Genomic DNA, 115343 nt, shown 5'->3' on the forward strand with positions numbered 1-115343 from the left:
CGAACCCATATCCCAGCAGCAAGCTACATGGGTAGGCTGAAATTTATCGATAGCATCCCACATATACCGCAGGAAGCCATAAATCGCGTTGGTCGGCACCCCCGCTTTGGTTCGACGGATATAGCCGCTTGACGCGGTTGCATAGTAAGCACGAAATAATAAAGCCATCCCGTCTACAAGCATTAAGGATGGTTGTTGATTGGGTATCACAGTCATGATCGCTCCTAACTTTAACTTCTCTGGTATAACCTTAAATATACCTTGTCATTATACCATATCCCTATATAGACTTGGGCTTGTCACAAGGTATTTCTTTGAATTTCCTATCATTGCCTGTTCATAAGAAAAACGTCTATCGACGTACTTTCTCAGTAGACAGACCGCATATAGAGGAAGTTTTTCTTGCGAGATAAGGATGCTAAGCCTCGGATGTTATTATCTCTTAAAACGAAAGAGCATCCCGGCGGCCAAAAGACCTTGGGATGCTCTACCTTCATCAGCAGGAAAATGTGTCTATTCCGGATCGTTGATCTTCAACAATGGGGCCACTCAGTTCTTTCAACCGGCCTCAATTGGGCCGTCATTGCCTCCGACCAAAATAGCCATTCTACTTCTGCCATGACTCCTGATATTGTTCTGCTTTGAAGCCGACGGTCACTTTACTTCCGTCCGTCACGATTGGACGCTTGATCAATCTTCCGTTGGACGACAACAGTTCGATTTTCTCCTCATCGGAAAGTCCAGGCAGTTTGTCTTTCAGGTTCATTTCCTTGTAGACCTCGCCACTCGTATTGAAAAATTTCTTAAGCTCCAGGCCGCTCTTATCGATAAGATTGGCTAATTCTTCCTGCTCTGGCGGTTGTTCAAAAATATTTTGAAGTTCCAGCTCATGTCCTTCGTTCTGCAGCCATTTGACCGCGTTACGGCATGTCCCGCATTTCGGATATTGATATACTTTCAGTTTGCTCATTCGATACGTTCTCCTTCTCTTGTTGTTTTGAAAATATTTAAGTCGCCTCTTGCGCAAGCATATTTCTCAGAGAGTTCATATCCTCAGGAAGCGGAGCTGTGAATACCATCGTGTTCCCCTCAATCGGGTGAATCAGTGTCAGGCTTGCTGCATGCAGTGCCTGCCTGCCCATATAGCGGTCCACCCTCATGATGCATGATCCGACTTCCGGCTCTGCCGACCCCTCGTTCCCATAGGACGCAGTTTCCGTCCCATCTGATCGTAACTCCCGCTCACTGTATACCGGATGCCTATACATCTGATCTCCAATCAATGGACAACCGATGCTAAGCATATGCACCCGAATTTGATGGGTCCGGCCCGTTTCCAGCTTCAATTCAACCAAGGATGCGGAATGATAGGTTTCGCATACCTGATACCGTGTCAATGAAGGATATCCGTCCGGGGTTAAGATGCGGCGGTGGGGCTCTAAAGGATCCCGATCAATCGGACCGTCAATATCGCCTGACGGCAAAGCAGGCTTGCCATGAACAAATGCAACATACCTCTTGTCGACCGTGCCGGCTATCATTTGTTCGGAAACATGCTGGTGGATATACGGATTCTTGGCCACCACCAACACGCCGGAAGTTTCCTGATCCAGCCTGTGAACCGCTCGGAACCGGTAATTCCAGCCCTTCTCCTGCCAGTAGTGGACAACGCCGTTCGCCAGTGTGTCCGTATAATGACCATGCGTCGGATGCACAATGATCCCTGCCGGCTTGTTCAGAACAAGCAGATGCTCATCCTCGTATAGAATATGAAGGTCCATCGGCTGGGGCAGCATATCGTCTGAACGTTCCTGCTCCATCCGAATTTCAACCAGATCTCCCGCATGCACTTTCACGCTAATGTATACACGGGTCCCGTTCAGCATAATGCCCTGCTCGGTCAACTTGAGGCGCGAGAGCAGCTTGCGGGATACCCCCATTCGTTTTTGCAATATAGTCTTAAGCAGCATGCCGTCTTCGTGGGGGGACACGACATAGCTGATTGGCGGATAGTACAAACTCATGAATTACCGAAACACCTTTCCACTTCGCTCATATTCGACATCTGGAATCCCGGCGTGCACATTGGCTGCCCGAGCAGTCACAAAGAAATAGTCGGACAATCGGTTCAAATACCGGCGAACCTCCGGATTGATTTCCGTGGTTCGCTGCAGCGAAACGGTCAACCGCTCAGCGCGGCGGCATACGGTCCGACATACATGAAGCAACGAAGACAACGCGCTTCCGCCTGGCAAGATAAATCGTTCAAGCGGAGGGTTCTTCTCCTCGAATGCATCCAGCCATACCTCCAGATTATCCACTAGCTCGGCGCCTACCTTGAGTTTATCCTCGCGAGGTCTCGCATAGGCCAGATCCGAACCGCAATCGAACAGTTCATGCTGGATTCGAACGAGCTGAAGATGCAGCTCCTCAAAGTCGGCTTCCTTGGCCAAAAATACAGCTTGACCGACAAAACTGTTCAGTTCATCGATCGTGCCATACGCTTCGATGCGCGGATCATCCTTGGGCACGCGACCACCAATAATTGAAGTTTCCCCCGCATCTCCCGTTCTCGTATATACCTTCATCCCATCTTCCTCCATTTCAAAGTCCGTTCCTTATTGAACGAACATCATATTTCTTATTTTATTATGCTCAACTATAGCATAATTTCGGATAACGGTCCCTCTATGGCGGAATAAGTCCCAGGCGGGTCATGATTCCGGAGCGAGGTTCTACCATCCAGGGGAAATCATTTAAACGCAAACAAGGCTGATCCTTGAGTCATTGCACTCAGGAGCAGCCTTGTATTATTCAATCAAATCGTATTTTATAGTTTCTTTTTTGGATGAGCCTTCATATATTCGTTAATCTTCAAATCCAGCAAACTGCTGATCTCGATGACAATTTCGGACGTAAAGGACTGCTCTTCCAAAAAAATCTGTTCCATCTTCCGGCGAAGCATGTGAATTTCGTCTTCCAAGGTAATTTCCTGAGGAGTGGATTTGGCTGATTTAATTGACCATTTACCGTGATTATCGCCTTCAGCCGTATAGTCACCACGGTAGTTTGACAATTCATAATCACAAAACACTGGTGATCCCTCCTTGGAAAGTAAAATTCTGCCCCCAAAATAAAATTATAACATATATTTTCCCAATGGAAAGTGATTTTTTTGTTAATTCAAGGAAAAAGTTCAACGAATTCCTTGTCTACTTTATTTTTTCCACAAAATTGCCCATTCTCTCCAAGGCCTCATTCAGCTGGGCAATGGATGTAGCATAAGAGCAGCGGATGAATCCTTCCCCGCCTAGACCGAATGCGGTGCCTGGCACGGCAGCCACCTTGGCCTCAGTCAGCAAGCGCTGGGCAAATTCTTCTGAGCCGAGCCCCGTTCGCTTGATACTTGGAAATGCGTAAAACGCTCCCTGTGGTTCGTGGCAATCCAAACCGATCTCGCGCAGCCCTTGAACCACCAGTCTGCGCCGCTGGTTATAGGATTCAACCATTCGATCCTTCTCCCCCATACCGTTGCGCAATGCTTCGAGCGCGGCGACTTGCCCCATTGCGGGTGCACACATAACCGTATATTGGTGTATTTTCAGCATGGCGCCGATCAGATCGGCATGAGCACACACATACCCCATACGCCAACCGGTCATAGCAAACGCCTTCGAGAAGCCGCTCACCAGTATGGTGCGGTCCATCATGCCTGGCATCGAGGCAAAGCTGACATGTTTGCCTTCATATGTGAGCTCCGCATAGATTTCATCGGAGATCACAATCAAATCGTGTTTTTCCACCACTTCTGCAATGGGCAGCCAATCCTCATAAGTCATGATGGCTCCCGTCGGATTGCTTGGGTAGCACAGGATTAGAATCTTCGATTTGGGCGTGATTTGCGCTTCAAGCGCCTCGGCCGTCAGTTTGAAATGATGCTCTGCCGTCGTTTCAATACCAACGGGTACCCCGCCACCGATTGAAGCAATCGGCGAGTAAGAAATGTAACACGGCTCGGGAATCAGAATTTCATCACCGGGTACAATCAAGGCACGCAGCGCCAGATCAATCGCTTCACTGCCGCCTACGGTTACAATCATTTCATTGGCAGGATTATAAGTCACGTGGAAACTGTCGTTCAAATATTCCGCGATCGCCTCCCGCAGTTCCGGCATACCGGCATTGGACGTATATCCTGTAAACCCGCGCTCCAATGAATACACGCAGGCTTCTCGTACATGCCACGGCGTTACGAAATCAGGCTCACCGACACCAAGTGTGATAATATCCTTATTTCCACTGACGAGATCAAAAAATTTCCGGATTCCGGAGGGTTGAATGTCCCTGACCCTAGGCGCCAAATAGGAGCTCATCGATTTCCTGTTATTTTCTGCAAGCTGCTGTTCGTTCACAATCATAGCACACGCTTCCTTTACGGCGAGATCAGGAGACGATTGTCTTCTTGACGTTCTTCAAAAATAATCCCGTCTTGTTTATATTTTTTTAAAATAAAATTGGTTTTGGTCGATAATACAGAATCGATAGGTGACAGTTTCTCCGAAACAAAGTTGGCCACCTCACGCAAGTTTCTGCCTTCCACTTCAACCAGCAAGTCGTAGGCGCCAGACATAAGATAGACCGACTTCACCTGCGGGAATAAATAAATCCGCTCGGCAATTCCTTCAAAGCCTCTTCCGCGCTCAGGTGTAATTTGAACCTCGATCAGCGCCGTAACCTTCTCGTCTTCCATCTTGCCCCAGTTGACAACGGTCGCATACTTAACAATAACGTGATCTCGTTCAAGCTCCGCAATGGAGGTCTTTATTTCTTCCTCATCTACACCGAGTAGAGTAGAGAGTAGAGCCGGCGATCTTCTCGCGTCTTCTTTCAGCAGGTCAAGCACCTTCAGTTTCAATTCGCTAAGCTCTTCCATATACGTATCCTCCAGCACTTATTCCGAATAACCTTTCTTCATGCATGATATTTCGGAACAGAGATTAATACTTATATTACAATAACTTACACGGGATGTGCAAAAAAAAATACCGATGCATCACTGCAGCAACGGGCTGCAGGTGTCATCGGCTTATTGTTTGAGTTAACCATGGGATTATTGGGTTACATTATTAGATGTAGGGGCTACATTAGTGGTATGCGGCGGTACATTCGGATGATGCGCGTACGCGCCCATACCGGAAGTTTTTTGATTAATGATTTCCCGTGTTTTTTGCTGGGACTGCTGCGCTTGCTTATACTGCTTGTCCACATCGTATTTCAATGCATGCCGAGGCGCGGTATACATGTTCTGCTGCTTCATCATATTAAAAAATTCACCTTGCAGCTTCAGTGTATCCGCAGTCAGATCCGTAAACATTTGACGGACATCAGGACAAGAAGCTTCCGTTGTAGCTGTCGTATACTCTCGCACGACCCGTTTCAGTTCTCCCAGAATAGGGCTAAGCATATCCTCTTCGGGCAGGTGCGAAGATCCATTAGGCGTTATCATAAGTCGTTCCTCCTTAACAATTATGCATCCTGGTCTATATCTCCTCTTATTGAGGCTGCGTCGGCGCGATATTGCTGTGGATCTGCAGTGAGTTAACCAATGTATCGAGATGCTGCTCATGGCGTCCTACGAATTCCAGCAGCGCCTGCTGGATTGCAGGATTTTGACTGGCTGCGGCTGTCGCGGCACAATGCTTGGCCAGCATGCTCTCGTTGGAAATGCAATCCGCAATATAGTCCAGTTCTTTTGAGGTTAGAGGCTGTAATTGCTGATTAGGTGTCATCTTTGTGTTTGTTCCCCTTTCCAATTAGGTTGCACAGGGCTAGTATGCCACCTATATAAAAATCTATGTCGTGAGATGTCATTAAATACGAAAGGAACGTCCAAACTAATAACAATGTGACAATGAGGGGGTGAGGGACCATGTTACTGACCGGCGGAACAACGCCCTGGAAATATTTAAACACCGAACCTGTAAAAAGATACCCCGGTCTATCAGAACAGCTCAGCTGTGATGTGCTAATTGTCGGCGGCGGTATTAGCGGTGCGCTGATGGCCTATGTGCTGACCAAGCAAGGCGTGGACACCGTCCTGCTGGACAAAAAACGCGTATGCGAAGGCAGCACATCCGCCAATTCGGGGCTGTTGCAATTCTCCAACGACTGCCCCCTATCTGATCTGATCCAACAATTTAACGAACAACAGGGCTCCTCCTTCTACATGATGTGCAGAAACGCCGTACGTCGGCTCACCGAAATTGCAAATCATCTGTCCAGGGATTCCGGCTTGACCCCGCGAAGCAGCCTCTACTATGCCAGTAACCCCCAAGATGTCGGCATGCTTCGCCATGAGTATGACCTGCTCAAACGAAAGGGCTTCGATGTGGAGTACTGGAGCCGCGAGCATGTGAAGGCTAACTTTCCGTTCTCAAAAGAAGCTGCCATCTATACTCGCGGCGATGCCGAAGTCGATCCCTACCGTTTTGGGCATAATCTTCTTCAAGATGCCTGGGAGCATGGGCTGCGAATTTACGAAAATAGCGAAGTGAAGGAAACTCGGTATACCGACAGCGATGTCACCGTCTTAACCGATGAAGGAAGCGTCCTCGCCAGGAACGTGATCTGGGCCACCGGGTATAGCACCCAAGAATGGAAGCCTGATTATCAAGCGGAGCTGCTCAACACCTATGCCATCCTGACGGAGCCTGTATCCGATCTGTCTTCATGGTACAAGCGAGCATTCATATGGGAAACAAATCGCCCTTATCTCTATTTCCGGACAACGCCGGATCAGCGAATCATAGCCGGAGGGCTGGATGAACCGCTTCGTCCTTCAGGCAAACCAGAGGAATACGCTGAACCGAGAGGCCGGAGATTGCTAAATGAAATCCAGAAACTGTTCCCCCATATGACGGATTTGAAAATCGCTTGCAGTTGGGCCGGCGTGTTTGCCACAACCCAAGACGGCATCCCGTTGATCGGCAGACACCCGCAGTATCCGCACAGCTACTTTATCGAGGTGTATGGCGGAAACGGGACCGTTTACAGCATGATCGCTGCGGATCTGCTGGCCGAGACGATTGCAGGACGTGAGCCCGAAGAGCTGAAATGGTTCTCCTTGATACGGCCAATCGACCTGAAAATCACATAAAATAATTGAAGGTATCTCCTTATTGGCCATGGGGCCTTGGAGATACCTTCTTCCGTTGTAGGGTTACGCCGTAACGCTGTCTCTTGTTTATCAACTCGCCGTTCGTTAACTGGCACAACGCTTTTGACGCGAGCGGATGCGATTAGGCTTCAGGTGTTCAGGTGACTTGTCCTTTGGAAGGAAACAGCTTTCGTATAAACAGCCACGATCCGATAGGGGAAGCCCCCAGAAACAGCAGCAGCAGGGTTACCGTTAACGTGTCCTGTCTAAATGACAGAACAAGAATAAACACAAGGAGACCCGTAATTCGGCCTATGGTTAGACTGAGTTCCCGCAGCACGACCAGTTCCACCCGCTTCTCCACGTTTTCCTGATTCACTCCCATAAGATCAAAGCTGGCCGATATAGCCGGCATCATGTACAGCGGAATAAACAGCGACGTCCCGATTCCCAGCACCAACAGCGTAGTATAGTTGACAGCAAATAGCAGCGGCATAATTACCAGCAGCATCAATATCGAACCTACCAGCATGCCGGTTTTACGGAATTTGGGCTTGAACCACTTCCCGCAGGCCCAGTAGCTGACCAGCGAAACCGCCGAAGTAATCAATGCGAATTGCCCCAGCTTCGATTCCTGGTCCGTCGCCACAAAAACAAGGAGGGTAATAAGAAAGGAAAACACACCTTCCCTGATTCCCTGAACGGCCAAGCCGAATACAGCGTATTTCCAGACTCCGCCCTCCTTGAGTCGGCTAACCCCCTCCAGCCAATGATAGTCGCTCTGGACCGGTCGTTTTCGCAGAAAAAAGCTCAGCACCACCGTCGCCGCGAAGATGACCATCGATACGGTAAAAATAAACCGGTAGCCCTGATCCCCATGCATCATCGTGATGATCCAACCCGCCATCCACGGACCGATAATCCCCGTTATGGAGCCCAGGAGTCCGATCCAGCCATTAAACCAGTCCCGATTCTCTGCACTTGAAATCTCGAAGTAAACCACATTAAAGGCTAACCAGAATAATCCCAATGAGACGCCGAACAGCAAGCCGAGAGGCCAAATATAATGGACGGCATCCCTCCCTGCCCACAGAACGCATAGATAAAACAGGGCGGACACTGCAATACCCAGGCGAAGCGCATTCATTTTGTTATGCTCCTTCACCCATTTGCCGGCGGTCCAGAACGTCAAACCCAATGCAACCTGCTGAGCAATCGTGAACCAACCGAGCATCGTATAGTCCTGGCGGCTTTTCCATAAGTATACGTTGAGGAATGTACCCGACAATGCACTCGATAGTATAAACAACCCATGAACGGATAACAGAAGCATAGCCTGGGGGTCCTTTGTCAACTTCATATACAGTTCCTCCCTTGCCTTCACACTTGAAGTCCAAGGTATTTTACCCCTCTAATCCCCACTTCATGAACAAAAAAAAGGAAACTGCCGCAAGCAGTTTCCTTAAACTAGCCGTGGATCGGCATACAGCGCCTTTCCGCAAACTCTATTCCTTTTTATGGATAAAACTTTTGATCATCCGAAGCCGGTCATTCTCTGCCAGATTGTGCTGTACATGGAAGCATCCAGGGCACACATATACATTTAGATCATAAGGCGGCTGAAGGATAGGGCCTTGAATCAGGGCTGCGTTAACCGGCTGGAAGCCTTCCCCACTCACATGCTGCGTTCCGGCATGAAGCATATACTCTCTGCAATGCAAGCACTCGGGAACTTCCTCTTGCTGGTCCAGAATCCCCTCTACCGTCTCCTCAAATGCAAAGAGGTCATGATCCTCCCCATACTTATCCACGGTTCGAAGCGAGGACAGTGTTTCATGGTCGGATCCCCATATACGATGAAGATCACCCGCTTCCTCATCGGAAGCCTCATAAGCCTCTTCATATTCCTCCGGATCGTCCTGTACATCCTCGTCTTCCAATGCGATATTCAATGTGCGATAGCCTTTAAGCTCGTTCGCACAGTGAGGACAAGTATCTTCGGGACCTATCTCTTCATCCCATACAATCTCACTTTGGCACCATGGGCAAACCGTCGGTTCCATCGATCATTCATCCCTTTCTTTATTCAAACGGCCATGAATGGCCCTATTAACTTTATTTTTATTGAGACATCAAGTATACAATACCCGCCACAAAAAAAATCAAGGCAGCCGCAAACAATATCCGCGGTAAATATTTCATCGTCCTTTTCCTCCCGAAGCCCTTAAATGATGCTCGCTCCAATAATGTAAGATAAAGATACGGTGATAATTAGTACGATCAAGCCAACTGCGCGGTTATCCTTGCCAATCTCTTCATCGACAGAAAATACGGGAGTCAAGAACTCAAGCAACCAATAAGCCAATAAAAGCAGTATGAACCCGAAGAATGACCATTTAATCATGCCATAAATGGACGTATTGGCTGTTATGCTATACCGCATCACGTTACAGATGCCAAAGACCTTGCCGCCGGTCGCCATAGCTGCGGCAACATTTCCTTTGCGTATTTCATCCCAGCAGTTGTACTTGGTAACCAATTCAAAGCAATACAAGTAAACAATAAGTGCAAGTATCGCAACCGAGAAATAGCCGACGAGCACCCCAAGTGGATGGGTCAGCAAATGATCAATCGCTTCCGTCATTCCCTTTTTTCCTCCCTGATATAAACGGGATGCGGCACCTTTCGCATCCCGTCGTTCTGAACCTTATGATGATATGTTATACGATTGAAGGAGAAAACGGTTCCTGATTTCTTACTTTTCTTATTTCAACTCGGCAATCGTAACGCCATTGCCGCCTTCGCCGTAATTGCCTAAACGATGACTCTTAACATGTTTGTGTTTGCGCAAATAATCCTGAATCCCGGTTCGCAGTATTCCGGTTCCCTTACCATGTATGATGTAGATCTGCCCCAGGTTCCCCAGAAAAGCCTCATCAATGAACCGATCCACCTCGATCAGCGCTTCTTCCAGATTCGCTCCTCTTAAATCCAACTCATTCCGGATGTTGGTATCGCGAGTCCGCTTCAAGACGGTAGCATGCTGTTTCGGCGCTTGTTTGGCGCTTGCTGCCGGATTCGACAAAAGCTCCAAATCATCCAGCGCCACCTTCATCTTCATAATGCCAAGCTGAACAACGGCTTCCTTGGACCCGGCCATTTCTACAACATGCCCTTTCTGATTCAGGCTGGATACCCGAACCTCATCTCCTGGCTCAATGCTGCGCTGCTGCTTCGCTGAACGTTGGCCAGCCGTCTTCTTACCCTGCTGCGGTTCGGCGTCATCCAGACGCTTTCTGGCAGCAATCAGTTTGTGCTCCTTAACCGAAGCTCCTTCCTCTTGGGCAATCTTGCGTAGATCCGCGATGATTTCCTCCGCCTCACTCCGGGCCTTGTCCACGATCTGCCTTGCTTCCGTACGAGCTTTATCAACAAGCTTGTCCTTCTGCTCTTCCAGCTTCTGAAGCTCGTGCTGGTGACGAAGACGCAGCTCCTCCATTTCCTTCCGAACCTGCTCCGCCTTCTCACGCTCTACTTCCGCGGTGTGCCGGTTCTCTTCGAGCGATGCAATCATATGCTCCACTCGTTGATCTTCTTCCTTCACTTCGCCACGGGCAAATTCCAGAATGGATCCCGGCAATCCCAGACGTTCTGCAATGGCAAACGCATTACTGCGTCCAGGCACGCCTACCAACAGGCGATAAGTCGGGCTTAGGGTATTAATATCGAACTCCATGCTGGCGTTGATGACACCTTTGCGTTCGTATGCATAAGCCTTCAATTCAGAATAGTGCGTTGTCGCGATCATGCGGCAGCCCATGCGGTGGATATGCTCCAGGATGGAAATCGCCAGAGCGGAACCCTCCGCAGGGTCCGTCCCTGCTCCCACCTCATCAAGCAGCACTAGGCTCTTCGGCGTCATCTGGCTTAATATGCGGATGATGTTCGTCATATGGCTGGAGAAGGTACTGAGGCTCTGCTCAATGCTTTGCTCATCGCCAATATCCGCGTAGATCGCATCAAATACGCACATCTGGCTGCCTTCTTCGGCAGGAATAAAGAGTCCAGACATCGCCATCAGATTTAATAATCCGATCGTTTTGAGCGTAACCGTCTTACCGCCGGTATTCGGCCCTGTGACAATGATGGATGTATAGGAATTGCCTAATTCCACATCAAGCGGCACAACCTGATCCGCCGGAATCAGTGGATGTCGGCCTTTGCGCAGCTTAATATAACCTCTGTCATTCATTCTTGGTAGTGAAGCCTTCATTACATGGGCTAAACGAGCCTTGGCAAAAATAAAGTCGAGCTGGCCGATCAGATCCAAGTCAATGGATAGTAGCTCAGCCTGCTCGCCGACCTGGGCGGTCAGCTTCTGCAGAATCACTTCGATTTCCCGCTCTTCCCGCATTCGCGTCTCGCGCAGCTTGTTGTTCATGGCTACGATGGATTCCGGCTCAATAAACAACGTCGCGCCTGACCCGGACTGATCGTGCACGATACCGCCAAAATGCGAGCGATATTCCGCTTTTACGGGAATGACAAAACGGTCGCCGCGAATCGTAATTAACTGGTCCTGCAGCATCTTCGCCACGGATTGCGATCGAATCATGGACTCCAGTTTCTCGCGAATGCGAACTTCTCCGCCCCGCAATTCCCGCCGGATCTGAGAAAGCTCCGCGCTTGCGGAATCCAGCACCTCAGCAGCATCGTCAATACAGAGCCGAATGGCATCTTCCAGAGGCTTCTGCTCCGAAATAAGATCACTCAAATTATAGAGGATCTCAATCTTCTCGTCCTCGTGGATCGCTGCAATAAACCGCTTGATTCGGCGTGATCCATGAATCGTATTCGACGCAGCCAGCAATTCATGGGGATTAAGCGTCCCCCCAATTCTGGCTCGCTTCAATGCGTCGTTAATATCGGTAATCCCGCGAAAAGACGGATTGCCCTTGAGCCTGTCTACGGTGTAAGCCTGGTCAGTAGCCGCAAGTAAATCCTTTACCGCCTCCAGGTCGGTTTCAGGCATTAACGTTTCAGCTCTCGCACTTCCCATGGAAGTTTGAGTGTATTGTGTTAATGTATTTAAAATTTTTCGGTATTCTAAAGTTTGCAAAATCTTGTCATTCAAGAAGTTCACAACTCCTCTCAATCGATGCATATATTATATCGAAACTAATACGAATTCGCCAAGGAATCCAAAAACCTTCCACACATAACCGACGGCCCTATTGAACAAAATAAATTCTGCGTAACATTCCAGTCTTATTCTAAGGAGGCAGGTACCATGCAATTTCTCGGGCATGTTGTTCGATTTATCGTTGCCGCGCTCGTTCTTATGGTTGTCGGATGGATTGTCCCCCAATTCACCGTCGGCGGATTCGGAAGCGCCCTGTTGCTTGCACTCGTTATCGCCCTGATTGGTTGGGCTATCGAGGGCATCTTCGGCAAAAAAGTCACACCGTTTGGACGTGGCATCGTGGGCTTCCTGGTGAGCGCACTCGTGATTTACCTTGCCCAATTCATCGTTGGAGGCGTTAGCGTCTCCATACTGGGCGCCTTGCTTGCTGCACTGGTCATCGGGATCATCGATCTGTTCATTCCGGTTTCCACCCCTTTTGAAGCAGGCAAATCCCGCAAAGAATAAGATAGAAGAACGCCCGCTTCTGTTAGAGGATTCCTCTGAAGCCCTCTTTCTGAACGAACCGAACGGCAGCAGTATCCCCACACTAACCCCCTGTTAATCTAAACAGGGGGTTTTCCAGCTTCCCCTATATTATAAAGTAAATCTATATCATCGTTTGAAACCGTTCACGTTCACCAATTTTTCATAACACGTATGTGCACCCACTCTTTTTCTGCGCTATCATAAAGATTGGAAATTATATTTCACAATTATTTCATAGTCAGGAGAGATTTCAGTGAAAAAAGGCATTGCTTTACTTGTTTCATGTATGCTCCTATTTGTATTGGCTGCCTGCGGTGGAGACCAGAAAGAGTCCCAGGGAGATTCAGCGATCTCGGATACTGGTGTAGCACCGGAAGCTGAACTCGTGATTAAGGGCACCAATTTCCAATTCGACCAAGAGGAATATCGTCTCAAGAAAGGCGTGCCTGTCAAGATTACTTACGAGAATGAAGACGGCAACCACGGCGTTATGATTCCTGCGCTCGGACTGCAGCTCGACCGTAAAAACAACTCAACTGTCGTTACGCCTGATGAGACCGGAGAATTCGAAGTTTCGTGTTCCATTATGTGCGGAGCGGGTCACAGCAAAATGATGTCCAAACTTATCGTCGAAGAATAGTAGATCTTCCTCACGAAAATAAACCTCCGGATCGCCAGAGTATCCTCTGTCTAATCCGGAGGTTTTTTCAGGTTCACATCTTCGCCATGGCCTAACGCTGATCCTGCTCAATCAACTCGATCCACTCATTATATTCAACTTGGAGCTTCGCATACTCTTCCTTCAACTTACGGTGTTCTTCTTCAAGCTGCGCAGATTGCTCCGCCTTCAATTCCTGTTCTGCCTGAAGCAGACGATATTGGTGCATGACCAGCTCATACTGTTCACCTAAATCGGAATACTGTTGTGCCGCTTCACTCTTCTCTTCTTCCAGACGTTCATAGGCTTGGCGTGCGGATGCAATTTCCTGCTGCCATGACTGGAGCTCTTCTTCGAGAGCAAGCTTGGTTCGTTTCCACTCATCGCGCTCTGCGGCCAGCTTCTCGCTGTCCTCGGCAAGCTGTTCCCGTTCCGCCATCCCTTGCTGGTATTGCTCCTGCCACTGAACGGCGCGTTCCTCTGAATCTCTCAGCTGCTCGGCGAGTTCACGTGCGCGCTCTTCACTGGCAGCCGCCTTCTTGCGAAGCTCATCCAGCTGATTCGACACCGTATCGTATTCTTCCTCCAGCATAGCGTACAGTTTGCTGGTCTCTTCCTCTCGGACTCCCGCTTCCTTCGCGAGCTTCTCCAGCTCTTCATGGCGAAGCTGCAGTTCATTCAATTCCTCTTGGGCACTTCTACGCTCTGACATAGTCCGGTCAGCTTCGTCCTTCATGACCTGGATCTCATCCTGAAGTCCCTTCATTCCTTCTTCCAGGCTCTCGTTCGCTTCCATAAGCTCGACAATTCTCATCTCGAGCTCAGCGGTTTCCTCTTTGCGCTGATCAGCCAGCGTGCGCCAGGATTGAAGCTCGCCGCTTAGACGCTGCAGCTCTTCTTGCTGTTTGCGGGAGGTCTGATTTGCATCCACCACAAGTTTCTGCAGACGACGGCGCTCTTCCTCCGACTTGGCGGATTCCTGCTTCAGGCCCTCGAGCTCCTTCGTCAGCCCTTCGACCTTCGTTCGGAAGGAACGCAATTCCTGCGAAGAGGCCTCGGCTTGCTGTCTGGACGACTGGAGCGCTTCCTTCAGCTTGTCCGATTCTGCTTTTACAGCACCCAGTTCCTTCTCGGCGGACGACAAACGTGCTTGGAGCTGCCCGCCCCGCGTTCGCTGCTCGGCAAGCTGCTTCTCCAGCTCTTGGACGGTACTTGTATGCTTTTGCTCCATATCCTGCACCGTCTTCGTATACTTCTGCTCCATATCGTGCACGATCTTCGAGTGCTGCTGCTCCTTCAGGAGCGCCTCTTGTTTATAGGTGCTCTCCTGTTTCTTCAATTGCTCAGCCAGCTTCTCCTCGGCCTGCTTCGCAGAGGTCCGTTGACTCTGTTCCAGCTTCTCGATGGCCTGTTTATGAGTGAGCGTCAACTGCGAAATCTGCCCTTCATAGCGGCGCTTCATATCTTCAATAGACTGCTTATGGCCGCTCTCCAGCTTCTCGCGCTGCTCCTTAAGACGGGCCTCAAGCTGCTGCTTCTCCTTCAGCAGTTCCGCCACGCGGTCCGATTCCTTCTGAAGCAATTCCTTCGTACGCTCTGACTCCGCGGTTAGATTCTCCTTGGACTTCCTGTATTCCTCAGCCAGCGTAGTCTGCTCCGCCAGTTTGTGCTCCAACTGCTCCTGCTGCTGACGATGTCTCTCCTGCTGCTCGATTTGAAGTCCTTGCACCTTGGCAAGCTCCGTACGCAGTTCATTTCGCTCGGCCGTCATCTGCTTGGCCTCATTCTGAAACTCCAGCTTCTGCAAAGCTTCTTCAGCCATATGTACTGCAGCTAGGACGGCAATGCGCGGGGTATCCAATCGAGAGTGCGCCTTGGATATGGTACGCATGCGATCATCTACATAATTCGCTACCTGTCTGGTATAATCACTGCTACTGCCAACGAGTTTATAGGAAGTTCCGTAGATATCTACGGTAACGCTTTTACGGTCCGATGTAGTCAAAATTGTGCCCTCCTTCTATTATGTGTAGATTCTATGATGTCTGAAATGGTCTATTCTCTACATTCATTATATATGAGATAACATCTGTAGACGAACCTCAAGAAAACAGACCGAAGTTTGGTATATGATAACACAGTTTTGTGCTTATAATTATGTACCCTGCGGGCGTCCTGATGCAAATCCCAGTTCAATTTAGAGCAAAAAAGCCCGCATCGAATCCCTGATGTAATGGATTCGATGCGGGCGTTCACAATTCCTGCTATTTTCTTAATTCTGCGCCAAAAGTTTGCTGAAGGGCAGCAACCGCTTTTTCCGTGACGCCGGCAACCTCTTCATCGGTCAGCGTCCGTTCCTGATGGCGGTACGTCATGGAGATGGCAACACTCTTCTTACCCTCTCCAAGCTTGCTGCCTGTGAAGACGTCAAATACCTGAATCTGCTGCAGAAGCTCACCAGCATTCTCCTTGATCACTTGAATCAGGGAGCCGGCTTCAACCTCCTCATTCACCACGATGGCAAGATCGCGTTCCATACCCGGGAATCTAGGCAAATCGCGGTAAACGACGCGGGCGTTAGTCAGATCATACAGCGGCTTAAGGAGAATCTCGGCGGCATAGGTATCTTCCAAATCCAGCTCCTGCTGGGTCTTCGGATGAATTTGTCCCAGTACACCTAACAGCCGCTTGTTCTCGCCTTGACCCGCATATACGGAAGCGGAACGTCCCGGGTGGAAGCCCTCCGGTCCGTTGGCCTCGTAAGTGATCTCTTCTGAGCCAATTCCAAGGTAGTCGAGCACCGTTTCGAGCGCCCCCTTCAAATCGAAGAAATCGACCTTGGCCGGCTGAACATTCCATTGCTTGCTGCCTTTGCGTCCCGTCAGCAGCAACCCGAGAACAGGGCGCTCCAGCGGCTGCTTCGTCAATGTCTTCTCATGCGTATGAAACAGGTTCCCTATTTCAAACAGGGCCAAGTCCGGCTGCTTGCGGTTATGGTTGTACACCGCGATATCCAGCAGCTGCGGAAGCAGGCTGGTGCGAAGGACGCTGCGGTCCTCGCTCATTGGCATGGCCAGCTTAACCGCCGTGCCATCTGACGACAGGGAGGTGAACATTTCCGCTTGCTGCGGATGGATGAAGGAATAACCCAGAACCTCCTGGAATCCGCTATGCGTCAGCAAACGGCGAAGCGAGCGGCGGATGGCCTGAGCGATGGTCAATGAACCCGGTGTCGTCGGACCTTCAATCGCCGTTGTCGGGATATTGTCGTATCCATACAGACGGGCCACCTCTTCAATGAGGTCTACGTCAAGCACGATATCGCCGCGTCGGGAAGGCACTTGAACATCCACCATTCCTTGGCCCGAATCTCCGCAAGGGAAATGCAATCGGGCGAAGATCGTTTTTACCTCAAGCAGGGACAGCTCCGTTCCCAGATAACGATTGAGCTTCTCCAGCGACAACGTAATCACGGTAGGCTCGTTGTCCGCACTGCCTGCTTCGACGATTCCCTGATGGACAGCGCCTCCGGCATATTTCGCCATCAATGCCGCTGCACGGTTCAGTGCAGGGATAACTGCGGCAGGATCCACTTCCTTCTCGAAGCGGGAGCTTGCCTCCGAACGCAGTCCGAGCTGACGGGATGTTTTGCGGACGGTACCGCCATCGAACTTAGCCGACTCCAGGAAAATATTGACCGTGCTGTCCGTTACTTCGGAGTCCAGCCCGCCCATAACGCCAGCCAAGGCTACCGGCTTGCCCCCTGCTGTAATCACCAGCATATGCGGCTCCAGGCGACGCTCCGCGCCGTCCAGCGTTACCATCGTTTCCCCAGCTTCAGCCATACGCACATGGACCGCGCCATCCTTCAGCTGATCTGCATCAAAAGCATGCAGCGGCTGGCCATATTCCAGCATCACATAGTTCGTAATATCCACGATATTACTGATCGGGCGCACGCCCGCTGCCATCAACCGATTCTGCATCCACAGCGGAGAAGGACCGATCTTAACTCCGGTAATATAACGTGCCGCGTAATGGCTGCACTGCTCGTCAGCCCCGATCGTAACCGAGATATGATCGGCTGCTGCATCTTGAACCTCCAGAATTTCCTTCTCCGGGTTCGGAAGACTCAGCTCGCGCCCCAGAATGGCGCTCACTTCGTAAGCTGCTCCCAGCATGCTGAGACAGTCAGAGCGGTTCGGCGTCAGATCCAGCTCCAAAATTTCATCGTTCAGACCCAGCACATCTTCAATTGGTTTACCGATCTCCGTCTCAGCCGGAAGTACCAGAATCCCTTCCTGCAGCTCTTTAGGCAGCAGTTTGTCATTCATGCCCAGTTCCTTCGCCGAGCAGATCATGCCTTGGGAGAGCACGCCGCGCAGCTTGGCCTTCTTGATATCCATACCGCCAGGCAGCTTCGCGCCAACAAGCGCCACCGGCACCTTCTGGCCAGCATCTACATTTTTGGCTCCGCACACGATCTGGAGATCTTCCTCCTGACCCGCATCCACGATACATACATTCAGCTTGTCTGCGTCAGGATGCTTCTCTTTACTCTTGACGTAGCCTACGACCACTTTGTTAATGCCTTGATTCCGTTTCTCGATCACATCGATTTCAATACCAGCCGAAGTAATACGGCTTGCCAAATCCTCTGAGGTTACGCCTTGGAGCGAAATATAATCGGACAACCAATCGGTTGAAACTCTCATTGTCTATTCACTTCCCTTTATCGTTAAAATTAGATCCGCGTGAATTGATTCAAGAATGCTGTATCGTTGTTGAAGAAGTGACGGATGTCATCCACGCCGTATTTCAGCATCGCAATCCGCTCAACCCCCATACCGAAAGCAAAACCGCTGTACTTCTCAGGGTCATAACCGCCCATTTCAAGCACCTTCGGATGAACCATGCCGCAGCCTAAAATCTCAAGCCAGCCTGTTTGCTTGCATACGCGGCAGCCACTGCCGCCGCATCTTACACAGGATACGTCCACTTCCGCGCTCGGCTCCGTGAACGGGAAGAAGCTTGGACGCAGACGGATCTGCGTGTCATCGCCGAACATCTCCTGCACGAATTGCAGCAGCGTCCCTTTCAGATCACTCATGCGAATGTTCTCGCCGATGACCAGGCCCTCGATTTGATGGAACTGGAACGAATGCGTCGCATCATCGTCGTCCCGGCGGAATACACGGCCCGGGCAGATGATTTTGACAGGCGCTTTCCCATTCATCGACAGCATCGTCCGGGCTTGCACCGGGGATGTCTGAGTACGCATTAGCAGATCTTCCGTCAAATAGAAGGAATCCTGCATGTCGCGTGCCGGGTGATTCTTCGGCAGATTCAGCGCTTCGAAGTTGAAGTAGTCCGTTTCCACCTCAGGGCCTTCCGCTACCTGATAACCCATCCCGATGAAAATATCCTCGATATCCTGGATCACCTTGCTCAAAGGATGGACCGCGCCTTGGCTGAGCTTGCGGCCCGGAAGAGTTACGTCCACCTTCTCTGCACGCAGGCGCTCTTCGGTTTCCTGCTGCAGGAACGCTTCCTGCTTGCCGGAGATGACTTCCTCGATCGCGCCCCGAACGTCATTGGCCACCTGGCCGATAACGGGACGCTCTTCTGCACTCAGCGCTCCCATTCCGCGCAGGATTTCCGTCAAGGCACCTTTTTTGCCAAGGTATTTCACCCGCAAATCATTCAGCTGCTGCGGATCGGTAACATCCTGCAATTGCGCCAATGCTTCCTGCTTTAATGCTTCTAATTTTTCCTTCATAGCTATTCGCACACCCCTTTGTAAACTCCATCATCGTACTGAAAACAAAAAAGGCCTCTCCTCCCAAAAAGGGACGAAGAGACCGTGGTACCACCCTTGTTAACATGCATCATACCCTAACCAAGGCGGTAAAAAACCTTAGGCCCGAGTATGCCTCACCATGCTCACTTGACCGACGTAACGAATCGGACCCGTTATCCCCTACTGACCGGCACCATGCCGTGTTCAAGGAACTGCTCCGGAGCGAACTTCACTAGCCTGTTTCTATAGGGACACTCTCAATCCACGGCATCCCTTCCCTGTAAAGAGGCACTAGCTACTTTTCTCCATCCACGCATTTATTACATATGCAAATATATAGGGTTTATTATATGCAACCTTTCGGGATATGGCAAGTTTCATTTCCCCATTTTAACCCCATCTCACTGATTTTAATCGTGATCCCTGATCTTATTCCGACTGAAGCCTGGTCAGCTCTGCCCGGAGCTCCCTGATCTCGGCAAGCCAGCTCGCCTCGTCCCCGGCTTCAAAATCTTCGGCTGATAAGCCCAGTAATTCCTGAATCCGATATTCGAGCTCCATTCGCCGATTGTCCTTCTCCGTATTCCCCCTGATCACACCGGTCCGCGAGGCCTGTTCCTCCTCCTCATCCACACTTCCCTCAAACCAAACCGGAGCTCCCCCAGGCTTCAGCGTGAGCAGCCGGTTCGCGATTTTGCGCACCAGATACCGGTCATGGGATACGAGCGCAATCGCACCCGGAAAGCTCACAAGCACTTGTTCAATCACCTCGCGGGTATCCACATCCAGGTAATTCGAGGGTTCATCCAACACGAGCAGATGCGCCCCGCTGAAATACAGCTTGAGAAAAGCCGTTCTGCACTTCTCCCCCATGCTCAGCTGCCCCATCTTCTTAAACACATCGTCCCGCCTGAAGAGGAACGAGCCCAGCAAGGTACGCGCACGGCTCTCCGTCATTCCCGGAATGACGAGCAGACTGTCCAGCAGCGTGGTCTCGGGTTCCAGCCCCTCAAGTTCCTGTGAGAAATAACCGATCTTAACGGAAGGATTTCGGGTAATTCGGCCCTCCTGCGGTTCGATTTCGCCCAGCAGCAGCTTGAGCAGTGTCGTTTTCCCGCTCCCGTTAGGGCCTCTTACGGCCAACCGGTCGCCGCGGTTCAGATAGAAGGTGAGCTTATTAAAAAGCGGTTGATCTTCGTAACCAAAACAGATGTCCTTCACTTGGATAAGGGTACGGCCGCCGAAAGCTTCCCCTTCCAGCTCCATGTTCAGCTTAGGACCGCTTCGCGGTTTATCCACCCGCTCTGCTTCCAGCCGTTCCAGCGCTTTTTCCTTGGCATGATATCTTGAGATGTTCTTCTTGGCCTTGGCCTTGTAAAAGCTGGCGGTGATCTTGACGTCATTTACGTCCCCGGCCGCGTTATGCGCTTTATGGAACCACTCCTCATATCTTCGGATCGATTCCTCCAGCGCTTTGCGGGCCAGCTCCTGCTTCCGGTAAAGCGTCTCTTGTTCGCGCAGCTCCCGTTCCTTTTCGCGGCGGTAATCCGTATATCCTCCCCGGTAACGCCGAAGTTCCTCCGAGGTCAGCTCACATACGGAGGTTGCTACCCGATCGATGAATTCCCTGTCATGGGAAACAAACAACACAGTGCCTTTATAGGACGACACCAGCCACTGCTCCAGCCAGACCAAGCTCTCGCTGTCCAAATGGTTCGTGGGCTCGTCGAGCAGTAAAAATTTCGGTGCCGATACAAGGAGCCCTGACAGCATGACCTTCGTCTTCTGGCCTCCGCTCAGCTCGCGGTAGGATACGGGCCACACCTCTGGCCCGATGCCCAGCATCGTCATCGCTTTCTCCACCTCGGTCTCCCACTGGAAACCGTTCTGGGACTCGTAACGCTCCAGCAGATTGCCATATTGCTCAAGCAATGGTTCCATTTCGACAGGACTGCCGCCATTCATCTGCTGCTCGACGCCGGCAAGCTGAAGCTTCAGCTGCCATAATGAAGGATGACTGCGGCTGCGCACCGTATCGATGGCACTCCTATCGATTTCGTCCGGCTCATCCTGCTGCCTGAGCCAGCCCCAGCGCTCTCGCGGGAGAATCGCCTCCACAACGCCGGAGGTCGGCTCAAGCTCACCGGCCAGGATGGAGAGGAGCGTGGTTTTGCCGGTACCGTTGCGCCCATACAGCGCAATCCGTTCTCCTTCCGCCACCTCCAGCTGAATGTCTTCAAACAGCGGCCTTCCTTGGAGCTCCATACTTATATCTTTCGCTTTTAGAATCATAGTCATATCGTCTCATCCTCTCTCTTTGAAAAAACTAAAAAACCGCAAGCGATGGCCTGCGGCGGATGTTATAAAGAGAGATATGGGTCTGGTCTGAATGAACGGGACGAATTTGCACGACCGACACTAACTTCGGCTGTTCATTCCAGTCCAGCCTTGACTGCTATTGAAATGAAGCTCAATAACCTCGCCGTTAGCGGAAGCTGCAAATCCGTTCCATGGATGTGATTGTATTTCATTAGAGTACCATTTCAACATAACAAAAAGAGGCACCCCAGTCACATTGTTCAGACACACCAAATCTCTCCTCTACCGCCGTAGAGAAACGCCTGCAAACCACATGCAGTTGTTTAGAGAAAAGGGTGTCTTACTTCATTGGACTAGGTTACCTCGCATTCTTGGAATGAAATTATGGTCATTATAACAGATATTCTGCGCTTGTAAAAGGGGTAAACTCATCTCGCCCGTGTCGGTCAACACTGCCGTCAACCGTCTGGATGACCAAATCTTTGCAAGGAACTAATGTCCCTCCTATATTTCGTCGTCGACCCATACCGTGTTCGGAGACACGTTATAAGGGCCTAGCTGCTTCGGAGAAAACGAATACGGCGAGTGTTCGTCCTTCAGCCACATATTCCCCTTGATGATGAAGATATACGCGGCGATAACAAAATAAACCGAGCCCAAAATCCAATCCCACGCACTTGCCAGATTGTAACTAACGATATGATAGATATACCAGCCGCCGATCGGAAAATGAAACAGCAGGACGGCGCCCAAGCCGGGATTGTATATCGTTCTTGCTTTGATGTTGGCAAATATGCCGTGCCAAATAAATTGGAAAAAGCCCATGAAGACGGGGGCAAGACCAAGCCAGATGAGATGCGGGACAAACACGGGAAGAAGATAAAACAGATAAGCGATGCCGAGATTGATGATCATAGCAGACTGCGTATTCAGCGGATAGCGTTCCGGATGCTCGCTTCGAAAAATGACGCCGTTAAACAGCCCTCCGAAATACCCCGGCCACCGATATTCTTCGAATTGATGCACCAATATCGCCACAAAGCTGAGCCATAAAATGACTTCGATTTCCGGCATGAGACTCCCATTGACCAACAATCCAATGCATACAAAGAAGGCGACAACGATGCCCAGATCCTGCCAATAATCTCTTAGAAATTTCATTTTCCTCGCTCCTTTGCTTCTCCATGTTCAGGAAAATAGCGCTCAAACAAAAAATCGATTTGCCGGTCGATGGGAGCAGGCTTGACCCCGGCTCCGGATTCGAGCAGCGGCTTCATTAATGCAGGGAGAAAAATGGCGCCGAAAATTTGCGTAACCATCATCATTAATGAGTCCGGCCGTTTCTCCCCCGTGATCTCTGTAAACACCTTTTGAAGCTTATGAAATCCAGTTGCTTGCAAAAATTCCCCATACTCATGTTGGGACGCGAACATCGCCGAGCCGGCCGCTATCGTGTGCAGCACCAGCTCCGGATATTGCTGAATGACCTGAACGTAACGGGTTAAAAATAATTTCAATCGCTCCTTCGGTGGCACAGACACGTGATCGAGCACATCGAAGGTATCCCGGAAGCCGATCAGCAATCCCTTGATCGCCTCGTTGATCAGCTTGTCTTTCGAGCCAAAATAGTAATTGACAAGCGCGATGTTGGCGTCGGAACGGGAAGCAATCTTGCGAATCGTAACACTGTCGAATCCTTCCCGCTTGATTACATCTAGTGTCGTCTGCAAAATCTTCTCTTTGGTGTCATTGCTGTGGTCTGGCGATGCCATCGAACCCCTCCCTATCTATCCTGATGCAACAATTTATTAAACATTGTTTTAAACATTGTTTAATGAGAGTATACCACCCTTTTTATGACAAAGCAATCGTTAGAATTCTCCCGAAATTCCCCGCCAACGCGGTAAAAATCTGTACTTTTGCAGCATATTAAGTCGCTAGCCCTTCATGGGGGGCATTGGCAACGCTCTACCGGCAGCCCATCAAGCTTCGGTTAGATAAGCGCATCGTTACAGCAAAAAAAAGCCCTTGTCCTTTCAAGGACTTTTTTGTGTGTATGGTGCTTGTTATATGAATCGAACGGGAAATCGAAAGTTCGTAAATTCGGATTTCCGCAAACAAAAAACCCTTGTCACCAAGGGTTTTCGTTCTAACTATAAGCGGGTGATGGGAATCGAACCCACGCTACCAGCTTGGAAGGCTGGAGTTCTACCATTGAACTACACCCGCACATATACCTACAAAAGTGACGCTATGCTTCGGAGCATATTTCGATTACTTTTGCGAGGCCCTAATTCATAAGCGAATCGGGACGACACGATTTGAACATGCGACCCCCTGGTCCCAAACCAGGTGCTCTACCAAGCTGAGCTACGTCCCGATAATGAAGATGGCGTCTTTTGAAGACAAAAATAAATATACCATGTCGAACATATAATTTCAACATGTATTTTATGGAAAATGGATCGCCCGTATATTAAAGCAAACAGCATCCTTCCCGGGAAGGATGCTGTTTTACCTTGACCTGATATGAGGGCTGTGAAAGCACCTTGCCTATTTTTTGTCGAAGGTCACTTCCGGTGTCGTTAATTTATCATAAAAATCCACAATTTTGTCTTTATCCTCCGAAGCACGGAGTGCCATGGCGGAGCGCGGATGTTCGTCCAAGGTGCCTGTAATCATGTAAGGCATAATATAACCCCACTCTTCTTTTTCGCGAAGAGGGATCATGTAGCGCTCGATAATATCCAGTACCGGACGCAGCTCATACTTCGTGCCTTTCAGATGGGTAACCAGAAGCTCGGTCGGGCAGTTGCCGGCCGCACGTCCCATCCCGTACACGGATGCATCCAGAAGCTCAACGCCAAGATCTGCAGCGACCAGCGTGTTGGAGAACGCCATCTGCATGTTGTTATGGGTATGAACGCCCAGACGTTTGTTCGGCAGATGGGTCTTGAACTTATTTACAAGGTACTCCATATCTTTATGATCAAGGCTTCCGTAAGAATCGACGATGTAGACCACATCCACGACGCTCTCCTTGATCAGCTCAAAAGCTTCCAGCAGCTCGTTCTCCATCACGTTGGAGAGAGCCATAATGTTCAGCGTAGTCTCGTAACCACGATCGTGGAAGGTCTGAACCAGCGCAAGCGCCTTATCCACGTCTTTGATGTAACAAGCGACACGGATGAGATCCAACAAGCTTTCCTCGCGTGACAAAATATCGTCTTCATCCACACGGCCGATATCTACAAGGGCGGACAGTTTGGTCTTGCCTTTATGAGGAATCACTTCTCTGAGGAAGTCATCATCCAGAAAACGCCAAGGGCCCGCCTGATCAGCGCCTTTCAGCAGTTTAGGCGAATTTTTATAACCGATTTCCATATAGTCCACGCCAGCCTCATTCAGGCCCGCATATAAATTTTGTACAAATTCCACACTAAAACCCCAATTATTGACCAGTCCGCCATCGCGAATGGTACAGTCTACAATCTTTGTCTGACTACTCTTAATCATTCTAAGCTAAACTCCTCTCGGCAATTTTTCTCTTCATCATACTTGAATGCCGGTTGAAAAGTAAAGCAAAAACGTCCGAAAGACGGACGTTTTTCTAAGGGATATGGGACTCCCACTGACATCTTCATTTCATAGCAAGCGATTCAATCCATGACGACCTGGACCTGCTTAAGAATCCAGTCGGTGATGGTGCGAACGAGCACACCCGTTGCCCCTTTGGGATCCACGCCCCGCTCCTTGGATAAGTAAGCCGTACCTGCTATGTCAAAATGCACCCAGGGCAGCCCATCAGCAAATGTCCCTACAAAAAGACCACCCGTTATCGTCCCGCCTTCTCGGCCCGTCTGATTTCGTAAATCCGCCACCTCACTCTTCAATTTATCCCAGAACTCCGGATAGGATGGAAGCGGCCATATTTTTTCGCCGGCCCTCCGAGATGAGGTAATAAGCTCTTGCAAAAAGGTCTCATCATTAGTTACGGCCCCAGTGGCTATATCCCCAAGAGCCGAAACGACAGCACCTGTCAATGTGGCCACATCAATCAAACGCGAAGCCCCGAGCTGCTTGGCATAAGTTACTCCGTCCGCAAGCACAATACGTCCCTCAGCATCCGTATTCAATACTTCGATGGTGCGACCGCTCAACGTCGTGACAATATCACCGGGTTTAAAGGCACTACCGCTCATTACATTTTCCGCTGACGGAATCACCATCACTACATTTACCCTGGGACGAATCCGTCCGAGCGCTTCCATAACGCCCAGTACGGTAGCCGCCCCGCCCATGTCGCTGATCATATCCTCCATCCCAGATGCCCTCTTCAGCGATACACCACCGGTATCAAACGTAACCCCCTTACCAACAAGGCCAATCACATCCTCCCACGTCTCCCGTCCCTGATAACGGAGCGCAATCATGCGCGGTGGATGTATGCTGCCTTTACCTACGGCCAGAAGGCCGCCCATGCCCTTCTCGACAAGTCCTTCCTCGTCCAGTACCTGTGCTTCAAAACCGTTCCGTTTTGCAACCTGAAGTGCCTTCTGGGCCAAGTCTTCCGGCAACAGCATATTGCCGGGCAGGTTCGTTAAATCCCGTGCCAGACAGGTCGCTTCTCCAATCGCTGCCCCTAATGACATCCCCTTCGTCCACCCAGCTTCAAATTCCGCATCCATATCTTCTTCTATATAATAGAGGATTTCTTCTAAATTCGTTTGTTCGGCAGCATCACGCTTATAATGAGGTTTCCGATAGCTTCCGAGGATAAAACCTTCAGTTAAAGCCTGAGCAGCATCTTGGGGAGTCTGTTCGGCAGTGAAGTTGACCATCGTATTCGGAATTTGAATGGCAGCACTGCGTACACCCGATTTCACGGCGGCTTTCCCCGCTTGTGCTGAAAGCAGCCGCAGCTGCTCGGATGTCAAGATTCCTTCGGGGCGGCCCAGCCATATTAACAGGCGCGATTCACCTTCGATGCTCTCCGGCCATACGAATGACCGATTGGGAGTTCCGTCAAATAACCGACTCTCGGCCAACGGTTTGAGCAGTGGATCCCAGGCCTCGGAAACACCGCCTTCCGCCGTTTGTTTTTTCGTTACGGGAATGATGATAGCATCGGTATGCACCTGCCCGGATGATAAGCTGCCTTGTAATGTCCACTTCATGCGATCTTCTCCTCCTAAAAAAGAAAAAGCCATTCCATCGGAACAGCTGCTCTCGTATTTATTTCAGGCATGAATCGTACATTCTTATACTTCCGAAACGTCCAATTTAGGAAATGTAATCACAAACTCCGTCCCGCTACCAACCTGACTATCCACGGCAATCGAGCCACCATGATTTCTAATAATACTGTAACTCACGGATAATCCCAGCCCCGTTCCGCTCTCTTTCGTTGTGAAGAATGGATTGAACAGATGGTTCAATGTATTCTGATCCATGCCGCCACCGTTATCCGAAATGCAGATGTTGATATGTTTCCCCGTATCGCGGGCGGAAATATCAATTACTCCGGTGATATTCTCATCATGATGCTCATTAATCGCATCCAGGGCATTTTTAATAATATTCAGAATCACCTGTTTGATCTGCTTCACATCCACGGAAATAAACGCAGGTGGGGTCTTATCAGTGTGCAGAATAATTTGGCATCCCTTCATTAAGGCTTCACTTTCAGTTAGTAGAACGACTTCCTTCAATAAAGAGGATACGGACACAATCTTGGTTTCTGGAGCAGAGGGTTTGGAGGAATTTAGAAACTCATATATAATATCATTCGCACGATCAATCTCCGTAAGGATAATTCTGGCATATTCGTCCTTACCTAAGCTTACGAGATGTGGACGAAGCAGTTGGATGAAGCCACGGATGGAGGTCAGCGGGTTCCGTATCTCATGGGCAATGGATGCCGAGATCTTTCCCAGCATGGCCAGCTTATCGTTCTGATAAGCGGTTTGCTCAATTCGTTTGAAGTCAGATACATCCTTCACGCTGATCAGAAAATCGCCTTCCATCTGGTCCCCATAAGTCATGGTGATCAACCACGATCTGCCATATTCATCAACCAGTTCATGAAATCTCTTGCGATGGAATACCGTTTCCCGGAAAATGCGAAGTATTTTTCTCTTCTTGAATCTGGAGAGCTGGGGATGACGCAATAGTTGGGTCAGCGTACAGCCAGTCAGCGATTTACGGGATACACCTAATAATTTTGCCATCTGTACATTAACAAATGCCAACACACCGTCACTATCAAAGAGGATGATCCCGCTGTCGAGATTCTCCAGTATGTTCTCATACTTGTTCCTAATAAGCTGGCTGGAATGAAAAGAACGAATAGCCTGCAGCTCAGATTCACGGATTTGACTCAACAAGATGGCTCCCCCTTTTCTTGAAAAGTTGAACTCACCAAACCGACAAAAAACCTTGCAATAATCAGCTTGTCCGCCTTTGAATCAGAAGCAGCCCGAATCTGCTTCCTTCCATGATAGTCATCGAGACAAAGAAACGTCAATCAGAAATCCTGTCGAAAAATGGGAAATTGCATAAAAATACCATCCTTAGTTCTTATGTATTTCTGTTTATGTATTGTATCTAACACCTATTCCCAAACAACTAATATAATTATTACCCCCTTTGATTCCATTTGAAACATTAAAAAAGCCCCGAATATTCACGAGGCTTTATTAATTCCTGTTAAGGTTGCTTCTGGAGCCGGAGCCTGCGCTGACTCATCACGGCAAGTCGTCTTTTCAGTTCGCCCTGCCACTTCTCATCCTCCATCCATTTGGCAACCACCAGGAGATCTAACGACATATCAATCTGACTCTGAACCACCGTTAGCGGATCCTCCGACTCCCGGTTGACAACATTCTCAAAAATCGCGTCCTCATCTTCCATCACATAATCCTGAAAATCCACCTGGGATGCTCCGTCACCATGGGCATATTCGGCTAATATTTCATACTCATTCTCAACCCGATGGTGTACTTCGACGCGATGGCAGACCGGACAAGACAGCAGGGGAACATTATGTACTTGAGTGCGATAATGCTTCAGTGTACCCTTTGTACCCATCATACTAGCCCCACAGCAAAAACTCATATCGTTCACCCTCCTTTTGTGGATTCTCAACCGTTTCAAAATATTGTATTCGCTTTCACTCCCACTAATTCCTTCATGAAAAAAACCTCGATTAAAAATTTAGGCACGATTCCCTATGCTTAAGTCTGTAAGCCTATATATTTATTATATATCAACGCAAGAGCGGTTCTCTAAACAAGAGTCTTCCCCGATTTCATCCAATAAAAACAGAGGTGAAAAAACCCCCATTACCTGCACATAATGTCAGATAATGAGGGTTGCCTTAACTTTAACGAAATGGAATTACAGGTTGCTGTCGCCTGGTTTCCAGTTCATTGCGCACAATCCGCCGGATTGAAGTGCTTGGAGAACGCGAAGCGTTTCTTCTACACTGCGGCCTACGTCGTTATGGTTAACAACTTGATATTTCAATTCGCCTTCTGGATCGATGATGTACAAGCCGCGCAGAGCAACGCCTTCTTCTTCGATCAGAACACCATAGTCTCTTGCTACATTTTTGGTGATGTCGGAAGCCAGTGGGAAGTTCAATGCTCCCAGACCATTAGCTTCTTTAGCTGTGTTGATCCAAGCTTTGTGGCTGTGGATAGAGTCAACACTTACACCCAGAATTTCAGTATCCAATGCTTTGAATTGATCGTAAGCATCGCTGAGAGCCGTGATTTCAGTTGGACATACAAAAGTGAAATCAAGCGGATAGAAGAAGAATACGAGCCATTTGCCGCGGTAGTCGGACAGGCTTACTTTACCAAAATCTTTACCGTCTCCTGATACAGTTTCCATTGTAAAATCAGGAGCCGCTTTACCAACCAAACGTTCTGCCATGATTGAATTCCTCCTTAACATATGTAAGAAAATACGAGTATTTTCTACATGCTATGTTCCTATGAACATTTAATAGAAATGTTATCATTGAGGCTAATCAAAGTCAAGATTGTAAAGGTTACTTTATTATAATTATTATAAATAAGGAGTTTCTTTGAACGAATGCTTCTTCTATTAACGGATAGCCGCGGCGATCAAATCGCCCATTTCTGTCGTGCTGAGCGCCTTGCTCTTATCCACCGCAATGTCAGCTGTCCGATGTCCGGCATCAAGCACCTCGGCAACAGCACGTTCAATTGCGTCTGCCGCATCCTCGTAGCCGAACGTGAGGCGGTACATCAGCGCGACGGAAAGAATCGTTGCAATTGGGTTTGCCAAGCCTTGACCGGCAATGTCCGGTGCCGAACCGTGTACCGGCTCGTACAGACCGAAAGCTCCTTCACCCATGGATGCGGATGCCAGCATGCCGATGGAACCTGTCAGCATCGCTGCTTCATCGCTTAGAATATCGCCGAACATGTTCTCGGTTACGATCACGTCAAAGCTGGACGGACGACGCAGCAGCTGCATCGCGCAATTGTCTACCAGCACATGCTCCAGCTCCACATCCGGATATTCAGGAGCGATGCGGTTTACCGTTTCGCGCCACAAGCGGGACGTTTCCAGCACGTTCGCTTTATCGACAGAAGCCAGCTTCTTCCGGCGCTTCTGTGCAATCTCGAAGGCTTGATGAACGATGCGCTCTACCTCCGCCGTGTTGTATACACAGGTATCTACCGCTTCTTCCCCACCAGCACCTTCGCGTCTGAACTTCTCGCCGAAGTATATGCCTCCTGTCAGCTCACGAACGACCATCAAGTCGGTACCTTCGAGAACTTCAGGCTTCAATGTGGACGCATCTTTCAAGCAATCGAAAATGACAGCCGGACGCAGGTTGGAGAACAAGCCAAGCTCTTTACGGATGCCAAGCAATCCGGTTTCCGGACGAAGCTCCTTCGAATTGTTGTCCCATTTCGGTCCGCCCACCGCACCCAGCAATACAGCATCAGCACTTTTACATACATTCAGCGTTTCTTCTGGCAGCGGCGTCCCTTTCTCATCAATGGCAATGCCGCCAAACAGCGCATGTTCCGTTGTAAATGAATATCCGAACACCTCTTCAGTACGTTTAATGATCTTCTCCGCTTCCGCCACTACTTCAGGGCCGATGCCGTCTCCGGCAATTACCGCGATTTTTTTCGTTTCTGCCATTCTTCGTCACTCCTTATTTATATATACACTGGTCGTATTTAATCATCTAGTTACTGTTGTAACATACTTTCCCCTCGATTGACCAAGATATAGAAACTATGAACTTAATTCGTTTTGCCTATAAGTAGGGGGAATGTGGTCAGGGAGAAAACGGCTTCGAAGACTTAATGTGAAGCTCAAAGACTTAATGCAAAGCTTCGAAGGACTTAATGCAAAACTTCGAAGGACTTAATGTGGGAGGCTCCAAGTACGTATCGTTCCTCCAATCGCTGTTGTCGCCGAATTTCTGGATTGTATTTTAGGGGTTGAAATTCGGCTCCAAAGGCGACCGCTTCGCTTTTCCGGAATCGATTCGTCCTCTCCGCTGCTTTGAAGCCGAACGGATTAGCAGGTTCAATGGAGAAGAGCGAATCTCCCTGACCACAAGGGTTGTGGGAATTTGAAGAGCCGCCCTATGCATAAAGCATGGGGCGGCTCTTCAAGGTAACATCTTGTTGGGAGCTCTTTGACTCCTAGACTTTCTTTTTTCTGCTTGTCTGCTACTTGTGTCTTGCTCCCGCTACTTGGTCCTGTTCCATGCTCCTGCTGCTTGTCTCTGCTTCTTTCTTCTTGCTGCTTTATTTTTGCTCCTGCTACTTGAGTCTTCTCCCGCTACTTGATCCTGTTCCATGCTCCTGCTGCTTGATTTGCTGCTTGTTTCTGCTTCTTGCTTCTTTAAAATTAAGTTCTCCCACGTCATTAGTTACATTTTTCTGCCAATACGCTACAATAGGGGTGAATTTGTCTTATACCCTAAACGACCAAGGAGTGATCATTGATTATGCAGTACACTGCTCTAGGTAAATCCGGTATGAAAGTAAGTCGTTTATGTCTGGGGACGATGAATTTCGGTCCTGCCACGGATGAAAAGGAAGCCTTCCGCATCATGGATGCAGCGCTTGACGCCGGCGTCAACTTCTTCGATACGGCCAATGTCTACGGCTGGGGCGAGAACTCCGGGCTGACTGAAACCATTATCGGACGCTGGTTTAATCAAGGCGGGGGGCGCCGCGAGAAAGTCGTTTTGGCAACCAAATTCTACGGCTCCATGAGTGATCCTCTGGATGGCCCCAACAATGAAGCCGGACTATCAAGCTATAAACTTCGTCGTCATCTCGAAGCATCGCTCAAGCGTCTGCAAACGGATCATATCGAGCTGTACCAAATGCATCACGTGGATCCTTCCGTTTCATGGGACGAGCTGTGGGGAGCTTTTGAGGTTGCGGTTCATCAAGGAAAAATCGGATATGTCGGATCCAGCAACTTCGCGGGCTGGCAGATTGCGGTTGCGCAAGCCGCGGCCCAAAGCCGTCACTTCCTGGGCCTCGTTTCCGAGCAGCATAAATACAGCCTGACTTGTCGATTGCCGGAGCTAGAAGTGCTTCCAGCTTCGCAGCAGCTCGGACTCGGCGTTATTCCATGGAGCCCGCTGGACGGGGGACTGCTGGGACGCAATGCGCTTAAGAAAATAGAAGGCACACGCAGCGGAGGCAATGCGGAACGCGTGGAGAAGCATCGCACGCAGCTGGAACAGTTCGCGGCACTCTGCCAGGAGCTGGGCGAACCGCAGGACAATGTCGCCCTTGCCTGGGTACTTAAGAACCCGGCGGTTACGGGACCGATTATCGGACCGCGCACGCTGGAGCAATTCGAAAGCTCCCTGCGCTCGCTTGAGATTGAACTCGATGAAGCCGTGATGAAGCGTCTGGATGAAATCTTCCCGGGTCCGGGCGGCGCGGCTCCGCAGGCCTACGCCTGGTAAGATTCGGATTCCGCTTCGATGCCCAAATGAAATGCTGTCTTATCTCGTTGATCAGCTGCATCAAGCCGGTATCGGCGCACTGCAATGAGGCGTTAAGAGCTCGGTGCAAGTGTCTTGATACCAGCATTACACGTCTAGCCAACAGTTTAATAAAACAATTAAAAGAGGAGCCGCTTTAACAGCGGCCCCTCTTTTTCATGGTAAGCTCCTTTAGCGCTCACACTGCGATCAGAGCTCCCATCACGCCAAGTATGGATTACAGCGTAGCGCGCTCGCGCTGGCTGAACGTTTTGCGTTTCTCGATCAGGACGTTAACGGCATCCACGTAAGCTCGTGCACTCGCCTCCAAAATGTCCGTGCTCAAGCCGCGGCCTTGTGCTGCCACGTCGTTCTGCGACAGCACCACATGCACCTCGCCTTGAGCATCCTTGCCATGCGTAACCGACTTGATGGAATAATCCGCAAGCGTAACCTCTTCTCCGGTCACCTTGTCGATCGCGTTATAGATCGCGTCCACGGAACCGTTGCCTTCGGCCTCTCCCTCAATCGTCTGCTCCGCAGTCGCAATACGAACCCGCGCCGTCGGCGTAGATTCATTGCCGTAAGCAACAAAGATTGTTTCCAGCTTGAACACTTCCGGCGTATCGATCAGTTTCTCTTCCAGCAGAGCCAGCAGATCCTCATCGGATACTTCCTTCTTCTTGTCGGCCAGCACTTTGAATTTGGCGAATGCATCATTCACCTGTTCTTCGCTCAGCTCATAACCCAGATCCAGCAGCTTCTCCCGGAAAGCATGGCGGCCGGAGTGTTTGCCTAACACCAGCTTGCTTTCTTTGAGCCCGATGGACTCCGGCGTCATAATTTCGTAGGTCGTCTTCTCTTTCAGCATGCCGTCCTGATGAATGCCCGATTCATGAGCGAATGCGTTCGCGCCGACAATCGCTTTGTTGCCCGGTACAACCATACCGGTCAGCTTGCTCACAAGGCGGCTCGTGCGGGCGATTTCCGTCAGTACCAGCCCCGTCTTCGCTCCGAAAAACTCGGAACGCGTCTCCAGCGCCATCGCAATTTCCTCAATCGCGGTGTTACCTGCACGTTCACCGATTCCGTTGATCGTTCCTTCGATCTGATCGGCCCCGTTCAGAATGGCGGCAAGGGTGTTCGCCGTCGCCATGCCCAGATCGTTATGGCAATGCGCGCTCAGCTGCACCTTCTCGATGTCCGGAACATTTTCCTTCAAGTATTTGAAGATGGCCCCATACTCCGAAGGATTCAAATAACCCACGGTATCCGGAATGTTCACGACATTGGCTCCTTCACGCACAGCCATGCCGACAACCTCTGCCATGAAATCCAGCTCCGTCCGGCCGGCATCCTCCAGGGAAAACTCCACTTTGGAAAAGTATTTCTTTGCATAACGGATCGAGGCCTGCGCCGTTTCCAGCACCTGCTGCTTCTCCATCCGCAGCTTAAACTTGCGGTGAATCGGGGATGTGGCCAGAAACACATGAATGCATGGATCCTGTGCTCCCTGAAGCGCTTCGCGAACCGCATCGATGTCACTCTCTCTGGAGCGTGACAATCCAATGACCGTGACGTCCTTAACCGCGCGTGCCACTGCGTTCACAGCAGCAAGGTCACCGGGTGACGCCGCTGGAAACCCTGCTTCCATGCGGTCGATTTTCAACTTTTCGAGTTGAAGGGCAATTTCCACCTTTTCCCGAGTGTTCAAATTCACGCCAGGAGATTGTTCTCCATCTCTCAGCGTTGTATCAAAGACATAAATCTTTCGCATGTCGGCACCTCCTTGAAGTTTATCGCTTGACGTAAACATCCGGCGGCAGGTTGACTTAATCCCCTGCCGCCGGCTGCTTAATCTAACGGGTCCCGTGCAGCAGCATCATCCATCTCATGCTTGACTGCTCTATACCCGGAAGAATTCCTTATGAATTCTATATATTCTTATTTCTTGATCCAATGCATCATTTCACGAAGCTCGGCACCAACCACTTCAATCGGATGCTCGGACTCGTTGCGGCGGGTAGCGGTCAGGAACGCGCGTCCCGATTGGTTCTCAAGGATAAAGTCGCGAGCGAATTTACCTTGTTGAATATCGGAAAGGACTTCTTTCATTGCCTTCTTCGTATCTTCGGTCACCACACGCGGGCCTGTTACATAATCGCCGTACTCCGCCGTGTTGCTGATGGAGTCGCGCATGCTTGCAAGACCACCCTCATAGATCATGTCTACGATCAGTTTCAGTTCATGCAGACACTCGAAGTATGCCATTTCCGGCGCGTATCCAGCTTCAGTCAACGTTTCGAAACCGGCTTTAACCAATGCGGATACACCGCCGCACAATACCGCTTGCTCACCAAACAAGTCTGTTTCGGTTTCTTCGCGGAAGGAAGTTTCGATAACGCCTGCACGAGTACAACCAATACCTTTGGCATAAGCAAGACCGATCGCCTTAGCTTGTCCAGTTGCATCTTTCTCGATTGCGATCAATCCAGGTACGCCAAAGCCTTCAACATACGTACGACGAACCATGTGGCCCGGGGATTTAGGTGCAACCAGAAGGACGTCGTTGTCTTTAGGAGCTACGATTTGACCAAAATGAACGTTGAAACCGTGGGAGAACATCAGTGCCGCGCCTTTTTTTAGGTTTGGCTCGATATCGTTCTTGTACACCGCTGCTTGCGTTTCGTCCGGCATCAGGATTTGTACTACATCTGCACGGCTAACAGCTTCGGCTACAGGAAGTACTTCGAAACCATCGTTTTTCGCTTTGTCGAACGACTTGCCTTCACGAAGGCCAATGACAACCTGAAGTCCGCTGTCGCGCAGGTTTTGCGCTTGGGCATGACCTTGGCTTCCATAACCGATAACCGCGATCGTTTTGTCTTTCAACACGCTGAGTTCTGCATCTTGTTCATAATAAGTAGTAATTGCCATTTGTATAAGTCCTCCTTTGATTTTAAAGACCCTTCATGATGAGCGGGTATCTCAATAGACCGATCCCCTTTCCGATCTGCTGAGACACCCGCTCATGTCATGCAGGTGTCTAACGCTTATATTGCAATAACTTTGTCATCCGGATAAAAGAAAAACGTAAAATCATTACGCATTACCGCGAATCATCGCGGTAACCCCGGTACGGGAAAGCTCCTGGATGCCATACGGCTTAAGCAGCTCGATCATGGCATCGATTTTGACGGTATCGCCAACAACCTGAACCATCAGGTTTGCTGTCCCGATATCCACGACGGATGCACGGAAAGTCTCGACAACGCCCATAATTTCCGGTCTGGCCGATGGCTCGGCTTTTACTTTAATCAGGGCGAGCTCTCGGGCTACCATCGGTTTCGAGCTCAGGTTGATAACTTTAATGACATCGATCAGCTTGTAAAGCTGCTTCTCCACCTGTTCCAGCGTTGTTTCATCACCGGTGGTTACGATAACCATCCGGGACAAACCGGATTCCTCCGACTGTCCCACGGTAATACTCTCGATGTTAAAGCCCCTGCGTCCGAATAACCCCGATACGCGCTGCAGGACACCCGGCTGGTCGTTCACTAGTACAGCAATGGTATGTTTTGTACTCATCTTACGCATCCCCCATCAGCATTTGATCGATTGTCGACCCTTGCGTCACCATCGGATACACGTTCTCGCCTTTCTCTACAACGAATTCAACGAGGACGGGTCCCGGTGTTTCCATCGCTTCGGCCCAAGCACGCTGTGCTTCTTCTTTCGTGGTGGCACGAAGTCCTTTGACACCGTAGGCTTCAGCCAGCTTGACGAAATCAGGGCTGCCTGCCAGATCGATGTGGCTGTAACGGTTATCGTAAATCAGCTCCTGCCATTGACGAACCATGCCGAGCACCTGGTTGTTGATAACAACGATTTTTACCGGAATGTTGTTGATGGCACAGATGGCAAGTTCTTGCGAACACATCTGCATGCCGCCATCCCCGTTGATCGAAATGACCAGGCGATCTGGATGCGCCATCTGGGCACCAATCGCGGACGGGAATCCGAATCCCATCGTCCCGAGACCGCCGGAGGTGATCCAGGAACGCGGCTGGTTGAACTTGTAATACTGAGCGGACCACATTTGGTGCTGACCAACGTCAGTCGTTACAATCGCTTCACCCTTCGTGGTGTCGTTCAGCATTTCGATAACCCATTGCGGCTTCAGCACCGTATCCGAATCGACGTAACGGTATGGGTATTCAGCTTTCCATTTTCTAATCTGATCTCTCCAAGCATCTGCTTTCGCTGCGTATGGAACGAGCGGATTCAGCATCTCAAACACGGTCTTCACGTCTCCGACAATCGGGATATCGGTTGGGACGTTCTTGCCGATCTCAGCCGGATCGATGTCGATATGAACAATCTTCGCATGTGGCGCGAATCCGTCGAGCTTACCTGTAACCCTGTCATCGAATCTTGCCCCGATGTTGATCAGCAGGTCCGACTGCTGAATACCATGGTTCGATGTGTAGGTTCCGTGCATACCCGGCATTCCTGTCCACAAGTCATGACCGCTTGGGAAAGCACCCAGACCGAGGAGCGTTGTCGTGATCGGAATCCCCGATTTGTTCACGAATTCGTACAGCCCTTCATGAGCTCCGGAGTAAATCACCCCGCCGCCAGCAATGATCATCGGACGCTCAGCTTCCTCAATCGCGCGGGCCAGCTTATCCAACTGAAGTTTGTTTGGTACCGTCCGAGGATTATATCCTCTCAGTTGAATTCGTTCTTCCGGCTGGAACAGCGTCGTTGCCGCGGATACATCCTTCGGAATATCGATCAGCACCGGACCTTTGCGGCCGGTTGAAGCGATATGGAAGGCTTCGTGAATCACCCTTGGCAGATCCTTTACATCTCTTACCAGATAGCTGTGTTTCGTAATCGGCATCGTGATGCCCGTAATGTCCGCTTCCTGGAAAGCGTCCGTACCGATCAGGGTTGTTGCAACGTTACCGGTTATAACAACGAGCGGAACGGAATCCATATAAGCTGTTGCGATACCGGTCACAAGGTTCGTTGCCCCCGGTCCTGAAGTCGCTATGCACACACCGACTTTGCCGCTTGCGCGAGCGTAACCGTCAGCCGCATGAATGGCGCCTTGTTCGTGACGGGTCAAGACGTGATTAAAGTCCTCAAAACCATACATGGCATCGTAGATGTACAGGACCGCTCCGCCCGGATACCCGAAGACGCATTCGACACCTTCGAGCAGAAGACTCCGAAGCAAGATTTCCGATCCGGTAATCACTTCAGGCTTCAACCATTTCTCTCGTAATTGTTCTGTAGACCGCACTTCTGGAGTTTGCGCGCTCATCAGTCATCCTCCTCTCAAATATTGGCACTCTTCATTCAAGCAACAAAAAAACCTTCCGTCGCCACACCCGGAGTATCTCCGTGTGAGGGACGAAAGGTTTAGCTTCCGTGGTACCACCCATGTTTGCCCTACACTTCGCAGTGTAAAGCCTCAGCAGGTATGAAGAACATAATGAACACAGCTCTTCAATATCTGCAGTCCGTAACGTGGACTAAGACGATTCCCCCTAATAAACGCTGTTACGACTTAATGCGATAAAGTCATAGCGTAGCATCTTTCAGGGAAACAGCTCCGAGGTGAGCTCGTATAAAAGGGGTTTTGGTGGTGGTTTCAGCTGATCCATCCACTCTCTGAGCAAAAGAGCCCTTTAAACTTCGTCCTCATCATTGCCGATTGGATATATTCGTTAAAATGTTTAGAAACATTATATGATTCATTCATTCCAGAAGTCAACACATTTATTTTACTTCCGATGAAAGGTTTTCATTCACAACTGGAGCAATCCCTTCGTTTCCTTAATGCAAAACACGCTCTTAAACCCTGCTACATATGATAAATGGAGCTATCCTTAATCGCGGTGAAGGGAGGAAACAACACGATGATCCGCTATCGAAAACCGGGGCAGGATGATCCGATGATTCTACAACTCATTGAGTCCCAACTCGTCCCGCTTTCCCATATGACAAAAAAAGAGCTGGACTTCATCCGTAAGGATATTCCCTCTCGATTACGACGCGGCGTGACCCTTGTTGCTTCGCCTCAGGATAACGATAAAATCATTGCCTTTGTCCACTTTATGATGCACGGCGAACTGCTGTATATCGATATGCTGGCCGTCGCATCCACAGCACAGCGAAAACGGTGGGGTGTCCGATTGATGGAACATGCCGAACGTTTCGCTGTATCCCGCGGATGCAAACGTGCCAAGGTCATGGTGGACATTGGCAACCATACCGGCCTAAACTTTTACCGAAAGCTTGGCTACACGGTAACCAGAATCATCGAACCCAGTCGATGTTATGAGCTGGAAAAGATTTGGTTCCTCTAATTACCAGAAGAAGCCCGGTCCGAAGCCTGGTCCGAAGCCCGGGCCAAAACCACCAAACCCTGGACCGAAGCCTGGACCGAAGCCTGGACCAAATCCTGGACCAAAACCACCAAACCCAAATGGAGCTGTACCTATCGCAAGCAGATCAAACAATGCAAGCGGAACAATCGCCTTGATTTTCAACTTTTTACCCTTAGTTGCCTGTTCCATAAAAAGCCGGTTGCCGGATACACGTACCAGCTTGCCTGTCACCATAGTCCCGTCTTTCTTATACGCTACGATCTGTTTGCCCACATATGATTTCACCTTTGCCTTACTGACAGGTTTGTGCATAAGATCCCTCCTCAGGTAATATACAAGTCATTCTATTCCGGAAGGGGTTCCCTTGCTTGTTTCATGGCCCTCACTACGACTAAAGATGGGTGAACCGCTCCACGATGCGGAGCACAGAGCTTGCGATTCCTATGTATGACGGACAGGAGCACAAAATAAAAAAACCGCCGTACTATTACGGCGGTTTCTTCATACACGTATAATTAAGCGTTCACTTTTTCTTTAGCTACAGTAGCCAAAGAATTGAACGCGTTCAGATCATTAACAGCCAAATCAGCCAGCATTTTACGGTTAATGTCCACGCCAGCAAGCTTCAGACCATGCATCAATTTGCTGTAAGACAGACCATTTTGACGAGCAGCCGCGTTGATACGAACGATCCACAATTTACGGAAATTACGTTTCGTATTGCGACGATCCCGGTATGCATAAACGAGGGATTTCATAACCTGCTCGTTAGCTGTTTTAAAAATGCGGTGTTTGGAACCGAAATAACCTTTCGCAAGCTTCAATACTTTTTTATGTCGACGACGAACGACAAATCCGCCTTTAACTCGTGCCATATCAAAAGACCTCCCAATAATTGTTGTTTACTATTTCAAGTTAGCCAGACCTTGCTTCAAACGTTTAACATCTCCAGGCGCCATAACTGGGCTATTGGACAATACGCGCTTCGCACGCTTGGATTTGTGGGAAAGCAAGTGGTTTTTGTAAGCTTTATAACGTTTAACTTTACCAGTACCAGTAATTTTGAAGCGGCCTTTCAGGCTGCTGTGTGTTTTCATTTTAGGCATTGTAGTACTTCCTCCTCTAATTTCTCTTAGGCTTTTGGAGCCAAAATCATAATCATGCTGCGGCCTTCCAATTTCGGTTGACGTTCAATGACGCAGAGATCCGCCACTTCCACCTTCACGCGCTCCAAAATCTTCTGACCAATGCTAGCATGGGTGATTTCACGACCACGGAAACGCACAGAGCATTTCACTTTATCGCCGTCTTTCAAAAACTTAACGACATTGCGAAGCTTGGTTTGATAATCATGCTCCTCAATGTTGGCTCGGAACCATACTTCTTTGATATCCACAATTTTCTGGTTCTTACGTGCTTCCTTCTCTTTCTTCTGCTGCTCATAGCGGAATTTACCGTAGTCCATGATGCGGCATACCGGCGGTTTCGCCTGAGGGGCCACGTTCACCAGATCCAGATTGAGATCAATTGCCATTTGCAGTGCTTCACGAATCGGCTTGATCCCGATTTGTTCACCTTCGGCACCAACCAAACGTACTTCCTTGGCCCGAATCTCGTCATTGATCATATGTTCCTTACTGATAGTCCTCCACCTCCAAATTACTTGTTGTTCCTGTTTGCAAAAAAAATAAAGGGATGACGGGTTAATCACCGACATCCCTATTTGATACTCATCTCACAAATGAAGTTGAATCCATTCATTGATTTCGTGATCAAACCAGCCAACACATGTCGGTCAGGTGAGAAGCGGCGCTTCTGCTTGCAATCAGATATTCTGTTTAACAGACTAGGATAGTATAACAGGTCATCCTATCTTCTGTCAACACATATGGAATAAAAATTGGATTAGCCTTGTTTGCTTTGAACTTCTTCAAGGCGCACAACACGGGTATGCTCCGTATGGCTCCACTGCTTGTTGTTCTGCGTGAAGAACGCATATACCGTGATAGGATACCACGACAGCAGGTAAATCGGGAACAGCACCAGATACAGATATACTTTCTTGTACTTCACCTTCTCCAGAATCATCGCAATCATGAACGTGAACACATTCGCCGCGATCGCCGTAAAGCTCAGCCACAGCGGTAAGTAACCGTACAGATTCGCGATATTCGGACCATCGAAGAATGAGGTGTCAACCCAGATGATGGCTGTCAACAAGAAAGTCAGCAGCACAATGTAAACATTGACCCCGTACAATGCCAAGTCCAGCTTCACGAGGCTGCGTTCTTTAATGGCACGCCACAGCAGCGGGAAGAAATAACGGCGGGCAACCGTAAAGTGACCCTGCATCCAGCGCAGACGTTGTCTGGCCGAAGCCTTAAACGTAAGCGGCTTTTCGTCAAATACCTTAGCGTCATAGTTGAACTTCGGATACACACCGCGCATAACGCTGCGCATAGTGAACTCTAAATCCTCGACCAGACTGGTTGCGCCCCAGCCGATCTCCTTCAGGAGATTGGTCTCAAAGCACATTCCCGTACCGCCGAGAAAGTTCGCCATGTTCAGATTGCTGCGGGAAAGCTGCCACAAGCGGTTGATATACCAGTAAGACACCCCATAAGAGGCAGTGATCCAGGAATCCTCAGGGTTCTTGGTATCGATATATCCCTGGATAACTCTTGCTCCAGAGCAAAGATCATTGTTCATTTCGTTCAGGAAATTCGGATCTGCCAGATTATCCGCGTCAAACATGACGACCGCATCATACTGGCGCGGCATTGCCCAGAGCTCTTTCAGCATCCATTCGATGGCATAACCCTTGCCTCGAAGATTCTGATTCGTACGTACGCAGGCGTTCATCCCGTGGGCACGGACGATCTCTGCTGTACGATCTGTACAATTGTCGCAAATGACAAATACATCGTACAGATGTTTCGGATAATCAAGCTGTTTCAGGTTCTCCATTAATGCACCGACAACCTGTTCTTCGTTGTGCGCAGCAACTAACACTGCAAATGATTTATTGGGTTTAAAATGTTGTTTCTTTTTTCTTTTGACCAGACCAAACAAAGAGAATACGAACTGGTACACACCCACCGCGGCCAAGAATAGTTGGAGCGCGATAAAGATGGCGTCTGTCATGATTCTCCGTTACCCCCTTTTTATAACCCGAGAATGTTTGTTATTTTTTTCTCTCTAAGTTTTTCGCTTTTTTTGTTGTTGCTATGACCCTGTGACTTGTGTCTGTCCTTCTTGTAGCCTCGGTGCCGCGGGGCAACTTCGCACGTCATACACGATTTTCCACACTTTTGAATCTTTTGTCAAAACCGTGGAATGCTCTAATTCACGGAAAAACTTCGTAAAAGAGCTCAGCTTGCAATCCAGTTTGCCAGCAAGCTTCGTTTCAAACGGCTTTAGTTCTTATTTTCATCCGTTTCCTTGCTTTTTATTTCTCTTGGCTGCCCATTTTTTCTTTTTCGACTTGTCCGCCAATAAATAAACGCAACAAACACCCAAAAAGTTTTCGTTTTTTTTCATGCTCTTTCTCTAATAAACTTTTTGATGTCCGTTTGAATCATTGTAGCGGCATCTCCTACTCAAGTCAAAAGACCACGGACCCTGATTTTCTACAAAATGCGCGTCGCTGACTAACTCCTTAAGTAGCAAGGCGCCAGCGAGAATCTTGCCGAATAAAGCTTGCGTTTCCAGGACCAAAGTCCCCTAAACGCAAGTGGGGAATGGTTGATTTCTTTTCCCAAAGTCGATATGTTAAAGTTAAAGAATAACGCTGCAGAACGGGTGAAAAGTAGTGGCTAAAAAAAGAGTCTTGCTGTTATCTGAAGGGTTCGGTGCAGGCCATACACAGGCCGCTCATGCACTCTCCAGCAGCCTGCGCCAGTTATCGCCTAGCGTACAGACCAAAGTTCTCGAGCTCGGGAGCTTCTTGAACCCTAAAATCGCTCCACTGATCATTTCGGCCTACAGAAAGACGATCACAACTCGCCCGAGATTGGTCGGGTACATGTATCGCCATCAAAAGTCCTTTAACCGCTTTACGGCTTTAGCACTTCACCGAATGTTCTATACAAGCACCAAAAATGTGGTCAGACAGCTCAAACCCGACATCATTGTGTGTACCCACTTCATACCAAGTGCGGTTATCTCGCGTTTGAAGCGGCTGGGCATTGATGTGCCTCTGTGTACCGTTATAACCGATTATGATGCTCACGATACATGGATTAGTCCCGAAGTCGACCGATATTTCGTGTCCACGCCGGAAGTGAAGCGAAAGCTGCTCAATCGCGGGGTGTCCCAAGCCAAAATTCAGGTCACCGGCATTCCAATCCATCCCGACTTCTGGACGCATCCGAGCAAGAAGGAAATCAGAGAACGGTTTAATCTGTCCGATATGCCCACCGTGCTTGTGATGGGCGGAGGCTGGGGCATCATGAATGACGAAATTGTGCATGAATTCCTGACCCGATGGCGCGGAGAAGTCCAGATTATATTTTGCCTCGGCAATAACGACAAGGGACGCGAGGAGCTGGAGAACAACCCTCGGTTCCAGCATCCGAACATCCGGATTTTGGGCTTTACGCGCGAGATCGACAAGCTCATGGAGGTGTCGGATCTGCTCGTTACGAAGCCTGGCGGCATGACATGCACCGAAGGCCTGGCCAAAGGAATCCCGATGCTGTTCCATCAACCTCTTCCAGGACAGGAAGAAGAGAACTGCCAGTACTTTACGGCCCAGGGATTGGGTGAGCCTATCCACTCGCTGGAGGTTATTGGCAATTGGATGAACAAACTGCTTCATCAATATGACGTAATCCAACAGCAACGGGCGCAAAATTTGCGAGACATCGAACGATTCCATCCTATGCAAAGCGCACGCAGCATCATCGATATGCTGGAAAACGAAAAGGTGTACTCCTAAAGAGGGAGCACACCTTTTTTTACGCCTTTTTCTGTAAATATGCCATCGCAATTGATAGATTTCCTACTATTATAATAGTTGCAAACGCTATCATAGGAAAGACTCTACGTAAAGGTATTATTTACCGTATTTTTCAAGGCGATTCTTTTGGTAGGAAGCAAGTGCTTCCTTCCCGACAATGGCCTCGCAGCGATGAATCTGCATACCTTGACCAACGAATTTCGTCTCGTATTCTGTCATGACGTGCTCTTCGTTCAGCCCGTCGCGATGCAGATCCAGCGAAATATTCGTCATTTGCAAGCCATAATCGGCAAATGCATTCAGGGAGAACTCAAACAGCGTGACCGAATCGGTCTTGAAATGAATTTCCCCGCGCTCGTTCAGGATTTGGGAATACTTGTCCAGAAAACGCGGATGCGTCAACCGACGGCGGGCATGCTTGGATTTTGGCCACGGATCGCTGAAGTTCAAATATAAACGTTCGATCTCGCCGGGTTCAAAGACCTGCTCGACGTTCTCGATATTAAACAGCGCCAGCTTCAGATTCGGCGGCGTATCGATGCCGTCCTGAGCCCAAGCATTGCGTCCCTTCTCGCTAGCGCGGCGAATCAGCTCGTCGTACATATCCACTCCGATAAAATTCACATTCTGATGCTTGTAACTCATCTGGCTTATGAATTGACCTTTGCCCATGCCGAATTCAACATGGATCGGAAGGTCATTGCCAAATAATGAAGCCCATTTCCCTCTATATTGACCGGGGTCCAAAACGACCAGGTCTTCCTGCTGCTCCAGATTTTCCCGTATACCTTTTCTTCCGCGTAAACGCATGTCATACCTCCGAAAATTTCCAAGTAAATTAGAATGATATCCCCATACTGCATTTATTGTGACGAAGTTAATCCCAAAAGTAAAGAGCCCCATAGAAAAAGGAACCTATGCTTTGCTTAACGCAAAGGCTTTAGGTTCCTCTTTCTTATATTTGGAATTGGGGTTCCGCGATAGTTAAACTGTGAATAATCTACCTTTCTTCCGTTGTAAAATCAAACGTCTTCTCAAAGGCAGCCCGAATCTTGCGACGTGCCGAAGCCTTCACATCCTGGTTGGAGTTAAACTCCACGCCGGTAAGGGCTAAAGCTTCGTTCGGGGTAAGCTCCACAGCGATTTTGTCTTTACTGTCATTCTTTACTGTCGATGAATTCATTCGTAATCACCTCACGGTATTATTGTATCCATGACGTCACACAAATATGAATCCTATCCGATATATACCCATGCCAAAATGGCTTGAATCATATTTTTATTTTTCTACTTTAAATATACCAATTATATGCAATTCATTCAAGTGACAACATCTTAATTAGGCTTGAAGACCTGTATATAACGCAAAGCTTTATTTTTTGTTACAATGGATATATCTGCTTTAGTAAAAGGCAAGTAAAAACATGTATACTTTGAGGCACAGTTATACCTGCCTCTATTCATCATATGCGGCTATAAAAGGAGCACACATGAGTACATCACTTAGACCCGCCCCAACGTTATGGGGCGACAAACGATTTCATACATGGAATTACGAGATGCGCAGCCAGTTCCAGGAAAAAGTATTCAAGGTTATGCTGGATGCGGGCTTTACGTGCCCGAACCGCGACGGCACGATTGCCAAGGGCGGGTGCACCTTCTGCAGCGCCCGCGGCTCCGGTGATTTTGCCGGACGACGGCGGGATGATCTTGTTACCCAGTTCAACACCATCCGTGACCGGCAGCACCAGAAGTGGCCGAGCGCCAAATACATCGGTTATTTCCAAGCCTATACCAATACGTATGCTCCGGTCGAAGAGCTTCGGGAATACTATGAAGTCATTCTGCAGCAGCCAGGTGTTGTCGGTTTATCGATCGCTACTCGCCCTGATTGCCTGCCTGACGACGTCGTGGAATACTTGGCGGAGCTGAATGAGCGAACCTATCTCTGGGTGGAAATGGGCCTGCAAACGATCCATGATTCCACCTCTGAGCTAATCAACCGAGCCCATGATACCGAATGTTATCTGGAAGCGGTCGAAAAGCTGCGCAAGCATAACATCCGTGTCTGCACACACATCATTTACGGCCTTCCGCAAGAGGACCATGATATGATGCTCGCCACCGGCCGAGCGGTCTCCAAGATGGATGTGCAGGGAATCAAGATCCACCTGCTGCACCTCATGCACAAGACGCCGATGGTGAAGCAATATGAGGCTGGGCTGCTGCGGTTCCTGGAGCAGGACGAATACATCAGCCTTATCGCAGACAGTCTGGAGCTCTTGCCTCCGGATATGATTGTTCATCGTCTGACCGGAGACGCTCCCCGGGATCTCTTGATCGGACCGACGTGGAGTCTCAAAAAATGGGAAGTGCTTAACGGCATTGACGCCGAACTCAAGCGCCGGGATACATGGCAGGGTAAATTGTGGGGGGGATCCTGATGGGCTTCCTCTCGGTTTTGAGTTTTGCCCACAAACTCGTGTCCGAAAGGCTGCGGCCTGGAGACATTACGCTGGATGCGACGGCCGGAACCGGGGCCGATACGCTGTATCTAGCCAAATGCATAGGATCCAAGGGCAAGGTGTACGCTTTTGATATTCAGGAACAAGCACTGCAGCTGACTCGTGATAGGCTGGATAAGGAACCGCTAGGCACCCTTGCAGAGATTGCCCTTCACCACCAGAGCCATGCGCTTATGGGAGAATGCGTACCTGAGCGCGAGCATGGCCGTATAGGTGCGATCATGTTCAATCTAGGTTACCTTCCGGCAGATTCATCAGATAAACGGATCATGACGGAAACCGCCAGCACGCTAACGGCTCTGGAGGCTGCCATCGAGTTGCTTCGCCCCGGCGGCATTATCACCATCGTGCTGTATCCAGGCCACAAGGGCGGCGATGCCGAAGCAGACGCCGTGCAGGCCTGGGCGGCGGAATTGCCCCAGCACAAAGTGCAAACGATATTATATCGAGGTCTTCAGCGATCCGAAGCACCATATCTCATTGCACTGGAACGGAAGAAGCCGATATGATATAAGTTCTAGGAGAGGTACCGCACTTACATCCATAGAATATTCCAAACATGATGAAAGGTAGATGATTACAATGACAAAACCATATCCATTGTTGTTCCAACCCGAATTTAAAGAACGTGTGTGGGGTGGCCGTGCCCTGGAGCAATTCGGCTTGGACATTCCGGAAGGACATATCGGAGAAGGCTGGATGATCGCCGACCATCCGAACGGTACGACCAGTATTGTGAACGGTGAACTTGCCGGCCGCGGCCTGGATCAGGTTCGTGAGCAATTTGGACGAGAGTGGTTTGGCAGCAAAGGATTCTCCGAAGTTAACGGACGTTTCCCTCTGCTGATCAAGCTGCTTGACTGTAATGACAACCTCTCGGTCCAGGTCCATCCAACCGATGACTACGAGGGGCTTCCGAAAGGCGAGCTGGGCAAGACTGAAATGTGGTATGTGCTGGATGCGAAGCCGGACGCCAAAATCATATACGGTCTGAAAGAAGGCGTTAGCCGCGAAACTTTGAAAGAAGCTATGGAAAGCGGCAAGGTTATGGACCAACTGCAAGAAGTGTCCGTAAAAGCCGGAGATACATTCTACATACCTGCCGGTACAGTACATGCGCTGTGTGCGGGCGTTGTAGTAGCGGAAATTCAGCAAAATTCGGATACAACCTACCGGATTTTCGATTATAATCGACCAGGCCTTGACGGTAAGCCACGTGAGCTTCATATTGAAGACTCCTTGAACGTGACGGCCTATGAAGGATCGGGCGCAACCACCATGAGCACGGAAGGAACCGCGCCTGGAGAATGGCTTGAGCTTGCCAAATCCCCCTATTTTGTAGTCGAAAAAGGCGTTGTTAACGGTGCCTGGTCCTTATCTACTTCCGCGGAAAGCTTCACTATCGTGGTGGTATGCGATGGTCAAGGAACCCTCAGCTGGGATAACGGCTCCATTGATTACACGTCCGGACAATGCTTCCTGCTCCCAGCTAACCTGGGTGCATATACACTGGATGGGCAATCTACGGTTCTTCGTTCATATCTTCCTTAAACAGGGTATAAATAATTGAGATAAACCATTCGTTTTTGTGGAGGTGTTAAGCCTGTGATGCAAACCGACACGTTTACGATGCTGAATGCGCAGGGCATGCATGTTTTTGTATATCAATGGTTGCCAGAGCAGGACCATCCCATTCGTGCCATCGTGCAAATTGCGCATGGTATGTGCGAAACCGGCAAGCGGTACGAGGAGCTTGCCGAGTTGCTGACAGGGTACGGCTACGCCGTGTACTGCAACGACCATCGGGGTCATGGACAAACGTCGGGCCTTACGCTTCTCGGCGATCCCGGGGAAAACGGATTCGAAGGGATGATTGAAGACCAGTTGCTTCTTGCTTCCGAACTCAAGAAGCGCCATGCCGGTGTTCCGCATTATTTGATGGGACACAGCATGGGCTCCTTTTTGACGCAAAAGATCATGTGTTCGAACGGTGAATTATTCGACGGATTCATACTGTCAGGAACCAATGGTCCACAGGGACTGCTGACATTAGGTATGAGCTTGGCAGCTGCACAAATGCGCTTGCAAGGAGACACGCACCGGAGTCTGATGCTGAACGCCATGGTGTTCGGCCCTTACAGCAAAGGTTTCGGCCCTATTCGCACGCCGTTCGATTGGTTATCCCGGGATGAAGCGGAAGTCGATAAGTATATCAACGACCCCTACTGTGGCAAGGTATGCAGCGCTCGTTTCTTCCGTGATTTCTTTAAGCTGCTGTCCCAGATCCACAAACCTCAATTGATGGAATGCCTTCTAAAGGATAAGCCGGTTTATATTTTCTCGGGCGAGGATGATCCGGTTGGACACCGCGGTAAAGGCGTGCGGCGGTTGATCGAATTGTACCGGAAACATGGCATTCAGGATCTTGAATACCGTTTGTATCCCGGCGGCCGCCACGAGATGCTGCATGAAATCAACCGGGATGAAGTAGCGGCACATGTTCTCGACTGGCTCGAACGGCACACATCGGGATCGCATGGGTCAGAGACACCGCAAGAGTCGGAATGGGTTATGTAAAAGAATGATGCAGGACGAATTAAAAAGGGGGCGTCTCAAGGTCAACTGACCTGGGACGCCCCCTTTGTCTGTTTTTTTTATAACGCTGCGCGTACGAAGCATTCATTCCAATCGCTGGTGCCCCCAATTAATCTGGCGAGTTCCGTCAAGTAAGTTACACTGCTTATGGGACAGGACAGCCCAATCCCTTACTCTTCCTCGTTCGGCGTACGGTCGATGATCAGCTGCGTGACCTCGGTGTACTCGCCATGCGCCACTTCATCCTCTGTAGCCTCTTCACGCAGATCGTCATTGGTTTCCATACCCGGTGCGACGGTGGGCTCGTTGTGCGTATCGTGTTCTTGCCCCTTCTGTTCCCCGTTCATAAACTTCCCCTCCTCATCGGTTGATGCGATTAGAATACCGATACCAAGGGGGTTTTATTCCAGGACGCCCAGGATACCGTCCGTTACGATAACGAGGGCGGCATGATCACAGTCTCATCCTATCCGTCCCTACCAACCCCTAATCCCTAGAAGAAAGGTAATTTGCCAAAACAATGGCCAAGACGCTCGCATCAAGTCCCAGTAAGGGGTTGTCCGTAGCTTCACTACTATGCCTGCTGCGCTAACTCCACAGGCATCGTGTAGTACTGCGGCTGCCCTGTTTCGTTCTGCTGGTACAATACCAGCAGCATCGTTGCATGGTCCGCGTTATCCGGGAATCCGGTGCCACCCTGGATGGCATCGCTGAGGTTAAATGGCAGCACCTCGATCATCGCATGTTTCTGCAGATCGCGCTCCGTGATCCCCAGATTGGCAAAACCGTCGGATAGGGCCGCAGGTTCCTCAACGATTTTACGAACATTGGCGGTCCACTGCGCTTTATCCTGAGTATGATCCCACCATATTTTCCGCGGTTTATATTTATGGCCCAGGAAATAATCAAACTTCATGAGACCGGAGACAACGTTCATATGCGGGGTCTTCCGATCTTCAAGGAAAGCCGTTAAACGCGTGAACAGGTCCTCAAGCTGATGGCCGATTTTTTGCCAGCCCTGTCCTTCCCAGTAGTCGCCAAACTCTTGGAAGAAATCAAACGGCGACGTAAATTCATGCTTCATCAAATAATTCAGGGTATGGTCCATCCGGTGCGCATTCCAATACTTCTCCAGCACATCCTCCAGTCTCTTCAATCGAACGATATCCGAGAACGGAAGCACGTCGCTGCCCAGAATCTCATACGGAGCATGATCCATATAAGTGTAGTTGTACTTGTCCGCATCGATCCGCAGCCCGGTTCCCCGCAGCATCTTCAGGAAGCCTAACTGCAGCTCCTCCGGTCCAAGCGCAAATACGTCGTTAAACGTTTTGCGGAACGTATCGTAATCCTCTTCCGGAAGACCTGCGATCAAATCCAAATGCTGGTCGATCTTGCGGCTGTCCTTGATCATTGTCACCGTGCGTGACAGCTTGGTAAAATTCTGGCGACGCTTCACCAGCTCATTTGTCGGATCGTTGGTCGACTGCACTCCAATTTCAAACCGGAAAATGCCAGGAGGCGCATTTTTCGCCAAATAATCCAGCACTTCGGGACGCATGATATCTGCCGTGATCTCAAACTGGAATACGCAGCCGCCATGGTTCTCAATCAGAAACTCGAACATTTCAAGCGCGTAATCCCGCTTAATGTTAAAGGTCCGGTCTACAAACTTGATCAATTTCGCTCCGTTCTCGATCAGGTACAGAATATCCGCCTTGGTCCGTTCAATATCGTAATAGCGAACCCCCACCTCAATGCTCGACAGGCAGAACTGGCAGCTGAAGGGACAGCCCCGGCTGGTCTCAAAATAGACAACCCGCTTCCCGAGATGCGGAATATCCTCCGGAAAACGATGCGGGGAAGGCAGCTCCGCCAGAATGCTCTTCGGTCTTCCAGGATTCACAATAATTTCGTCCTGCTTGCGGTAAGCCACGCCATAGACGAAATGATACTTCCGGTCCCCTTCAATCGTTTGCAGCAAATGGTGGAAGGTCTCCTCGCCTTCTCCCATGACGATAAAGTCGACATTGTGCAGCCGTTTCATCCAATATTCGGTATCGTAGGATACTTCAGGTCCGCCCAGTATGATCGTGACCTCCGGCATAATCTTCTTCACGATATCGATCACTTTAATCGTTTCTTCAATATTCCATATATAACAAGAGAATCCGATCACATCCGGCTTGCGCTGGAACAGGTCGGAGACGATATTCATCACGGGGTCCTTAATCGTGTACTCCGTCAATTCGATATCGAAATCCTTCTCGCTGTATGCCTTCAGGCAGCGAATGGCCAAGGAGGTATGAATGTACTTGGCATTCAAGGTTGATAGTATGACTTTCATGGTAGGATCCACTTTCCTTCTAAAATAATATAAGTTTTTGTTACCGGACGGATTATCTTAAACAATCAAGCGGCAAAATGGCTTCTGCCTGCTACGCCGGCTTATCATTCATAGTCATACAAGTCGTCGCCGTCACTCGATGTGCCTTGACCATTCAGGAAGAATTCCAGGAACGGACGGCCGTATTTACGGAATTTCACTTCGCCGACCCCTTTGACATTCAGCATCTCATCCTCGCTCTGCGGGCAAACCACACTCATCTCACGCAAAGTTGCGTCATTAAAAATGATGTAGGACGGCACATGCTCTTTGCTTGCCAGCTCACGCCGAATCAAGCGCAGCTGCTCGAACACCGTCTCGTTGACGGCTGACGGCGAATAATCGCGGCGACTGCCGCTGCGCTGGCTGCCTGCGGCTTTGGAAGGGCGCGGAACACGCTGCATGACTTCGCGCTGACCTTTTAACACATCGGCCGCCTCGCTTTGCAGCTTCACGACAGGGTATTGGCCTTCCGTCAACGCCAGGAACCCTTCCGAGATGAGCACATTGATCGTCTCGGATATCTCCTTCTCGGTCCGATTCGCCATCACGCCATAGGTTGGAAGACGATCAAAACCGTACTCCAGTACTTTTTTGGCCCTTGAGCCCTTCAGCACGGAAGCGACCATGGACACGCCAAAGCGTTCGCGCATCCGGTGGATGCAGGAGAAGATTTTCTGCGCATCTACCGTGATATCGACAAGCTCCCGATCATCCGTGCAGGAGCTGCACGTACCGCAGGACTTATCTTCGTGCTCTTCCCCAAAATAATCCAGCATCGCGCTGCGCAGGCACCTTGTGGTGTAGCAGTAATCAATCATCTGCTGCAGCTTCCGGTAGTCGTTCTGCTTGCGCTCGCCCTCCTGGGGATTCTGTTCGATCAGAAACTTCTGCGTCATAATATCCTGGGCGCTGAACAGCAGTATGCACTGGCTGGGCTCTCCGTCACGCCCGGCACGACCCGCTTCCTGCACGTAAGACTCCATATTTTTCGGCATATTGTAATGGATGACATACCGGACGTTGGATTTATCGATCCCCATGCCAAATGCGTTCGTTGCAACAATAACGCGAATATCGTCATAAAGGAAGGCCTCTTGGCTCTCCGCTCGCTCCGCATCACTCATGCCGGCATGGTATCGACCCGCAAGGAGCCCCTTGGCTTGAAGGCGTTGGCATAAATCATCCACCTCTTTACGAGTGGCGGCATAGATGATGCCCGGCTGGTGGGTATGCGAGGCCGCATAGTCCAGCACGAACTCCCGCTTGTTCTCACCGCGAAGCACCGACATCTCCAGATTGTCGCGTCCAAGGCCCGTCACGAATACCTGCGGCTGCTCCAGTCGAAGCAGGCGCTGCATGTCCTCCATCACTTCAGGCGTGGCCGTGGCCGTAAAGGCCGCTACAATCGGACGGTTCGGAAGTCCTTTAACAAAAGGAGCCACCGAGAGATAGCTCGTCCGGAAATCATGCCCCCACTGGGATACGCAGTGAGCTTCATCGACAGCCACAATCGAAATATCGAGACCCGCCATCTCCTCCCGGAACCAATCCAGTTCAAGCCGTTCCGGGGCGACATATAACAGCTTCAGTTCTCCGCGCTTGGCCGCACGTATGCGCTCGTTCACTTCCTTGCCGCTGAGCGTGCTGTTGATATAGGCAGCGGCCACACCCGCTGTCGTAAGTGCATCCACCTGATCCTTCATTAAGGAGATCAAAGGCGATACAACCAACGTCAGACCCGGACATAGGAGGGCCGGGATCTGATAACAGATCGATTTGCCTCCACCCGTCGGCATAATCCCTAGCGTGTCCTGACCCGCTAGAAGACTGGCGACAATTTTTTTCTGCCCCTCCCGAAAATCAGGATAGCCGTAATATTTCTGCAGATAACCCCGTGCTGTATCCATATTCATCGATTCTCTATCATTTGTTTCCACATTCATGGATAAAAACTCCTTAATTCACCTTGGTTTTCCATTTCGAAAAGCCCTCATCCTTTAAGTTTAACGGCCTTTCCATGAATGGGCAACCAAATCGGGGAAGGAAATTGCATTGGGCGAGGAGAACTTCATAAATGTGGAAAAAGGGTTGCGATCATGTAGAGCCCAAAAAATGAAGTTGGTGATCCTAATGAATGACGCACATACCGAAGCCGTAAATCAAACTATTCAATATATGAAGAAGCATCTGGACGAGCCCATGACTACCGAGCAGCTCGCTGGTCTAGTGGGATATAGTCCCTTCCATTTCTCCAGAGTATTCAAACGAGTAACCGGCATATCGCTCCGGCAATACCTGTCCGCGCTCCGGGTTGAAGCCGGCAAAATCGAGCTCCTTCAAAGTCCTTCCCTGCTCGTGAAAATCGGAATGAGCATCGGTTTGGCAAGTCCCGGCACATTCAATACCCGCTTTAAGCAGTTTGTCGGCCTGTCTCCAAAAAAGTTCCGCACCACCACGGAGTCCCTGCATCGTTACGTGAATCAATATGAGCACAAGCCATTAACCTGGACAGAGGAAGAAAGGCATGCTCTGCCCCGGATTCATTGCCGGATCGAAGCTCCCGAGAGGTTTCGCGGCATGATTTACGTCGGTCTGTTCCCAAGACCCGTACCCGATCAGAAGCCCGTAACCGGTACGGCCGTCAACCTCAAGAACCGGACCTGCACGTTAACCGGCATCCCGGCCGGTACGTATTATGTGCTGGCAGCGGGCATCCCCTGGAGCCTCAATCCGCGGGATTATTTTCTGCTGAGCAAATCCTTGCGAGGCAAGCTGGAGGATCCTGTCCATATCGACGAAGGAACCGATCTCGCCGTGAAGATTACCTTGCGCGAGCCTCTGCCCTATGACCCGCCGATTGTTGTGAATCTGCCTCTGCTCTTGTTTGAGAAGGATCGGAATAACAGCGCAAGGTAGAAGAATTTTCGAATCGCCTATCCCTTTATAATGGAACTGCAAGAAGCGTTATCCCAAAAGAAATGAGCGCTATATGATGGAGGATTAAACATGACCATTATTCAAGAAACCGTGATTCAGGCCGATGTGCAGCTCCTCTGGCGAGCATGGACGGAGTCTGCGAGGATAACCGAGTGGTTTGCGCCGGCTGCGGAAATTGAACCGAAGACGGGCGGAAAGTTCGAGCTTTATTTTAACCCCGCCAATCGTGAATCGATGTGCACCGCAGGCTGTAACATTTTGCAGTATGATGAGCCTCGTACCCTCGTGTTTGAGTGGAAAGGACCTGATCCCTTTGCGGAAACGATGAATCAGGGGGAGTTGACCGTGGTCAAGGTGTCTTTTTGGCCTGAACAGGACGGCTGTACAAGAATCACCTTGGAGCATACGGGCTGGAAGGATACCGAAGCGTCGCTGCAAGCCCGGGAATGGCATGTGGATGCATGGAAAGGCATGCTGACCAGCTTAAAATCCAGCATTGAATCCGGTGAAGGCATTCTATGCTGCCAGTAAGACAAGCCATAAACTAGAGGAGAGTATGACCTATGCCAAATCTTTGTGTTTTATCAATCAATGTCAGCGATATGGCTCAAGCCACGCGATTTTATTGTGACATTCTAGGATTTGAAGTTTCCAAGGCTTATGATGATCAGATCACCAGTTTGAAACATGAGGGCATGTCCCTTATTCTGCAAAAATGCGATCGACCTACGAAAACCGATTACCCGCATGAAGCCCAGGTTATTATCGGACTCGAGACGGCTGATGTAAGCGCAGCGATCGCGAACTACAAATCGCAGGGCGTGGAGGTCATCTTTGATACCCCGCAGCCGTGCCCTCCCGGTCTATACAGCGCGATCCGGGACCCTTTTGGCAATGTGATCGAACTGCTGGAGTTCACGGAGTAATCGTCCGTTTGGAAGAATCATGGTTTATCGGCAATACGAAGTGAAATCCATTTAAACGCTCGAAGGATACGCTGCATGTAGCAGGTGTCCTTCTCATATGAAGGTCAGCCGGAGAACCTGGTTGGCCTTTTTGGTTGAGCTGCCGAAACTTGTCTCTACCATTCCTGAACCGTCTGTTAATATTGAACCCGATGCGGGTAAGAACATATTAATGTTAACGCAGAAGACGACGCGTGGGCAGATTAGGAATCGCCGGTTTCGGAAATAATAGGAACTCGAACTGATATATTAATGACACAAGGGGAAATTCATATGGATATGACACCAGAACAACGCGTTACCCTGCATGGGTTCAACAACTTGACGAAATCGCTCAGCTTTAATATGTACGATGTCTGCTATACGAAGACCCGAGAAGAACGGGAAGCATACTTGGAATATATTGATGAACAATATAACGCAGATCGACTCACGAAAATATTGAGCCATGTGGCCGAAATCATCGGAGCGCATGTCCTGAACATTGCCAAGCAGGATTATATCCCGCAAGGCGCCAGCGTAACAGTGCTTGTATCCGAGGGTCCTGTCGTGGAGGTTCCGGAGGAATCCTATGACGAATCGCCGGGGCCGCTTCCGGATAACGTCATCCTGCAGCTCGACAAGAGCCACATTACCGTTCATACGTATCCGGAATTCCATCCGGATGAGGGAATCAGCACCTTCCGGGCCGATATCGACGTGTCAACCTGCGGGGAGATTTCACCGCTTAAAGCCCTAAATTACCTGATCCACTCTTTTGATACGGATATTATGACGATCGACTATAAAATTCGGGGCTTCACTAGGGACATTCACGGACACAAGCTGTTTATCGACCATGAGATCAGCTCCATTCAGAACTATATTCCGGACGAAGCCAAGGATCTGTTCGATATGATTGACGTCAACGTATACAAGGAAAACATTTTCCACACGAAGTGCAAGCTGAAGCAGTTTGACCTGGACAATTATCTGTTCGGTTACACGAAGGATAAGTTGTCCGATGCCGAGCAGCAGGAAATCACCGAGCGCATCAAACTGGAGATGGACGAAATTTATTACGGTAAAAACATGGACCGCAGTTACTGATTATGGGCTCCAGATGTGATGTCACCAACATTTGCTTCTATACAGGAAACACGAATGAATCAAAACCAGGCTGGGCTCATAGGAGCCCGGCCTGGTTTGCAACTTCTATCGCTTCGTCCCGGTTGCGGACGCCCAGCTTGGCATACAAGGTTGAAGCATAATTCCGTACAGTCCCGTCTGAGAGATACAACTTCATCGCAATCGCTTTGTACCGCAATCCTTGGGAGAGATACTTCAGAACCTCAATCTCCCTTGGTGTCAGATCATAAGACTTCAGCAGTGGAGACGACCCTGGATCGACTTCCATGACGGATGCAGTGCCATCCTCTTCCTTCATGAAAACACCCACTTCACCATCGAAAAGCTTAGCCGAGATCGCCGGATTCATTAAAGTTCCGCCACGATACACGATTCGTATGTTCTCGGCAAGCTCACGCGGCTTCATCGACTTCAGCAAATAACCGTCCGCTCCGCTTCGCATAACCTCCGCAGCTTTTCCCCTCTGCTCAAATGTGGTGAATATGATCACCTTCACTAACGGCCAACGTTGTTTGATCAACTTCGTCGCTGTAATGCCATCCAGCACGGGCATCTCCAGATCCATGAGCACCAGTTGGGGGTTAAGCTTCTCACACAAGTCCAAGGCATGTTCCCCATGTTCAGCACATCCTACCACCTCAAGATCCTTCTCCGATTCCAGGATGATGCCGAGACTCTCCCTGATAAAAGGTTCATTATCCACCAATAAAAGCCGGATGACTTCATCTGCAGGTTCGGAAATTCTAGGCAAGCTGCAGGTCACAACGGTTCCTGCCTCAGGAGTCGAATATACCGATACTTGGCCTTGAAGGCGATAGGCCCTTTCCTTCATGGCGCTTAAACCGAAACCTTCCTGGATTTGCACGCTACCACTGCCGTTATCCAGAATTTCAAGCCGGGTCTGCTGCAATTCGAATTGAAGCACGGCGTCAACCCTCGTCGCATTACCGTGACGCACACTATTCGTTAAGGACTCCTGAAGACAACGGTAGAAGGTCATTTTGGCCTGCCGGGATACCGGGTACTCTTCACCAAGCACTCTAAGTCCTACCTTTACCCCGGTATTGCGCTCGAAATCCTCTGTCACCTGTCTCAGTGACTGCACCAAGGGAAGCTGCTCTTGCGGTGAATCCAGCTCATGCAAATACCCTCTGACCTCATCCAGGCTTCTCCGCGTCAGTTCCAGCAGATTGGACAGCTTGCGCTGAGCTGCTACATCCGTTTCCGTAGAACGAAGCGTTTCCAAGCCCATGATGACCGCCGTATACGTATGGCCCATGGTATCATGCAGTTCCTTGGACACGCGTTCCCGTTCTTCCAACAGCGTGACCCGTTCGATTTGAGATAAATACTGCTCCAATATCGTATTATGTGTCCGAATTATTTCGTTCTGGCTGTAGTTGGCCATCAACAGATGAAAGGCAAATCCTAATGCAAACGCAAAAGCAACATGCTCTATCATCAGTATCAAATCCGTTGACGGGGCATACAGCTTGATCAGTATTGGAACCAAGATAGCCGCAAGGGGGCCTGTCCATCTGTACGTCGTTCCATAGCTGTTCGCAGCCATCAGAAAAGCCGGAATGATAAACGACAAGTAGGCCCCCGGGAATAAGGAAGTCAAATAAACGGCGATTCCGCCTGATAATAAAATCTCGGTGATCAAATATGCTTTATGATTCAGAAGCAGACACAACCAGGGTATCGAGAAGGCTGCCAATTCCCACATGACGACGATCCATAACGCTGCGGTAAACTGGTTCCTGAACTCTATACATGTGATGATCAGGGAGATGCAGCCCATCATGCGAATAAAGAGCATCGCCCAGTCGTACCACTTCCATTGTTTCACTATATCAAACAAAAGCTTTCACTCCCTGCAGTTCCTTCACGGTTCCTCCCTAATATGACACGGCCCCAACAGTGTGTCTACCTCCAAACCGAAAACATCCACTGCGTGTACCGGCCTGTCCATCTCGCCGCTCCCTTAGCCGCCCATGACCCTGCATAAGCAAACAGAAGGCCGACTCCCATCATAAGCAGGGACTTGGGCAAGGTATCGATGCGAATAAGTCCTACGTTGATATCCGCAAAGGAACTGATACATGGGGCCAATATCCATAGAATGGGAACGATAAAGAAGATAACGGCACTGAACAAACTAGCGATGCCAACGATAAACTTCAGCATGAGTACCGATACGGCTTTCCAATTTCGGATGTCCGACAGCTCCACTTTAGCCTGACTCCAGTAGGAGCCGGATGATGTTCTCTTCATAACAGGTTCGATCGTTATGTCCGTATAAAACTTCGCCTGAATCCGATCGTAATTCATGAAGGTCCGTGACGTTCGCATTACAAAGGTGAGAACCGGTATCCCGATCAGGGTGAAACTCATGCTGAAGCCAAATACAAGGCCTACAAGATAGTAGCAAAAGTAAAACACTCCAGTTCCAAAAGTCAGCATCAAAAAACAAAAGTTTAGCAGGTACTCCCTCAGCCATTTCTTCATAGATTAGACTCCTTTCATGTCTTTATGACCTTGATATTTCTGTATCCTACTGCACTCGTTGTCATGTGTAACAGTGTCAAAATGTCATATGACACGCCTTCCCAAAGAAGTGACCGAATGTTACTGACCCATATGACACACCATCAGCCATACTGATCCTCATGGAACCATAACCCGGGGGCAGTTCGCTGACCTGCTGATCCGCTCCCATGGTTGGTACATGTTCCCTGACATGATCGATGCTAATCAACAGCAACTACTACACCCTTCCGCTAGCCTCGAAATAAATTAGGGATCATAAGTTCATGAATGATCAGCAGTACCGGGCGGAGGTTGCCAGACAAAATACAACGTACATCCAGCCCTTTTACATCGGCTTTTATTTCGCATCCGACACGGACTTCTCAGCGGTTCTCGTCCCCATCTACCAATCGCCCGGAATGCTGCTCCAGGGAACAAGCACTGAAGTTTCTATATCAATTCGTTTCTCAGCTAGGGGAGAATAAGAAACCGGAGGCGATATCGGATAGAGCCCGAATGAATTTGTCGTACCAGGCCGAGATGATCATCAACATGTGGAAGTAGTTTATCACCTGAGAGAATCGTTTTTGCTAAAAAGCCGTCTGCCAGATCCGGATTACTTCGGATCTGCAGGCGGCTTTTTCTTATAAGGGTACTATTAAAATTGAACCGAAAATCCGTTGAACCGGTGAATGCCCGTTCCAAATCGGACAAGGTCTTTTTCCCGCAGCTCTTGAACTGCCTCTTTCACCACGGACAGCAATGCCGGATCCAGCCCAAGCGTATTGTGAGAACCGTAGATTCGCTTTACACCATCGATATTCGCGATCCGCTCCAGCGAGTTTACGAGATCCTCCGGACTTGTCGTTGGATAAAAAGCATATACCGGCGTTTCATCATACAACAAATCCCCTGTGAACAAATAACCTCGGTTTATATCAAATACCGCAATATGTCCGGGAGAATGGCCCGGTGTGTGGTAAATGACCAAGCTCCGCCCGCCCAGCTCGATGACGTCTGTATCCCGGAGAATACCGGCCGGCTGGCCCTGATAAGGGGTATAGGTTGCCGGATCGAAGGAAGACGGTACAGGTCTCGTGATATCGCGTGATATGTCCTTGCGGATTTGTTCAATGGAAAGCTTCTTAATCCCGCTAACGAGCCAGTCCTCCTCTGCCTCATGTACATAAATCTCCCCGTACTGCCCATGACTGCCGATATGATCTGCGTGAACATGCGTGGTTAGCACCATAATAGGTAAATCCGTCAGCTGATCCGTCATCCGCCTCATGTTGTCGATGCCAAGTCCCGTATCGATCAATGCAGCTCGCTCGCTTCCTATCAACAGAAACGAATGCACCTTCTCCCAATGTCCGTATTCGCTGATCGCAAATGTGGTCTCATCCAGCTGCGATACGGTAAACCATGCATCATCGATAACGACGTTGTATTGATTATTCTCCATATGTAATTCCTCCCCCATCAAGGATTATCGAATGGTTATATCCTCCTGATCATCTTGAAATGCGATCAACGACATATAGTAATTCTTCTCTTCTGCGGACAAAGGCACACTGCCTGTTTCGGCCATCTCCATCGTAAAGTGTTTATTCATGAGCTGCTTGAACTCGTCCACAAAGGCATGGAAGCTCTCCTTCGTTGCGTGAAAGCGGTAGGTTCCTGCAATGTTTTTTCGATGTTGTTCGCTCGCGCTGTCCAAGGTAAAAGAAGAAGCCGGTGCGCTCTCAATTTTCGTTCGAGTAACATCGAGTGTCTCCATAAACACCTGTCTGGACGTTTCTACCAAATCCAGGCTTGGCAGCAAATGATCTTCCGGTATGAAGCGGCTTGCGACGGCGCGATAGTATTTCTGCACGATACCGTTCTTCTCTTCCTTCCGGACCACATGAATGATGCCGTGCTTCTCCAGCTCTTTCAGATGAAAGTAAATATTGTTCCGCGTAATGTCCAGTATCTCGGCTAGCTGCTGTCCAGTGTAGGCATCCTTCACGAGATTCATCAGTATTTTGGTACGCAGGGGATCGGCAATCGCTTTGAGCTGCTCATGGGATTTAATTCTATAGACACCTGTCATTTTTATTTTAACACCTCCGTACATTTTACCGGTAAAATTAATTTTACTGTTATTCGTTTTCCATCCTATCATGATTTTTACCCGTGGGTCAATCTTATACGCAAACTGGAAACCGAGCACGAGTCAACGATGATACGATTAGGCAATACTGTTATAAAATGAAGGAAATCACGCTGAGAGGTCCCGACTTATAGCACAACAAGCATGTTCCCCTTAAACAGCTGAATTATGATATATTATCCACAATCGTATGTACTATCATTATGATGTTCAAAGGATGTGCCTTAATGTTTGACCCGACGATATTCGAAAATTTAAAGGTTGGCATCGAGAATGCGGTCTACGATCTCGACAACCTCGATGAAATCATTCGCGTTACCGATCGGAAGGATCTCCTGGATATGGCGACTTTGTCCAGAAGTTTTAGCCTCCGGTTCGAGCTGGCTACGCCATCCACAACTTCGGCCGAAATTTGCCTGGAGACCGGGCTTCGGGATTTGGCGGCCGAGATCTTGGAAATTCCGGAAGGTCAGCCGGCCTGCGAGCTGAAGCTCCGCTTTCATATAAACATCGCTGATGCTTCCATAGCGTGTCCGGCGATCGCCCAGATCATGAAGGAGATATGGAATCCGGAGCTTCCGCCGCTGCAAACGATACGGTACGCCTACAGCGATGATCCGGTACCCCTTCACAACACGATCGAGCTGCGCTTTCCCCGCAGGATCAACGAAGAACAGATGGGAGATATCCCGAATATCTTGGAGTTCGTGCTTCGTACGTTGGGGGAATTAGACCGGATATAACTTCCCATATAAAGATAACGGTGATATCTCATAGAAGAAGCCTGCCCGCTATCATAGCGGACAGGCTTTTCGACTTATAATATATTAAGCAACAACCAACCGGATCCAGATGTCCGAAGGATCTAGAACGGCCCAGACGTCATCGCGCTGCTCCAGGCGCAGCCCCGCCTCACGGATACGGCCGGTTACCGCCTCAAGCTCCTCTTGACTCGGAAGCTCAATCGTATAATCTTCCATACCCGCAGCGCTCCTTGGCGTGTTCGGTACACCGATTCCTGCCCAAACATTGAGCCCGATATGGTGATGGTATCCCCCTGCGGATATAAACAACGCAGCGCCGCCATAATGGGCTGTCAGCTCAAAACCCAGAACATCGCAATAAAATACGCGGGCATCGTGCAGGTTGGACACATGGAAATGCACATGCCCGATAACCGTCTCTTCAGGAAGTCCGTACCATTCCTTGTCCTTGGAGAGAGCCAGCAGTCCCTCTACATCAACAGGATCCGTGGTCATCACATATTCCCCTTTGGCATCACGCTTCCAGGTATCCCTTGGCCGGTCGGCATAAATCTCGATGCCGTTTCCGTCCGGATCATTAATGTACAATGCTTCACTGACCAGATGATCGCCTTGGCCGACAGGAATGTTATGCGCGATCAGATTGGCAAGCGCAAGCCCGAGCGATTCCCGATTCGGAACCAGGATCGCAAAATGGTATAGTCCTGCCGTCCGGGTCTGCGGTCTCACCAGATCTTGAATTTCCTCAATAATCAGCAGCGGCTGCTTGCCGTCTGCCGTCAATTCGGCAACCCGGCCATGCTGTCGAAGCATTTTCAAACCGACGACTTCTGTATAAAAGCGTACAGATTGTGCCAGATTACTGATCCGCAGAGAGATCGGCCCGAGCTTTGTGGATGGATGTATAATGGCAGTCATATTCTCACTCCTTAGAATGTTGTTGTTTGTTTTTTTCATAAAATATATTCAGGTCTACGACAGGCTCAACTTGTAATCAAATCAGTTACATCTTACTTGTAATCATTATAGTTACAGGACATCCTTATTGTCAAATCCAGTAATTTACAAATAGATCGAAAAGCCGCCAACGGTTAACCAAAAGAAAACGCCCATCCTGCATAGGATCGGGCGTGTGATTTTCGCTTATTCACTTGATGTTCCATTCGCAGAGGCATAAATTTTCCGGACGATTTCTTCCAGACTCACCTCATGCAGCGTGTTCTCCATGGCCTTCTGGGCGGCTGAAAAAACCGGGATGATCGCCGTTTGAATATGTTTGCCAACAGGACATTTCGCGTCTGAATTCTCGTGAATGCCAAACAGGGAATCCTCCTGCACGACATGAACGGCATGATAAATGTCCAGCAGCGTAATCTCGGACGGATGCTTTGCCAGCTTCGCTCCCGCTACGCCAGGCTTAACCTCGACCAGACCCGCTTTGCTCAGCATGCCTACAATACGCCGGATAACCACCGGATTCGTGTTCACACTCTCGGCGATATAATCTGAGGTGCTGACGCCAGCTTTATTCATCTCCAACACGGAGAGAATATGAATGGCCACTGCAAATCGGCTGCTTATGTTCATGTGACCCCTCCTGACGGACCAAATCTTCAGATGACTATCATGTAACCATCATAGTTACATTAACCCCTAAAGTCAACGGTGAAGCCGCCGTCCCATGAGCCAAAATCAGGTGTTACATATACAAATTTCTAAATAATAATGGAATTTAATGTAATTTTATGTTGATTTTCCTGAGTTTTTCACTATAATTATCACAACATGCATTGGTAAATTCACCCTATTTAAACATATTCCAGCATCCCTACATGATCCTAAAACATTCAAGGAGGAAATCCATGGATCCAAGTCAAAACCGAAACGAAACGTATTCTATCAGACGTCCTCGAAAACCTAAACGCCATATCAAACTCAAAAAATGGATAGGAATATCCTTATCCATACTGATTCTCTTAGGCGGACTAGGCTATATTTTCAGAAAAGAATTGTCCTGGATGGCGTTTCATGTTTTTTTCGCGAAAGATATCAAACATACGCTGGACCAGTCCTACAAACCCGTGGGTCCTGATTCGCCCGACCCTGTTGTGGAGGCAACGAAGCCGTTCTCGGTTTTGCTTCTGGGCGTTGATCAACGCGAGGACGAGCCTGCCCGTTCCGACACAATCATCTACTCTGTCATCCGACCTGACCTTAATAAAATATTGCTCGTCTCCATTCCCAGGGATACATACACCGAAGTCATCGGCAGGGGAGTCACCTCCAGAATCAACTCAGCTTACGCCCACGGCGGAGCAAAAATGGCCATTGATACGGTTGAGCATCTGTTTCAGCACCCTGTCGATTATTATGCAGCCATCAATTTTTATGGATTAATGGATATCGTCAATGCATTGGATGGGATTAAACTCCCCATCGATAAAGTCATCGAGAACAAAAGCACCAATCATATCAAATTACGGATCGAGCCCAACAAGCCTATTTACGATGGAACAGAGGCATTAAATTATGTCAGGTACCGGGAAGATTCGGATTTCAACCGCACCATGCGCCAGCGCATATTCCTCAGTTCCTTAATGGATCGGGTATTTGAACTGAAAAATATAACCAAAATCCCGGAGTTGATTCGTATCGGTGGCAGCAATCTTACGATGGACTTAAACTCCGATTTCATTCTCAATCTGGGCGAAAACCTATTTTTTAACGACTCCCCACCAACGTTTGAGAATTACATGCTGAAGGGAAAAGATTTAGTGATCCGCGGCGATTACTTTTATGATCCGGACGATTCGGACATCCGGTATATTCAGGAACTGCTTGCCAACTGGTCTAATGAAGAGACCAAACTAGAGGATTTAATGATCCCAGGTGCGAAGTAAAGCTGATTGCTCGAGGTTAGGTGAATCGCCTGACTAGAAGGTGAAGCTTGATATGAAATAAGCCGATCTATGCTAAAAAACCTCTCTTTCGCGTACCACGAAAGGGAGGTTTTTTAACGAATACCCTCTGCTCTTTCTAGAACATCGGAAACACGTATTTGATAAGAAAATACAAAAATCCAAAGAAAATAATCAGATAAGCCACATACTTAATCAACGTAGATGCTACCCTGCTGGAGTCGTTACGCTCCTCGATATTCCGGGTCTCGATCTCCACGTCTCGGTCACGCTGCCTGCTCATGGTCTCCACCTCCATCCGATTCTTTAGTTGCAGATGATGGTATCTCTTGACGCTTACTACTCTTTACACACACGTCTTGAGATTGAACCAATCTTCAGGTCAGAAGATGGCAAGCTTAGAAAAAGCCGATCATGGCAGGCAGAACGATAAAGGAAGCCAGCGTGGTCCACAGAATGCACCTGGATACCAGCTTGGGTGCGGCATCGTATTGTTCAGCAAGGATTACCGCATTCACGGCTGCAGGCATCGCCGACAAAATCAGGATAACCGCAAACAAGGTTCCCTCAATGGATAAAATCGCGAGCAAGCCCCAAGCCACCAATGGGCCCACCAGCATACGCATCGCCATGCCCGACCAGAACCCGCGCTTGGAGACGGCAGAAGCTCCGCCCTCCCGAACCCCAACCATCTGGGCCCCTAGGATGACAAGAGCGAGCGGCGCATAAGCCGCGGACAGCATGGAGACGCCGGTATTCAACCCTTCCGGAAGCTGAAAGTCCGTCAACCGGAAGAGGACGGCGAGTGCCGCCGCATAGACCGAGGGGAGCGTAAACACCGATTTGATCGCCTTTACAGCCGAAAAATGAGATCTCGCTGCCAGGTACACCCCTAATGTATTCATAATGATAATCTGCACGATGACATACACCGATGCTTTATCCAGCCCTGCTTGCCCGAATGCAAGCAGGACGAGAGGAAGCCCGTAATTCACGCTGTTGGTAAAAATCGTGGTCAAGGCGAGACCCGATTTCTCTGTCTGGGACAAGCCCAGCATTTTACCGGCAAAGGCACTCAGCGCCCAAAGGGCGATCACATTCAACAGGCAAAACGCAACCGTTACCGTGACCTCATTCGAGGTAATCGATGCCTTCTCCAGCGTCTCGAAGATCAGAGCCGGACTCAGCACATATAAAGAAAGGGCCGAAAGCCCTTTGGTTTCAATGCCCTTGAACCGCTTGAGTAGGGCTCCGCCGATGACGGGCAGCGATATAGGTAGGAAAACGCTATAAATCGTAGCTAGGAAAGAAGAGATCATGAGGTCCACCTTTATGCAAAGTAAAATATCATTATCTCTACATCCTAACCCATACCTCAAGCATTCGTCCAAGATTTAAAGACTATAGGTCTAATAGGCACAGGCTTTCATTATGCCATCTTCCTGATGACAAACGACACGGTAGTTCCTCTGCCCCTTGTGCTGTCAATCATGAGCCCTTGCCCATAGACTTGCTTCAAACGACGATCCGTGTTCATCAGGCCGACTCCCTTGCCGGTACGCTGTCCACTTCCCAGCATCAAGCGGAGCTTCTCGGGATCCATCCCGGCCCCATCATCCGCGATAATGACCTTGGCGGATTCAGCTTCACTTACAATGCGAATCGTTACGGTCCCTCCCTGGGTTCGTGCCAATACTCCATGAACGACCGCATTTTCCACAATCGTCTGCATGGTCAAAGGGGGAAGCTTCCACTGCTGAACAGCAACTTCCTCGGAAATATGCCAACGGACACGCAGCCGTTCCCCAAACCGCTCCCCTTCGATATACAGGTATGAGCGAACCAAGCCCAGCTCCTGCTCCAGCGGGATAAAACGTTCCAAGTTGCTGATATCATAGCTGGCTCTCAGATAGTGGCTGAATTCTCCGATCAGCGCAACCATTCGGGAAGGGTCAATCTCACTAAGTGAAGCGATCGAATTTAAGGTATTGTGCAAAAAATGCGGCTGAATTTGAGCCTGGAGCCAAGCTGCCTCCATATGCAGCCGTTCCTTGATGGAGCGCTTCAGCTCCAGCAGTGCGCGTACCCTTGTTTTTAATTCCAGATGGTCCACCGGTTTGATTAAATAATCGTTAGCTCCGGAAATGAAGCCCATATGAATATCCTCAGGCCGGTTTCTTGCGGTCAGCAGCAGAATCGGAAGCTCCGATATCATATACCTCTGCCGAATCGTCCTGGACAATTCATATCCTGACATCTGGGGCATCATCACATCAGATATGATGAGATCCCATTCTCCCTGCTCCAATAATTGAAGGGCTTCCTGAGCCCGGGTAACGGTCACGATCTGATACCCTTCGTCTTCAAGCAAATGATGGATAACTTTTAGGTTAACCGGATCGTCATCTACGATGAGCAGCCTGCCATCGGTTTGACGAGAACGCCTCTTAGCCTCGGATTCGGCATCATCCTGTTCGTGTTTATCTGACATGTAAGATAGCCTCTCCTTCTCTTTCTCTGAATTTGAAGATGAGGAGTCGGCCATAAACTCCTGTTTATCCGTCTTCTCCTGCCTCATCATATCGTCCACTTTCAGCGTGAACGTAAAGGAGCTTCCCTGTCCCGGAGTGGATGACACGGAGAGTTCCCCGCCATGCAGCTCAACCAGCTGCTTGCAGATGCTGAGTCCAAGCCCCAACCCGCCTTCCGCTGCGGCAAAGCTGGAGTCTCCCTGCTCGTAGGGGAGGAATATCCGTCTTAATGTCTCTTCGTCCATGCCTATCCCCGTATCAAGAACGTGAACGCAAGCCCTTCCATCAACAACGTTGGCAGTCACCGCGATTCGGCCTGACTCCGTATATTTGATTGCATTATGAATCAGATTAAATACAATCTGAATCAAACGGCCTTCATCTGCCCATACCTTGGGAAAGTCATCCTCGATCTCGCATATAAGCTCGATTCGCTTGCCCTCCGCCATCGGACGGAGCATATCCAGCACGCCTTGAGCAGTCGAACCGAGATGGACGCTCTGCACATTCAGCCGGATCCGCTTCTCCTTCAATAAGGAAACATCCAGCAAGTCATCCAACAATAGCGACATCCGCCTGCCAATGCCGGTAATCAGCTCCAGGTGGCCACGATCCTCTTGTTGAAGCAAACTCCCCTTGCGTTCCAGCAGCGTTTGCGCCATGTTAATCATCCCGTGCAGCGGATTTCGCAGTTCATGGGACGTATTTGCCAGAAATTCATCCTTCATCTTGTCCGCCTGCTTCAGCTGCTCTGCCTGTTCCCTCAGCACGACAGCGTTTCGGGTAAAGCGGATAAACCAGAAGGAAGCAAATCCGAGAAACGCAACGATCAGATCAATCGGGTAATACGGCAGTTCCTTAAAATACCGGAACCTTAAAATTCCGCTTACGATAATGTTGCAGGAAACGGCAACCGCCGACAGCAAGATAAATATGGCCGCTTCCGTCCGTTCGCTGACCGCCTTCCTGGCAATCGAAGGCAGGAACAGCACGGAACTTATTAATACGAATGATAAATAAGTAGAGAGATGTACCGTCAGATGAAACGGAAGCAGCAAATAGGCGACGGCATACGAAACCACAAGGATCGTATAGGCCCGGTAAAATCCTTCTTTGATTCTCGGCCGGAGCAAATGCTTGGTACACAGAATCAAACATAATGATATCGCCACATAAGCAACAACCTTAATCTTTACTGACCATTCGAAACTAATAGCAGGCTGCCAAACGAGCAGGAGTTTATCGTCGTCAACCAGCGTGGCCAGCAGCGTAAACAGGATAAGAGCCGCAAAATAAAAGAGGCCTTTGCTCCGATAGCCGATTAGATACAAGATTAAGACATACATGACATGAAGATATAGCACAATGCAGACCAGCAGCTGCATGTTCTCCGAGAACGCTTTCCCCTTCATCACCGCTTCTGCTGTCCCGAATTTGATCGGCAGCTTGATCCCGCCTGAATCGGCATATTGATAATTGCTCACTTCCAGGATGATATCCAGTTCATCATCGGCAGCCGGAGGGATGAATTCGACATGGGGTACGTTTCTTGCCACATGGGTCTCCGGCGTATCGGAGGGATGTCCGGATTCGTACAATAACTCGCCATTGACATACAAACGATAGGCTGTACGAATATCGGTGATCCAGAGGCCGTAAGTTACGTTACGCTCCGGTACGAGCAGCTTAAGACGATAAGTTCCGAAGCCCATTTGGTTCCCGTTCTCGTTTACGCCTTCCCATGGATCGGGAACCTGTATCCAGCGCGGATCGGCGGCAGGCTGCCGCTCCCCTTGAGACACTCTATCCGGGCCCATCCACTGATTCGGATAAAAGGCCCATTCCCCGTTCAGCGCAACCGTATTGCGGTCATCCGCCTGCCAATCCCGAAGATCCAGCACGCCTTGCTGAAACGGAACTTCCTCAGGGATCATGATGATTTTAAAATACGCCAACCGCACGGAAAGTAAGATGACAATAAACAGAAAAGTAATCCCCAGCAGCCTTCTGCCGGAGATCGGTTTCGATTTCAAGTTGGAATAGGTCGACAATCATAACAGTCCCTTATAACATATTGTAAAAAATCAACAACACTGCATAACTGTCCATTATTTTACATCGTTACAGAGCCGTTGTCTGTTCCTTTTCCATAAAGTCCAATAAATAAGCAGATCTGGTCAGGCCGCTATACAAACGATAATGTCTTGCCTGGGCGCTGCAGCGGCTGGTACGGACATAATTCCGCAGCGGATACATGCTTCACCGTATAATAAGAGTAGAATCTTTTTCTCCCGGATGCTTCATAGATCCACGAAAAAAAGTCAAAAATCGAATCATCCACCCATTTTCCGTTGTACTCGATCAACGACCGCAAATAAGGGATTTGGAGTTTCACTCCCCCGTCCCACATAAAAATAAATGTGTTAACCTCGGCATTTTTTTGCAACAAAAAATGAACGGTACGCTCATCCAGCAAGTACTTTTCCTGACCACACAGAAATACCGGACCCTCATCAGTAGCAACGATGCCAATCCGCTTGCCGTTGAAGTGAACATAGAAGCCTCTGCAATGCTGGAGGTCCTTCTCCGCATCAAGCTCGATCTCCCGAAACGTTCCAAGCTCCAATCCCATGGCCTTATGCAGCGAAGATTCCTTAAATTTCCGAATGAATTTCATAACCGAATCATGTACCTCCCGATTGTTGTGGTTCACTCCACAGTATAGGAGGCTGTCCTCTACAATTTCTGAACAACACGGGAGATCCATAAAATCGGGCAACAAGATACAAAAAATCACCGGTCGATCAACCGGTGATTTCATATCGAATGTGTGTTTGGCTATTTCATCTATTTCATACTGGTGACTTGGATTCCATTGCTCCATTCGTCGTACCATTTCACAATGTAAGGACTTGGCTCCTCGCCCATCTCATCTTCCAACACCTGACACAGAAGACTGAATTGACGGTGCACTTGGGCCGGATTATCCTGCAAAGCATATATTTTCATCAATGAAAAATAAGCCTTTTCCTCCAGATGATGCTGCCTCTGGATCGAGAAGTAGCATAATATGGCTTCCTCGATGCGTTCCTGATCCACATACCATTCCGCCATGGATAAAGAAACGCTAAGCCACAACTCCTTCAGCCTTTGACGCTCTCCTTCTGCCCACCAGTAGTCATATTCCTGCAGGTAGTCCCCCGTATACAACTTCATCATTTCAATATGCCGATCAATCAATTCAGCCGACACGGAGGGATTTAATTCGAACCAACTCTCCCACTCCTCAATGTCCAACTGCACGCCTTCCATATTCAGCACGTAGCCTTCTGTCGTGTTGGTGATTTGGAAGCGGGCATCATAAGGCTCCAATGTTTTTCGGATATGATAAATAGCCGTGTACAGCTGGGGATAGGCTTTATCCATATCAAAATCCGGCCATAACATATCAATCAATGCCGACTTTCGTACAAGCTGACCTCTATGCTGGAGCAGATAAATGAATATCTCCTGAGCCCGGGTTGTCCGCCAATGAAGCAGAGCGAATTGCCCCTGCTCATTCGGCTGCTCGATCATAACCTGACGGAACATCGTCATCCGAATGTTTCGATTGGACTCCATGACCTCTTCCGGTCTGGACGCAATGCGGCTTCGCAAACGCTCCATCGTTTTGGCGACTCGATCAAGCTGGACAGGTTTAACAATATAGTCTACGGCATTCAATTCAAACGCGGTGACTGCATATTCGTGATACCCCGTCACAAATACAATACAGAGATGAGGCTTCTGCTCAAGCAGTTGCTCTGCCAGCTCAATGCCGTTCAATTCCGGCAAGCTGATATCCAAGAACACGATATCAACGTCCCTCGTAAGAATTTCGTCTCGTCCTTCAAAGGGATTCGTATATGTACCGATTACATCTATAGACATGGTATCCAGTTTTAACAGCTGACGTTCTAAATACTTCAAGGCCAACGGTTCGTCATCTACGAGAATTACCTTCATTCATATTACTCCTCGGATTGGAAAAATACGGTCACATTTAACTATATTGATTCCTTCGCATTGTTGCAACAAGCGAAAGCATGTTTTACAAAATTCTCAACTTTCGCAGAGTTTTCACCGGCAGACCACAGGCTGTATGTACGATACTGATATAACTTTACTCTATTTAACACTTCGCTTTGGGTTGTCCTATAAGCCTTATTCCTGTACCGTACCCATGACAATTAGTATCACTAAAATTGTGCAGAGCACGTAATAAAGGATCGGATTAACAATCCAAAAATAGGATTCTACGAGTTTATCTATATCATCTATCCGTTTAAAAATTTTATATATTTACTTTACATCCCATATAATACTTGTCCAACTTCTAACCATAAGTCAACTACTCCACAGCGTGCACCATCCACTTCTTTTAAAAACACCGTATATTGCTTATAATATTTAGATTCTAGTATATTATACGCCCGCCATTTGATCCTTTTCCTCTTGGTTCAGGGGCGTTTTTTATGTGTTTTATCAAAAATAATAAATTCGGTTCCTTCATGAATAAAGGGTTCATTCGGCAATGGTGGACTCTTTTTGAATAGCCGCCACTTGTGGTACTGAGTTATAGCGACAAATAAAAAAAGAATACCACAATGGAAGATAACTCGCATTGTGGCGTTGTTGGTTGTAATAAACGATAATTTACAAACTCTGATGTCATTGTAAAACAGGGGGAATTTACCTTCTATTCTCACTATCTTCAAAAAAATCTTCTTCTTGGTAAGGATAACTCAGTAGTTCTAGATTTTCTTTAGTCATATACCATGTTCGATAATCTAAATTACTATTTATAAACACACGTCCTTTAATTCTCTTTAGTAGAGGATATGTGGTGTGGTCCTCAACAACCAAATCCAGATTGTTTAACTGAAATAATTTCCCGATTACTTCGAGAAACTTTAACCATCCGATATCAAACGCATGCGTTTTAAATTGAATACTAATAAAAACATTCGTATCTACACCAAACGCTTCGAAGTTTGCCTTCCGATAACGTTCTATATAATCATCCTCATCATCTAAATTAATGCTCATTGAAAAATATGTGCAACCGATACTTACGCGTTCAGTACCAGTTCGATCCCATACCTCTGCCTCATAATTAATTAATTCTACAAATAATACTTCGCTTAACATATTGTAGAACAGTTTCCCCAATTCTTTTTTAGGAAAATTAGAACCAATACTTAACGAATAATCCATTTTACTTATACCTCCACTCCCATCAATCCCTGACTTATCTGTCCTTACATGCCATTCGTTTCATCCTCCTTTTATTTTGGGCACGCAAAAAAGCCCATTCCAACTTATATATTAAGCTGGAAAGAGCTTATAAAAGTTTATCAAGTGTTTGAATTGTTTAGTTTGTTGGTTGGTTGTACGATCTAGTTACTGGGGTTGCAATTGGGCTTACATAAAAATGTTGACAGCCCCTTACTTGATATTAGACTCAAACTCTATAATGATATTTTCCACTTTTTCTAAATGTGAAACTCTGTTGAATAATTCTGTATCATTTATCCCTTCTTCTTTCCAGTAATCCACTAATTTCTTATCGTTTATAATATTAAGTGCCTCTATCTTAATCTCATCTCTCAAACAATCGTGCTTTATACCTATCTCTGCTAGTAATACTGTAAACATCCACCTGACATCCTCATAGTCATCTGTTTGGTTTTCATACTCGTTGATTAACCTTGAAACAGCTTGAATTGAAGATAAACCATCGGATACAAACCTATCAAAATCATTTGGAACATACTCCATTAATTCCTCGTAAGTAATTTTTTCAAACATTCAAGTCACCTTCCATTATCTTTTTAGCTCTTTAACAAAGTACACAAACACCTCAATATTAGGGTATTTCGCTTTAAATTGTTCGATTATCGGACTACAACTCGCACAAGGCTCACGGTCAGTGTATAAGTCAATCCTCCCTTTGCGCTGTTCAGGTTTCAATTTTTTTAGCTCGTTAGTAATATCATCCAGAATCTTAAATTCAGTATCCCATTTCCTTGGGTAAGCTCCTGCTCCATCGACGATGTCTTCAGGGTTTACATCACGTGGAGTATAGTTCCATTCGCTTTCCCGAAGTGCCGCACGCTGCATCAGTACATATTCATACCGAGTATTTATCACTGTTTTGCTTAATGATCTTTACTTTCGTCCCATGATCAGCGCGGCTTGCTTTAAAATGTTTTCCACCCTGGGTTTGGGTAGAAACAAGCCTTTAGTAATTACAGTTTTCTGGTAGGCATTATGATAAAAGACAGTGTAACCATGAAAAAAAGCCCGTTCCTACTTATGTTTCAAGTTGGAAAGAGCTTTGAAAGTTCCATCAAGTGTTTGAATGGTTTAGGGATTGGTTTGTTGGTTGTATTGTACGATCTTGTTGCCAAATTGTAAACCCAATCTATATTTTTGCATGGGTTACTGGTTGAATGATTGTTTTAATCGTCACTAAGCGGTTCAATCAATATTGATAAATGTAACAATAGTTTACTCGGCACAACCATTATCTAGCGCATCCAAGGTTTCATCACTTATATCAAGTGGTTCCCTTTTAACTCGATTTGCAAGCGAAAGAAAATCAGTAGCACCAGCTACATTCAAATAACCTGCCCTTATAAAGAAATGGCCACCTCTTTCATATAGCTTTATTGCTGGCTCAAACAAATCTTTATTATCAATAGCAATTTGATTTCCTTCATCAATGAGTGCGTTTAACTCTAAATAACTTTTAACAATTTCTCTAACATAACTATTGTCAATCTCCTTTAGTATTTGTAATTCATCAACACTCACTTGTGACTTAGTTATCGAATTTGAAATGATAATAAAAGGATACCTACAAGGCCCGGGATAATTTTGGAGAAATATTGATCCTCTTCTTAAGTATTCTTTACTCAAATGAACATGTGATCTTGCTTGCTTGTGTCCAATACAACTCCAATCTACTGCAGAAATACGCTTCATTGCCTGATTAAAATTTTCCATCATTTATTTCGCTCCATCTTCTCTATTTTTATTGCCCAAGAACTTTTTTCGCATAATAGTCATATGCTCCAGGGAGTTCAAATGAAGGTTGATCAGAAGCTACATCATGTGCACCAGGAGGATCTGAACCAAAATCATCAGTATCTTTTCGATACGAACCAGGATTTTTATATGGGTAGCCTGTTTCATTTTTTCACTTTCAGTCAATTCATGTTTAGCTAACTCTTGAAACCACTTTTTTTGTTTTGGATCCAGCTCACCTTTTTGTGCTTCTTTCCATATAAAACCAACCTCTAAATCAGGAGTAAAGTGGCCAACTCGATAACTTTGATCATCTAAAGGGATTTTATGTGTATCAAAAAACATGTGTTGTTTCATAGCCCTAATTTCTTCTATTGTCATACCAGTATTTTTTGCAACCTGTTCAATATCAGTCATACCAACACTTCTAATATCATCATAATCCTTTGATGCAGCTTTATATTCTTTTTCTTGAAATTCATCCATAAATGTGGGTTTATAATCATCTACAAGCTTGTATTCATTCCAATCAACCTTTTACGCATAGAAAAAGCCTATTCCTCATTATCAACTTCATGGAATAGGCCTTTTATTACCAGATATATAGCATTTGTTATGATAATACGTTATTTTCTATACTCTTAACTTCTATCATTTTTTGTTCAATCCAATTCATAACTATTCCCGCCTCCTCACGAGCAATAGCCCCCCTCTCACTTTTATATTTATAATTTTCATACGCCCACACTAATATGATTTTCACAAATTCAACTGTCTCTAATTTACAGATCGGTTCTACCTCATCTTCTTCTTCATCATAAAATGGATCTTCAATTATTGTATAGTCTCTATAAGATATAACGCTTGATTCATTCCCTCCGTGCCTATATTCGGGTATACTTCCCCTTAATAGATTTATATAATTATCAATATCCTTTTTCAAGTCTTTGAATCTCCAAGGTATATCAAATCCTAATGGGTCACTTATCATATATGCAAATTCCAATGATTCTTCATCATTAAAATCTAATACAACTTCATCATCTTTTTCTTTATAATCTAATGAATATCTATATTTAATCATACTACATATCCCCATTCTTTTTACTAATACAACGGATACGCTGAAATAATCTTACCATTCCTGATCACCATTTCTATCCGCATACCCGCATCCGTATTTCCTCTATATTTATTATTCTTATGAACCTCTTTATTAGCAAAGGCTTCATTTATGGCATCTATCACTTGCTGTGGAGTCCACTTCTTGGGGAAAAATGTAACTTTAACCTTCTTTAATACTCCATTGACTTCAATATTGACTCGATATACACCGAACTCATTAGGTGGATTAATATTACCAACGATTTTACCATTACTATTTGGCAATCCTTCATAATGAAATCCATTAGCAACTTCCTACTCAGCTGTGCCCGTTGTGACTTTTAGCACAGCTTCTCGTTCCAAACTATCTATACGGTGCAGGATTTCGAGTCTTGGGTGCCCGTCCTTCTGATCTGCAAGATGGTTATAATAATCGGCCTATTCCAATAGCTTGCTTATTTCTGTTGCTACTTGAGTCCGTACTTCCAGATCGTCTTAACTCATCAGCCTGTTGCCGTAACGCTCGTGCTTTCTGACAGTAACTTCTTACTTCCTCCACTATCGTTTCATATTCTGCTTGGGCCTGAGCAATTAAACCCAATGTTTCCTCTACTACCTGTTCAAATTTCGCCATTCACCTTTTCCTCCTTTGATTTTGAGCATGCAAAAAAGCTCATTCCTACTTATGGTTCAAGTGGGAAAGAGCTTGTAAAACAAGTTAGAAAGAGCTTTGAAAGTTTATCAAGTGTTTCAATTATTTTTTGTTTGGTTGTTGGTTGTATTGTACGATCTTGTTGTTAGGATTGAAAACATAAAAATTGACATTTCAATTACTTTCAATATCAACGTTATCTAAATTTTCGTCTGAAATATCAATAGCATGTAACTTTGAATATCGTTCACGCCAATTATCTATGGGAAATGCACCGAACCCATAATCCAAATAGATACCCTGATCAAGTCTAAGAGTTCCCCCTCTTTCAAAATACTTAATCAATGGCTCGTAAATATCTAGATATTCACCTTTAATTCTTTTTCCTTTCCCAACTAAAGAGACCCATTCAAGATAACGTAAACATATTGTTTTACATAATAGATTTGGTTTACCTGATTCTGAAAAAATACTAGTGATAATATCCTCTAAATCCAGATTAGAGCCCAACACTTTTGCAGGACTAAAGAAAGGCCCCGATTCAGTTGATTTCCCCTCCAAAAATAGTGAACTTCTCCTCAAATACTCGGCAATTAAAAGTTCACTTGATTTCTTTTTTGTTTCAGAAGTTCCCCAAGCAATTTTTGAGATACGTGTTATTGCCTTTTCCAAGAAATCAGTCATATAGTTCACTCCATTTGAGATTATAAAATTTAGCAACATCTTCCTCATACCCTGGGAATGAGCCAAAATCAGGTTGCTTAGGTGCCAAGTCATGAGCGCCAGGTGGATCATTTGTAAATTTCATGCCATCCCATGAGTCAGGATGTCGGTAACTAAGACCACTCTCCATTAGTTTTTTTTCTGCTAATTCATGTGCCGCTAACTGTTTGAACCATTCCTTACCTTGGGGAGTTAATTCTCCAGTTTGCGCTTTAGTAAACGCATATACAACTTCTGAGTCAGGGGTGAGTCGTGATTTATAATAATAAAGCCCTTGTTGATCATAATGACACAATTCATATTCATTTAAAAACATATGGGATTTAAGATTTTTAGCTTCCTCAACACTAAGACCTGTGTTTTTAGCAAGTTGCTCAATATTATCCAATCCACTTGCTCTTATCAATTCTGCCTTCTTCTCTGTCGCTATATCAATTTTTAGTTTTGTTTCAACAGGAGGCTCTCCAAATCTTTTAGGAGCTTGTCCTGCCCCCCCAAACGATCCACTTGAGCTTGTTTTCTTTTTCTTTAAAGCTTCATATAATTCCTTCTCTTTCTTGAAATATAAATCTCTCTTATCTTTAGAAGCTCTTCTAATAGCTCTGCTCTCTTCAACGGCTTGCCGAACTCGCATTGCCATTTCTTTCTGTCTTCTATCTTGCCCACGTTTAAAGCGAGTCTTAGGTGTAGAAACCTGGTCAATCCCCTTCACATATCTAGCATTATAAGCTCCTTTGGCCCCTTTCAACAGACTTTTCCCAAGTATCGCTAGATCCACCGCTCCTAGCATTAACCCTGTCACATCCAGCATTTCCTGATTAATCCCTAAGAAGCTTGTGTCGGATACTACCCCATCATTTAAATCCTGCAGCTTCATGGTACTTACACCGATCTGTGCAACGCCCCAAACTCCGTTGGCTATAGCTAATAAATATAACGAACCACCTGCGGTGAAAAAGGCACCTACTACAGCTACGGCTCCAAACAATAAGTTGAGTTCTGTCATCAATTTTTGCTGTTTAACCACGAGCTCCTCAAAGGTGAAACGTGAAAAATAGATATCCTCATCCGGGATTTTGCTAAAATAATCCGGTACCTGCGGAATCAACTCGTTTAATTGATGTTCCTCTCTTCGCTCCTCCCAACGATCCCCCCATTTTTCTATCGAGCCAGATAATGCCTTTGATACATTCACAAGCCCCTGTAACGCTTCATTATCTTTAGCCTGATTCTCTATATGAGCCTTCACAGCTTTCCATGGGGAGGTTGGCTGCTTAGGCGGCGCCTTCTTGCCACTTCGAATGTCGATGTAGCCTTGATAGAACTCCGCATATTCTTGCTGTTCTTGGGCTCTTTCCTTTTTTGACTTGTTCTCAGGCTTAGGTGGGGGTGGAATGAATTTTTCTTTATAACGCCTCTGTAATTCATTTTCACCTAGGGATTTTAATGATTCTTTAGCGCTCTCTTTCGTTTTCGGATTTTGTACTCGAGCAATGGCATCGTTTGTAATTTTTTGTCGAACTTCTTCCGTCCAATGATAAGCCGGTGCAGAAAATCCGCTAATGTATCTTCGATTTTCTTTTCTTTCTTTATTCGCTACCTCTAATTCATGATCCACATACAACTTCTCAAGCTCTTCATCCGTAAGCATATCCAGAAAGTCCATTTCGACTTTCTCAAGACTCACCTTTTTGCCTTTAATCCCTACATACTCCGGCCGGATTTCCAGATAATGATCCGTGTTGGTGAAGAAGGTGATCGTCTCGTTAGCCACGAGCTTGATATGCTCCGGCATATTTTGGCCGCCTAGCTCGATTTCATTGGACGCGACTACAAGAATGGATTCTGTAGCGTTTAATGAAATATCGTTCCCATCCAGAGTTAAACTGACGGTATTCTTCTCGAATAATACACCGTCTTCACCAAGTTCCATCTTCGCCGCTCCAGGCATATGGAATACTTTTGTCATCGGCTTCTGGAAGACGGTGCGCGATTTCATCTCATCGTTTCTGCCTCGCACGGAGTTGATGGCAATCGCCTTTTTCTCCGTTCCTTCAGGAAAATAAACTTTGATGCGCGCCCCTTTTTCCGGCATACAGTGAAAGATGTTATTGCCTTCCGGCGAGTACGGAAACCACCAATTCCCTCGTTCGTCATGATCGTGATCAATATCCAAATGCACCTTAACCATGTTGTTACCGCGTTTTATAACGCGTCCTTCCAAGGCAACTCCCTGAAGCGCACGATTCGTTCTTACCTTACGCCGAAGTGCCGCACGCTGCATCAGTACATATTCATAATAGATTAAACCAGACTCATAAGTAATAACGGATTCCGTAACTACCCACATCTGTCCCTTAAAAGAAACGTTGTCCCCCACCTGGCAGTACTGATTCGTATGTACCCGGTAACTGACGAAGTCAGACTCCCCCAAGTCTGAGCTCACATCCGAATTCGCTTGTATATCAAGAAAGTTCCCCCGATCTTTAATGATCGAATAATAATGGGATCGGATAACCTTCCCCCATGAGAAATCAGGTACGCCAAAATAAACCCGAGGCGCATCCATGACGATATCAGGAAGGATGACCGTACCGATCCGTGATGCCAGCCTCTTTAAAAACTGCCAATTCGTCTCTTCATACTGAACAAGGAGCTGACCAATTGTCGCTTCGGGGGGCGTAGCTTCGTTCTGGGCATCCCCTCCGGGATACAAATTGGCAATCTGCCGAATCAAATCGGTATAAGTCAGGGACTTGTTCTGAAAGGAACGACTCTCTAAATGCCGATCCATTTCATAGGTTCGCGACAGGCCTTCTATGGTTACATGGGGAATACCATCTTCCATCTGAATATCGATATTGGAGATTCCACCTGCGAACAGGTACTCATTCCCCTGCTCGGTAGATTTACGTATAAGCAAGCTATCTCGGTATGTACCATTTCTTAAGCATATATCGGCTTGTTCCTCTGACATGGTCGTTGAAATATAACAACGGGTATGATCATTAAACTTGCACAACATGGATCCAGAAATAATAAAAAAGCTCATTCCTACCTAACAATCAAGTAGAAATAAGCTGTTAATAAGCTCAGCAATAGTATTGAATTTTAGTTGGAATGAACTTTTGAAAGTTTATTAAGTGTTTCTGATTTTTTAGTGTTTAGTTTGTTTTTTTAGTTTGTTTTTGGTTGCATTATACGATTTCTATTAGAATATAGGACGCATTTTCACAAACCTACAGGTTATACTATTAATTTCTATAATAGTAATTGATAGATTTGTTGTTAACTAAGAAAAAGAAATTACTTTTCGTGCTCGCTATCTTTTAAAAAATCTTCTTCTTGATAAGGATAATTCAGTAGTTCTAGATTTTCCTTAGTCATATACCATGTTCGATAATCTAAATTACTATTAATAAACAAACGCCCTTTAGCTCTTTTCAATAGAGGATACGTGGTGTGATCCTCAACAACCAAATCCAGATTATTTAACCGCAATAATTTTCCAATTACTTCGAGTAGTTTTAACCATCCGATATCAAACGTACTCGTTATAAATTGAATACTAATAAAAACATTCGTATCCACACCATACGCTTCGAGGTTTGCCTTCCTATAACGTTCTATATAGTCATCCTCATCATCTAATTCAATGCTCATTGAAAAATATGTGCAGCCAACACTTACGTATTGAGTACCAGTTCGATCCCATACCTCTGCCTCATAATTAATTAATTCTATAAATAATACTTCGCATAACATATTGTAGAGCAATTTCCCCAATTCTTTTTTAGGCAAATTAGAACCAATACTTAACGAATAATCCATTTTACTCATACCTCCAGTACGCTCTAGTTACTTGACGACCTTCGATGACTAATAGTTCATTTAAATGTTTTAAATCCTTGTGAGCTTGACTTAATAAAAACTCAATAAGTTCAGCTCTTTTTTCTATAGGATAATCATTCAAATTTAACACTATTCTTCTTGCTTGATTCGTAGTTTTATCTCTGAGCATTTTAAGAATGTTCGATAGATTAGTTGAATCAGGAGCATAACAATCAAACACTTGCCCCTCTATTATGAAGTCTGGACTTTTATCAGGATTAATACCATAGCCATTTCCATCAAAAGCATTTCCATTTGGAAGTTCATCAAGCATTACAGTACGATACCCTTGTTCTGAGAGCACATCAGCAGCTTCATTTTGTCTTTCTAATCCCCTGTCCCCTTTTGGTGGAATTTTCGCATAATTTCCTTCCGGTTTCCCGCCTTTAGGTAACGAAGGCTTTGTAATGATAGCATTTGGCCTGATTTTAGGTGTATAAGGAATATACTTGTCACCATATAGTTTGTACTCTGAGCTAGTTTTCCAGTCCACATTCTCATCACCATATTTTGATCGGAAATACTCATCCCATTCCGGTCCTGTTCTAGGTGTCTTAGGAGAATCCCCCGCCCCCTTTATAGGAGGTTTCTGCTGAGCCAGTTCCTGTACCGCATTCATGTTCTTAGCATTTGCAACTCGTTTTCCCCCTTTAAGCAACGTTTTCCCAAGTATCGCTAGATCCACCGCTCCTAGCATTAACCCGGTCACATCCAGCATTTCCTGATTAATCCCGAAGAAGCTTGTGTCAGATACTTCCCCATCATTTAAATCCCGCAGTTTCATGGTACTTACACCGATCTGTGCGACGCCCCAAACTCCGTTGACTGCAGCTAATAAATATAACGAACCTCCTGCGGTGAAAAAAGCACCTACGAAAGCTACGACTCCAAACAATAAATTGAGTTCTGTCATCAATTTTTGCTGTTTAACCACGAGCTCCTCAAAGGTGAAACGTGAAAAATAGATCCCCTCGTCCGGGATTTTGCTAAGATAATCCGGTACCTGCGGAATCAACTCATTTAATTGATGTTCCTCTCTTCGCTCCTCCCAACGATCCCCCCATTTTCCTATCGAACCCGATAATGCTTTGGATACATTCACAAGCCCCTGTAAAGCCTCATTATGATTAGCCTGTTTCTCGATATGAGCCTTCAGTTCCTTTATCGGTAGCTGATCCTTCACAGCTTTCCATGGGGAGGTTGACTGTTTAGGCGGCGCCTTCTTGCCACTTCGTATATCTACATAGTTTTGATAGAACTCCGCATATTCTTGCTGTTCTTGGGCTCTTTCCTTATCTGACTTTCTCTTTGCCTTAGGTGGGGGTGGAATGAACTTTTCTTGGTAGCGTTTCTTTAACTCATTATTTCCTAGCCCTCTTAGCGACTCTTTGGCATCATTTCTGATTGCCGGATCTCTAAAACGTGCCGCTGCATCGTCCCTAATTTTTTGATTGTCTTCCTCAGTCCAACTCGGCATAATATACGTGCCGGCCGGAACATGGCTAGCTTTTTTATTTTTTCTGGATCCATGTTGTGCAAGTTTAATGATCATATTAATGATCTCTGCAATATTATTGGATTTAAGTTGGAATGAGCTTTTGAAAGTTTGTTGGTTGCATTATACGATTTCTATTAGAATATAGGATGAATTACGCAAATCTACATGATATACTATTTATTTCCATAATACTAATTAATAGATTTGTTGTTAACTAAGAAAAAAAATTACTTTTCGTGCTCGCTATCTTTTAAAAAATCTTCTCCTTGATAAGGATAATTCAGTAGTTCTAGATTTTCTTTAGTCATATACCATGTTCGATAATCTAAATTACTATTTATAAGCACACGTCCTTTAATTCTCTTTAATAGAGGATATGTGGTGTGGTCCTCAACAACCAAATCCAGATTGTATAACTGAAATAATTTCCCGATTACTCCAAGGAACTTTAACCATCCGATATCAAACGCATACGTTTTAAATTGAATACTAATAAAAACATTCGTATCTACACCAAACGCTTCGAAATTTGCCTTCCGATAACTTTCTATATAGTCATCCTCATCATCTAAATTAATGCTCATTGAAAAATATGTGCAACCGACACTTACGCGCTCAGTATAAGACCTATCCCATACTTCTGCCACGTAATTTATTAATTCTACAAATAATACTTCGCTTATGATATTGTAGAGCAATTTCCCCAATTCTTCTTTGGGCAAATTAGAACCAATACTTAACGAATAATCCATTTTACTCATACCTCCAGTACGATCTAATTACTTGACGACCTTCAATGACTAATATTTCATTTAAATGTTTTAAATCCTTGTGTGTTTGAATTAACAAAAACTCAATAAGTGCAGCCTTTTTGCTTGATTCGTAGTTTTATCTCTAAGTTTTAACTAAAGGTATCTTCTTTAGATCGCAACAACAAAAGGCTCATTCCAAATTAAGTGGAATAAGCCTATTAACATATTTTAAATTTTACAATGGTTACATTAATGGGGCACAAATTCTCTACAGTGCCATAACAATTAGCCTAAACCAACGGTTTTTAATATAGTCGTTTCTTCTGCGCTTTCATTTAGGGTTATAACCTCCTTTTCTCTCTTCATGAGTACTATTTTTTTATAATCCTCTGTAAGGTATCCTTTAGTAACACTTAATTTGCAATCACCTTTAAAACTCTCTATAACTTTCTTAAAGAATTGCATTACTCCAACTACTCTATCATCCTCTGGAAAGTAAATATCTCCAACAGACATATTTACTATTTGACCAACAGCAACATTACTCTCTCGTCCTTTACCTACTTCAACTCTAAAATCATCAGAAACATATGAAAAATGAGATGGAAAATCAGGATCTTCTACCACATTTCCTTCTCCATCTGCAATGTATCTATTTGCTATCTCAACCACTTTTGGTTTTATGATTTGTATAATACTCTCATTTTTAATATCAATATCTATTTGTAGTAGAAACCTTTGATAAGTTCCATCTAGATAGGGAACTCCAAGCTTACTAAAATCCCCCTTAAAAAAGTAATTATTGACACTCAAAATGCGATGTCTTCTTTCTAAAACTTTATTATAATTTTCATCTAGCAATATAGCATTTCCATTAGTAGCCTTAAGTAAGTTTCCCATAAATTCAATGAACTTTGTTTCCCCACTAGGATAAATTATAATTCTCATTCCAAAATTTAGATTTAAGCTGAACTCCTCACATGTTTCTTGAACAAGACGTAGATTAGTATTAACTCCAAAATAGTTACAAGTGAAGTCCAGTGTATCTCCCTCACCTTCTTCACTCTCTTCTTGTCTACTAACTCGAAGAGTAAAATGATCATCAATTATACTTTTTACTTGTTCAAGTAAAAAGTCCTCTGTCTCTTCTCGTGTTTTAAAATAAGTATAGAAAAAATATGATAATTCCATCTATCCTTCCCTCCAAAACCATCTTATGATTGTTTCGTCTTTAATAACCAGCAATTCATCTAGGTATTTTAAATCACCCTTAGGATTTGCTTTTCTTAAAATCATATCTTTTAGTCCATCTATACTTCCCTCATAATTATCTAAATTTAATATAATTCTTGTTGCCTGGGATTTAGTTTTACTTTGTATTTGATTTACAGTATTCTTGAGATTGTCCCCTACTGGTGCATAACAATCAAAGACACTACCTTCTATTATAAAATCAGGATTGGCATTGTCCTTTATACCAAATCCATTTCCTTCCTTTAATTCTTCTAATATCTTTATATCATAACCTTCCTCCCTTAATAATCTCGCTGACTCAAATTCCTTCTCATGTCCCGGTGATTTATTCTTAGATGTAAACATCTCCATCTCTTTATCCGTAAGTTTTCCACCCTTAGGCAGTGATGGTTCAGTTAATCTTATTCCTCCAGAGCCCCCACTTTTACTGAACATAAAGAGAGGCTCGTCACCAGTACGGACAAGTTGTTTAAATCCTCCAATTGTACCATTTCCGGTAGAAAGCTGGCCTACTGGCACTGCTTCATAGTTTCTTGGATTAATTATTACACTTATATCATTCAATAAAGTTTTGCCTTCTTCAGTTGCTCTTCTAAGTTGATCATCCAACTTCCTCCGAGCTTCACTCCATTGTTTAGTTTTTGGTGGAGATATGTCGTTAACGCTCTTAACATATCTAGCATTATAAGCTCGTTTGGCCCCTTTTAACAGACTACTTGCGAGTATCTTTAGATCCACCGCCCCTAGAATTACCCCTGTCACATCCAGCATTTCCTGATTAATCCCTAAGAAGCTTGTGTCGGATACTACCCCATCATTTAAATCCTGCAGTTTCATGGTACTTACACCGATCTGTGCGACGCCCCAAACTCCATTGGCTATGGCTAATAAATATAACGAACCACCTGCGGTGAAAAAGGCACCTACCACAGCTACGGCTCCAAACAATAAGTTGAGTTCTGTCATCAATTTTTGCTGTTTAACCACGAGCTCCTCAAAGGTGAAACGTGAAAAATAGATATCCTCGTCCGGGATTTTGCTAAGATAATCCGGTACCTGCGGAATCAACTCATTTAATTGATGTTCCTCTCTTCGCTCCTCCCAACGATCCCCCCATTTTTCTATCGAGCCAGATAATGCTTTTGTTACATTCACAAGCCCCTGTAAAGCCTCATTATGATTAGCCTGTTTCTCGATATGAGTCTTCAGTTCCTTTAGGGGGAGTTGATCCTTCACAGCTTTCCATGGAGAGGTTGACTGTTTAGGCGGTGCCTTCTTGCCACTTCGTATATCTACATAGTTTTGATAGAACTCCGTATATTCTTGCTGTTCTTGGGCTCTTTCCTTATCTGACTTTCTCTTTGCCTTAGGTGGGGGTGGAATGAACTTTTCTTTATAGCGCCTCTGTAATTCATTTTCACCTAGGGATTTTAATGATTCTTTAGCGCTCTCTTTCGTTTTCGGATTTTGTACTCGAGCAATGGCATCGTTTGTAATTTTTTGTCGAACTTCTTCCGTCCAATGATAAGCCGGTACAGAAAATCCGCTAATGTATCTTCGATTTTCTTTTCTTTCTTTGTTCGCTACTTCTAATTCATGATCCACATACAACTTCTCAAGCTCTTCGTCCGTAAGCATATCTACAAAGTCCATCTCGACCTTTTCGAGATTCACCTTTTTGCCTTTAATCCCTACATACTCCGGCCGGATTTCCATATAGTGATCCGTGTTTGTGAAGAAGGTGATCGTCTCGTTAGCCACGAGCTTGATATGCTCCGGCATATTTTGGCCGCCTAGCTCGATTTCATTAGATGCGACTACAAGAATGGATTCCGTAGCGGTTAATGAAATATCGTTCCCATCCAGCGTTAAACTGACGGTATTCTTCTCGAATAATACACCGTCTTCACCAAGTTCCATCTTCGCCGCTCCAGGCATATGGAATACTTTTGTCATCGGCTTCTGGAAGACGGTGCGCGATTTCATCTCTTCGTTTCTGCCTCGCACGGAGTTGATAGCAATCGCCTTTTTCTCCGTTCCTTCAGGAAAATAAACCTTGATGCGCGCCCCTTTTTCCGGCATACAGTGAAAGATGTTATTGCCTTCCGGTGAGTACGGAAACCACCAATTTCCTCGTTCGTCATGATCGTGATCAATATCCAAATGCACCTTAACCATGTTGTTGCCGCGTTTTATAACGCGTCCTTCCAAGGCAACTCCCTGAAGCGCACGATTCGTTCTTACCTTACGCCGAAGTGCTGCACGCTGCATCAATACATATTCATAATAGATTAAACCAGACTCATAGGTAATAACGGATTCCGTAACCACCCACATCTGTCCCTTAAAAGAAACGTTGTCCCCCACCTGGCAGTACTGGTTCGTATGTACCCGGTAACTGACGAAGTCAGACTCCCCCAAGTCTGAGCTCGCATCCGAATTCGCTTGAATATCAAGAAAGTTCCCGCGATCTTTAATGATCGAATAATGATGGGAACGGATAACCTTCCCCCAAGAGAAATCAGGTACGCCAAAATAAACCCGAGGCGAATCCATGACGATATCAGGAAGGATTACCGTACCGATCCGCGATGCCAGCCTCTTTAAAAACTGCCAATTCGTCTCTTCATACTGAACAAGGAGCTGACCAATCGTCGCTTCGGGGGGCGTAGCTTCGTTCTGAGCATCCCCTCCGGGATACAGATTGGCAATCTGCCGAATCAAATCGGTATAAGTCAGGTGCTTGTTCTGAAAGGAACGACTCTCCAAATGGCGATCCATTTCATAGGTTCGCGACAGGCCTTCTATGGTTACATGGGGAATGCCATCTTCCATCTGAATATCGATATTGGAGATTCCCCCTGCGAACAGGTACTCATTCCCCTGCTCGGCAGATTTACGAATAAGCAAGCTATCTCGGTATGTACCGTTTCTTAAGCATATATCGGCTTGTTCCTCCGACATGGTCGTTGAAATATAACAGCGGGTATGATCATTAAACTTGCGAACAATTCGAAAGCTACGAACGGCTGAAAGTTCATATGGCCATTCAATTTGAAAACCGTCTATGTCACGCCATCTTTTCATCTTAACTGCCTCCTTCCTTAAGATCATTATCTTTCTAGAAATTCGGGAGGCGTTGGTTCCATTCCGTTAGTTAAGAGCTGAATCTTTCCCCCATACTTACAAGTTAAGCATGATTTTGTGGTAAGAGCGGGGACTCCATCGATCATGACATTTGAACTTCCGTTATCCCACTCTACTCCATCCGATGGTTTGGCTAAACCCGCCATCATTGCTGCAAAATTAGGAACTCCGCTTATAGAAGTTAAGCTGCTATTATTCATGCCCATGGCATATCCCATTGGCGTTGGCTGTAAGTGAGGCATCAATTTAGGAACACATGGAAAAATTTTATGTTCTTCGCCGTATGGCAGCACTTTGGTATCGGGATCATAATTGTATATATAACTTGGTCCCGAATCTCCTGTCGCCACATGGGCAATTTTCATAGGATTTAGCGCGCTCCGGCAAAAGCCAAAAGAATAAAAGTTTCCATTCATTTCACCCTTAAGTTCCTCAATAGGAAATCCCATAAAGGTTTTTTCTTCCGAACTTGACGGCACACAGTCCTTCACGGTCATCATCTTATTGTCGTTAATATACACGCCATTTGGTTCAAGCTGATTCAATACTTCTTCATGGGTTCCCATCGTACAATACATGTAGGCTCCCCGTGCAACATAGGTTTCCCGCTTGCTTTCCGCCCTCCATGGGGCATTCATTATTTCACTTATGGTGCTTTGTTTTAGAAAGCTCGTATAAAGTTTATCCACTTCTCATTCACCTGCCATTAATAAGAATTCGTCTTACATTTAATCCATACAGGCTAGTCCGCAGCATCCCTTCCGCCACATCAAGTCGCACAACCAAGTAGGATTTGCGGTAAACATTCAGCTTGAACATGCTTAAACCCTCAATAAGCTTTTCATCTACCATAAAAAGATCCAGTTTTTCTATAACCTCAGCGTTCTTCTTGGCGTATTCCTGATCAGTACAAGGTACTTCCGCGAAATTGGGCAGATAATAATGCACCTGGCCATTACGCGCCATATCGATCACGATGACCTTCTTATGAACTAATCCGTGCCCGTACCGATTGAGAATTTGATACACGTCCTCAGACACAAGTAAAACAGGCTTCTCCAAAATACATCCATATTCCAATGCCTTTGGCGAATCGATATATACAAACTCCTCGTCCTCGGCAAAATCATAGCCCTTCTTCATTTGCTCTGAACAAGTGATCAAACCGTCAAGGCTTCCTAGCCTGCGATCCTGCTCCAGGATAAAATATTCCAATCTGCTCACTCCTCTACCCAAACGATAGATTGCCGCTGGCTCTCAGATAATGAGACTAGAGATTGATCACGTCTTAACATCGTGCTTCCCGTTAAATCTGCTCCGGTAAAGTCGCTTCCCTCCAGCAACGCCCCTCTAAAATCACCGGCTATGGCTGCATGTTGAAAACTCGCTGCTCTCAAATTAGCGCCTTGGAACTGGACGCCATGAATACCAAACATGAGTCCATAGTTTTCGTTCATAACGTCCCGGCCGCCAGTAATTTCGTCAAAACAGGCCCGCTCCAAGTTGCATTCACGGAAGGAAGCATCAAACATAACGCTGCCGTAAAAGTCAACTTCCGAACAGTCACAAGCTTCAAATTTGCTGCTTAATAAATAACTGCCCTGCAGATGACTACCTAAAAGTTTGACCTTCTCAAGTCTCGTGAAGTTGAGTTGAATCCCCTCATAATTGCCATTAGAAATATCCACATCCGCGATATGCTCATAGACGTATTCATGATCCAGCTTTTTATCTAACCACTGTTTACAGGCGGTCGATGATTTTTGTCGGCTGTTGCAGCAGTATACAGATTCGCTTATTTCCATATCTCCGTACTCGCCTACGCAAATTTCGAATTGCGTGTCTTTAGCAAGCTCCTGGTAAGAGGGTAGGGTCATTAAGCGATCGACAGCATGCCGGACGGCATGAACCATATACACGTGAAAAGAATCCACTTGTTCCCTTCTCCAGTAGTCCAATGATTGCGGCTGAATAATCCCCATGTATTCCTTCCGTTTGTTTTCACAAGCTTGACTCCAAGCCTTAAAATAATCATGAATCCACTTTGCCTCATATCTATAAGGTGAGATCTTTGTACTACCTAAAGTTTCATGATCGAAAACTTCCAGCATATACTCCGCATGTCCCTCAAAAAGTCGAGTACGCAGCAATGATATTTTAATAATGCAGCATTTTTTCATAAGATCGAGGTTTTGCAATTGAATAGCATACTGAAAGAATTCATCCATGACCAGCACGAGGTCCGCGGCAATTCGATCCTTCTCCCGGCCAAAAAAATCATGCAAAGCTCTAATCTGTTCCGTTCTATACTTCAAAGCTTCCTGTGTGAATTGCTCCCATGCTTCAATCCGATTCATTACGACCTCCCGTAATAGAAACTATTCATCCATTAGAATTTCAACGCCTTTTAACTTAACCTGACCTTGGTCAATCGTTATACCAGCCTTGCCTTCCTTCGTAGACATATCGATTTGATTCCCAAGGAGCAGGATCGAATCAGACACCATTTCAATCTGCTTTCCAGTCTGAAGCTTGATCTTACTGTTACTGTTTAAAATAATGGTGCCTTCGTTGGTCAACGTTATCGATGCGCCGTTCTGGGCCCCGACGATCGTAATCTTGTCTTCCTCGAACATGATTTTCTGGCCTGTCTTCGTCAGGAAGAATTTCCTATCCGGGTTACTCATCAAGTCTTCTTTTATATCCGCATCATAGTGAATAACAGGCTGCAGCATTTCCTGCTTGACCACTGTCGTTGTGGTATGGCTGCCGCCAGTATTCTGACTTCCGCTCTGCTGCTGTCCGCCTCCTCCTGTTCCGGAATCCTGAGGAAGCTTCTTCCGTACACTGCTGAGCGCGATGCCTTCTGCCTCATTTGCACTTGGAAAATAAATACGCACATCATCGCCCTTCTCCGGCATGACGTACCACCCTGTCTGATCCTCCGAGGCATACATGGTCGAATAAGGGAACAAATACGCAGTTTGCTGGTTCCAATCCTGATCGTATTCCAGCTTCACCTTGACCTCATCGCGAACCACGACGGCTACTTTGCCTTGAATCGAGGCACCGATAATTTTGGTATTATTGACTCTTCTTTGATATCCAGCTCTCGGTAAGCCAAGCGTATATGTATGCGTAAGAACTCCACGAGACATTTCAGTGAGTACTTCAAACACGTGGAGTTGCTGATTTTTGAATGTGACTCTGTCTCCCAATTCCAATTCCTGATTCAGTACAATCTCATAGCAGATGAAATCCTGCTCACTGAGGCCGGACTCTTTTGGGTCTCCCGTATTTTTAAAAGCAAGTAAGTCTTTATACACCCGATAATGGGTTGCCTCAATTTGCCCTCGGTCGCTATGGTCGGGGATGCCAAGATAGAAACAAATGCTGTCGCGCGAAGCAATGGGAACAAGAGGAGCATGATACCGAGATGCCAAACGCTTTAGGAACTGCCAGTCTGTCTCCTGATATTGCAATGTGAATCCATTCAGAGTTCGCTGTTCGGAAAACGTATTACCGATATAAGCTCTCGAATAAGGCGCGGCGATATGCTTCATCACTTGTTCAATCTGCTGCGACTTGTCCTGAAAAGCACGGTACTCCAGCTTGATATCCATAGCATATGTATGAGACGCAGCCTCAGCCTCCAGCCAATAGACTTCCCTATCTACCTTAATGTGCAACTTGAGCAGCATACCGTGAAACAGCGTCTTTTTTGCCCCACTTTGATCGTAGTAGAGCAGTTCTACGGGGGTGTGCTCGTTGGCCATTATCATATATTGCTCTTCCATCTCTTCAGGAATAATACCGCTGAAGGTTAGTCTCGCATGGTCATTGATCTTCTTCACCAGCTTCACGTCATGCAGCTTCATCTCAAACGGAGCAATTTTCAAGGTATCATACGCAACGATCAAGCTTGACATATACTTCATCTCCTTTGCTTGCTTCTTTTCCTCTATCTGTAGGCTGACTGCATTAAACTCCCCTAATCCACAATCACCCGCTGGCCGCCGCCCGGGATCATGCCCATCTTACCGCCACCACCCCGGACACCGTCCAGGATACGGCTCAGATACTTGTGGATCTCCACGTTGGTGTACTCCCTGCTGCTCATGCCAAGACGGTTCGCCATATAGTGCAAAATGACGTCCCGAGCGAGGGTTCCCTCGTTCATGCACATCATCGTAAACATGAAGTCCTGCGGATCGCTGCTTCCCTTACGCATCATTTCCTCTGCGAAGCAGCGCAGGATAACCGGGGACAAGGTGCTTTTGCCGTAAGCCGCATAGCGGACATGCAAAACATTCACGGTATTAAATTCAGTCGCCAGGTCCCGGAAGCCCTGGTAATCCTGCCGCAGCCGGGCGCCTTCCTTCAACTTGTAGCGGCACAGCTCGAGCTCGGAGGCACCCGCCTCCATCTGTTCGTCGATCACGATCTCACTGCGATACGTCTGCCAGTCGCTGTCTTCTTCGCCTGCATGGAAACGAACCTTCAGCGCGGTCTCCCTCCCTGTAGCGTGGTACTTGGTGCTCACAGCATCGTTCAGCAAATATAAACGCCCTTGGTGCTTGACGATGCCAGGATGAACGGTCAAGGAATCTGCTCCGACCTCAACATGGGCACCAGTAATGATGCCGTCCGTATATTCCTGAAAATAGACATCCACAAATTCGCGTGGGAAATCGCGCAGATTTTCCAGCATCGCCGTCTTTAGGATCCGGCCCTTCTCGAACTTCGGTGCAATATGGTTAAACATTGCCTTCCCCTCCTTCCGGCTGTGACGTTTACGCGACTCTCCCGGTTAAGTTCTGTGTGATCAGATGACGGATCAAGGTTGGTGTCCCTCCATATGAGCTCCGTGCAGGTGCAGGACGGGATTGAAAGTAAAGATCAGAAGCGCTCTTCCCTACTTCATCCCGTCAAAAAAGTCCAGCTCCGACCGCTCATTCTCGAACGGGAACAACTCCTTGCGTCCGAGCAGCAGCCCTTCGTCCTGGCGGGCGATCGGCAGCACGTGAAAGCCCCAGTGATTGTCATCCGCAAAGACGAAATACTTCGTCTCTCCGTTCACGATAGAGTCGGTATCGTCCTGCGGAATTTTATCCTGATAGACCGCCTGGATATCCTCATATTTCACGGACTCATAGTCCTTGATCCGGTTATGGTACACATAGCTGTGCCGCAGCACGCCGTCCGATCCCCGCAGGAGGAACTCCACTTCCTGTGTGTGGTAAGGCCGGGAGATGAAGCCCAGCACCCGGTTCGTCCGTTCCAGGCTGGAGATTAGCTCCAGCTCGCGGCGGTCATGGGTGTATGCGCTAACCGAATACGGGATGACAGCGGCATGATTCGTAATGCTCGTCTCGATGACGCCGGCCTTCCGGGCGTTCAGATAGCGGATCGCTCCGCGCAGGCAGGCCAGCTTCAGCTCGGGAACACGGCCTTCGACGGGTTTTTGCCGGAATTCGATACTCCGTCCTGGCACAAACTCCTTCAGCGCCTCGCGAAATACCTCGATTCGGCAGGATTGCCCTGTCAGCTTAATAATCGAATACTCGCCCAGCACGCCGTCCTGGTAGAATCCATCCAGAAATTTGCGCAGCACCTCGTAGATATCCCCTTTGATCAGCTGGGTAATTTCCTTGATATTGAACACAACATTCGGAATTTCATATTCATCCTTCAATTCACCGCCCCGCAGCACCGACAGGAACCATCGCTCCATCGTCGTGATCTGCAGATCGTTATCCCGGCTGTCGTCCTCCTCTGCGTCGAAGCGGTTCCTCAGAATTCCGGTCTTGCGGAAAAACTGTTCCTTCATACCCTCGGCAATCTCCCACAAGAAATAAAAATTGCCGCGAACCCGGTAATACTCGTCCCGCGAGCGATTCTCGTACATTGCAAAGGCGGTCGGAATCATCGCCTCCGCCTCACGATAACGCCGCTCCAGTTCGGTATACACTGCGGCTACGCCGTTCTCATCCACTTCGCGGAACAAGTCGTTTGCCGGAATATCAATCAAATCATCGATATCCGTCACTCTGCGCCGCCCGCTTGTGTAATAATCCGCGAATATGATTTTCATAAACTGCATAATGCGATATGTAATGTTGTTGCCGCCAAAATGCGTATCCCCATTCTCATACGTCGCATCCATTACGATGCGGTAGGACATATGCCCGTCCTCGACGCGGAAGCGGCAGGAAGATAAATCCGTCGTTCCGCCCCCGCAGTCGATCACGAGTGCTTTATACTCCGTCCCCTCCATGAATATATTCCGTTCCAGGCCGTCCGCAATTGTGTTGTACAGTACGGCCATCCCCTCATCCAGCGCCTCCTGCTGCTCAATTCGATAATCCGGCAAAATCTCGGCGAACATTTTAAGGAACGGAGCCTTCATCTTGACGGGACTCGAGAAATGCAGATTCTTGAACTTGCATTTGAATTGATGCTCCGCCATCTGGATAACGTATTTCAAATACGCCTGGATGATATCCCGCCGCAGTACGGAAGCCGTATTTCCTTCGCTGTCCATAATCTCGACTGGCTGGTTATAGCTGTTCACCCAGCGTTTAAGCCCCTGAAATACCGAGGCCCTACTGCTGTAGCTGCTGCGGCGGATATTCAACAACGCCTCATGGCCGAACTGGTATTTTACCGCTGCCGGGTCTGAGCAATCGGCTACGCTGACCGCGGTAGGCAGCGCCTCGAGCCATTCCGTTCTTCGGTACGTCGGATCGGGAAACTTCACGAAATTCACTTCATTGGATCGAATATGACCGTTTAACACATCAAGACTGCTCGGAGACTGCGCATACCCGTGGTATAAAAAAGCGCCGGCCGTCGTATTGGAAGTACCGAAATCGATCGCCAGCACGGCATCCGTCTTTTGCAGCTCCCGTATGTCCAGCTCAGCCAGCGGAATTTTATAATATTGGATTTGAACGGGCGGTAGCGCCTGCGCCTGGTAATACGCCTTATACACGTATTCCGAATCACGCTTGCGGAGGAACAACAGGCTATACTGGCGATTGGACGTGCGCTGCCATTCCATGCTGCTGTCCGCTGCCAAATAAAAGCTGCCCGCCTCGCCCTCCTCTTTGCGCAAATGAAGAATGCCGCAGAGCTCCATCCGGTCGTTGACGAGCAGTACATTGGACTCCGCTAATACCGCAGGGGCCTTCACCTTATAGCCGTCGCTTTTATCGATGGCGATGTTTGGATAAATGACGATGCGGGCCGGAACACGAATGCCCCCGTCCCCTTGAAGCGATGCCTGCATGTATTTGCTCATCACCGTCTTTACGCGCTCGAAGCCGCCTTCGCAGAAAGGGCCGATGAACATCTCTTCGTCCGCGCCCAAGTACTTCAGGATGACGCGGATCATTTCTTCCCGGTCCAGCCGATGGCTAAGCCCCTCTACGAGCCGTTCCCGGTAGCAAATATTCCGCAGTTGGAAGGTGGTCATCTCCGTAAGCTCATCCTGCGTATATCGAACCTTCCCGCGCATCCGCTGTTGGCTGGTGGAATCCGTATACAGTTTATAGCCCTTCATGCTTGATCAATTCCTCCTCCAAAATGGTTAGGGGCATCCTTAAAAAATACCTGTTCAAAAAGTCGAATTTTCAGCACCGAGAAGGTTGAGTGAAGTCAGGACTGAGAAACTACCTCTCTCTAATACATGGCGATGCGATCCTGGATCATTGTATCCGCGGCATCGATAATCCCCACATGGCAATCCCAATACACCTCGGTGCGGTAGCGAACCGGGAGGAACAGCTCCATCAACAGCTCCAGCTTCCGGCCGGCGAGCTCCGTCTTCTTCTGACCGATGTAGAACAGCATCTCATCCTTCTCCTCGCTGTTGACATAAATCGTCGAGCGACGAAAAATTCGGCTTACCGTGCTTCGAAGCAGGTTCAGCGTCTCTCCCGTGTCATACATGCGGAGGATTGCGCAGGCGATCCACTCCCGTTCATCCCGCTCGAACAGACCGATCCGCTCCTTTACCCGTTCACCGAACGCCCCGGCTTCCAAATCTCGCAGTACGAATCGTATGTGATATTCCCGCTTATTCATGCCCTGCATGAAGTCCAGCTCCGCCAGGAAATGAATCAGAATATCAAACAACGTATGGCGGATCTCCTCATCTTCCATCAAGTTGATGTTCAGCAAATCGCGGAACACATCGGAGAATCGATAGAACGGGTTGACCTCAACCTCGACCTGCTCGCCCGCAACGGCATTTAAATCCTCTAAGCTAAGCTCCATGTATGGCGAATACACCTTGGCCGGAAGGAAAGTAACATCCCGCTTATGAATTCCGGATTCCTGCGCCTGAACGAGCAAATCCCAAATGTAATTCAAGCCCATTCTCCTTCACAACGATATTCGGGGAATGACATCTGGACTTGGGACACCAAAAAGCTCATCATATCCTCGGCTAAATAGCCCAACTCCTTGCCGGATTCCCGGTAGATGAATTTCAGGCACATCCGCCATTTTCCGTTATCCACCCGAACCTCATCCGTAATGAACCGGTTCAGCTCATAGGTCAGCGCGTTATTGGCGGAAGGGGGCCGAATCTCCACATCCACGAGCTCCAGCCATTCCGATACGGCAAAAGAATGGATAATCCGCACGATCTCGCCCTTGGAGCGAACGACCTGTCCTTGACTGCGGCCATAATTGCTGATGAAATCGTCCCGCTGCCGGTTCGACATCAGTGCGTAACTCAGCTTGCCCATGCCTGTACTAACCGGCTCCACCACCATCAATACCTGCCAGGAATCCGATTTATCGCGCGTCGATACAACGGTCAGTTCTTCCGGCGAACGCTTGATGTAACGAATGCTGTCGTCATTGGTGTCGACCAGATAGCCATGCTGCAGCCCGCTTTTGCGCAGCGGCAGCACATGTTCGAAATTCACGCGATCAGCCGCCGGAACCGGGAATCCTCCCGTTTTCAGTTCTAGGCGCTGAATGTTCCAGAGCGGAACTAGATCCGTTCTTTTATATGCTTCGTATTCCTCCAGATGAACGGTGATCTCTTGAACTTCCTCTTCTACCGCCAGCTGTACGTCCCCCCCGATCAATACGACGTTCACGAATTTGTAAGCGTAAGGATGATTGATCGTTTTCCAAGGCAGGCCATTGCTTAGAAAAACATGATACAGCTTCTCGATTTCTCGTATGTATGCGGTATTTCGCTCCAGCTTGACTTGAATGACATGACGGCCCATATTCGTAACCAGCTCTCCGCGAAATGTCCGGTCACTGTAGAGCAGCTCCTGGATCATGGGATATTTGCATTCCAGAAACAATGAGAATAACGGCTGCTTCTCTCCTTCGTTTAGACGGGCAACCAAATGATGCAGATCAATCCTGCGCGGCTCCGTATCCTCTGTAATCATCGGGAACAAATACTCGTGCAGGGGATCCCATTCCTCACGGCGGCACATCCCCACATACACATCGTATTTGCTGTCCTGATTGCCGACCTCCTCGAATACTCGCCGCTCAATCTGGCGGTTCAGCTCCTCCTGGTATTCAACCAGGCCGAGGAACACGCCGCTCATCAGATTGCGAAGCACCCGGCGCTGCTGCAAATCCTCCATTTTACTAAGCCGATCCATCACGATATCCTTCATGATCCCCCGCCTCCTTCCGGCGCAGCTGACCGATCCTGCCTGTCGCTCGTAGAACTTGCTGGGCTTGCTCCTGCCTCCTCAGATCCAGCGGTAGTACCCTGATTCACCGAACTTGGTCCTGATGAAGTTGATCCATCAGGCGAAGACGTGCCTCCTGAAGCTTGATCCTCGCTTCCTTCAATTCTAGTGGCTCGGTCCACGTTTGATTCTGAAGCACCGCTCCACTCGGAAGTCCCGCCGGATCCATTGCTCCCGTACGATCCGTTATTTCCACTTGAGCCATTCTGTCCGTTCATTTCATTCCAATCGTTCATCCCGGACATGCCCGAAACGGGCATCCCTCCATCCGGGAGCGAAGACGAATCCAATTGCCCCGCCGCAGGCACGATGGGATTGCGCTTCTCGTCGGCCTTGGCAATTTTCCGCTCCATCGCCAACACCCGCTCCAGTTTGTCGATCTCCTGGTAAATTTCTTGTGCCAGCGAATAAGCCTCAATGGCGGCGTTATAATCCAGTGCGGCTAGCGCACGGTCGCCTTTTTTCTCCAAATTGTCGGCCTTAAGCGTTTTGGTCTCCCGATAAATGGTATTGATTTTCCCCTCGGTCTCTTCCATCTTCGTCTCCAACTGCTTCTGACCGCTCGGATAATTCGCTTCAATCGCTGCCCTGTACGCCTTCTTGTACGTCTCCAGCGCGCTGGTGTAATCCTGATTCTGGAAGTGGATATCGCCTTCCTTTATGACTTCCGTCAGCTTGGCGACCGCCTCACTTCGCTCGATTCGAGCCTGAATATCCTCTACTTTGAACGGCTTGTACTTCTCCGCCTCACCCAGCGCTTTTGTATAACTGTCCAGTGCCATATCGAAGCTGCCGTCCTTCACGTATTCGTCCCCATCCGTCATGGCTTGGGCCACGCGCTGTTTGTTGCGAAGCAGTTGGAAATGCAGCTTGTCCTTCAGCTTGCTGGCCGCGTTCTTCGCTTCACTGTAAGCCTTAAGCGCCTTCGGGTAATCGCTGGCGGATGCGTATTCGTCACCCTCCTGCTCAAACTCGGTCATCTGCACGACCGTCTCGGCCAATTTTGCCGCCTGTCTAGCCTTCGCATACCAGATGCCTCCCCCGGCGATCACCATGGTGAGCAGCAGTATTGCGATGCGTATGATCCATTTCTTCCGGTTTTTGGGCTTCTCGGTAAACGTCTTGTTAGCGTAAACAGCGGCTGCAGTATAATTGTTCACCGTCTGCTGCTGCTTGCTGAGGACAATGTCCTCCAGCGTATCCGTCAAGCTGTCGGGATCACTCGATTCCGCCAGTGCATCGAGCATTTCCGGCAGCTCGACCTCTTCCCAAATTCCCGGTGTGCACAGAAGAAGCACATCTCCATCCGAAAGCGGAGTTTTATTTGAAATATAGGGTTCAAAACGATCTGGCCGCCCCATATAACTCAACAAATTTCCTCGCTCCTCATGGCCGGAAAATCCTTCCTCGGACACCCTTCCGTCCTCCAGAAGCAACTGCGCCAGGCTCTGATCTTTGGAACGCAAATTCAGCCGACCGCCGCGAAAATGGTATAATCGCGCATGGCCACAGGTCGCCCACACCATCCGCGTATAATTCGTCACGACAACGAGCACGCTGGCTTTAAGCCGGACTCTGCGGCTTTCAAACTTCAACCACTCATGAGCTGTCTCCAAATCCTGCCGGATTTTTCTCCGTGACAAGGATGGCTTCTCCATAAAATTCTCCAGGATGACACTGACTGCCATTTTTGCGCTATGTGCCTCTCGATCCGTATCGAGACCATCCGCAATAACGTAGCAAGCCATGTCCTCAAGCTCCACGAAGGCAAAATAATCTCTGTTGTCGATATACGAACCCGCTTCGGAGACAAATGCGGTCTTGAAATCGCTGTTCTCCTTTCTCATGTGTTCCTCCGTTTCCCCCGACCTGCTGCGAGAATAATGATGTGTTAATCCATTTGCAAAATAATGACCGTTGCATTGTCCTGATGCTTGTAACTCTTGCGCTCAATCAAGCTGATCATCTCTTCCGCGGCATCCTGCGGCGGCAAGCCCCGCATCAATATCTGCTCCATCTCTACCTCGGTCAGCGCATCATAAACCCCGTCACTGCACAGAATGATCGTGTCATTTGCTTGCAAGGATACCGGATCGCCAACCTCCATGCTTTTAAAACCGCCATATCCCAAATAGTTAACCAACTGGTTGCGATTCGGATTCTCCTTGGCTTCCTCCTTGCTGATTTCGCCGGATAGATACTTTTCCTCCAGCACCGTCTCCAGGGTATGCTTGGAATTGATCGGAATAAATTCGCCATCCCTAAACAGAATAATCATGCTGTCTCCAACCGCAGCCCAATGCAGTAATCCTCCGGACACGATGCCCACGACGAGCGTCGTTCCTCCGGTTTCCCCGCCAAGCTGCTCCAGGATTGCCCGGTTGCTGATCAGTGCCGCTTTGTGAAAATACTCGGGAATATCCGCCAGATCGTCCACCTTTAAGTACTCTCTCGAGAACACCGTAACGGCCAGCGTACTAGCCATTCGTCCATGCGACAACCCGCTAATGCCGTCGGCTATCACAGCCATCGTACCGATTTTCGTTGTCGAGCTTGAGAAGTAATCATCCTGCTCTTCCCGCTTGCCGATCGTCTGGGCATTCCCAATTTTGTTCGTTTCAATAATGTCTGGAATATACAGAAGTTCGCTATTCTCGGGCGTAGTTTCTACAGCGGGGCTCGTACGCAGCTTTTGCCGCATAACAAGCAATACGGCGACGGTGATCAGTGCAGCCGCAACGATTCCGTACGATTCGAAAAAACTCAAATCCTCCATCGTTACCATCCGTTCTTAACTGTTATCCCACTCAAAATGGGGTCCGCATAAAGGCACGAATACAAATTTACTGCGCCCGAGCTGGATTAAATCATAGGCGTTAAGCTCAGCCGGCGTGTATACCGCTTCGTTGTTGTGATAAGCAAGCCCTGAGGCATCGCCCGGCAGCAAATAAAAATTTCGCTTCTTCGGATCGTAGACGATCACGGCATGATTGCGTCTGGACACCGCGTTATCCCCGATAAGCCGAATCTGCATTTCCTCCGCGCGGCCGATGAAATTTTTCTCAGCCATAATACGGTAATCCTGTCCCATCTGCGGGCCCTCGACACATACCAACCAGCCGGTTACCGGCTGAATTCCCGTCGTCTCCCCCAGATAAGGCATCGTCTTCTCTTCCATATCCTCCGCGACCTGGGGTCTGCGTGATTCGTTCCGCGAAGGCTGCTCTAGCGTCGTATTGCAATATGGACAAGTGTTGCCATGCTTTCTCGTACTGAACATGTGTCCATTCAGGCATCTCGTCAAGCTCATCTTCGATTCAATCCCCCATTTGTAGGTAAGTGTGTTCTCCGTTATTTCACTAACAACCGCGTATTAGCAATAAAGATCATATCCCCTGTACCAATCTCTACAGGCTCTTCGACAACAAGCCGATTCGCCTCGCTGCGTCCTGCTTTGCGGATGCCTGTCCCGCTGTGGGAATCCGCATCTTCAATGAACCACTGATCGCCAACGCGATTCAGGACAGCATGCTCGGAACTGACAAGCGACGCATACTCGCAGTCCGACAAATCTATGTCAACCTCGCCGCGCTGCGTGTTTTTTCCGATCAGGACTGAGGTTTCTCCCTTGACGTACCATTCCTTCACGCGCTCTCCGTCATCATCGAGCAGCACGATCTTCACGACAGCTTCCCTCGCTACCTGTGGTTTATCGTTGGAACGACCACTGGTCCAAATCAACACGCCTGCAATCACGGCCGATGCCGCGACGATGGACATTTGCAATGTATAATGCAAAGGACGGAGCAGGGCATACAGCACCATACCGGCTAATATTCCGTATATCAACAGATCAATAAGTGTAATCCATTTGTGGTTCTCCGGCTTCAAGTCGCTCCCCCCGTCAATGTATGTAGGCAATATCGGTTATTTTTTATAGCCAAAAAATTGATTGAACATCGCTGAAGTATCCAGCGGATTCTTATCGTTTGCTTCCTTATCCTGCGAATCTGACCGCCCCTTGGGCGACGACATGCCAAAAAACTGCTCAAATTGCTTGTGTATCTCAGCCGGATCAAAGCCTTCCGACTCCACCTTCGCCGACGATGTGCCAGACGATTTCCGTCCGCCCTGTCCTGCCTGCGACCTGCCATTTTGCTGCCCTGAGGATGGATTGGCACTAGTCTGCCTCTCGTCGTAAGCTGCACGAAGCTGCTCATCGCTTAAGGTCTCGTAAGCCTCGACAATCAGCTTAAACTTGGCTTCCGCTTCTGCATTCCCGGGATTGACGTCCGGATGATAACGCTTGGCCAGCCTGCGATAAGCTTGTCGAACCTCGGCTGTCGTGGACTGCCTAGAAACTCCGAGCTCTGTGTAGTAATCGGTACCATTCAACGCGATTTCCCCGCTTTCGCTTATGCCTTTATCGGCCTGATCAAAGAGCACCTGACTTTCTTTCGTGCTTTTTCCCACTGTCGGCAGGTTGTCACTACTGCAGCCTTTCTTATCTCAAGTGGGCGTTCGCACAAGGTATAGTAAATCTCAAGGGGCCTGGCCCCTTGAGATTACTTGCTGCCCTGGTACTATGAGTGCAATGAATTAATTGCTTGCGTCGTAACCGCCGTTAAGCTTAGCCAACTCGGTTTTGTCTTTCTTCTGCTTCACGTACAGCTCGAAAGTACCTACACCTTCGGTGTCGCCGAATGTTTCTTTGTAATCCACCACAAAAGCGTTAGGGAATGTAATTTCCCGAACCACTTGATCCGCTGCGATCACTTCAAGCGTCAGCTTACGGTAGCAATCCGCCTTTTCTGCAGGAACCAAAGACCACAGCGCCAGCTTCAGCGTGTCATCCGCTTTGTCACCGTCCGTGGCAGTGATGATTTTACCGCTGATTTTCAATGTGGAACCAACATCAGTTGATCTAGCATTTGAATCATCCGGTGTATCCGTGTCATAAACCACTTTCTGAATGTTGTCCAATCCGAGCTCGATCGTTTCGGCTCCTTCTACCTTCAATCTGAATCCCATACGTAAATCCTCCTTAGCATAAGTGAAATTATTTGTTCGGGCAGATGTTCTTGCCCAAAATTTATGTAACGAGACGAACCGTTGAAGGATCGTCTCCCACATACAGATTAAGTTGATGCTTCAGCACCGAGAAGGTTGAATGAAGCTAGGGACTGAGGAGCGGAGCGTAGGCAAAACCTACGTGAGCACCGGAAGTTTCGGCTGAATTCAATATTCGATGCCGAGTATTCCCTCAGTTCCCGCTTCGTGATCAAAAGTTGTTTTTTGAATTTCCCCTCTTAGGCTTTGACTGGACTGGTGCCTTTGGTAATCATAACTTCCAAATTCTTCACATTGCCGTTATAGATCAGATCAATGTGACACAGGTTGTTCTTCTCGTCGATCACATAATTCATGTCATCGCCGTCATGAATAATTGAATTTATGAAACCGCGCTTGGCCAGCCACATGCTCTTCTGGCTGCTCGGATTGTTACTGAAAAATTTAATGATGTTCTCATGCTTGAAGTCGGCCGTCTGGAAGCGAAGAATCCGCTCTATGTATGTGCTGACCAGTGTTTTGTAAATGGAATCGAACCCGTCCTCCGACGCAGCTAGGCTTCTCGCCTTGTACACCGTAATCCGGCGGATATCCTTGCCTTGCAGCTGAGCGTTCTCCGAGGAGAAAATAAAGCCGAAGTTCTTCCGGTTAATCGAATCCTTGATCGTATTCGTAAATCCGGTAATTTCCTTCGCCATCGTCGTGACCGCCCGCAGGCTGTTCTCGCCAGCTTCAATGTCAAAACGAACGCCAGGGAACTCTTTGCTCGTGTTCTTGAAGGATTCCTTCAAGTACTCCGGACATTGATAGGCTGAGACGATACCCGCAGCCACATACGAGGCCCCAACATAAACACCCTCGATCCAGAGCTTGAGTATGTCTTCCTTTTCCTTGGAGAGCTGGGCTCCATTCTCGGTCTGAACCATGCGGCTATCGATGATTACGCCCGACTTTTCCTTCGGAATGACCGTAAAGTTCGGAATACATGGAATTGCATATTCACTGTACTCTTTACGGAGGAGCGGCGTGCATTTATCGATGTATTTATCGATTCCTGCAGTAGCCATATTGTTGAACGTCGTCTCTTCTCCCGATTCGAAGCTGAAGAAGATTTGCACCTTGAAGTCTTTGACAACCTGCATGAGCATCGACAAGGATTCCATGGTGTTGCCGTCCTGCTTGGCAATTTTCTCGTTACCCTTGAAGCGCTCGCGGGTTACCTTCACCTTGCCGGCACTCTCCAGCTCTACGGAAGGGACGATGCCGAACCAGATCGTATCCGAGAAATCATTCTTGGAGTTGACCGTGTTCAAATAAGTCTCCAAACGAGGGATATTGGCGCTTTTCACGATCATGTCCAGCTTCGTATTCGTCACGAGCAGCGAAGGTGCCATCCCTTTGTTCTTGACGGCATATTGATCAAAAAACATTTTGACGCCGAGAATTTTCTCCACCAGCGGCTTCACGGTTTTGACAAAATCATCCTTGGCCGTTTTGTAGAATTCCAAATACGTGTTGTAGTTCTGTACCTCTGTCTCAAGATTCACTTCCGTGCTTACCGCCGGCAGCGGACTAAAGGTTCGTACAACCAAATCCTTAACATAACCGGATGGAGTTTCCGTGATGGAGTTGTAATCGTCTTCGAAGACAACTGCCAAACCATTGGAGCTGTTCTCGTCCAGCAGCACGAGTTCCGTGCTGTCCCCCTTCGGAGCCTCGATGATTTTTAACTCCCCGCTCTCCCCGATCGTCAGCATCCCGATTTGCACCGCTTCGGAATCGCTTTCCTCGTTGGAGCTGCCGAGCAGCAGACGCGTCTTAATATCCTCGATCGCCAGTGGAAGCATAGCCATCACGTTGTTGTAATTGGCACTCGCCTCTTCGAACATCGCGTTCAGTTTGTCGCCCATATCCAGCTTTTTCGGATCCTCGTCATCCAGCTTCTCGTATTGTCCGTACATGTAATGGATTTCCTTACGAACCTGACGAATGTCATCCATGACCTTCTTCGGCGAAATCATGTCGAGCAAATGCTCAAACTTGAAATCGACGTTCGTCATTCCCTGGCTGCGTTTCGTGTCGATCAGTGTGAACAGCATTTTCAAGAAATCATTGTGTTGATCAATCCGGATTTCGGAAATCGCCTCCTCGGCGATTCCATCGGGCTTCTTCAGCATGTAGACGACTTTTTGGTTAGCCGCATTGAAAAATGAGTACACCGTCGGCGAGAACTTGTCCAAAAATTCATCGAAGTTTCGCACTAAAAGCTGGCTATTGATCTCCTTGATTTTGTCGTCGCTCAGACTATCAATGCCTTTAACATCGCCCACAATGGTGATCAGGTCCAGCTTCTCGGGATTGATCTCTTCGAACAGCATCGTTCGATTGGTCTGATTGATAATATCCATTGTCGTTATTCCTCCTCCCGTTTCTAAAAAGCGCAGCCGGCCTGATGAAGACCCCGGATTCTTTCCCATGCCGGACGCTTGCACTACTTATTTTTTCGACGATATCCGACTATTGTACGGGATACCTGGGTCGTATGACCGGGACGAGTTTCACTGTACCCGGGTCTCGAGGGTAATATTAAACATCGCTCCTATCAATTGTCAATATCTTGAATTGATGATGAATATAGGGACTTAAGAACCTTTCATTCATTCACATGAGGAAAATATATCCAATCAAAGACCTATTTTTTGGAATAATATACAATAAACAAGGCCCAATTCCGATATAAGTTTGAATATACATATTTGAGCGACTATTTCCGCTCTATTCCAATACTATATAGTACATAAGGCGGGTATCGGTAAATGAAGAAAAAAAGGCAAAAACAGACTCCAGGCACTTTTTTATTCACTAGGACTTTTATCCTGATTTTTGTTTTCATGTTTTTTACGACAAATTTTCACAATCCATTCCCTGTTTCTGCAAATTCCTTACAAAAAAATCACACCGATGCTTTTGATGCGGTCTTTGTTCTGGATACAAGCTATTCTATGAATCATGCTGACCCTAACAAAATGGCGAACGAAGTGATTCATATGTTCATGGACATGAGTGAAGCGAGCCGGACGAGAATCGGCTTTGTAGCCTACAATCATCAAATTGTGGATTCCAAACCGCTAACCTCCATTTCGGTAGCGGCTAATAAGACAGAGCTCAAACAAAAAATAGCCGGACTCCGCAGAAGCGGATATACCGATTTAGGATTAGGACTAAACACAGGCGGGAACTTGATCTCATCCAAGTCGTCTGAAGGAGAGGGCAGTGGACGTAAGCCGTTCGTCATTCTTCTTTCTGACGGAGAAACAGATTTTGGGCCAGCTTCCCGGTCTCAACGAACTGCTGCCGATTCAGCTAAGGACGTAGACAAAGCTATTTCAAAAGCGAAGAAGGATGGATACCCGATCTACACGATCGGACTGAACCACGACGGCACCGTCAATCCTGAGGAATTGGAGCGCATCGCGAATGAAACTGGCGGCGCCTCATATATGACCAGCAGTGCTGACGATTTGCCTGAAATTTTCAACCGGATATTCGCGACGCAAATGAGATCCGTGCTGCTTCCGGTAGCTGGCGTTACGGCGACGGGGCAGCTGCAAGAGGTACAAGTCGACATTCCCAATTCAAGTATGGGAGAAGCCAACATTATTTTGCTTTCCGAGCATCCACTCAAGGAGACGCAGCTTTTCTACAGCTCAGAGAATATACGTATGTTCAAGTCAGGGAGCTACACGCTGATCAAGGTATCTCAGCCCAAGAAAGGCACGGCCAAGCTTAAATTTAGGGGCACATCAGGGGATCTTGTAAAAATAAATTTGCTCGGAAGCTATGAGCTGGAAGCCAAAGCGGCAATCACGAGCAAAGCCGCCATCAAGGGTCAGCCTACGGGTATCGAGGCTTATCTCATCCATCCGGCTACAAATGAGCAATTAATGGAGCAGGAAGTGTATCAGTCTCTGCAAGGACAGCTTGTCGTGACGAATCTGGAGACGAATAAGGAAGTTGTTGTAGATATGAAGAACGAGGGCACACGCTTTTATGCGGAATACATCTTTTCCACCTCAGGTAAATACACATGGCAGGTAAAAATGGATGGTCCGAGCTTCTATCGGCACAGTATCGTCCAAGATCAGAATATTGTGAATATAGCGCCCTCCGTCCACGGCAGAGAACAACTAGAGGTCATCAAAGAAGATGGTCAAGTCGTACTGGACATGAACGATTTATTCCTTGATGAGAACGGGGATGATTTAACTTACACCATGAACAGCGGCCACAAGCCAAATAAAATGCTGACCCCTGAGCTTAAGAACGGGGAACTGCTTTTGTCTCCGCTTCAAACGGGGCAGACCCAAATTACGGTAACTGCTGCCGATTCGGAAGGCGGCTCGGCTACGGCGATATTAACCGTTAACGTCAAATCGAAATACACGGTGCTTAAATGGTCTATCGCCGGAGGAATTGTTCTTCTTGCCATTGCCGCCGGTTTATTTATGTGGCTGCGTCCGAAGCCGGGCTTTGCCGGCAAGCTGGAAGGATATTTTCTGGCAACGGCCAGCGGCAGTGAAGTGCCGGTCAAATCATGGCCGCTCACCTCTTTTGGGGGACGTAAGGTAAGTCTGCTGGAGCTGTTCGTGAGCCTTGATGTACATGAGCCGCTTCCTGAAGCGCAACAAATTGTCTTTACCCCAGGTAAAGACGGCAAGCTGATCGTAAAGAACACATCACGTTGTTCACTTGTTCGCAACCGTACGCCGCTGCCGATGAATAAAAAAGAAATCCTCGAATATAATGACAAATTGTACATTACATTCGAGGACGGTATAACTGAAATCGAGCTGCGTTACAAGGCCATTAAGCCGGCTACAAATATTTTTATCCGGAACGGATCCACCGGCGAGCAGACGGGCTAGTCACATATTCCATCGTAATCGCAGCCTTGAACCATTTAAGAGAAGAACAGCGTTTGTCCGGCTCAACGATCAAGCCGCGTCGGATGGCTCGGGACAGAAACGGCCAACGGCGCTTCAACCCCGTGCCCATCGGCTCCAGCCGATCATCGAACAATCGCTTGCGAACATCTGTGGGCGCCGTGCCGCGGCAGCAATAATACAACAATGCAGCCAAGCTGTATATATCGCTTACCGGCCCTTGACGAGATTGTTCGGAATAAAGCTCGAGTGGCGAATACCCGGCTGTTGTCAGAATCGGGTAGCCGCCGCTGCCGTCAAAACGAATGGCTGAACCGAAATCGAGCAGCTTCGCGCGCCTCTGGTGATCAATGATAATATTGCCCGGCTTTAAGTCACGATGAATGATTCCTTGCTTATGCAGATGTTCCAGCGTCTCAATCAAGGGAAGCATCGTCTTGTACAGAAAGCCGGGCTCAACTCTATCTGGACGTCCCTCAATCATTTCTGCCAATGTAACCCCTTCTATAAACTCCATAACAATATAGACGGTCTCATTTTGTTCAAATTGACCCATAAAGCGGACAATACCGGGATGCTCACAGTCCTTCAAAATCTTTCCTTCATTAATAAATGCATTCCTTAAAGCTTCATACTTATCATCCGGCACTCCCGATAACCGGCGTACAGAGCTGCCATCTTTCCCTCTACGTACTAACGATTTAGGGAAGAACTCCTTGATCACGAACTTCATATCCTTCTCTTCGCATCTGACCGCGTATACGATGGCCAGTTCGCTTGCAGAAATCTTACTGCGAACCCGGTAAGTCAGTGACGATCCTGACTCCCTGCTGTACAATCTATAATTGCGGCGCAGTCCATTCCCCTCGTTTTCCATCATTGCTTTACTCACTGTCAACCTCCAAGAACGTTTTAAAGAAGAACCTGGTTGTTATGTTTTTTGCGATTAATATCAAACAACCTATATATGTAATATCCTCATCTTACCAACTTCTCAACAAATTGACCATGCATGATCTGATATATGTTCTCTCAAAACATCCCCCTCACCGGCGAGTAAATATATTGAATTCTTCTTGCGCCCTCAAGGGTTTGAGTCAATATTCCGGGTGCGAAAGTTGAGTAACAATATACTCGTTATTTTTTCTCTTGAAAAACTCATAATTCCAAGTATAATACTTGGTATAAAGATAATTAGGAGTTTGCTAAGGGGGCTTTCAACTTGGATCCATGCGATAAAGAACCGACATCACTGACCCTCGATGATTATCTGGATCTTCTCAGTTTGGCTATACGCTTGGAAGATCGGAAGTGGCAAGCGGACATTGTTCGTACACTTCGCCACATGCAGGAACCTCAGGGCGAGAAACAAGTGAAGTCGGAGGAATGTACGGAACATGAGCTGTGGCAATGCATGAACCAAATCAATGACCGCATGTTTACCCTGTACAATGAACTGAAAGCAACGGATGATAAAGATAAACAGCGGAAGCTGCTCGACCAGATGTGGGAACTTAAAATTGCCCGGGTTGAGGTTTTCCGCAAAATACGCTCGATATATTAATAACAAACAAAGACGATAGCTCCTTCTGGAGTATCGTCTTTGTTTGTTATTGATGACCTTTCGCTATGATAAATCCAAATAATAATACGCAAATTCTTCATCCTGCACATACCCTGCGGATGCATACAATTGCTGAGCAGTCACGTTATGAAGCTGCGTGGACAGAGTCAGCCCCTTAGCTCCGGTCTGAAGGGCGTGCGCTTGGGCTTGATGGAGCAGTTTCCTTCCGATACCAAGTCCGCGATATTCGGAATCCACGTATAGATCATTCAAGATCCACAACCTGGACATCGATAGCGATGAGAAGGACGGATATAACTGCAGAAAGCCAGCCGTGACCAGGGTTCCCCCACTATTGTAATCCGCTAAATACATAACGGAATCACCTCGAGTCAGTCTCTCCCTGATATATTCCTCAGCCCCGTTTAAATCATCTTCTCGCTTATAGAATTGACGATACTGATTAAACAGAGCGGCTGCCTTATCCAAATCCTTCAGCTCTGCTTGATATATATGAATCTCTGCTTTCAAATCACGCACATCCTTTACATCATACGTTATTCCAAGTTTACTGGATGCCGGTCAAGGTTTGGAATGCAGAAAACCACGAATGGTTTGCACGCAACTTCATTCTCAGGCAGCCAGGATGCTATTGCCCTTGGTGATACAGCGCCCTGTATTCCTCCTCCAGCATGCTCATTATTATAGAGTCATGGTAACGATGCTGGTAGTACAATGCGTCTCGCTGAACTCCTTCACGCTTGAAGCCCACTTTCTCATAAGCCTTGATGGCACGCTCGTTATAATCAAACACCTGCAGCTCGATCCGGTGAAGATGAAGGATTCCGAAGGCGTATTCAAGCAAGAGCTTGATGGCTTCCGGTCCGTACCCCTTGCCGAGATGCTCGCCCTTATCAAGGGCGATGCGAATATTCGCATTCCGGTTAACGTAATCGATATCCAGCAGCGCGATATCGCCAATAATCTGATCGCTATCCGATAAAGCGATTAGCAGCAGGATGGTGTCGTGATTACTGGATTTCTCCTCGATATACCGACGTACCTCTTCCAGCGTAAAAGCCCGCTTCGTCCCGGTCAGCCTCCGCATTTCCGGATTAAACAGCATTTGAAAATACTCTGCGGTATCCTCTTCTCCAAAGGGACGCAAGTAGATCCGCTCGCCTTCAAGAAACCGTACCGGCTTCGTATTTGTAATAGATGAGTTCATGTCGATTGTAACCTCCCGTTTCCTCTGGAACTAAAAATCCCTTATACTATATCAAGAAATTGACCATATCCAAATATGCAGATTCGAATATTTATAAAGGACAGATGATATGAAACAGGTTCCGGTAAATCAAACAGAAATCACATTATTGCTGGATGATTCCAGCGTTCCCCTGTATGTACAATTGTATCGATACATGAAACAACAGATATCCGCCGGGCATTGGCTTCATGCAAGCCGTCTCCCATCGGTTCGAAGGCTTGCCGAGCTGCTTGGCATTAGCACCACCCCCATTGAAATGGCTTATCAGCAGCTGCTTGCTGAAGGCTTTATTGCGAGCAAGCCACGGAGCGGATATTTTGTGCAATGGCTAGCCGATGTTCCTTTTGCGCTTCCCATGGAATCGGCTTCTCCCAAGGGACCTATACTCAAACGACACTATTACTTTAAATATGACTTTCATATGTCCAAAAATGAATACGAATACTTCCCGATGACCGAGTGGAGAAAAGCCTATAACCGTTGCTTGCAGGAAAACAGCACGGCCGACATGCTGTTCTATGGGGATCCGCAGGGTGAAGAAGGGCTGCGTTGCCAGATTGCCAACTATGCCAAACATTTTCGCGGGGTAGCCTGTACGCCTGAACAGGTGATTATCGGCTCTGATCCCTTCCCTCTGCTTGATTTGATCAGCAGACTGCTTCTTCCTTACGGAAAGTCCATCGCTGTTGAGAACCCTTGTTATCCACAGCAGCCGGAGGTTTTCCGGCAGAAGGGGTATGATGTCATTCCAATCCCCGTGCTGGAGGATGGGATCAGTCAGCATGAATTGCAGAGCAGCGGGGCAGCATTCGTAACCGTCTCCCCCTCCCACCAGTTCCCCACCGGCGTCATTATGCCTATCTCCCGCAGGTTGGCGCTGCTGCAATGGGCACAAGAAACTGGAGGTTTTATTATTGAAGATGACGCTGACGGTGAGTTCCGATACTATGGAAGACCGATTCCGAGCCTCCAAGGGCTGATGCCCGACAGTCGTGTAATATACCTGGGCGGATTCTCGCAGGTACTGTCCCCTGCGCTTGGAGTCCAATATATGATATTGCCGAAGGTTCTGCTGCCGGATTATCACCGATTAAAGTTCCAGCTCTTTCTCGACTGTACGGCCTCTAAGCTGAATCAGATGACACTGGAGCGCTTTTTGCGGGAGGGCTATGTTGAACGACATTTGCGAAAAATGAGGATGATACTCCGTAGGAAGCATGATCGCCTGATCGGTTCTATTCAACGTCACTTTGGTGAACATGCTCAAATATCGGGTACAGGCTCCGGGCTTCACCTCATGCTTCATCTCAATCATCCGTTATCCGAAGAGGATCTGCAAACGTTAGCCGAAGCAAGGGGAATCCGCGTAAGCTCCGCTGCCTATACGCGAATGCTTCCTGCCAATGAGCAAAGCGGATCGGATCGTAGATCATTCATTCTTGGCTTCGGCGGATTAAAAGAAGATGAGATTGAAGCAGGCATAGAGCGGCTTGCTGACTGTTGGCTGGGAGCGGTCTCCCTCTAAATATCATAACAACATGAAAAAAGCTGTCCTCTCATTTACCAAAAGGGACAGCTTTTTGATATGTTAGTCTGTATGCCCTTTAAGGCAAACTATAAATCATCCATTAACGTATCAGCACTTAAACTGCACGACCGACAATGACCAAGTCCCGCTTGATGCCGTCAAGCTCCGCAACCCCGGGGAGAAGCCCCCATTGATCAAAGCCAAACTTCTTCAACAGCTTAAGGCTTGGTTCATTATGGCCGAATACAAATCCAACCAGATTACTGACGTGAAGGCGCGGACACTCCTCGATTGCCTTCTGAATCAATATACTGCCGGCACCAATGCCGCGATATTTCTCGTTTACGTATATGCTGATCTCAGCTGTGCCGTTATAAGCCGGACGACCATAAAAGGATTGAAAGCTCATCCATGCAACCATCCCGTCATCGGACCGCATGACCCACAACGGACGAAAATCGTTGCTGTGCTCTTCAAACCACTCTATACGGCTCTCCACCGTAACCGGCTCCAGATCGGCGGTTACTTTTCTGCCTGAGATCGTCGAATTGTAAATGTCCACAATAGCCGGCAAATCCTCTTTGACGGCATAATCGATACGGTATTGTTGCGTCACGATGTCCTACCTCCGAATAGATGCGTAATCTTTTTGTACGAGATCTATTGTACAAGAGGCAGCGGAAAAACGCTTCTTTTTTTTCAAGCGGCATTAATTCACGAAAGTGTTGCGCACTCGCTTGGAACGGATAAAATAAGGGATCCAGATACAGGCGTATAAAATGGACCGGGTAACTTCACGCATGAATGTCCCATTATCCCCCTGAGCCAGGATTTCGATTTGGCTGACTGCGACATAGTCCACTATGCTGGTCAGCAGACTAAATAAAATATAACCGATCATCAATTTGGGAAACGCCCTTTTTTTGCGATACAGCAAAAATAAAGCAAAGACTAGTGCAATAACAAACACCACATTAACCACGGTCTCAAAAAGGATTAGCTGGATAAGCGAACGATTATAAGCAGGTGATCCTTTATCCGTAAACATACTCCATATCTCCGGCTCAAACACCGGGAAAATATGATTAAACAGCAGGTATGTGATCGTGATCAATGAAAAATAAATGGAGATCTGGACCAAAACCAGCCAGCCTCCGAGCCCTTCAACACTCGGCTTTAAGAAATATTGAGGTGCCTGGCCTTGTGCTGAAGCATTGTTACTCTCCTGAACTTGATTCGGATCCATTCGAGTGTAATTCCTCCCATATAACATGTAATTTTTTACTCCGAAACATTATATAGGAAAATCAAGCCCATAATAAAGGAAAACTTTACTTACGCGATTGAACGCGATACCCTAACATTAATGGTATGACAACCGTCTTCGGGTGAAGAAAGGAATGAACAGGATGAACGAACGATTGCAAAGTTTGCAACAATCCATGAATACACAAGGCTGGGATCATGTCCTTGTGACAGACCCCAAGCATGTTTACTATTTGACGGGATTTGCGAGTGATCCCCATGAGCGTTTTCTGGGCCTGCTCCTCTCCTCAGCGAATAATCCGGTGCTGATTGTGCCCGCATTGGATGCAGACGCAGCCGCGGCCGCTGCAACGGTTAAGCATATTGTCACGCATCAGGATACCGATAATCCATATCTCTTGCTGAAGCAGCAGTTTCAAGGCGCAGCCGGTACGCTGGCCGTTGAGAAGGATCAGCTCACCGTATCCCGTTATGAACAGCTGCAGCAGCATGTGAACGCGAACCGGATCGAGGATGTTGGAGCTGTACTCCGGGAGCTCCGAATTCGAAAGTCGGCCGATGAAGTGAAGATCATCAAACATGCAGTGAGACTGGTTGAAGATGTGCTGACGCAAGGCCTGGCCCATGTAAAAATCGGCGTCACCGAGATTGAGGTTGTGGCAGAGCTGGAGTACTTAATGAAAAAAATGGGTGCGGATGCTCCGTCCTTCGCCACAATGGTATTATCCGGCCCCAATACCGCCTTGCCTCACGGTGTTCCCGGTACGCGCCGGATTGAAGCAGGAGATCTGCTCATGTTCGATTTGGGAGTGTATGCGGGTGGTTATGCTTCGGATATTACCCGTACCTTTGCCGTAGGCGAGCTGAAGCCTGAAGCCGTCAACATCTATGATACGGTTCTTGCAGCGAACCTGGCCGGTATTCAGGCCGTAAAACCCGGCGTAACCTATGGCTCGATTGACCAAGCAGCTCGCAAAGTGATTGATGACGCAGGATACGGACAGGCATTTGTACATCGCTTGGGTCACGGGCTTGGCATGGATGTCCACGAATATCCATCCATCCACGGTTTGAACCAGGATATTTTGCAGCCTGGGGCGGTATTCACGATCGAGCCCGGCATTTATCTGCAAGGCGTAGGCGGCGTACGAATCGAGGACGATGTGATCGTAACCGAGGATGGCGTCGAGGTGCTCACCTCCTTCCCGAAAGAACTGACCATCATCGGATAAGCAATTTTCAGCAGGAGAAAAAAAGCCCGGATTACCGTTTCACTCACGGTATTCGGGCTTTCTCTATGTACCAGAAAAGAGCCATCCGGCAGAAACAATGCCTGCGCAAGATGGCTCTCATGGATACGTTCTTATGCCTGAACCATATCCAGTTCAATATTGTCGTCGTTGTACACGTCTTTGTCCACTTCATTCATGACTTTCCCGGTAATCACACCGGCTGTCATGGAGTCATTCACGTTCAGTGCCGTCCGTCCCATATCGATCAGCGGCTCGACGGAAATTAACAGACCCGCCAAGGCAACCGGGAGGTTCATCGTTGAGAGCACGATGAGCGATGCGAAGGTAGCTCCGCCTCCGACACCCGCCACGCCGAAGGAACTGATCATAACGACCACGATCAGGGTAAGGATGAACGACCATGAGGTCGGGTCCACGCCGGCTGTCGGCGCAATCATGACGGCCAGCATGGCAGGATAAATGCCCGCGCAGCCGTTCTGCCCAATCGTGGCGCCAAACGATGCCGAGAGGTTCGCGATGCCTTCCGAAACGCCCAGCTTTTTGTTCTGGGTCTGCACGTTAAGCGGGATCGTGGCCGCGCTGGAGCGCGAGGTGAAGGCAAAGGTCAGCGTCGGGAATACCTTTTTCACATATTTGAGCGGGTTAAACCCGAATATCGCCAGCAGTACCAGATGGATAATGAACATGACGATCAAGGCCACGTACGAAGCAAGGACGAAATCGATCAGATTCATGATCACCGCAAGATCGGTCGTGGCGATCGTTTTGGCCATGAGTGCCAGAATCCCATAAGGCGTCAGACGAAGCACCAGCGTCACGATGCGCATAACCACGCCGTAGACCGCAGAGATCATGTTGCGGAACGTTTCCGCCTGCTCTTTGTTTTTTCGGTCCAACCCGAGAACGGCGATCCCGACGAATGCCGAGAAAATGACGACCGCAATCGTCGAAGTTCTTCGTGCTCCCGTCATGTCGGCAAACGGATTGCTCGGAATGAAATCCAGGATCTGCTGCGGCAGCGTACGGCCCTCAACATCCCCGAGCCGTTCTTGCAGCAGTGCACCCTGCTGCTCCTCCGCGGCACCGCCTTGGATATTGACGGCGGACAAATCGAAGGCCAACGCGGTCGTAATTCCGACAGCAGCGGCTACGGCTGTCGTCAGAAGCAGCACCGTAATGATAAGCCCGCTCATTTTGCCCAGATTCTT

107 protein-coding genes, 2 tRNA genes and 2 other annotated features (2 of these 111 cut by a window edge) are annotated in these 115343 nt (G+C 47.8%); of the genes, 21 read left to right on the top strand and 88 right to left on the bottom strand.

The window, feature by feature from the left end; translation table 11 throughout:
- The 9 genes from NYE54_RS26905 to NYE54_RS26945 all read right to left on the bottom strand — a co-directional run.
- Window positions 1–216, bottom strand: partial view of a 5'-3' exonuclease H3TH domain-containing protein gene (locus NYE54_RS26905; protein ID WP_202619001.1) — the start only. 681 nt of this gene lie to the left of the window's left edge; 216 of the gene's 897 nt are visible here — the first part of the coding sequence; the start codon lies at window positions 214–216; the stop codon falls past the left edge of the window.
- A 391-nt stretch (window positions 217–607) separates the two neighbouring features.
- Complete coding sequence (locus NYE54_RS26910; RefSeq protein WP_339267489.1) at window positions 608–970, bottom strand: arsenate reductase family protein; 363 nt, start codon at window positions 968–970, stop codon at window positions 608–610.
- A 37-nt stretch (window positions 971–1007) separates the two neighbouring features.
- Window positions 1008–2024 (bottom strand): RluA family pseudouridine synthase, encoded by a 1017-nt coding sequence (locus NYE54_RS26915; RefSeq protein ID WP_339267491.1) that lies wholly within the window; start codon window positions 2022–2024, stop codon window positions 1008–1010.
- Between the two features lie 3 nt (window positions 2025–2027).
- Window positions 2028–2588, bottom strand: a complete 561-nt coding sequence (locus NYE54_RS26920; RefSeq protein WP_076324515.1) for a cob(I)yrinic acid a,c-diamide adenosyltransferase — start codon at window positions 2586–2588, stop codon at window positions 2028–2030.
- A gap of 242 nt (window positions 2589–2830) precedes the next feature.
- On the bottom strand, window positions 2831–3094 hold the full coding sequence (locus tag NYE54_RS26925; protein ID WP_076324516.1) for an aspartyl-phosphate phosphatase Spo0E family protein: 264 nt from the start codon (window positions 3092–3094) through the stop codon (window positions 2831–2833).
- Window positions 3095–3212: 118 nt separating this feature from the next.
- Window positions 3213–4418: an aminotransferase class I/II-fold pyridoxal phosphate-dependent enzyme gene (locus NYE54_RS26930; protein ID WP_076324517.1), complete on the bottom strand. Its 1206-nt coding sequence runs from the start codon at window positions 4416–4418 to the stop codon at window positions 3213–3215.
- 14 nt (window positions 4419–4432) lie between these two features.
- Window positions 4433–4933 (bottom strand): Lrp/AsnC family transcriptional regulator, encoded by a 501-nt coding sequence (locus NYE54_RS26935; RefSeq protein WP_076324518.1) that lies wholly within the window; start codon window positions 4931–4933, stop codon window positions 4433–4435.
- A 177-nt stretch (window positions 4934–5110) separates the two neighbouring features.
- A complete protein-coding gene (locus tag NYE54_RS26940; protein ID WP_339267494.1) occupies window positions 5111–5506 on the bottom strand; it encodes a spore coat protein in 396 nt (131 codons plus the stop codon).
- A 46-nt stretch (window positions 5507–5552) separates the two neighbouring features.
- Entirely contained in the window at window positions 5553–5789 is a 237-nt protein-coding gene (locus NYE54_RS26945) for a hypothetical protein (RefSeq protein WP_339267496.1), read from the bottom strand.
- A gap of 140 nt (window positions 5790–5929) precedes the next feature.
- Here NYE54_RS26945 and NYE54_RS26950 point away from each other — a divergent pair, with 140 nt between their 5' ends.
- Window positions 5930–7156 carry an FAD-binding oxidoreductase gene (locus tag NYE54_RS26950; protein WP_339267498.1) on the top strand — a complete coding sequence of 409 codons (1227 nt, stop codon included), beginning with the start codon at window positions 5930–5932 and terminating at the stop codon, window positions 7154–7156.
- A 157-nt stretch (window positions 7157–7313) separates the two neighbouring features.
- Here NYE54_RS26950 and NYE54_RS26955 read toward each other — a convergent pair whose 3' ends face one another.
- From NYE54_RS26955 to NYE54_RS26970, 4 genes are all read right to left on the bottom strand, one after another.
- Window positions 7314–8516 carry an MFS transporter gene (locus NYE54_RS26955; RefSeq protein ID WP_339267500.1) on the bottom strand — a complete coding sequence of 401 codons (1203 nt, stop codon included), beginning with the start codon at window positions 8514–8516 and terminating at the stop codon, window positions 7314–7316.
- 145 nt (window positions 8517–8661) lie between these two features.
- Window positions 8662–9219 (bottom strand): hypothetical protein, encoded by a 558-nt coding sequence (locus tag NYE54_RS26960; RefSeq protein ID WP_076324522.1) that lies wholly within the window; start codon window positions 9217–9219, stop codon window positions 8662–8664.
- A 161-nt stretch (window positions 9220–9380) separates the two neighbouring features.
- Complete coding sequence (locus tag NYE54_RS26965) at window positions 9381–9800, bottom strand: DUF350 domain-containing protein (protein ID WP_076324523.1); 420 nt, start codon at window positions 9798–9800, stop codon at window positions 9381–9383.
- Between the two features lie 120 nt (window positions 9801–9920).
- Window positions 9921–12290 carry an endonuclease MutS2 gene (locus tag NYE54_RS26970; RefSeq protein WP_339267503.1) on the bottom strand — a complete coding sequence of 790 codons (2370 nt, stop codon included), beginning with the start codon at window positions 12288–12290 and terminating at the stop codon, window positions 9921–9923.
- A gap of 156 nt (window positions 12291–12446) precedes the next feature.
- Here NYE54_RS26970 and NYE54_RS26975 point away from each other — a divergent pair, with 156 nt between their 5' ends.
- Together NYE54_RS26975 and NYE54_RS26980 are read left to right on the top strand one after the other, a co-directional pair.
- The gene (locus NYE54_RS26975; protein WP_339267505.1) at window positions 12447–12806 is read left to right on the top strand and encodes a phage holin family protein; all 360 of its coding nucleotides are present in this window, start codon (window positions 12447–12449) and stop codon (window positions 12804–12806) included.
- 274 nt (window positions 12807–13080) lie between these two features.
- Window positions 13081–13467: a cytochrome C oxidase subunit II gene (locus NYE54_RS26980; protein ID WP_076324526.1), complete on the top strand. Its 387-nt coding sequence runs from the start codon at window positions 13081–13083 to the stop codon at window positions 13465–13467.
- Window positions 13468–13558: 91 nt separating this feature from the next.
- Here NYE54_RS26980 and NYE54_RS26985 read toward each other — a convergent pair whose 3' ends face one another.
- The 14 genes from NYE54_RS26985 to leuB all read right to left on the bottom strand — a co-directional run bounded on the left by NYE54_RS26985 (window position 13559) and on the right by leuB (window position 30793).
- On the bottom strand, window positions 13559–15490 hold the full coding sequence (locus NYE54_RS26985; RefSeq protein ID WP_339267507.1) for a hypothetical protein: 1932 nt from the start codon (window positions 15488–15490) through the stop codon (window positions 13559–13561).
- A 259-nt stretch (window positions 15491–15749) separates the two neighbouring features.
- On the bottom strand, window positions 15750–18200 hold the full coding sequence (gene pheT / locus NYE54_RS26990) for a phenylalanine--tRNA ligase subunit beta (protein ID WP_339267509.1): 2451 nt from the start codon (window positions 18198–18200) through the stop codon (window positions 15750–15752).
- Between the two features lie 29 nt (window positions 18201–18229).
- On the bottom strand, window positions 18230–19264 hold the full coding sequence (gene pheS / locus NYE54_RS26995) for a phenylalanine--tRNA ligase subunit alpha (protein WP_076324529.1): 1035 nt from the start codon (window positions 19262–19264) through the stop codon (window positions 18230–18232).
- A gap of 66 nt (window positions 19265–19330) precedes the next feature.
- Window positions 19331–19606: a binding site (T-box leader), on the bottom strand.
- A gap of 108 nt (window positions 19607–19714) precedes the next feature.
- Window positions 19715–21583, bottom strand: a complete 1869-nt coding sequence (abc-f, locus tag NYE54_RS27000) for an ABC-F type ribosomal protection protein (RefSeq protein WP_339267511.1) — start codon at window positions 21581–21583, stop codon at window positions 19715–19717.
- Window positions 21584–22108: 525 nt separating this feature from the next.
- Window positions 22109–22765 (bottom strand): HXXEE domain-containing protein, encoded by a 657-nt coding sequence (locus tag NYE54_RS27005; RefSeq protein ID WP_339267513.1) that lies wholly within the window; start codon window positions 22763–22765, stop codon window positions 22109–22111.
- Window positions 22762–23376 carry a TetR/AcrR family transcriptional regulator gene (locus NYE54_RS27010; RefSeq protein ID WP_339267515.1) on the bottom strand — a complete coding sequence of 205 codons (615 nt, stop codon included), beginning with the start codon at window positions 23374–23376 and terminating at the stop codon, window positions 22762–22764. The genes NYE54_RS27005 and NYE54_RS27010 overlap by 4 nt, the downstream gene beginning before the upstream one ends.
- Before the next feature lie 386 nt (window positions 23377–23762).
- Window positions 23763–23833: transfer RNA gene (locus tag NYE54_RS27015), tRNA-Gly, on the bottom strand.
- 77 nt (window positions 23834–23910) lie between these two features.
- Window positions 23911–23984: transfer RNA gene (locus NYE54_RS27020), tRNA-Pro, on the bottom strand.
- Between the two features lie 173 nt (window positions 23985–24157).
- Window positions 24158–25120 carry an aldolase catalytic domain-containing protein gene (locus tag NYE54_RS27025; RefSeq protein WP_339267517.1) on the bottom strand — a complete coding sequence of 321 codons (963 nt, stop codon included), beginning with the start codon at window positions 25118–25120 and terminating at the stop codon, window positions 24158–24160.
- Window positions 25121–25263: 143 nt separating this feature from the next.
- Complete coding sequence (locus NYE54_RS27030) at window positions 25264–26781, bottom strand: leucyl aminopeptidase (protein ID WP_339267519.1); 1518 nt, start codon at window positions 26779–26781, stop codon at window positions 25264–25266.
- 84 nt (window positions 26782–26865) lie between these two features.
- The gene (locus tag NYE54_RS27035; RefSeq protein ID WP_076324534.1) at window positions 26866–27990 is read right to left on the bottom strand and encodes an ATP-binding protein; all 1125 of its coding nucleotides are present in this window, start codon (window positions 27988–27990) and stop codon (window positions 26866–26868) included.
- Between the two features lie 322 nt (window positions 27991–28312).
- Window positions 28313–28720, bottom strand: coding sequence for a hypothetical protein (locus NYE54_RS27040; RefSeq protein WP_015737147.1), 408 nt, complete (start codon window positions 28718–28720; stop codon window positions 28313–28315).
- A 282-nt stretch (window positions 28721–29002) separates the two neighbouring features.
- On the bottom strand, window positions 29003–29542 hold the full coding sequence (locus NYE54_RS27045; RefSeq protein ID WP_009593058.1) for a peroxiredoxin: 540 nt from the start codon (window positions 29540–29542) through the stop codon (window positions 29003–29005).
- 174 nt (window positions 29543–29716) lie between these two features.
- Window positions 29717–30793 (bottom strand): 3-isopropylmalate dehydrogenase, encoded by a 1077-nt coding sequence (gene leuB, locus NYE54_RS27050; RefSeq protein WP_076324535.1) that lies wholly within the window; start codon window positions 30791–30793, stop codon window positions 29717–29719.
- Window positions 30794–31613: 820 nt separating this feature from the next.
- On the opposite strand from leuB, the gene NYE54_RS27055 reads away from it, so the two are divergent.
- On the top strand, window positions 31614–32594 hold the full coding sequence (locus tag NYE54_RS27055) for an aldo/keto reductase (protein ID WP_339267522.1): 981 nt from the start codon (window positions 31614–31616) through the stop codon (window positions 32592–32594).
- 256 nt (window positions 32595–32850) lie between these two features.
- Here the strand turns inward: NYE54_RS27055 and NYE54_RS27060 are convergent, their stop codons facing one another.
- The 4 genes from NYE54_RS27060 to ilvB form a co-directional block, all read right to left on the bottom strand.
- Window positions 32851–34389 (bottom strand): 2-isopropylmalate synthase, encoded by a 1539-nt coding sequence (locus NYE54_RS27060; protein ID WP_076324538.1) that lies wholly within the window; start codon window positions 34387–34389, stop codon window positions 32851–32853.
- A 167-nt stretch (window positions 34390–34556) separates the two neighbouring features.
- Complete coding sequence (ilvC, locus tag NYE54_RS27065) at window positions 34557–35549, bottom strand: ketol-acid reductoisomerase (RefSeq protein WP_009589347.1); 993 nt, start codon at window positions 35547–35549, stop codon at window positions 34557–34559.
- Window positions 35550–35714: 165 nt separating this feature from the next.
- Window positions 35715–36200 carry an acetolactate synthase small subunit gene (gene ilvN / locus NYE54_RS27070; protein ID WP_071222673.1) on the bottom strand — a complete coding sequence of 162 codons (486 nt, stop codon included), beginning with the start codon at window positions 36198–36200 and terminating at the stop codon, window positions 35715–35717.
- Between the two features lies 1 nt (window position 36201).
- Window positions 36202–37944, bottom strand: a complete 1743-nt coding sequence (ilvB, locus tag NYE54_RS27075) for a biosynthetic-type acetolactate synthase large subunit (protein ID WP_213643476.1) — start codon at window positions 37942–37944, stop codon at window positions 36202–36204.
- A 598-nt stretch (window positions 37945–38542) separates the two neighbouring features.
- On the opposite strand from ilvB, the gene NYE54_RS27080 reads away from it, so the two are divergent.
- The gene (locus NYE54_RS27080) at window positions 38543–38992 is read left to right on the top strand and encodes a GNAT family N-acetyltransferase (protein WP_339267524.1); all 450 of its coding nucleotides are present in this window, start codon (window positions 38543–38545) and stop codon (window positions 38990–38992) included.
- On the opposite strand, the gene NYE54_RS27085 is transcribed toward NYE54_RS27080, so the two are convergent.
- The 5 genes from NYE54_RS27085 to NYE54_RS27105 form a co-directional block, all read right to left on the bottom strand.
- Window positions 38993–39325: a hypothetical protein gene (locus NYE54_RS27085; protein ID WP_339267526.1), complete on the bottom strand. Its 333-nt coding sequence runs from the start codon at window positions 39323–39325 to the stop codon at window positions 38993–38995.
- 203 nt (window positions 39326–39528) lie between these two features.
- Window positions 39529–39888: a 50S ribosomal protein L20 gene (gene rplT / locus NYE54_RS27090; RefSeq protein WP_006212255.1), complete on the bottom strand. Its 360-nt coding sequence runs from the start codon at window positions 39886–39888 to the stop codon at window positions 39529–39531.
- A 30-nt stretch (window positions 39889–39918) separates the two neighbouring features.
- Entirely contained in the window at window positions 39919–40119 is a 201-nt protein-coding gene (rpmI, locus tag NYE54_RS27095) for a 50S ribosomal protein L35 (RefSeq protein WP_007127239.1), read from the bottom strand.
- A gap of 26 nt (window positions 40120–40145) precedes the next feature.
- On the bottom strand, window positions 40146–40640 hold the full coding sequence (gene infC / locus NYE54_RS27100; protein ID WP_114149316.1) for a translation initiation factor IF-3: 495 nt from the start codon (window positions 40638–40640) through the stop codon (window positions 40146–40148).
- Window positions 40641–40693: 53 nt separating this feature from the next.
- Window positions 40694–40840, bottom strand: a sequence feature (ribosomal protein L20 leader region).
- Between the two features lie 78 nt (window positions 40841–40918).
- Window positions 40919–42157 carry a glycosyltransferase family 2 protein gene (locus tag NYE54_RS27105; protein WP_076324543.1) on the bottom strand — a complete coding sequence of 413 codons (1239 nt, stop codon included), beginning with the start codon at window positions 42155–42157 and terminating at the stop codon, window positions 40919–40921.
- A gap of 667 nt (window positions 42158–42824) precedes the next feature.
- Between NYE54_RS27105 and NYE54_RS27110 the strand changes: the two genes are divergently transcribed.
- The gene (locus NYE54_RS27110; RefSeq protein WP_339267528.1) at window positions 42825–43952 is read left to right on the top strand and encodes a glycosyltransferase; all 1128 of its coding nucleotides are present in this window, start codon (window positions 42825–42827) and stop codon (window positions 43950–43952) included.
- 117 nt (window positions 43953–44069) lie between these two features.
- Here the strand turns inward: NYE54_RS27110 and trmB are convergent, their stop codons facing one another.
- The gene (gene trmB / locus NYE54_RS27115) at window positions 44070–44783 is read right to left on the bottom strand and encodes a tRNA (guanosine(46)-N7)-methyltransferase TrmB (protein ID WP_098748582.1); all 714 of its coding nucleotides are present in this window, start codon (window positions 44781–44783) and stop codon (window positions 44070–44072) included.
- 190 nt (window positions 44784–44973) lie between these two features.
- A complete protein-coding gene (locus NYE54_RS27120) occupies window positions 44974–45156 on the bottom strand; it encodes a hypothetical protein (protein WP_339267530.1) in 183 nt (60 codons plus the stop codon).
- 307 nt (window positions 45157–45463) lie between these two features.
- Here NYE54_RS27120 and NYE54_RS27125 point away from each other — a divergent pair, with 307 nt between their 5' ends.
- From NYE54_RS27125 to NYE54_RS27140, 4 genes are all read left to right on the top strand, one after another.
- Window positions 45464–46417 (top strand): TIGR01212 family radical SAM protein, encoded by a 954-nt coding sequence (locus NYE54_RS27125; protein WP_339267532.1) that lies wholly within the window; start codon window positions 45464–45466, stop codon window positions 46415–46417.
- Window positions 46417–47007 carry a class I SAM-dependent methyltransferase gene (locus NYE54_RS27130; protein ID WP_339267534.1) on the top strand — a complete coding sequence of 197 codons (591 nt, stop codon included), beginning with the start codon at window positions 46417–46419 and terminating at the stop codon, window positions 47005–47007. Before NYE54_RS27125 ends, NYE54_RS27130 begins: the two co-directional genes overlap by 1 nt.
- A 73-nt stretch (window positions 47008–47080) precedes the next feature.
- A complete protein-coding gene (locus NYE54_RS27135) occupies window positions 47081–48049 on the top strand; it encodes a type I phosphomannose isomerase catalytic subunit (protein ID WP_339267536.1) in 969 nt (322 codons plus the stop codon).
- Between the two features lie 57 nt (window positions 48050–48106).
- Window positions 48107–49075, top strand: a complete 969-nt coding sequence (locus tag NYE54_RS27140) for an alpha/beta fold hydrolase (RefSeq protein WP_339273673.1) — start codon at window positions 48107–48109, stop codon at window positions 49073–49075.
- 188 nt (window positions 49076–49263) lie between these two features.
- Here the strand turns inward: NYE54_RS27140 and NYE54_RS27145 are convergent, their stop codons facing one another.
- The 3 genes from NYE54_RS27145 to recQ form a co-directional block, all read right to left on the bottom strand.
- Window positions 49264–49440: a hypothetical protein gene (locus NYE54_RS27145; RefSeq protein WP_339267538.1), complete on the bottom strand. Its 177-nt coding sequence runs from the start codon at window positions 49438–49440 to the stop codon at window positions 49264–49266.
- 227 nt (window positions 49441–49667) lie between these two features.
- Window positions 49668–51440 carry a B12-binding domain-containing radical SAM protein gene (locus tag NYE54_RS27150; protein WP_339267540.1) on the bottom strand — a complete coding sequence of 591 codons (1773 nt, stop codon included), beginning with the start codon at window positions 51438–51440 and terminating at the stop codon, window positions 49668–49670.
- Window positions 51441–51544: 104 nt separating this feature from the next.
- Window positions 51545–53425, bottom strand: coding sequence for a DNA helicase RecQ (gene recQ / locus NYE54_RS27155; protein WP_339267542.1), 1881 nt, complete (start codon window positions 53423–53425; stop codon window positions 51545–51547).
- A gap of 187 nt (window positions 53426–53612) precedes the next feature.
- Between recQ and NYE54_RS27160 the strand changes: the two genes are divergently transcribed.
- The 4 genes from NYE54_RS27160 to speD all read left to right on the top strand — a co-directional run bounded on the left by NYE54_RS27160 (window position 53613) and on the right by speD (window position 56473).
- On the top strand, window positions 53613–54398 hold the full coding sequence (locus NYE54_RS27160) for an AraC family transcriptional regulator (protein ID WP_339273675.1): 786 nt from the start codon (window positions 53613–53615) through the stop codon (window positions 54396–54398).
- Window positions 54399–54488: 90 nt separating this feature from the next.
- Window positions 54489–54950: an SRPBCC domain-containing protein gene (locus NYE54_RS27165; RefSeq protein WP_076324553.1), complete on the top strand. Its 462-nt coding sequence runs from the start codon at window positions 54489–54491 to the stop codon at window positions 54948–54950.
- 32 nt (window positions 54951–54982) lie between these two features.
- On the top strand, window positions 54983–55345 hold the full coding sequence (locus NYE54_RS27170; protein ID WP_339267544.1) for a VOC family protein: 363 nt from the start codon (window positions 54983–54985) through the stop codon (window positions 55343–55345).
- Between the two features lie 312 nt (window positions 55346–55657).
- On the top strand, window positions 55658–56473 hold the full coding sequence (gene speD, locus NYE54_RS27175; RefSeq protein WP_076324555.1) for an adenosylmethionine decarboxylase: 816 nt from the start codon (window positions 55658–55660) through the stop codon (window positions 56471–56473).
- A gap of 76 nt (window positions 56474–56549) precedes the next feature.
- Here the strand turns inward: speD and NYE54_RS27180 are convergent, their stop codons facing one another.
- Window positions 56550–58376: a hybrid sensor histidine kinase/response regulator transcription factor gene (locus NYE54_RS27180; RefSeq protein ID WP_339267546.1), complete on the bottom strand. Its 1827-nt coding sequence runs from the start codon at window positions 58374–58376 to the stop codon at window positions 56550–56552.
- 65 nt (window positions 58377–58441) lie between these two features.
- Window positions 58442–59023, bottom strand: a complete 582-nt coding sequence (locus NYE54_RS27185; protein ID WP_215159323.1) for a sensor domain-containing protein — start codon at window positions 59021–59023, stop codon at window positions 58442–58444.
- Between the two features lie 305 nt (window positions 59024–59328).
- On the opposite strand from NYE54_RS27185, the gene NYE54_RS27190 reads away from it, so the two are divergent.
- On the top strand, window positions 59329–59529 hold the full coding sequence (locus NYE54_RS27190; RefSeq protein WP_339267549.1) for a hypothetical protein: 201 nt from the start codon (window positions 59329–59331) through the stop codon (window positions 59527–59529).
- Between the two features lie 173 nt (window positions 59530–59702).
- On the opposite strand, the gene NYE54_RS27195 is transcribed toward NYE54_RS27190, so the two are convergent.
- Both NYE54_RS27195 and NYE54_RS27200 read right to left on the bottom strand, forming a co-directional pair.
- Window positions 59703–60509 carry an MBL fold metallo-hydrolase gene (locus NYE54_RS27195; protein WP_339267551.1) on the bottom strand — a complete coding sequence of 269 codons (807 nt, stop codon included), beginning with the start codon at window positions 60507–60509 and terminating at the stop codon, window positions 59703–59705.
- A gap of 24 nt (window positions 60510–60533) precedes the next feature.
- Window positions 60534–61139: a winged helix-turn-helix domain-containing protein gene (locus NYE54_RS27200; RefSeq protein WP_339273676.1), complete on the bottom strand. Its 606-nt coding sequence runs from the start codon at window positions 61137–61139 to the stop codon at window positions 60534–60536.
- A 287-nt stretch (window positions 61140–61426) separates the two neighbouring features.
- On the opposite strand from NYE54_RS27200, the gene NYE54_RS27205 reads away from it, so the two are divergent.
- Complete coding sequence (locus NYE54_RS27205; protein ID WP_339267553.1) at window positions 61427–61942, top strand: hypothetical protein; 516 nt, start codon at window positions 61427–61429, stop codon at window positions 61940–61942.
- Window positions 61943–62026: 84 nt separating this feature from the next.
- On the opposite strand, the gene NYE54_RS27210 is transcribed toward NYE54_RS27205, so the two are convergent.
- Window positions 62027–62881 carry a VOC family protein gene (locus NYE54_RS27210; RefSeq protein WP_339267555.1) on the bottom strand — a complete coding sequence of 285 codons (855 nt, stop codon included), beginning with the start codon at window positions 62879–62881 and terminating at the stop codon, window positions 62027–62029.
- A gap of 225 nt (window positions 62882–63106) precedes the next feature.
- Window positions 63107–63550 (bottom strand): Rrf2 family transcriptional regulator, encoded by a 444-nt coding sequence (locus NYE54_RS27215; protein WP_076324561.1) that lies wholly within the window; start codon window positions 63548–63550, stop codon window positions 63107–63109.
- Between the two features lie 275 nt (window positions 63551–63825).
- Between NYE54_RS27215 and NYE54_RS27220 the strand changes: the two genes are divergently transcribed.
- Window positions 63826–64863: an LCP family protein gene (locus tag NYE54_RS27220; protein ID WP_339267557.1), complete on the top strand. Its 1038-nt coding sequence runs from the start codon at window positions 63826–63828 to the stop codon at window positions 64861–64863.
- Between the two features lie 136 nt (window positions 64864–64999).
- Here NYE54_RS27220 and NYE54_RS27225 read toward each other — a convergent pair whose 3' ends face one another.
- The 35 genes from NYE54_RS27225 to NYE54_RS27395 form a co-directional block, all read right to left on the bottom strand.
- Window positions 65000–65164, bottom strand: coding sequence for a hypothetical protein (locus NYE54_RS27225; protein WP_164817510.1), 165 nt, complete (start codon window positions 65162–65164; stop codon window positions 65000–65002).
- A 115-nt stretch (window positions 65165–65279) separates the two neighbouring features.
- Window positions 65280–66200, bottom strand: a complete 921-nt coding sequence (locus NYE54_RS27230; RefSeq protein ID WP_339267559.1) for an AEC family transporter — start codon at window positions 66198–66200, stop codon at window positions 65280–65282.
- Window positions 66201–66310: 110 nt separating this feature from the next.
- Complete coding sequence (locus tag NYE54_RS27235) at window positions 66311–69463, bottom strand: ATP-binding protein (protein WP_339267561.1); 3153 nt, start codon at window positions 69461–69463, stop codon at window positions 66311–66313.
- Window positions 69464–69597: 134 nt separating this feature from the next.
- On the bottom strand, window positions 69598–70089 hold the full coding sequence (locus NYE54_RS27240) for a hypothetical protein (RefSeq protein ID WP_339267563.1): 492 nt from the start codon (window positions 70087–70089) through the stop codon (window positions 69598–69600).
- A 170-nt stretch (window positions 70090–70259) separates the two neighbouring features.
- Window positions 70260–71417 carry a response regulator gene (locus tag NYE54_RS27245; protein ID WP_339267565.1) on the bottom strand — a complete coding sequence of 386 codons (1158 nt, stop codon included), beginning with the start codon at window positions 71415–71417 and terminating at the stop codon, window positions 70260–70262.
- Window positions 71418–72143: 726 nt separating this feature from the next.
- A complete protein-coding gene (locus tag NYE54_RS27250) occupies window positions 72144–72668 on the bottom strand; it encodes a hypothetical protein (RefSeq protein WP_339267567.1) in 525 nt (174 codons plus the stop codon).
- A gap of 231 nt (window positions 72669–72899) precedes the next feature.
- Window positions 72900–73262 carry an Imm3 family immunity protein gene (locus tag NYE54_RS27255; RefSeq protein ID WP_076324576.1) on the bottom strand — a complete coding sequence of 121 codons (363 nt, stop codon included), beginning with the start codon at window positions 73260–73262 and terminating at the stop codon, window positions 72900–72902.
- A gap of 15 nt (window positions 73263–73277) precedes the next feature.
- Window positions 73278–73574 carry a deaminase domain-containing protein gene (locus NYE54_RS27260; protein WP_339267570.1) on the bottom strand — a complete coding sequence of 99 codons (297 nt, stop codon included), beginning with the start codon at window positions 73572–73574 and terminating at the stop codon, window positions 73278–73280.
- A 390-nt stretch (window positions 73575–73964) separates the two neighbouring features.
- Window positions 73965–74465 carry a hypothetical protein gene (locus tag NYE54_RS27265; protein ID WP_339267571.1) on the bottom strand — a complete coding sequence of 167 codons (501 nt, stop codon included), beginning with the start codon at window positions 74463–74465 and terminating at the stop codon, window positions 73965–73967.
- A 96-nt stretch (window positions 74466–74561) separates the two neighbouring features.
- A complete protein-coding gene (locus NYE54_RS27270; RefSeq protein ID WP_339267573.1) occupies window positions 74562–74969 on the bottom strand; it encodes a hypothetical protein in 408 nt (135 codons plus the stop codon).
- A 127-nt stretch (window positions 74970–75096) separates the two neighbouring features.
- Entirely contained in the window at window positions 75097–75567 is a 471-nt protein-coding gene (locus NYE54_RS27275; protein ID WP_339267575.1) for a hypothetical protein, read from the bottom strand.
- A gap of 23 nt (window positions 75568–75590) precedes the next feature.
- Window positions 75591–75872 (bottom strand): EndoU domain-containing protein, encoded by a 282-nt coding sequence (locus NYE54_RS27280; protein WP_339267577.1) that lies wholly within the window; start codon window positions 75870–75872, stop codon window positions 75591–75593.
- Between the two features lie 139 nt (window positions 75873–76011).
- Window positions 76012–76221, bottom strand: coding sequence for a hypothetical protein (locus NYE54_RS27285; protein WP_339267579.1), 210 nt, complete (start codon window positions 76219–76221; stop codon window positions 76012–76014).
- Between the two features lie 192 nt (window positions 76222–76413).
- Window positions 76414–76923, bottom strand: a complete 510-nt coding sequence (locus tag NYE54_RS27290) for a hypothetical protein (RefSeq protein WP_339267581.1) — start codon at window positions 76921–76923, stop codon at window positions 76414–76416.
- Entirely contained in the window at window positions 76916–80014 is a 3099-nt protein-coding gene (locus NYE54_RS27295) for a hypothetical protein (protein WP_339267583.1), read from the bottom strand. Before NYE54_RS27295 ends, NYE54_RS27290 begins: the two co-directional genes overlap by 8 nt.
- A gap of 254 nt (window positions 80015–80268) precedes the next feature.
- Window positions 80269–80793: a hypothetical protein gene (locus NYE54_RS27300; protein ID WP_339267585.1), complete on the bottom strand. Its 525-nt coding sequence runs from the start codon at window positions 80791–80793 to the stop codon at window positions 80269–80271.
- A 1-nt stretch (window position 80794) separates the two neighbouring features.
- Window positions 80795–82405 (bottom strand): hypothetical protein, encoded by a 1611-nt coding sequence (locus tag NYE54_RS27305; protein ID WP_339267586.1) that lies wholly within the window; start codon window positions 82403–82405, stop codon window positions 80795–80797.
- Between the two features lie 173 nt (window positions 82406–82578).
- Window positions 82579–83103 (bottom strand): hypothetical protein, encoded by a 525-nt coding sequence (locus tag NYE54_RS27310; RefSeq protein WP_339267588.1) that lies wholly within the window; start codon window positions 83101–83103, stop codon window positions 82579–82581.
- 285 nt (window positions 83104–83388) lie between these two features.
- Entirely contained in the window at window positions 83389–84294 is a 906-nt protein-coding gene (locus tag NYE54_RS27315; protein ID WP_339267590.1) for a hypothetical protein, read from the bottom strand.
- Window positions 84295–87444, bottom strand: a complete 3150-nt coding sequence (locus tag NYE54_RS27320; protein ID WP_339267591.1) for a hypothetical protein — start codon at window positions 87442–87444, stop codon at window positions 84295–84297. It lies immediately after the preceding gene.
- A gap of 26 nt (window positions 87445–87470) precedes the next feature.
- Complete coding sequence (locus tag NYE54_RS27325; RefSeq protein ID WP_076324578.1) at window positions 87471–88193, bottom strand: DUF4280 domain-containing protein; 723 nt, start codon at window positions 88191–88193, stop codon at window positions 87471–87473.
- A 7-nt stretch (window positions 88194–88200) separates the two neighbouring features.
- On the bottom strand, window positions 88201–88719 hold the full coding sequence (locus NYE54_RS27330) for a hypothetical protein (protein WP_339267594.1): 519 nt from the start codon (window positions 88717–88719) through the stop codon (window positions 88201–88203).
- A gap of 5 nt (window positions 88720–88724) precedes the next feature.
- The gene (locus NYE54_RS27335; protein WP_339267595.1) at window positions 88725–89861 is read right to left on the bottom strand and encodes a pentapeptide repeat-containing protein; all 1137 of its coding nucleotides are present in this window, start codon (window positions 89859–89861) and stop codon (window positions 88725–88727) included.
- A gap of 21 nt (window positions 89862–89882) precedes the next feature.
- A complete protein-coding gene (locus tag NYE54_RS27340) occupies window positions 89883–91433 on the bottom strand; it encodes a contractile injection system protein, VgrG/Pvc8 family (RefSeq protein WP_339267597.1) in 1551 nt (516 codons plus the stop codon).
- 62 nt (window positions 91434–91495) lie between these two features.
- On the bottom strand, window positions 91496–92269 hold the full coding sequence (locus tag NYE54_RS27345) for a DNA and RNA helicase (protein WP_339267599.1): 774 nt from the start codon (window positions 92267–92269) through the stop codon (window positions 91496–91498).
- A 150-nt stretch (window positions 92270–92419) separates the two neighbouring features.
- Complete coding sequence (locus NYE54_RS27350; RefSeq protein ID WP_339267601.1) at window positions 92420–95068, bottom strand: molecular chaperone; 2649 nt, start codon at window positions 95066–95068, stop codon at window positions 92420–92422.
- 119 nt (window positions 95069–95187) lie between these two features.
- The gene (locus NYE54_RS27355) at window positions 95188–95886 is read right to left on the bottom strand and encodes an iron-dependent peroxidase (protein WP_339267602.1); all 699 of its coding nucleotides are present in this window, start codon (window positions 95884–95886) and stop codon (window positions 95188–95190) included.
- Window positions 95877–97163 carry a normocyte-binding protein gene (locus NYE54_RS27360; RefSeq protein WP_339267604.1) on the bottom strand — a complete coding sequence of 429 codons (1287 nt, stop codon included), beginning with the start codon at window positions 97161–97163 and terminating at the stop codon, window positions 95877–95879. Before NYE54_RS27360 ends, NYE54_RS27355 begins: the two co-directional genes overlap by 10 nt.
- Entirely contained in the window at window positions 97160–99088 is a 1929-nt protein-coding gene (locus tag NYE54_RS27365) for a serine/threonine protein phosphatase (RefSeq protein WP_339267606.1), read from the bottom strand. The genes NYE54_RS27360 and NYE54_RS27365 overlap by 4 nt, the downstream gene beginning before the upstream one ends.
- A gap of 44 nt (window positions 99089–99132) precedes the next feature.
- Window positions 99133–100017, bottom strand: coding sequence for a protein phosphatase 2C domain-containing protein (locus NYE54_RS27370; protein ID WP_339267607.1), 885 nt, complete (start codon window positions 100015–100017; stop codon window positions 99133–99135).
- A gap of 15 nt (window positions 100018–100032) precedes the next feature.
- On the bottom strand, window positions 100033–100551 hold the full coding sequence (locus NYE54_RS27375) for an FHA domain-containing protein (RefSeq protein ID WP_076324588.1): 519 nt from the start codon (window positions 100549–100551) through the stop codon (window positions 100033–100035).
- A 41-nt stretch (window positions 100552–100592) separates the two neighbouring features.
- On the bottom strand, window positions 100593–101132 hold the full coding sequence (locus tag NYE54_RS27380; protein WP_339267609.1) for an FHA domain-containing protein: 540 nt from the start codon (window positions 101130–101132) through the stop codon (window positions 100593–100595).
- A gap of 36 nt (window positions 101133–101168) precedes the next feature.
- Entirely contained in the window at window positions 101169–101714 is a 546-nt protein-coding gene (locus NYE54_RS27385) for a DnaJ domain-containing protein (RefSeq protein WP_339267611.1), read from the bottom strand.
- Window positions 101715–101840: 126 nt separating this feature from the next.
- Window positions 101841–102272, bottom strand: a complete 432-nt coding sequence (locus NYE54_RS27390; protein WP_339267612.1) for a membrane-associated protease 1 — start codon at window positions 102270–102272, stop codon at window positions 101841–101843.
- Between the two features lie 278 nt (window positions 102273–102550).
- Window positions 102551–104719 (bottom strand): transcriptional regulator, encoded by a 2169-nt coding sequence (locus NYE54_RS27395; RefSeq protein WP_339267613.1) that lies wholly within the window; start codon window positions 104717–104719, stop codon window positions 102551–102553.
- 594 nt (window positions 104720–105313) lie between these two features.
- Between NYE54_RS27395 and NYE54_RS27400 the strand changes: the two genes are divergently transcribed.
- Window positions 105314–107236: a VWA domain-containing protein gene (locus tag NYE54_RS27400; protein ID WP_339267615.1), complete on the top strand. Its 1923-nt coding sequence runs from the start codon at window positions 105314–105316 to the stop codon at window positions 107234–107236.
- Here the strand turns inward: NYE54_RS27400 and NYE54_RS27405 are convergent.
- Window positions 107199–108146 carry a serine/threonine-protein kinase gene (locus NYE54_RS27405; protein ID WP_339267617.1) on the bottom strand — a complete coding sequence of 316 codons (948 nt, stop codon included), beginning with the start codon at window positions 108144–108146 and terminating at the stop codon, window positions 107199–107201. The genes NYE54_RS27400 and NYE54_RS27405 overlap by 38 nt on opposite strands.
- A gap of 330 nt (window positions 108147–108476) precedes the next feature.
- Here NYE54_RS27405 and NYE54_RS27410 point away from each other — a divergent pair, with 330 nt between their 5' ends.
- Complete coding sequence (locus NYE54_RS27410) at window positions 108477–108818, top strand: hypothetical protein (protein ID WP_339267619.1); 342 nt, start codon at window positions 108477–108479, stop codon at window positions 108816–108818.
- A gap of 63 nt (window positions 108819–108881) precedes the next feature.
- Here the strand turns inward: NYE54_RS27410 and NYE54_RS27415 are convergent, their stop codons facing one another.
- Window positions 108882–109358 carry a GNAT family N-acetyltransferase gene (locus tag NYE54_RS27415; protein WP_083659771.1) on the bottom strand — a complete coding sequence of 159 codons (477 nt, stop codon included), beginning with the start codon at window positions 109356–109358 and terminating at the stop codon, window positions 108882–108884.
- A 109-nt stretch (window positions 109359–109467) separates the two neighbouring features.
- Window positions 109468–110046 carry a GNAT family protein gene (locus NYE54_RS27420; protein WP_339267621.1) on the bottom strand — a complete coding sequence of 193 codons (579 nt, stop codon included), beginning with the start codon at window positions 110044–110046 and terminating at the stop codon, window positions 109468–109470.
- Between the two features lie 109 nt (window positions 110047–110155).
- Between NYE54_RS27420 and NYE54_RS27425 the strand changes: the two genes are divergently transcribed.
- Window positions 110156–111613, top strand: a complete 1458-nt coding sequence (locus tag NYE54_RS27425; protein WP_339267623.1) for a PLP-dependent aminotransferase family protein — start codon at window positions 110156–110158, stop codon at window positions 111611–111613.
- A gap of 118 nt (window positions 111614–111731) precedes the next feature.
- Here the strand turns inward: NYE54_RS27425 and NYE54_RS27430 are convergent, their stop codons facing one another.
- Complete coding sequence (locus NYE54_RS27430; protein WP_339267624.1) at window positions 111732–112232, bottom strand: N-acetyltransferase family protein; 501 nt, start codon at window positions 112230–112232, stop codon at window positions 111732–111734.
- Window positions 112233–112325: 93 nt separating this feature from the next.
- Window positions 112326–112862, bottom strand: coding sequence for a DUF2569 domain-containing protein (locus NYE54_RS27435; RefSeq protein WP_339267626.1), 537 nt, complete (start codon window positions 112860–112862; stop codon window positions 112326–112328).
- 163 nt (window positions 112863–113025) lie between these two features.
- On the opposite strand from NYE54_RS27435, the gene NYE54_RS27440 reads away from it, so the two are divergent.
- Complete coding sequence (locus tag NYE54_RS27440) at window positions 113026–114114, top strand: Xaa-Pro peptidase family protein (protein WP_339273677.1); 1089 nt, start codon at window positions 113026–113028, stop codon at window positions 114112–114114.
- 131 nt (window positions 114115–114245) lie between these two features.
- On the opposite strand, the gene NYE54_RS27445 is transcribed toward NYE54_RS27440, so the two are convergent.
- Window positions 114246–115343, bottom strand: the 3' portion of a protein-coding gene (locus NYE54_RS27445) for an L-cystine transporter (RefSeq protein WP_076324600.1). Its footprint extends 297 nt past the window's final position; 1098 of the gene's 1395 nt are visible here — the last part of the coding sequence; the start codon falls outside the window, past its right edge; the stop codon is at window positions 114246–114248.

It is taken from the genome of Paenibacillus sp. FSL K6-1330, assembly GCF_037976825.1.
Classification (GTDB): domain Bacteria; phylum Bacillota; class Bacilli; order Paenibacillales; family Paenibacillaceae; genus Paenibacillus_AQ.

Bases quoted from the DNA above. Each gene is read 5' to 3' on its own strand.
- NYE54_RS27080 (WP_339267524.1), top strand. From the start codon at position 38,543: ATGATCCGCTATCGAAAACCGGGGCAGGATGATCCGATGATTCTACAA.
- speD (WP_076324555.1), top strand. From the start codon at position 55,658: ATGGATATGACACCAGAACAACGCGTTACCCTGCATGGGTTCAACAAC.
- NYE54_RS27340 (WP_339267597.1), bottom strand. From the start codon at position 91,433: ATGTCAAGCTTGATCGTTGCGTATGATACCTTGAAAATTGCTCCGTTT.
- leuB (WP_076324535.1), bottom strand. From the start codon at position 30,793: ATGGCAGAAACGAAAAAAATCGCGGTAATTGCCGGAGACGGCATCGGC.
- NYE54_RS26915 (WP_339267491.1), bottom strand. From the start codon at position 2,024: ATGAGTTTGTACTATCCGCCAATCAGCTATGTCGTGTCCCCCCACGAA.
- NYE54_RS27205 (WP_339267553.1), top strand. From the start codon at position 61,427: ATGTTTGACCCGACGATATTCGAAAATTTAAAGGTTGGCATCGAGAAT.
- NYE54_RS27140 (WP_339273673.1), top strand. From the start codon at position 48,107: ATGCAAACCGACACGTTTACGATGCTGAATGCGCAGGGCATGCATGTT.
- pheT (WP_339267509.1), bottom strand. From the start codon at position 18,200: ATGAGAGTTTCAACCGATTGGTTGTCCGATTATATTTCGCTCCAAGGC.
- NYE54_RS27220 (WP_339267557.1), top strand. From the start codon at position 63,826: ATGGATCCAAGTCAAAACCGAAACGAAACGTATTCTATCAGACGTCCT.
- NYE54_RS27435 (WP_339267626.1), bottom strand. From the start codon at position 112,862: ATGGATCCGAATCAAGTTCAGGAGAGTAACAATGCTTCAGCACAAGGC.
- NYE54_RS27270 (WP_339267573.1), bottom strand. From the start codon at position 74,969: ATGGATGAATTTCAAGAAAAAGAATATAAAGCTGCATCAAAGGATTAT.
- NYE54_RS27170 (WP_339267544.1), top strand. From the start codon at position 54,983: ATGCCAAATCTTTGTGTTTTATCAATCAATGTCAGCGATATGGCTCAA.
- NYE54_RS27370 (WP_339267607.1), bottom strand. From the start codon at position 100,017: ATGGAGGATTTGAGTTTTTTCGAATCGTACGGAATCGTTGCGGCTGCA.
- NYE54_RS27255 (WP_076324576.1), bottom strand. From the start codon at position 73,262: ATGTTTGAAAAAATTACTTACGAGGAATTAATGGAGTATGTTCCAAAT.
- NYE54_RS27120 (WP_339267530.1), bottom strand. From the start codon at position 45,156: ATGAATTCATCGACAGTAAAGAATGACAGTAAAGACAAAATCGCTGTG.
- NYE54_RS27365 (WP_339267606.1), bottom strand. From the start codon at position 99,088: ATGAGAAAGGAGAACAGCGATTTCAAGACCGCATTTGTCTCCGAAGCG.
- NYE54_RS27130 (WP_339267534.1), top strand. From the start codon at position 46,417: ATGGGCTTCCTCTCGGTTTTGAGTTTTGCCCACAAACTCGTGTCCGAA.
- NYE54_RS27045 (WP_009593058.1), bottom strand. From the start codon at position 29,542: ATGGCAGAACGTTTGGTTGGTAAAGCGGCTCCTGATTTTACAATGGAA.
- NYE54_RS27350 (WP_339267601.1), bottom strand. From the start codon at position 95,068: ATGAAGGGCTATAAACTGTATACGGATTCCACCAGCCAACAGCGGATG.
- NYE54_RS27160 (WP_339273675.1), top strand. From the start codon at position 53,613: ATGAATGACGCACATACCGAAGCCGTAAATCAAACTATTCAATATATG.
- NYE54_RS27295 (WP_339267583.1), bottom strand. From the start codon at position 80,014: ATGAGCTTTTTTATTATTTCTGGATCCATGTTGTGCAAGTTTAATGAT.
- NYE54_RS27195 (WP_339267551.1), bottom strand. From the start codon at position 60,509: ATGGAGAATAATCAATACAACGTCGTTATCGATGATGCATGGTTTACC.
- NYE54_RS26955 (WP_339267500.1), bottom strand. From the start codon at position 8,516: ATGAAGTTGACAAAGGACCCCCAGGCTATGCTTCTGTTATCCGTTCAT.
- NYE54_RS27260 (WP_339267570.1), bottom strand. From the start codon at position 73,574: ATGCAGCGTGCGGCACTTCGGGAAAGCGAATGGAACTATACTCCACGT.
- NYE54_RS27390 (WP_339267612.1), bottom strand. From the start codon at position 102,272: ATGGGATTCAGATTGAAGGTAGAAGGAGCCGAAACGATCGAGCTCGGA.
- NYE54_RS27310 (WP_339267588.1), bottom strand. From the start codon at position 83,103: ATGGATTATTCGTTAAGTATTGGTTCTAATTTGCCCAAAGAAGAATTG.
- NYE54_RS27055 (WP_339267522.1), top strand. From the start codon at position 31,614: ATGCAGTACACTGCTCTAGGTAAATCCGGTATGAAAGTAAGTCGTTTA.
- NYE54_RS27240 (WP_339267563.1), bottom strand. From the start codon at position 70,089: ATGAAATTCATTCGGAAATTTAAGGAATCTTCGCTGCATAAGGCCATG.
- pheS (WP_076324529.1), bottom strand. From the start codon at position 19,264: ATGAAGGAAAAATTAGAAGCATTAAAGCAGGAAGCATTGGCGCAATTG.
- NYE54_RS27400 (WP_339267615.1), top strand. From the start codon at position 105,314: ATGAATCATGCTGACCCTAACAAAATGGCGAACGAAGTGATTCATATG.
- NYE54_RS27105 (WP_076324543.1), bottom strand. From the start codon at position 42,157: ATGACAGACGCCATCTTTATCGCGCTCCAACTATTCTTGGCCGCGGTG.
- NYE54_RS26935 (WP_076324518.1), bottom strand. From the start codon at position 4,933: ATGGAAGAGCTTAGCGAATTGAAACTGAAGGTGCTTGACCTGCTGAAA.
- NYE54_RS27275 (WP_339267575.1), bottom strand. From the start codon at position 75,567: ATGATTAAATATAGATATTCATTAGATTATAAAGAAAAAGATGATGAA.
- NYE54_RS26960 (WP_076324522.1), bottom strand. From the start codon at position 9,219: ATGGAACCGACGGTTTGCCCATGGTGCCAAAGTGAGATTGTATGGGAT.
- NYE54_RS27395 (WP_339267613.1), bottom strand. From the start codon at position 104,719: ATGGATATTATCAATCAGACCAATCGAACGATGCTGTTCGAAGAGATC.
- NYE54_RS27165 (WP_076324553.1), top strand. From the start codon at position 54,489: ATGACCATTATTCAAGAAACCGTGATTCAGGCCGATGTGCAGCTCCTC.
- NYE54_RS27290 (WP_339267581.1), bottom strand. From the start codon at position 76,923: ATGACTGATTTCTTGGAAAAGGCAATAACACGTATCTCAAAAATTGCT.
- NYE54_RS27200 (WP_339273676.1), bottom strand. From the start codon at position 61,139: ATGACAGGTGTCTATAGAATTAAATCCCATGAGCAGCTCAAAGCGATT.
- NYE54_RS27210 (WP_339267555.1), bottom strand. From the start codon at position 62,881: ATGACTGCCATTATACATCCATCCACAAAGCTCGGGCCGATCTCTCTG.
- abc-f (WP_339267511.1), bottom strand. From the start codon at position 21,583: ATGACTATGATTCTAAAAGCGAAAGATATAAGTATGGAGCTCCAAGGA.
- recQ (WP_339267542.1), bottom strand. From the start codon at position 53,425: ATGAATGTGGAAACAAATGATAGAGAATCGATGAATATGGATACAGCA.
- NYE54_RS27135 (WP_339267536.1), top strand. From the start codon at position 47,081: ATGACAAAACCATATCCATTGTTGTTCCAACCCGAATTTAAAGAACGT.
- NYE54_RS27025 (WP_339267517.1), bottom strand. From the start codon at position 25,120: ATGATTAAGAGTAGTCAGACAAAGATTGTAGACTGTACCATTCGCGAT.
- NYE54_RS26975 (WP_339267505.1), top strand. From the start codon at position 12,447: ATGCAATTTCTCGGGCATGTTGTTCGATTTATCGTTGCCGCGCTCGTT.
- NYE54_RS27230 (WP_339267559.1), bottom strand. From the start codon at position 66,200: ATGATCTCTTCTTTCCTAGCTACGATTTATAGCGTTTTCCTACCTATA.
- ilvN (WP_071222673.1), bottom strand. From the start codon at position 36,200: ATGAGTACAAAACATACCATTGCTGTACTAGTGAACGACCAGCCGGGT.
- NYE54_RS27010 (WP_339267515.1), bottom strand. From the start codon at position 23,376: ATGGCATCGCCAGACCACAGCAATGACACCAAAGAGAAGATTTTGCAG.
- NYE54_RS27425 (WP_339267623.1), top strand. From the start codon at position 110,156: ATGAAACAGGTTCCGGTAAATCAAACAGAAATCACATTATTGCTGGAT.
- NYE54_RS27285 (WP_339267579.1), bottom strand. From the start codon at position 76,221: ATGGCGAAATTTGAACAGGTAGTAGAGGAAACATTGGGTTTAATTGCT.
- NYE54_RS27245 (WP_339267565.1), bottom strand. From the start codon at position 71,417: ATGAAGGTAATTCTCGTAGATGACGAACCGTTGGCCTTGAAGTATTTA.
- NYE54_RS26965 (WP_076324523.1), bottom strand. From the start codon at position 9,800: ATGACGGAAGCGATTGATCATTTGCTGACCCATCCACTTGGGGTGCTC.
- trmB (WP_098748582.1), bottom strand. From the start codon at position 44,783: ATGCGTTTACGCGGAAGAAAAGGTATACGGGAAAATCTGGAGCAGCAG.
- NYE54_RS27440 (WP_339273677.1), top strand. From the start codon at position 113,026: ATGAACGAACGATTGCAAAGTTTGCAACAATCCATGAATACACAAGGC.
- NYE54_RS26910 (WP_339267489.1), bottom strand. From the start codon at position 970: ATGAGCAAACTGAAAGTATATCAATATCCGAAATGCGGGACATGCCGT.
- ilvC (WP_009589347.1), bottom strand. From the start codon at position 35,549: ATGGCAATTACTACTTATTATGAACAAGATGCAGAACTCAGCGTGTTG.
- NYE54_RS26945 (WP_339267496.1), bottom strand. From the start codon at position 5,789: ATGACACCTAATCAGCAATTACAGCCTCTAACCTCAAAAGAACTGGAC.
- NYE54_RS27345 (WP_339267599.1), bottom strand. From the start codon at position 92,269: ATGTTTAACCATATTGCACCGAAGTTCGAGAAGGGCCGGATCCTAAAG.
- NYE54_RS27320 (WP_339267591.1), bottom strand. From the start codon at position 87,444: ATGAAAAGATGGCGTGACATAGACGGTTTTCAAATTGAATGGCCATAT.
- NYE54_RS27190 (WP_339267549.1), top strand. From the start codon at position 59,329: ATGAATGATCAGCAGTACCGGGCGGAGGTTGCCAGACAAAATACAACG.
- NYE54_RS26940 (WP_339267494.1), bottom strand. From the start codon at position 5,506: ATGATAACGCCTAATGGATCTTCGCACCTGCCCGAAGAGGATATGCTT.
- NYE54_RS27030 (WP_339267519.1), bottom strand. From the start codon at position 26,781: ATGAAGTGGACATTACAAGGCAGCTTATCATCCGGGCAGGTGCATACC.
- NYE54_RS27305 (WP_339267586.1), bottom strand. From the start codon at position 82,405: ATGATCATTAAACTTGCACAACATGGATCCAGAAAAAATAAAAAAGCT.
- NYE54_RS26920 (WP_076324515.1), bottom strand. From the start codon at position 2,588: ATGAAGGTATATACGAGAACGGGAGATGCGGGGGAAACTTCAATTATT.
- infC (WP_114149316.1), bottom strand. From the start codon at position 40,640: ATGATCAATGACGAGATTCGGGCCAAGGAAGTACGTTTGGTTGGTGCC.
- NYE54_RS27375 (WP_076324588.1), bottom strand. From the start codon at position 100,551: ATGAGCTTGACGAGATGCCTGAATGGACACATGTTCAGTACGAGAAAG.
- rplT (WP_006212255.1), bottom strand. From the start codon at position 39,888: ATGGCACGAGTTAAAGGCGGATTTGTCGTTCGTCGTCGACATAAAAAA.
- NYE54_RS27040 (WP_015737147.1), bottom strand. From the start codon at position 28,720: ATGAGTTTTTGCTGTGGGGCTAGTATGATGGGTACAAAGGGTACACTG.
- NYE54_RS27215 (WP_076324561.1), bottom strand. From the start codon at position 63,550: ATGAACATAAGCAGCCGATTTGCAGTGGCCATTCATATTCTCTCCGTG.
- NYE54_RS27315 (WP_339267590.1), bottom strand. From the start codon at position 84,294: ATGGAATTATCATATTTTTTCTATACTTATTTTAAAACACGAGAAGAG.
- NYE54_RS27125 (WP_339267532.1), top strand. From the start codon at position 45,464: ATGAGTACATCACTTAGACCCGCCCCAACGTTATGGGGCGACAAACGA.
- NYE54_RS27085 (WP_339267526.1), bottom strand. From the start codon at position 39,325: ATGCACAAACCTGTCAGTAAGGCAAAGGTGAAATCATATGTGGGCAAA.
- NYE54_RS27300 (WP_339267585.1), bottom strand. From the start codon at position 80,793: ATGGATTATTCGTTAAGTATTGGTTCTAATTTGCCTAAAAAAGAATTG.
- NYE54_RS27360 (WP_339267604.1), bottom strand. From the start codon at position 97,163: ATGAAGGATATCGTGATGGATCGGCTTAGTAAAATGGAGGATTTGCAG.
- NYE54_RS27335 (WP_339267595.1), bottom strand. From the start codon at position 89,861: ATGAATCGGATTGAAGCATGGGAGCAATTCACACAGGAAGCTTTGAAG.
- NYE54_RS27355 (WP_339267602.1), bottom strand. From the start codon at position 95,886: ATGGGCTTGAATTACATTTGGGATTTGCTCGTTCAGGCGCAGGAATCC.
- NYE54_RS27265 (WP_339267571.1), bottom strand. From the start codon at position 74,465: ATGATGGAAAATTTTAATCAGGCAATGAAGCGTATTTCTGCAGTAGAT.
- NYE54_RS27005 (WP_339267513.1), bottom strand. From the start codon at position 22,765: ATGAAATTTCTAAGAGATTATTGGCAGGATCTGGGCATCGTTGTCGCC.
- NYE54_RS27150 (WP_339267540.1), bottom strand. From the start codon at position 51,440: ATGAAAGTCATACTATCAACCTTGAATGCCAAGTACATTCATACCTCC.
- NYE54_RS27145 (WP_339267538.1), bottom strand. From the start codon at position 49,440: ATGAACGGGGAACAGAAGGGGCAAGAACACGATACGCACAACGAGCCC.
- NYE54_RS27225 (WP_164817510.1), bottom strand. From the start codon at position 65,164: ATGAGCAGGCAGCGTGACCGAGACGTGGAGATCGAGACCCGGAATATC.
- NYE54_RS26930 (WP_076324517.1), bottom strand. From the start codon at position 4,418: ATGATTGTGAACGAACAGCAGCTTGCAGAAAATAACAGGAAATCGATG.
- NYE54_RS26950 (WP_339267498.1), top strand. From the start codon at position 5,930: ATGTTACTGACCGGCGGAACAACGCCCTGGAAATATTTAAACACCGAA.
- NYE54_RS27250 (WP_339267567.1), bottom strand. From the start codon at position 72,668: ATGGATTATTCGTTAAGTATTGGTTCTAATTTTCCTAAAAAAGAATTG.
- NYE54_RS27185 (WP_215159323.1), bottom strand. From the start codon at position 59,023: ATGAAGAAATGGCTGAGGGAGTACCTGCTAAACTTTTGTTTTTTGATG.
- ilvB (WP_213643476.1), bottom strand. From the start codon at position 37,944: ATGAGCGCGCAAACTCCAGAAGTGCGGTCTACAGAACAATTACGAGAG.
- rpmI (WP_007127239.1), bottom strand. From the start codon at position 40,119: ATGCCTAAAATGAAAACACACAGCAGCCTGAAAGGCCGCTTCAAAATT.
- NYE54_RS27420 (WP_339267621.1), bottom strand. From the start codon at position 110,046: ATGAACTCATCTATTACAAATACGAAGCCGGTACGGTTTCTTGAAGGC.
- NYE54_RS27060 (WP_076324538.1), bottom strand. From the start codon at position 34,389: ATGCGAAAGATTTATGTCTTTGATACAACGCTGAGAGATGGAGAACAA.